Origin of the sequence: Streptomyces sp. NPDC020875 (assembly GCF_040641415.1) — a bacterium.
Taxonomy (GTDB): Bacteria; Actinomycetota; Actinomycetes; order Streptomycetales; family Streptomycetaceae; genus Streptomyces.
Genome location: NZ_JBFADP010000034.1, coordinates 1 through 94913, shown reverse-complemented (window position 1 = coordinate 94913; position 94913 = coordinate 1). Strand labels below are relative to the sequence as shown.

Below are 94913 nucleotides of genomic sequence, written 5' to 3'. Positions count from 1 at the left end.
GGGGGGGGGGGGGGGGGGGGGGGGGGGGGGGGGGGGTGGGGGGGGGGGGGGGGGGGGGGGGGGGGGGGGGGCGGGCCGCCCCCCCCCCCCCCCCCCCGGCCGTCACGGCGTCGGCCGGGGCGGTCGCCGCCGCCTGTTACCAGCCGTTACCAGTCACTACCGGCCGTGGTGCGCGTCGATGGCCGTCACCTTGCCCGTATTGCCGTCGTCGTCGGCGAAGGAGGCCCGGAAGGAGATCCCCTCGCCCCGGGCCGGGTTCACCACCGGGAAACGTCCGTCGCGGACCGTTACCGGCGTCCAGGTCGCTCCCCCGGCCGCGTGATCCGCCGACCGGTGCTCCCGCCCACCCGACCGGTGCCCGGGTACGCCCCCGCCGCGCACCCGTGCGAAACCGTGCGGGTCAGCCGTCCCCGGGCAGCGGCCCCATCAGGGGTCGTACGGTCGTCGCCGCGCTCCACGCCCGGTGCTGCGCCAGTTCGGCGGTCTCGGCCTCCGCCAGCACCATGCCCGTGCAGCCGCGCTGGTCGCCGATGTCGCGGACGACGTCACCGGGCGCCCGGACCGGGAACCACTCCGCGTTGCCCGGGAACGCGGCCAGGTGCTCCAGTCCGCGCCAGCCGGTCAGTGTGCCCGGCCGGTCCGGGTAGACCAGGACGAACGCGACGGCCGGTCCGGTGAAGGGCGCCACCAGGGGGCCGTCCATCAGGGTCGGCCGCAGCCCCAGGGCGCCCTCGACCACCGCGTCGTAGACATCCGTCCCCAGCGCCCGGCAGAGCGCCTCGGCGATCAGCGCGCCGCCGATCCGGCGGTTGATCTCGACGAGTTCGGGCCCGTGGGCGGTGTCGACGAACTCGACATGGGCGAACCCCTGGTCGTGTCCGGCGGCGGCGAGTACGTCGGCGACCCAGCGGGCCAGAGTCTCGTGCTGGCCCGGCGGCAGCCCGACCGGGAAGGCGGCGCTCTCCTCCCGGACGGCGGGCGTCCGGGACGTATGCCTGCTGGAGACGCCCAGCAGCCGGGTCTCGCCCTTCCAGCTCAGGGTCTCGGCGCTGTACAAGGGTCCGGGGAGGAACGGTTCGGCGAACAGCCGTCCCTTCAGGCGGGTCCCGCCCGCCGCCGCCTCGGCCAGCGCCGCCCGCAACTCGGTCTCGTCGTGGACGATCCACACGCCCTGGGACGAGGTGCCCGCCGAGTCCTTGAGCACGGCGGGCAGCCGGACCATCCCGGGGTGCGCGGCGGGCAGGATCCGGCTCAGCCCGGCGGCGTGCAGCCGCCGCCGTACGACGGACTTGTCCCGGAGCACCCGTACGTCCGCCGGATCGGGCCCCGGCAGCCCCAGCTCGGCGGCGAGATCGGCGGCCGGGACGCTCCAGGTGTCGGTGATGTTCACCAGCCCGGCCAGGTCGGGCAGTCCGGCCAGGGCGCGGCGGACCGCCACCGGGTCGGTGGTGTCGACGTCCACGATGTCGAGGACTCCCTCGGGCATGGTGGCCAGCTCGTGGCGGTAGTAGCTCCGGTCGCCGGTGAGCAGCGCCAGCCGGTGCCCGGCGACGGCGGCGGAGAGCGCGAGACGTTCGAGTCCGAAGGAGAGGGATTCGAGGGCGGCGATGGTCACCGGGGGGCTCCTGGGTTGGTGTGGGGGGCTCGGAGGGCTCGGGCGGGAGAACGGCCGTTCGCGGCCCGGGGTCCGGCCGCCGCCGGGGCCGCGCCGGGCGCGCGGGTGTCCCCGGCCGTACGGGGCCCGGCCCCCGCGCCGACCGGTCCGGTACGGGCCCCGGGCCCCGTCCCGAACGGCTCGGAGCGGGGACCGGTGCCGTCCCCGAACGGTTCGGTACGGGACGCGGGGGCTTCCGCGACCGGGCCGGTCCGGGACGCGGGGTCGGCCGCCGTTCCGTCCGTCCGGGCTCCCGGGGGTGCGGGGCGCCCGGCCCATTCCAGCACCGACCACGGCGGACGCAGTGCTTCCAGTCCGGTGATCACCTCCGGACGCAGTCCGGCCGGGTCGGGAGCCTCGGCGTGCCGGGCGAAGACCCGGTCCGTGTACCGGTGTCCGGTGTCGGCGCCGAGCACGAGATACGTCATCCCATGGGGATTTCGGTCGTCCCGTGTGCCACTGGCGTCCCCAGAACCCCTGGTGTCCCTGGTGTCCCGGGACTCATGGGATTCCTGGGATTCCCGGGCCTCCCAGTCGGCGGCCAGATACGCGGCGCCCGTGGAGAGCCCGGCGAAGACGGCGTGCCGCCGGAGCAGGGCGACCGCGCCCGCCGTCGCGTGCCGGAAGTCGAGCCAGTGCAGGGTGTCGTACAGCTCGTGCCGGACGTTGCCGAACGGGATCGAGCTGCCGATCCCGGCGATGATGGCCTCCGGGTCGCTGAACCGGTCGCTGCCGAACGTCACACTGCCGAAGGGCTGGACGCCGACCAGCCGTACCGTCCGCCCGCCCTCGCGCAGTGCCGCCGTCAGCCCGCCGCTGGACGCGCCGGTGCCGACCGCGCCGACCACGGTCAGCGGCCCCGGCGGCAGCGCCGCCGTCACCAGGGCGGCGAAGTCGCGGTAGCCCGCGTGGTGGATCCGGTCGTGGTACTGCCGCATCCAGTGGAACCCCGGCCGCTCCGCGAGCAGCGCGCGGACGCGCCGTACCCGCCGCTCCTGGTCCAGCCGCAGACTGCGGGACGGGGGCATCCGGTCCACGGTCGCGCCGAGGATGTCGAGCTGGGCGCGGAGGGCGGCGTCCACGGTGGTGGAGGCGACGATGTGACAGCGCAGCCCGTAGCGGTGACAGGCCAGGGCGAGGGCCAGGGCGTAGATCCCGCTGGAGCTGTCGACCACGGTCTGGCCGGGGGCGATCCGGCCGGACTCCAGCAGGGACCGGACGGCGCCCAGGGCCGCGTACACCTTCATCGTCTCGAATCTGGCGAGGACGGTCGTCGGGGTGAGCCGGACGAAGGCGGGGTCCTTCAGGGCGTCGGTGATGTGCTCGTGGACCCTGGTGGCGGGGGTGGGGGAGGGGGCGGGTGTTGTGGATGTCGCGGGTGCTCTCACAGATGCGGATGCTGGTGAGGGCATGACGTGGGGCTCCTTCGACGGGAGGGTCGGGCTTCGGGGGCGGCGGCCCGTGGCGTTCGAGGGTGGCGGCGGCCCGTGACGGTCGGGGGCGGCGGCGGCCCGTCCGGCGTTACGCGGGCGGCGCGTGGCCGACCACGATCAGGCGCCGGGCGTGCTGGTCGTACGGGCCGCCGTCGAAGTCGCCGTAACACTCCACACCGGTGAACCCGGCCGTTACAAAGAGGTCGTGGAGTTCGGCGCCGCTGTAGAGGAAGGAGTGGAGGGCGGCGGTACGGGCGGTGTCGCCGCGGACCAGGGTCCAGTCGGTGCGCAGCCGCCGCCAGCCGTCGAGGACGGTGTCCCGCTGGACGACGTACGACCCGTCGGGCAGGTCGACCGCCTGCGGTCGGCCGATCCAGCCCGCCAGCACCTCCTTGCCCATGACGTCGACCAGCAGCCGCCCGCCGGGGGCGAGGGAGCGGCGGGCGTTGCGCAGCACGCGGAGGTTGTCGGCGGGGTCGGCGAAGTAGCCGAAGGAGGTGAAGAGGCTGAGGACGACGTCGTACGCGCCGGGCCGGACGAAGTCGAGCATGTCGGCTCTGACCAGCTCGACCGGGTGCGTCGTGTCGCCGTCGGCGGCCGGGTCGGAAGGGTCGGAAGGGTCGGTCAGGTCGGACGGGTCGGTCGCGGTTCCGGTCGGGGCCGCGCAGGCGGTACGGGCCCGGGCCAGCATCGGGGCGCTCAGATCGACCCCGGTGACCCGGTAGCCGCGCCGGGCCAGCGGTCCGAGGAAGAGGCCGGGCCCGCAGCAGAGGTCGAGGACGCGGGACCCGGCGGGGAAGTCGAACAGCGGGGAGTCGCGGACGAGACCGGCGGCGGTACCGGCCCGCCGGTCGGAGAACATGGCGGGCGCGAAGTCGACCCAGAGCGTGTCGTCCGCGTACCAGGGGGCCGGGGCGTCCGGTCGGGCGCCGGGCGGGGTCTTCAGTACTGAGGACCCGGACCCGCCCGGGGCCCCACGCCCTCCTGAGGTCCCCCATGGCTCATCCGCCTCGCGGGTGGCCAGGGCCCGGGGTTTCTGTTCCATCGCGGTGGTCTCCCCGCTGTCGTGGTCCGGCCGCGCCCCGACGCGGCGGGTCCGCCGCGTCGGTGAAACGTGTCCGTCCCGACAGTGGTCGGTCGGCCCGGGCGTCGAGTTCCCGCCGGATGGACCGGTTCGGCGGCCGGAAGTCGCCGTAGGCCGCCGGACCGTACAAGCCCACCCGGACCCTACGAGCCCACCCGGCGCGTACGCCCCCGACGCGCGAAGCGGCCGGTCAGAGCCGTACGCTCACTCCCGTTCCCGGCCGGGTCCCCGCAGCGGGGGCCGGTCCGGGCCGACCCGGGCGGAGTCGGCCGCCGCCCGGCCCTCCTCCCAGCCCGCCGTGTCGTCCACGCCCCGGACCCGGGTCGTCGTGGTCCGGGGGAACAACTCGTCCGCCCGGGCCGCCACCGCCACCTCGCGGGTCGCCAGCACGGGCAGCAGATCGGCGGGCGCGGCCCCGGTGACCGCGTCGGCCGCCGCGGTGAGCCGCTCGCCGACCCGGGACGCGTACGCCATCAGGAACGACTGCCGGAACGTCTTCGTCCGCCGCCGTCCGCCCGCGCGCTGCGCCGCCTCCGCCCTGGTCATCGCGGCGGTCCCCTGCACCAGCAGGGATGTGTACAGCAGCTCGACGGCGTCCAGGTCGGCGGTGTATCCGACGACCGTGGAGAAGTCGAACTCCCCGTTCCAGACCGCGCGGCAGCGGTTCGCCCCGGCCACGGCGTCGAGGAGGATCGCCTTCGCCGTCTCGTACGGCGGCTCCACACCGATCCGGCACGCCCCGGGCACCGCCCGCCCGGCCGCGTCCCCGCCCGCACCGCTCACGGCGGCGGCGTCGACGCTGTAGCGGGCCGCCAGCTCCTGCGCCTTCGCCGAAAGCGCCTCGGCCTCCTCCGGGTAGTCGGTCGCCTCGGCCTTGGCGAGCAGGGCACGTATCCGGGTCAGCGCCTTCGGCTCGTACGCGGACGGCGGTACGGCCCCGGCGGCGGTCGCCGCGCCCCCCGGCCCGGTCCCCGGCACGGGCCCGACGGGCTCGATCGAGGGCAGCCGCAGCAGCAGCCGGTACAGCTCCAGGGCGGCGGTGGCGTACGAGAACCGGTCCGACGCCCGCCACGGCGGTACGGCCCCGGCCGCGAGGTCGCCGAGCTGCGCGGCCCAGCGGGGCGGCAGCCCGGCGGCCGGATAGCGCCGGGCCTCCGTACGGATCAGCTCCGCCACGATCCGCACATGCTCATCGCCGAGATCGCGCCGGACCAGCCGGACCACGTCGGCGGGCTGCCATCCCCGCTCCCAGGCCCGCCGGACGAACTCCTCGCCACGCCGCGACAACTCCGCGTCGGCGGCCGGATCGGCGGCGAGCAGGGACGCGGCGGTATCGATCGCGGCATCGACCGCCCGCGCCCCGGCCTTCCTCGATTTCCCGCCTTCCCCGCCTCCCCTGCCTTCTCCACCGGCCCGCGCCCCGGCGCCCTCGGCGTACAGGGCCGTCGCCAGGGCGCGCTCGACGGTGGTCCGGGGCTGATCGCCGGGCCCGGGGCCGGGTGGGGCTGTGCTGCTCATCCCCCCATCATGCGGTGCGCGGCCCCGCCTACCGGCCCCGCCCACCCGTCCCGCCCGTCGGCGGGGCCGTCACGACGCCTTGAGGGTGTCCTTGATCCGGTCCAGCTCGGGGAGGAGCGCGTCGTGGTCCACCGGGTCGAGGGCCTCGACACTGAACACCACCAGTCCCTGCGGGGCCTCGAAGGCGATCCGGGTGTCTTTCACCCGGGCCTTCCGAGACTCGTTGTAGCCCTCGTAGGAGACTTCGACCGCCTTGTACGGGCCCGCCTTCGTGTCGCGGTACTCGACGTTCTTCCGCTCAGTCAGCCTGCCCGCGCGGATGAAGCGCTCCAGGGACTCCCGGGGCTGCGACAGCCGCGACTGGTCGTTGTGGATCCGGATGGAGCCCTTTCCGCCGCCGGGGCGGGCGTCCAGCTCGCAGAGGTACTCCGAGTACTCCACCGCCATCCCGGTCCGCTCGACGGGAACGGCCTCGTTGACCTTCCAGGCGGCCGGTATGTCGAAGGCGACGGGGAGCGCGCAGGGGCTCCCGGCCGCGCCGATCCGCTGGGTCTTGACCTTGGTGTCGTATGCGGGCTCGGCCTTCGCGTCCCCGTCGGAGCCGGAACATCCGGTGGCGAGCAGCGCGACGACCGCCGCGCCGCCTGTGAGAACCGTCCGTACGCCGTGACGAGTGCCGTGCTGGGCCATGCTCTGTCGTCCCCTTGATCAGGCCCCGGGTGAACCCGCCGGGAACGGGCGCCCGGCGCCCCCTGCGCCACGACGTGAACGCGTCATCGTAGGCGGTCTTTACGCAGGTGACGACCGGGTTTCCGCCCGCTCGCGCGGGCCCTCACCCGTCCGTCACACCCCCTTGAGGGTGTCCTTGATGCGGTCCAGCTCGGGAAGGAGCGCGTCGTGGTCGATCGGGTCCAAGGCGTCGATGTCGAAGACCAGCAGGCCCTTCGGGGACTTGAAGGCGAGATGAGTCTCCTTCTGCTGAGCTCCCCAGGTCTCGTTGTGGCCCTCGTAGGAGACCTCGACCGCCTCGTAGGGGCCCGCCTTGGTGTCGCGGTACTCGACGTTCTTCCGCTTCTGGAGCTTGCTCTCGCTCACGAAACGCTCCAGGGCGAACCTGGGTGTCGAGGACCGCGACTGATCCGTGAAGACCCGGATGAAGCCGGTGGTGCCGCCGTGCCGGGCGTCCAGCTCGCAGCTCATCTCGGCCAGTCCCACGGTCGTGAGCTGCTGAACCTCGGCACTGACGTTGTCGGACTTCCAGTCGGCGGGCAGATCGAAGGTGACGGGGAGCGCGCAGACGCTCCCGGCCGTGCCGATCCGCTGGGTCTTGGTCTTGGTGTCGTACGCGGGCTTGGCCTCCGCGTCCCCGTCGGAGCCGGAGCATCCGGTGGCGAGGAGTGCGGTCAGCGCGACGCCGACCGTGAGACCCGTACGTACGCCGTGACGCATGCCGTGCCGTGCCATATGCAGGTGCCCCCCAGGCAGAAGTTCCCGGTGGACCACCGGGAACGGACGGTCGGCGCCCCCTGCGCCGCCGTGTGAACGCGTCATCCTAGGGGGTCGGTCCGACAGCCGGGGCGCCATTACCGCGCGCGGTGGCCGGTTCCGTGCCCCGGCGGTCCTGATCCGGGGCCACGAGTCTGCGGACGATCCGCCTCCGATTAACTTTCCGCAGGTCACGGGCTTGTCGATCGGTCGTTGTCAGACCCGGGTGGAAGACTTCCGGTATGGCGGAGCGATGGGCGGTGGCGACCGCGGCGGAGGGCGACGGGGCGCGACTCGTCCCCCTCCGCCCCGACGGGCTGCCCGCCGGGCCCGTGGTCGAGGAGCCGGATCTCGTGACGGCGGTCCGGTCCCGTCCGGAGGTGGACCGCTGGGTATGGCGGTCCACCTTCGACAGCTACCCCCGGCTGCTGGCGGCCGGGGTCCGCGTCGAGCGGTGTTACGACGTGGAGGTGGCCGAGCAACTGCTCCTGGGCCACGAGGGCAGATCCGGGGAGCCCCGGTCCGCCGCGGCGGCGCTCGCCCGGCTGCGGAAGGGCCCCGTGCCGCCGGACCCGCCGCCGAGGGCCGCCGAGCCCGGCGCGCAGTCGTCGCTCTTCGAGCCGAGACCGGTCCCGCTGTCGCTGGAGTCCCTGCTGGAGGTCTACGCGGAGCAGCAGCGGCGCCACGACGCCTCGGCGCATCCGGGGCGGCTGCGGCTGCTGACGGCGGCCGAGTCGGCGGGCATGCTGGTCGCGGCGGAGATGAACCGCTCGGGGCTGCCGTGGCGGGCCGAGGTCCACCGGCAGGTGCTGGCGGAGCTGCTCGGCGAGCGGTACGCGGGCGGCGGCGAGCCCCGGCGGCTGGCGGAGCTGACGGACGAGGTGTCGGCGGCGTTCGGGCGGCGGGTGCGGCCGGATCTCCCGCAGGATGTGGTGAAGGCGTTCGGGGAGGCCGGGATCCGGCTGCGGTCCACCCGCCGCTGGGAGCTGGAGGAGATCGACCATCCGGCGGTCGCCCCCCTGGTGGAGTACAAGAAGCTCTACCGGATCTGGGTGGCGCACGGCTGGTCGTGGCTGAACGACTGGGTGCGGGACGGTCGGTTCCGCCCCGGCTATCTGCCCGGCGGCTCGGTCTCCGGCCGCTGGACGACCAACGGCGGCGGTGCGCTCCAGATACCGAAGGTGATCCGCCGGGCCGTCGTCGCGGACGACGGCTGGCGGCTGGTCGTCGCCGACGCCGACCAGATGGAGCCCCGGGTGCTGGCGGCGGTCTCCCGCGACCCCGGTCTGATGGAGGTCGCGGGCCATGACGGCGATCTGTATACGACCCTCGCCGCGCGTGGCTTCTCCGGCGACCGCGAGGACGCCAAGCTGGCGCTGCTCGGCGCGGTCTACGGGCAGACGTCCGGCGACGGTCTGAAGAACCTGGCGGCGCTGCGCCGCCGTTTCCCGGCGGCGGTCGCCTATGTCGACGACGCGGCCCGCGCGGGCGAGGAGGGCCGGCTGGTGCGGACCTGGCTCGGCCGGACCTGTCCCCCGGTGTCGGGCGCGGCGGAGAGCGACGAGGCGGGCCTGCCGCAGGACGACGAGACCGTGTCGTCGCCGGACCTCTCCGGCGCGCGGGCCCGGGGCCGGTTCACCCGTAACTTCGTGGTCCAGGGCGCGGCGGCGGACTGGTCCCTGCTGCTGCTCGCGGCCCTGCGCCGGGCCCTTACGGGAATGCGTGCCGAACTGGTGTTCTTCCTGCACGACGAGGTGATCGTCCACTGCCCGGCGGACGAGACGGACGCCGTGGCGGCGGCGGTCCGGGACGCGGGCGCGCTGGCGGGCCGGATCGCGTTCGGTGAGACACCGGTCCGGTTCCCGTTCACGACGGCGGTCGTGGAGTGCTACGCCGACGCGAAGTGACGCGTCGGGGGCGGTGGCGGCGGCTGCGGCGGCTGCGGGGTCGTCCGGTGGGCGGTCGGTGCCGACGTATCGGGACCATCACGGAGTAATGCCCGGGGCAGGTCCGGACCGCCCCCGTCCCGGCCGGTACTCCACCAACAACCTCAACATCACGTTGACAATGTGATGTTGATGCCCTGCAATGGGCGTATGAGCAGCAGCGCCGACCGCGACCACGCCGCCGCACTCGACCGGGCCCGCGCGGTCCTGAACGCCGCCGGAGCGGAGGAGTTGGCGGGCAGGCCGTGGCAGCCCACGGGCCGCCCGGCCGCCGATACCGATCTCGTACGGTTCGCGGCCTGGCTCGCCCGGGAACCCGACGCCGGACCCGAGGTGCTGGCGGCGGGGCTGAAGCTGCTGGCGTCGGCGCGCTCCGAACTCGACCAGATCGAGACCGGACTGCTCTTCGCCGCCCGGGCCGAGGGCATGACCTGGCCGCAGATCGCGGGCGCGTTCGGCCTGGACTCGCCCCAGGCCGCCCAGCAGCGGCTGAGCAGGCTCCAGGCCCGTACCACCGGCCCGGCCGAGCGGGGCTGACCGGTGTTCACCGCCCTCTCCGACGCCACCGCGCACTGCGGGACCAAGGCCGCCAACCTCGCCCGGCTGCTGCGGGCCGGGTTCGCGGTCCCGGACGGCTTTGTGATCACCGACCCCCGTGCCCCCGGCTGGGAACGCGAACTCGCCCCCGCCCTGCGGGCCCTGGGCCCCGGCCCGTATGCCGTACGGTCCTCGGCGCTCGGCGAGGACGGTGCGTCGGCGTCGTACGCGGGCCAGCTGCACACGACCCTCGGCGCGGCGGATCCCGCCGGGGTGGCCGACGCGGTACGTCGCTGCTCGGCTTCGGCCGACGGCGCCCGGGCCGCCGCCTACACCGCCAGAACGGGCGGACCGGCGCCGAGGCCGAGGGTGCTCGTACAGCTCATGGTGGCCGCCGAGGCCGCCGGGGTGGTCTTCACCCGGCACCCGGTCACGGGGGCCGACGAAACGGTGATCGAGGCGGTCGCCGGGCTGGGGGACGCGCTGGTGGCGGGCGCCGTCACCCCGGAGCGCTGGATCGTCGGTGCCGGGACCCGTACCGAACCCGGTTCCGGCCCCGGCGGTGTCCTCACGGCCGGGCGGGCGGCCGAACTCGCCGGGACCGCCCGGCGGATCGAGGACCTGTTCGGCGGCCCGCAGGACATCGAATGGGCCATCGCCGACGGCCGGATCTGGATCCTCCAGGCCCGCCCCGTCACCACCGCGCCCGGCACGGGGACCGATACCCGGCCCGAGTCCGCGACCCGACCGGCGGACCCGGCCGGTCGGCCCCTGGTCACCGGTACGGCGGCCGGACCCGGCATCGCGACCGGCCCGGCCCGGGTGATCACCGGCCCCGACGACTTCGACCGGTTCACCCCCGGCGGAGTGCTGGTCTGCCGTACGACCTCACCGGCCTGGACACCGCTGCTGGCCCGCGCGGCGGCCGTGGTCACCGAGACCGGCGGCATGCTCGCCCATGCCGCGATCGTGGCCCGCGAGTTCGGCATCCCCGCCGTCCTCGCGGCCGAGCACGCCATGACCCTCATCGCCCACGGGCGGCGCGTGACCGTGGACGGCAGCCGGGGCACCGTGACCGCCACAGACGAACGGACGGACCGATGACGAACCGGACCACCCCCGCCGAACTCCTGGTCCTCCAGGCCACCCGCACCCTCGGTCACGCCACCGCCGCCCGCCTGGCCGAACGCGCCGGACTCTCCCCGGCCGACACCGAGGAGCACCTGCTGGACGCGGAGGCCCGGGGCTGGGCGGCCTACACCGGCTTCGGCGGCGACAACGGCTGGTCCCTCACCGAGTCCGGCACCCGCCACGGAGAGGCCCTGCTGGCCGCCGAACTCGACTCGACGGGCGCCCGCCCCGAGGTGGAGGCCGTCTACCGGGACTTCCTCCCCCTCAACGACCAGGTGGCGGCGGCCTGCACGGACTGGCAGCTCACGGAGATGTCGATCGGCGTACGACGGGTCACCCTCGCCGCCACCGTCGCCGCCCTCGACCACCCCGCCCGCGCCCTGGCCGACCTGGAATCCCGCCTGACGGCCCACCTCCCCCGATTCACCGGCTACCACCACCGCTTCACAACGGCCTTGCGCCGGGCACCCACGGAGCCGAAGTGGATCACGGGCACGGACCGCGACTCGTGCCACCGGGTCTGGTTCGAACTCCACGAGGATCTGCTCGCGACACTTCAACTGTCGCGGTGAGCCCGTGAGCCCGTGACGGGTGGCGCGTGCCGCGTCGGAGTACCGCACGCGTTACGGCCACCTGACCATCCGGCCCTTCGGACCGGTGTGCCGGGCGCCTTGCGAGCTGCCGCGCGTCCGCTCTCGACCTCTCGGGTTCAGGGGCAGGGGATGAGGTAGACGCGGGCGAAGTGGGCTCCCACGTGGGCTTCGTGGAGATGGCCTGTGACGGCCCGGTCGCCTTCGACGCCCATGACAACGTGGATATGGACGAAGCCGTTACGGATCTCCCCGGTGCCGGACATCTCGGCCGGCAGTTCGTAGGAGCTGATGTCGTCCTTGAGCGCGTCGCCTTCGGGCATGGTGGAGAGGGTGAACCGGTCCACGGCCCCGATCAGGGAGACGATCGCGGCGTCCGTGATCCCGGCCCCGGCCGCCTGTCGGGCCACGGAGTCCATGAGTTCATCGTTCGTCACTTCGAAGACCAGCACGGTCAGCTCCATCCGATCATGGGCGAGAGTTCACGCGTCCGCCCAGTAGTCGGCGAGCATCTCACCGGGCCGGGCGGGTTGGTGGCTGGTGGTGTGCGGGTGCGGCCACGGGGGTGGCGCCGGTTCGCTGGTGGTGGAGTAGGAGGAGGGCGGCGACGGTGTTGGCGGAGCGGATGTGTCCGTCGGTGACGAGTTCGGGTACGCGGGTGAGGGGGATCCATTCGCGGCGGGTGGATTCGAAGGCATCGCGTGGTTCGCCGACGTGGTGGGCGTGGTCGGTCCAGTAGACGCGGTGGTGGGACGTGGAGATCCCGGGCATCGGGTCGACGGCCAGGAGTGGCCGCATGGGGCCGGGCCGCCAGCCGGTCTCCTCCTCGAACTCCCGGGCGGCGGCATGCGCGAGGTCCTCCCCTTCGGCGGTGCCGCCGGAGGGCAGTTCCCAGCCCCAGGCGCCGGTGATGAAACGGTGGCGCCACAGCAGCAGGACTTCGTCCCGCTCGTTGAGGACGGCGGCGACGGCCACGGGCCGGACCCGGATCACGGTGTGGTCGAGGCGCCGCCCGTCGGGCAGCTCGACATCGGCCATGCCCACCCGGACCCATCGGTTCTCGTACACGGTGCGCTCACCGAGCGACTTCCATTCGGACACGGGGACACCTTCCGTCGGGTGCCCCATCCCAGCACGGCGGGGGTCAGGACGGACTGCGGAGGGTTTCGTCGTGGCGGACGCGGGTGCCGATGGGGACACTGGCGTAGGACTCCCATTCGTACATCCGGTTGTCCCGGTGGATGACGATCAGTTCGGCTCGGGTGATCCGGGCCCGGGCGCCGGGGATACCGGTGCTCGTGAGCGCGGCGCGGAAGGGCTCGGTGGGCCCGGTGGCGCTGCTGTAGCCGAGGGAGATGTGGGGCGTGAATCCGTCGGCGCGTTCGGGTACGTCCCGGACGGTGGCGATGGCCTCCCGGACGGCGTCGCGTACCGCGTGGACGGGGGCCGCCGGTCGTACGGGGACGAGGATGGCCTCCGGATCCACGACGGGAGCGTCCAGGACCAGGTCGAAGCAGGGGATGGCGGCCAGCCGTTCCCGCGCGGCCTCGACGATGGTGCGCACATCGGCCTCGGGGATCTCACCGACGAAGCCGATGCCCTGCGTGGTCAGATGGAGCCATCGGTCCGGCACGAGGTCGATCCCGTCCACGGCGACGAGCAGTTCCCGGTAGGCGGCGGCGAACCGGTGCACGTCCGGCTGTCCGTCGAATGTCAGATGCCAGGTGTAGAAGCGTCGTCCCACGTCCCAGCCGGGCCGCCACCACCAGTGGTCACGCATGGTCTCCGGTGCTGTCGTCGTCATGCCGCGTCCCTTCAGCCCGAAGCGTCTCCCCTGGAGATCGCTCGCCTTCGGTGCGCGGTGTCCGTGCACCACTCCTCCAACGCCTGCCGCGCCGCGATGGACACCGAACCCCCACCCGACAGAGGCCCGGCCAAGCGCTGTGACAACTCCGGGCCTCCATCCCGTTCGAAGACCAGCACATTCGATTCCATCCGGTTCGGGGCGGGATACTCGACGGTTGGTGTAGGGCCGTACCGGCGTGTGCGTCCCGGGTTGCCTGCTGGGACCCTGGCATCCGGCAGTGCGGCGACGGTGTCGATCGACGGGACGGTCATGGTGGAGCGGCGGCGGTACGTCAGGTTCGAGCACGAGGGCCGGGTCCGGTTCGGCCGGGTCGCGCCGACCGTGGACGATCACACTCCGGTAGAAGTCCTGACCGGCGATCCGACCCGTACGGACGCGGTCGGTACGGGTGAACTGCTCCCCATGGAGGTCATCCGGATGCTGGCCCCGGTGGTCCCGGGGAAGATCGTCGCGATGGGCCGCAACTACGCGGACCACATCGCGGAGACCGGCATGGGGACACCACCTGTGCCACGGCTGTTCTTCAAGCCCCCGTCAGCCGTCACGGGACCGGATACGGAGATCCGCTACCCGCGTCAGTCTCACCGGGTCGAGTACGAGGCCGAGCTGGCCGTGGTGATGGGCCGCACCGCCCGGAACGTGCCGGCGGCGGACGCGGCGGCGTACGTCTTCGGCTACACCTGCGCCAACGACGTCACCGCCCGCGACATCCAGAAGGCCGACGGACAGCCCTCCTGGGCCAAGGCGTTCGACACGTTCTGCCCGCTGGGCCCGTGGATCGTCACCGGAATCGACCCCGGGAACCTCCGCATCGGTGCCATGGTGAACGGCGAATACCGCCAGCGGTCGCGCACGAGCCATATGCTCACCCCGGTCGCCGACCTCATCGAATACATCACCGCCGCCGTCACCCTCGAACCCGGCGACGTGATTCTCACGGGCACCCCCGCCGGGGTAGGGCCCCTCGAACCGGGCGACCGGGTCTCCGTCTTCATCGAACACATCGGCACACTCAGAAACACCGTCGTCTCAGGCACGGAGTAGTCCGGCGAACCGGCGCCCGGCGGGCAGCTCCGGATGCCGCCCCTCCGATCGGAGGCAGGCCGATGGAGCCCGGTCGTATCCGTCAGCGGTGGGCTGCGCGGTGGGCTTCTTCGGCCGTGTCGAGGGCGGTGTGCCAGGGGTAGGGGTGGCGCTCGCCGGGTGGGTTGGGGGTGAAGCCGCCTTCGCCGTACAGGACGGTGACGCCGGTCTCGCGGAGTGCGGCGACGCTCCGGTCGACCTGTGGGTGGGCGGCGTAGGCGGCGTTGACGCAGGGCATCGCGACCACGGGGATCCCCTTGCCGGGGGCCTCGGCGACGACGCCGACGACGAAGTTCGAGGTGAGGCAGAGGGCCCAGGAGGAGAGGGAGTTCGCGGTGAGCGGGGCGAAGAGGATGACGTCCGCGTGGGGCCAGGCGTCGGGTTCGCCGGGGCGTTTGTAGCGGGTCCGTACGGGGTGTCCGGTCCGTTCCTCCAGGTCGGGCAGTTCGTCGTGGAGCCAGTCGGCGGCGGCCGGGGTCAGTCCCGCGCAGACGTCCCAGCCGCGTTCCCGGGCGGAGTCGATGACCTCGGGAAACCGGAGGACCGGCGGTGCTGCCGACCCGAACAGGTACATCGTCTTCACGCGGGCCCGCTGTGGTGGCCGCCGGTGTTGTCGTGGTGCTTGTCGTGGAGGTGTTCGAGGAGCGGGCCCAGTGGCATGTCCTGGTCCTTGAAGGGTGCCCAGCGGGTGTAGACGTGGGCGGCGGCTTCGGCGAGGTCGGGCGGGAGGCCGGTGGCCCGGAGGGTGTCCGCGATCTCCGCCATCTCCGGCCCCCACCGCCAGGCGCGGGCCGCGACACTCGGCAGGTAGGCAGGGTCGTCGAGGATGTCCTTGTTCATCGCCTCGGCCTCGGTGCGCAGGAGTTCGGCGACGCCGTGATCGGTGGCGAGCGCGTAGGCGACACCGGCCAGCAGCCGGGAGATCTTCTGGTAGCCGGTGATGGCGAGCTTGAGGGCGGAGGCGGACCCGATATCGCCTTCGGTGGCCCGTACGAGCACCCGCGTACCGGCGAAGACGCCCTCCACCTCGCGCCGGGCGCCGGGATCACCCGCAAGGTAGAACCGGACGGGCCCTGAGCCGTTGGGAGGGGGACCGCTGAGCATGCCGTCGAGGACGGTGCACGCGGGCGGCATCCGGTCGGAGATGCCCCGCATGCGCTGAGGGCTGATCGCGTTGCCGTCGACGTACACGCCGCCGTATCCGTGCGCGGCCACGGCCGCCGCGACCTCCTCGGCAGCCTGCGGCGGACACACCGACAGCACGATGTCGGACGCGGACAGAGCCTCGCCCAGTGACGCGCACTCGGTGAGACCGGCCGCTTCGGCCCGTCGCCGGGTCGCCGCGCCCCGCCCGGCGGGAACCCACACCAGCCGGTGCCCGGCTGCCACGGCCTGCCCGGCGACGGCGGCGCCCATGGCTCCGGGGTGCAGTACGGCCAACGTCGTCACAGCAGACCTCCTGGCGGGAGTTCACGCGTCCGTTCAGCCGTAGGTGAGCATCTCACCAGGCCATCAGCGAGCAGCGGTCAGGGCGAGACAAACGTCCCAGCCGGCCTCTTGGGGGGCGCGTACGCCGTGGTCGATGGACGGAAGGTCCCTGCGGGACAGGTGATCAAACAGAGGGCAGGGCGTCGCATACCGAGATCCGGCCAGCGGTCACCGAGGGGTGGGGGTGGCTCCGTGTTCGGTGGCGATGGCGGCGAGGCGGGCGGCCATGGCGGTGTCGAGGGCCGTGATGGCGTCCCCGGCGTCATGGGTGTTGAGGCCGAAGGTGACGGTCCCGTAGAGGATCGTCACCACGGCGTGATGGTTCGCCTCGTCCTCGGCGGCGGCGACGACCGCGTAGAACCCGGGTACGGCGGTGCGGTCCAGCTTGAAAGCGGCGGTGAGCTTGCCGTCCACGACGGTCCAGCCGGGCAGTTCGGTGAGGGCGTCGGCGAGTTCGGTCTCGGTCAGCGGGGTGGCGGCCATGAGGTGCTCCTCTTCGAGTTCAGACTGCGGACGACGAACGACTTACGCGGCGATTGGCCGAAGCGCCTGTTCCAATCGCTCGCCGACGGGATCGTGCCGCCATCTGCTCATATCGGTGCGCAGGGTATCCAGTTCCCCTCGGTGCCGGGCCGAACCGGTTTCGGCGGCGATCTTCGCGGACACGGCTGCCAAGGTCACGGCGTGCTCCGGCTCCCCGGTGGCGGCATGGGCGACGGCCTGACGGGCGAGGTAGACGCCGGTGTCCCGGCGCGCGGTCGGCGGCATGACCGCGTTGACCTCACCCCACATACGCCGGGCCTCCTCAAACAGCCCCATCCGGCCGTAGCAGGTGGCTCTTTGGACTTCGAAGAAGTGGGCGTTGCGGTGAACGGCTCCCCAGGAAACTGATGGATCGACGTCCTCGACCACACGAGAAGCCTCGTCGAGAAGCCGGTCCACCGCTGCCCGCTCCCCGAGCAGCGCATGGCCGTGTGCCTGCTGGTGCATGAGATTGACCCGGATGCGGTCCGACAGCCGGTGCCGCTCGGTCAATCCTTGTCGGCACAGATCGACGGTGGCCCGGCCGTCGCCGAGGTCGGCCCGGAGCCTGGCCATACCGGAGAGGATGTACGCGGTGAGATCGACATCCCCGATCATCTGGGCGTCCATCTGGGCCATTCCGTGCCAATAGGCCGTCGAGTCCCACAGCCCGGCGTCCTGGTGCAGCCACCCGGCCAGGGCGGCGTAGGCGACGCCGACGCGGATCAAGTCCTCGCGTACGGCCCCTGTCGCGGCTCGGGACAGATTGCTGATCAGACGGTACTGCTCGGTGACGGTCCCTATCAGGTCTCGGGGGCCCAGCATCATGTCGGCGGCGTAATGCCCGGCGAGTTGCTGGTGGAAATACCCCACCAGGGCGGGGTCGATTTCGCGGGGCCTCACGTCCCCCGGGCTCACCACGCCCAGCACGGCGACGGATCCGACAGCCAGGAAGTCTCGGCGGTCCAAGGACGTGCCCTCCGGTTCGTGCGAACGGGCGGGATGCCCTGGTGGGGGTGTGAATCCAAGATGCTCGGGGCTGAGTCCGAAAGCCGCGCGCAGGGCCGCAGCGGTGTCGGGGCGGGGCCAGCCGGGGGTATTCGATTCCCAGCGTCGATACGTCCGGACGCTCACCGTGAAGTACGGGTCCCCGAGCGCGATCCGGCCTGCGGCACTGACTTCCTCGGCCGCCGTCTCCTGGGACAGCCATCCCTGGTCGAGCCTTGCGGCCCGCAGCCGGTCGTTGGTGGTCATCTGTGTCCCCTTGCCTTCGGCTAGTCCAACGTAACGTTCAACGGCTTCGCGCATAAGCGGAGTTACGGGCGATCGGCTCGCCTGTTCGAAGTGGCCGCTCAATGGCCGCTCAGCGGACCGTGGGATTCCTGGCAGCGCGGCGGGGTCACGCGATTACCTGGAGTCGCCGGGCAACCGCACCCGCACTTGCTCGCGGTTTGTTCACGACCGCACTCAGGAAACATGAGGGCAGAACCATGACCGAAGGCCGGACAAGAAGCCGCTTGTGTGCCGTATGCGGTGAGCCAGGAGCCGACGCCTGTATCCGGATGGTTTCGGGGGCGCCTGGTGAGCGGCAGCGGCCGGTGTTCGGGCATGTGGAGTGTGCGCGGGGGCGGGGGATCGTTCCGCTGTACCGGCTCGTCCTCGTGGGCGGTGTGCGATGACTGACGTCTGCGGTCCGGTGCTGGGTGGGTTTCCGGAGTACTGCGTGTACTGCGAGCGGTTGGTTGAACGGACCGAGGAGACCCTGCTCATGCTGGGGTTCTCCGCCTCCGGGTCGCGGCCCTCCTTGTACGCGCACCCGGAGTGCCCCAAGCCGCGTCACCTCACCCCGAAACGGGCCCGGCGGGCCTGAAAGCTCCCGGGTTCGGTGGCCCCACGCCCCGGGCCCGGGAAAGGGTCCCGGCTCCGTACAACCCATCCCCCGCGGCACGGAGCCGGGACCACCACCCCCACAAAACCAAGACGCCCCGACCGACCGTTCGCAGCGGTCCATCGGGGCTCAACCGACCAGCCATACAGGAGCTGACCTGTCGTATGCGCGACCTTATCGCCGACCTCATCACCCTCGTACGGGCTTTACTCAAGCCCCGCCGGAACCCTCCCACCGTGATCGTGATGGTCCGGCCTCCGGTCGATCCGTGGGGCCGGCCCTGGACCAGTCCCTCCCAGGACGAAGCACGGGCCATCCTCCGGGCGCGCGCCACCGCCACCCGGACCGGAGCCCTCGCCCCACCCCATGCCCGCAGGCTCATCGTCGCCCGCCACGGGCTCCACTTCGAGCAGCCCGTCGCCGTACGAGCCGCCCGCCCCGGACCGGCATGGACGTGGATCCGGTGACCCGCGACGGACTCCTCACCGAACCACCACCCGCACCCGACACCGCCCAATGCCTGCTCTGCCGCAGAACCACCACCGCACCCGTCGAAGTCCACCCCGGACAACCCGTCTGCCCCGAACACATCCTCGACGCCCTCACACCCCACGGAACACCCACGTAATACCCACCCACCACTTTCCCCGCACCACCACCGCACGCATCACCCACATCCGGCGTGACCTGCTGTGCACACCCTGTGCCCACACCGACAACCCGCCCCTCGGTATCTACCGACTCACCCACCGGAGAATCGACATGGGCAAACACGGCAAACTCCGACCACAAGCCCACCCGTTTGAGAACCCGTCGACCGCCGGTGCCCGGAGGCACCGGCGGTCGACGCGTCAGGCCGCCGCGAGGGCGTCCTCCGGGGTGAGCCAGGCGCAGGCCAGGTCGCGGCGGGCGCGGGCCACGCGGGAGCGGATCGTGCCGACCGGGCAGTCGAGTGCCTCGGCCGCCTCCGCGTAGGAGAGGCCCAGGATCTGGGTGAGCAGGAACGCTTCCCGGCGGCCCTCCTCCAGGGTGTCGAGGGCGTCCTGGAAGGCGATGGAGTCCTCGAAGCCCGGGGGCTGGTGGCGGTGGTGGGCGCGTTCCGCCGCGTCGAGCCAGTCGTCGGCGGTGTCGGCGATCCGGGGGCGTACGGCCGCCCTGCGGATGCCGTCGACCACCACCCGGCGGGCGATCGTCAGCAGCCAGGTCCGGGCGGACGACCGGCCCGCGAAGCCACTGAGGCTGGTCAGGGCACGGGCGTAGGTCTCCTGGGCGAGGTCGTCCGCGCCGCCGGGGGCGTCGAACGCGCCTCGGGTGCCGAGGGTGAGGTGGGTGACGAACCGTCTGACGTCGTCATAGGTGGCTTCGACGAAGAGTTCGGTGGCCCGGCGGTCGCCGGACCCGGCGGCCAGGGCCCAGCCGGTGATCTGGGCGTCCCGGCGGCCCGTGGGGCGGTGCGACCGGTGCGGCCGGTGCGTTCCGGAGGCCGATGAGGCAGGCGCGGCGGGCGCGGGAGTGCGTACGGGGGCGTGGGGGGGTGAATAGAGCATGACAAAAAGGTCCTTCGCGTCCGAGCAGTCCCCGGCGGTGCGGGGGTTGGGGAAGGGGGTGGTGCGTCAGGACGGAAGGAGAGGGGGCCCGCGGCGGGTGACGGCCCGCAGGAGTAACAGGGACGCGGGCAGCCGTACATGCCGCTCCGGGACGCGCCGCGGGCGTACGACCCGGGGCGCGGGAACGGCGTACGCGCCGCGCAGTACGGCATACGCGAACCGCAGTCGGCCCCCGGCGAAAAGGTCCAGGGCCAGCGCCAGTTGGGCCAGCGCGCGCTCACCGCGCCAGAGCCACCAGCCGCAGACCGCGCCCGCGACGGCGTGCGCGGCGGTCATTCCCGAGAGCAGTCCGGGCAGCAGTACGGCGGGGTCGACGACCCCGGACACCGGGCCCGGCGGCGCGTGATGGCCGGTCGCCGGGCCGCCCGGCCCTCCGGACCCCTCGTGGGGGAAGAGTCCGAAGAGGAGATGAAGCGCGGCCTGGACGAGCGCGCTGACGGTGACAACTGCCCCGGCGGAACGTTCCTTTCGAGTGAGGCGCCATGCCAGCAGGCAGACCGGGGGGACGGCGACGGCATAGGAGGTGGGGGGTGGGGATGTGCCGGAGGCGAGCGTGTGCCCGGCTCCGGACACCACGACGCACACCGCGGCGAGTACCGCGGTGTGGGTGAGGCGGAGTGCGGATCCGGCTCCCATGCGGCTCATGGTGCCAGCGTGCCGGGCGGCTGAGGGAGTACCGGCCGATCCGAGGATGTCGGAGCATCGGATGCTTTGCCATGACTTCACAACCTGTGACGCACGTCACAAAGATGGTGGGGGAACTCATTCCGCCCGCCGGACGACCACTGGTGGACAGTCCCTCGTCAGCCACCAGTAAGGAGCGGACGCGATGCAGCCCCCCACGGAGCGCACGGCCCCCGACTCCGCCCCCGAACTGGTACGAATTCCCGAGCCCGGACCGGGAGACACCGCGACGGGATCCGGCGCGACCCCGGACGCGGCGGCCGAGGCGGCGCCCGACGGCGACAGAGCCTCCGGCGACCGTACCGCCGTACCCGCGTCCCGCCCGCCGTCCGAACCGGAGCCGGACCCGGAGCCGTCCGCCTGCGGTGGCGCGGGCGGAGCGCCCGAGCCCCGTACGGCAGCCGACGATACGTGCCCCGGCGCCGCACCGGACCCCGCTCCCGACCCCGCGCCGCCCGCGAAGGCCGCGAAGACCCCGGCGTCCGGCGACACCTGCCCCAACGCCGCGAACGGCACCCCCTGTTCCGGCGGCGGCTCGGGACCGGCCCCCGGATCCAACAAGATCACCCTCCGCTCCGACCTCCGCGCCGCCTGGCTCGACGGACTGATCGCCCTCGTCATCACGGCCGCGCTCTTCGTCCTGATCTGGGCCCGGATAAAGTCCGGCGCCTCGTCCACCACGACCGTGATGCCCTTCATGGGCGAGGACCCCGGCGCCTTCTGGCTCTACTTCCTCAGCCAGGCGTTCGGCTGGTCGGCGCTGCTGTGGGCGTGGGTGACCGTGATTCTCGGGCTGCTCGTCTCCGGCTCCCGGCCCGACTGGTTCCCGCTCAGCGGGCCGCGCCTGACCCGCCTCCACCGCACCACCAGCCTCAACACCATCGCCCTCATCGCGGCCCATGCCCTGCTGTTCGCCGCCGAGTTGATCCGGCACGACACCGACAGCTGGTACGGGGCGACCTGGACGGCCTTCGTCGAATCGTTCGTACCCGGCGGCTACGAGACCGGCACCGGCCGGATCGCCATCCCGATCGGCCAGGCCGCGCTCTATCTCGCGATCCCCCTCGGACTGCTCTTCTACGTCCGCCAGCGGATCGGCCCCAAGACCTGGCGGGTGATGCACCGCTTCGTCATCGCCGTCTATGTCCTGAGCGTCTGGCACACCCTGCTCTACGGCACGAACGTCTGGTACGACGGCTGGTTCCGGACCACCGTCTGGCTGCTCCAGCTCCCCATCGCGCTCCTCTTCCTGGTTCGCCTCCTCAGCCCGGCCCGCCGCTCCGAACGCCTCCCGGCCCTCACCGCGACCGAGCCCGCCGCCCGCCCCCTGTGGACGGCGCGGGCGACCGGCCGGCTCGCGGCGGCGGCGATCATCGCCGTCATCCTGGCCGTCGTCGTCTCCGGCCGTGACGGCGGCCGGCAAGAGCCCCCGGCGGACACCACCTCCACCCACAACCACGACTGACCGCCCGCCCCCGGGCCCGGCCGGACGGACCACGGCCGGGCCCTCGGCCGCCGGGCCGTACCCGGGCCGCGCCCGGCGGCCTGATGTTCTTCGCGGCCCGCACCCCGGTGGTGGGTTGCTCGCGCAGTTCCCCGCGCCCCCAAATGCCCTCCCGGGCATCGCGAACGACACCGGGCGGGCCGTACCCCCGCGCCGCGCCCCGGCGGGAAAAGGTCTTCGTCCGGCGCCGGGGCGGGCCCTACCGTGGGGCCATGTCGCACCGAGCAGCGCTTCTCGTCATCGACGTCCAGAACGCCATGGTGGGGATCGCCCACCGACCCGCCCCGGTACTCGCCGCGATCGCCGGGCTCCGTGAGCGGGCCATCGCCGCCGGGGTGCCCGTCGTGACCGTGCAGCACGGCGGCGGTGGGCTCGAACCCGGGACCGAAGCGTGGCGGATCGCCCCCGCCGTCGCCCCCGGAGACGGGGAGACCGTGGTTCACAAGGCCAGCGCCGACAGCTTCCTCGGCACCGAACTCGACGCCGTGCTCAAGGAGTCGGGTGTCACGGAGGTCGTCGTCACCGGCTTCGCCACGGAGATCTGTGTCGACACCGCCGCCCGGCAGGCCCTCAGCCACGGCTATGACGTCCTGCTCGTCGAGGACGGCCATATGACGTCCGTACGGCCCGAGGGTTCCCCGTACGCAGCCCCGGACGCATCCGTCGCCCACCACAACGAGATCTTCAGGACGATCCGCTACCCGGGGCGCGCCATCCGGGTGCTGCCCGCCGACGGGGTCGACTTCGCGGCACCGCCCGCGTCCGCGCGGCAGCCCGCGAGCTGATCCGGGACACGCGACGCCCGTGGTCCGGCCCGGCCGGAAGGGATCTCCGGCCGGGCCGTGACGGCGGGCCTGCCGGGACAGGCGGCGCGCCGAGGTCCACCGGCAGGGGGACCGGACCGTTCGACCGCGCCCCGGCGTCCCCCGTTCCCCAGCCGCCCGGCGTACGTCGTACGGTCCGGCCCTCCTCCTCGGCCACCCGGCTCCAACGCGGAGACGGGGGGTCGTCGTCACCGTCGATCCCGCGCGACCCGGCGGTGACGGCGCCGGTGTACGACTTCATCCTGACCCGCACCGGGGGCCGTCGCCTTGTCCGTACGCGTAATGGGCTTGTCGATGCGCGCAGCCCGGGTTCTCACGGCCGGGGAGGCGTACGGTGCCACTCAGTCGCCGGACTCCGGCTCCGCCTCCGGTACCAGCCGCTTGAACATGTGGACATCCTCCGCCCCGCCCGGGAAGCCCAGGGTGCGGCCCGTCTCCCGGTAGCCGTGGCGCTGGTAGAAGCCGGGGGCCTGGAAGGTGAACGACGAGACGCACGCCCGGTCGCAGCCGCGTGCCCTGGCCTCCTCCTCGGCGGCGAGCAGCAGCCGGCCGCCCCAGCCGTCGCGGCGGCTGGCGGCGCGGATCCACAGCATCTCGATCCCGAGCAGCCCGCCCCATGTCCAGCCGGTCAGCCCGCCGATCAGTTCGCCGCTGTCGTCGACGATCTTCACCGAGAGGCTGGTCTGGTCGGCGGCCGTGGTGCCCGTGGCGGGGAAGTTGACCTCGTCGAGGCCGTCCGACAGGGCCTGGCTCAGCTCGGTGTCGCGGTGGCCGACGCTGAGGACCCCGCCGTGGTGATCATGTGACATGGCTCGAAGTCTTCCACGGCGACCCCGGGAAATCCGATGAGTTTCCGGGCCGCCGACGGTCATGATGTGTGCTGTCGCGGCCACCGGGTCGCATACGCCGTCTGACCCGTACGGAGGATTCCATGGCCGAGAACGCCCAGCCCAAGGGGCCCGCGTCCTACTTTCCCGCGATCGAGAAGAAGTACGGGCGGCCCGTCGCCGAATGGCAGGAGCTGATCCGGGCGTCGCCGCTGACGAAGCACATGGAGCTGGTGGCCTGGCTGAAATCCGAGCACGGGCTGGGGCACGGGCACGCCAACGCCCTGGTCGCGTACACCCTCAAGGAAGACGCTGCGGCGGCCGGATAGCCACCCGGCCGCCGCCACGGGCCCGCCGGCCTACGGGCCTACGAGCCCACGGGCCTACGAGCCCACCGGTCTATGAGCCCGCCGGTTCCCCGGCCACCGTGACGGAGTTCAGCGCCCGCGCCACCGCCCCCGTCGCCAGGTAGTTCGCCACGAGATGGAAGTCGAAGGCGTGGATCCGCTGGGTGATGTCCTCCGTGACCCCGAGGAACCGCCGGGCCACCCCGCCCTTCGGTACCGCCACCACATCCCCGATGTCGGCGATGTTCACCCAGCGGCGGACGACCGGCGGCCGGGCACCCAGGCCGTCGGCGGAGGGCGCCGGGTCGAGCCGGTGGAACACCGCGTGCGGGATCGCCAGCGGCGACCCCAGGGTGATCAGCAGATCGACCGGCGCCCCGCCCTCGTCGCCGTACCGCCACAGCGCCTCGTACGCCACCACCGAACCGAGCGAGTGGGCGATCACCACCTGCGGCGACCGCTCCCGCAGCGCGCCCAGGACCACATCGCGCGCCCTCGTCCGGCGCCGGGACTCGTTCGCCGTCGAGAAGTACGCCGCGACCTCCTCGACGTGGCGGTCCGCGAACGCCTCCACCCGCTCCGGATCGAGCTTCTCCCGGTTCGCGACAAAGCTCAGGGCCTGGCGGAACGGCCAGGTCAGCAGCCCCTGCGGCGGTTCGGCGGGCAGCTCCAGCTCCTCCAGCCACCAGCGCAGCGACCGTTCCGCCCCGACGCTCAGACCGGCCAGCGGCACCCCGCCGCCGACGCTCTGACCGCCCGCCTCCTGGAGCAGATGGGCGTAGTAGGCGACCGTCAGGTCGTACGACTCCGCCGCCTCGCCCAGCGGTCCGCGCGCCAGATTGCGCCGCCAGGTCCCGGCCATGTGCTCGGCCGCCGGGCCCGCGTCCAGGCCCTCCCAGTAGTTGCCGATCCCGTGCACACCAAGAATCCGCATCCCGGATCCGCCCCCCCTCGTACGGTCGTACGGTGTTCCAGCTCGGGCCGGACCGTTCACGGCCCGGCGGTGAGCATGCCGGGGCGCCACCCCGCTGTCCAGTGGCCGCCCGGGGGCCGGTCACCCGGCCGCTCACGGGGCGGATCCGGTGCCGATGCCCGGTGCCAAGGCCCGCTTCGCGCGGCTATGTTGGGGCGGTACGTGCCGCCACTCGCCGACCGAGGAGAACGATGCGCGAGGTTTCCCGCTTCCGGCTGTCGGACGGCGGTGTCGTCAATATGGAGGTCGACGCCGACGACTCGGTCGACCACGCCTACCGGGGCCCCGCCGGATACGAGGCCAGGACGCCGTTCTCGCACACCATGCGCACCATCGGCCAGGCGGTCTCCGAGGCCGTGGAGAGCCTGATCGAGAGCGGTAGATCGGAGCGGCGGCCGCGCGAACTCTCCATCGAGTTCAATGTCCGGCTGAGCGCGGAGGCGGGCGCCACGGTCGTCTCCGACGCGGCCAACGGGCACTTCCGGATCAAGGCCACCTGGGACTCCGCCCAGGAGGAGCGCGGCCCTTGGATCGCCCACCGGGGCGACGTGGAAGCCCTGACAGAGCTGGTGGATGAGCACGACCGGGAGCGCGGCGATCTCCTGCGCAGGATTCGCGATTTGGAGGCGTATCTGCACGCCCGCCCCGAGGGGCACTGACCCGAGGGCCCCGCTCCCCATGACCGCCACGCCCGACGCGGCGCCGCCGCCGGAGCGCCAGGGGACGTACGGGGGGACCCCGCCCGGTCCCCGTAACCCCATCGTCCCTATCGACCCGGCCGACCCGGTTGAGTCAGCCGAACCCGTCCTCGCGGCGGACCCGGCGGACCTGGCGGACCCGGCGGAGACGCCCGCCCCGGACCCGGCTGGCCCGGCGACCGCCACGGCCGCGACCGCACCCGAGCCGACGCCCGGCACCGCCCTCGTCCTCTCCGTCGGCGACTTCCGGCACACCCCCGTCGTCGATCCGTACGCCGAGGCCCCGCCGCTCACCGACACCACCGGCTTCGCCCGGCTCGGCTTCGCCCGTTCCCGGGCCGAGGCCGTCGGCGCCTCCCTCACCGGACTCGGCTACCACCTCCACGGCGACGGCGTCCTCGCCGACCCCACCCGGACCGTCGCCCGCGCGACCCTCGACGACGTCATCGCCGACGAACGCCCGGGCGGCGGGCTCGTCCTCCATGTCATCAGCCACGGCTGGACGGACCGTACCGGCGCCCTCCGGATCGCCCTCGCGGACAGCAAGCCGAACCAGGGCCTCGACGTCGAGTCCCTGCTGCGGGACCTGGAGAACTCGGAGCGGTCCGCCGCGCTCGTACTGCTCGACGTCTGCCACGCGGGCGCCGCCGTCCGCTGGCAGTGGCAGAACTGGCAGACCTGGTCAGCCGGACTGCGCGCCGGGGCCCGGGGTGCCGCCGCCCGCCGGGCCTGGGTGCTGGCGGCCGCCGCGCCGGACGAGCAGGCGTACAACGGCCGGTTCAGCCAGGCCGTCGCCCTCGTCCTGGAGCGGCTGCGCGTCAACGGCCTCGACACCGACGCGTCGCTGGAGTACGTACCGCTGTCCCTGGTCACCCGCGAGATACGGACGACGCTCGACACGCTCTGGCGGGACGCGGAAAGCGCCGAGCAGCATCTCGACAGCACCCCGATCGCCCTCGGCGACGAACCGTCGCAGCGACTGTTCCGCAATCCCCGGTACGCGCCCACGCCGCTCGCCCGACTCCGCCAGGCCGCCGAGGAGTCGCTCCGCAGTATTCTCGCCGAACTCGACCCGGTCCTCGACGCCCACCACTACATCACCCGCGCCTTCGGCGGCACGTCGACCGATACGGCCACCACGACCTGCCTGTTCAGCGGGCGGACGGCGGAGCTGGACATGCTGACGCCCTGGGTCGACGGCACGGTCCCGGAGAGCCTCGCCGTGGTCACCGGCGGCCCCGGTACCGGAAAGTCGGCCCTCCTCGGGCTGCTGGTCTGCGCGGCCCAGCCCGAGCTCAGGGACGCCCTGTTCCAGCGGCTGCCGCAGTCCGCGCTCCCCGGGCGGGACGACACCTTCGCCGCCGTCCACGCCCGGGGCCGGGACGCCGGACGGCTCGCCACCTCCATCGCCAAGCAGCTCCGGCTCTCCTCACTCCCGCCGCAGGGGGTGACCCCGGCCGAACTGGTCCAACGGCTGACCGCGACGGCAAAACGCAGGCGCGGCCCGGTCCCCACCGTCGTCGTGGACGCCCTGGACGAGGCGCTGGACCCGGGCGAACTGGTCGAGGTACTGCTGCTGCCGCTGGCCCTGACCCGGGTCGACCAGCGGAGCAGGGGCGGCCCCCGGCCCGTCTGCCGGCTGCTCGTCGGGACCCGGACCACGGACACCGTGCCCCGGATCGTGGCCGAGGCGCGGGCCGCCGGGCTCCTCGTCGACCTCGACGACGCCGACCCGGCCGTCCTCCGGACCGATGTCGCCGGATTCGTCCGCCGCCATCTGGAACTCTCGCCGCTGTACCACGCCAAGGGGCAGGCGGCCGTACGGGAGAAGCTGGCCACCGAACTCGCCGCCGCCCTCGTGCCCGACGAGCCACTGGAGGACGGCGCCGCCCCCGGCCCGTACCTCCTGGCCCGGCTCTATCTCCACCAACTCCTCGCCGCCACCGCGCCCGTCGCGCCCGACCAGGTCACGGCGGTCGTCGCCCGGGCGCCGCGCACGGTCGTGGACATGCTGGAACTGGAACTCGCCCGACTGGAGGACCCGTTCGCCCGGCCTCTGCTGAAGGCATTGGCGTACGCCAAGCACCCCGGGATGCCCGCCGCGCTGCTCCGCGTGGTCGCCACGGAGTTCGTCCGGGCCAGGGCGTGGCGGGACCGCGGCGCGTCGGACGACGGAGTCCTCACCGAACCCGACGTAGAACGGGAACCCCTGCCGGACGGGCCCACGGCCGAGCAGACCGCCGCCACCCTCGACCGGCTCGCCTTCTACCTCCGCCGGACCGCCGACCCCGAAGGCCCCACCCTCTACCGGCTGTTCCATCAGCAACTCGTCGACCAGCTCGCGGGCCGCCGCTACCGGGCCGCCCTGACCGTTTACGACGGGCTGCTCAATCCGCTGCGTACCGCACCGGGCGCACCGCTCCGCTGGGACCTGGCGCTGCCGTACCACGCCCGCCACGCCCTCGAACACGCCGCCGACGCCCGGCGGGCCGATGAACTCATCGCCGACCCCGGCTTCCTGATCCACACCGGCCCTTCGTTCCTGGCCATGGAGTACGCCCGGGGCGACACGGCCCGGGAACTCGCCGCCGTCTACCGGAAGTCCGGTATCCGGCACGCCGCCGTGGACGCCGCCGGACGCCGGTCCCTGCTCGCCATCGACGCCGTACGGTCCGGCCGGGGCGGTCTGCTGCCCCTGATCGGCGGAGGTCTGCCGCCTGCCGGGGGCTGGACCCCGCTGTGGGCGTCCGGCTCGGCGGGCGAGGAAGCGGCGGCGACGGTCCTGCGGGGCGGGCCGGGGCCGGTCAGATGGCTGAACATCAGATCGACGGATGGACGGGGACGTACGGAGATCCGATCCGGTACCGGCGTATTCGGCGGTGGCACGGCCCGCTGGGACCTGGCCAGAGGGCAGCGGTTCCCGGCGGAAGCCGCCTCTTCCGAACGGTCCTGGCCGATGTTCCCGAGGCCGGTGAACCCGGGGCCCCTGACGGAGACGGAGTCCGAACTGACGAACCGGCCGGGATACCTCCGGCGCGACGGGCGGCGGCTCAGGATGCTCGATGGCGGCCCGGACGGACTGATCCGGTTCTTCCTCGAAAGGGCTGAGTCGCATCAGTTCGCGGAGAATGTACAGAACATCGCGTACGAGCCGTACGGGTCCCCGGTCGTCGCCCTCGCTTCCGGCTCGGCGCTGCGCCCCCGGCTCCAACTGGTTGACCTGGAGAGCGACGATCTGCTCGTGGCGACCAGCCGCAACTGGATCAGGGGCCCGGTCCGGTCCATGGCCGTGTACGCGGTCCGGCCCGGCCGGACGGTGGTCGCCGCCCGGACCCCCGGCGGAACCGTCGTCTGGACCGTCGACACCACCGGCGATCTGCCGTACGACGAACTGACCACGATCCCCGACCCGGACGGGGAGAACGACGACTCCGGTCCGCTGACCCTGCTGCCGGACTCAGCCGGGGAGCCGCTGCTCGCCGTCGCCCGGGGCCCGGCCGTCACCCTCCACTCCCTGGGGGACACCGGCCAGCCCGTACGCGTACTCGGCGGCGGCGCCCGCTCGGTCACCGCCCTCGCCTTCGCCCGTTCCGACGGCCGCCCGCTGCTGGTGGGCGGTGCCGCCGACGGGACCGTACGGGTCTGGGATCTCGACACCCCGACCGCCCCCGACTCCGGGGTACGCCACCCCGGCCAGGTCACGGCCCTGGCGACCGGTGCCGTTCGGGGCCGCCGGGTCGTCATCGGGGCCGTACGGGGCGAGGTGTGGATACGGGACCTGGCGACCGGCCGCACCCTGCGACGGCTGGAGACCGGGCAGGTGGGGCTCTCCGCCCTGGCCGTCACCCGGCTCGGGCGGCGGCCGGTCGTCGTCACGGCCGGTGCGAGCTGGGAGATCCGGATCTGGGACCTCGAACACGGCACCCCGGTCGGCCGCACCCTGACCTTCGACGCGGGCCGGGTCACGGCGCTCGCCACCGGACGGCTCGACGGGCGGACCGTCGTCGCGGCGGGCAGCCACGAGACGATCGCCTTCTGGGACGCGGCGACCGGCGCGCTCATCGGGGAACACCCCTCCGCGCACCGGGAGATGGTCTCCGGCCTCGTGTTCGTCCCCGGCACGGACCGGCTCGTCTCCACCGGCTGGGACGGCGCCGTCCGCTTCTGGCGGCTCACGGAGGACGCCCTCACCCCGCTCGCGACCGGCACGGTCCCCGCGCCCGTCACCTCCGTCACCGTCACCGTCACCGACGGCCCCGGCCGTCCGCTGGTCCTCACGGGCGACGGCACCGGAGAGATCCGGACCTGGGACGCGCTCACCGGCGAGGCGTCGGAGGTACGGATGCGGGGGCACCGGGGCGCTCCCCGCCGGGTCGTTCACGGCCGGTACGCCGGGGAGCCCGCCGTCTTCTCCCTCGGCAGCGACCACACCCTCCGGGTCTGGCACCGGCCCACCGGCCGCCCCCTCGCCCTGCTCGACCTGCCCGACCGCGCGACCGACCTGGTCCGGGCCTCCCCGGGGCTGCTGGCGATCGCGGTCGACCGGGACGTGGTCCTCTTGAAAGAGGGCGTCCCGGCGCCCGAACGGCGGAGCTAAGGCATGGTCTCCGGCAGGGCGTCCGGCTTCCGGGCGTCGGGCGTCGGGGCATCCGTCCCCGGCCCTACGGGCGTTTCCGCCGCCGCGCCCCGGACCGTCAGCGACCGGACCTGGCGGCTGCAGAGCGCCGCCGCCGTCGCCGCCGTGGTGAGCGCCACCCCGCCCAGCAGCGTCGCCCGGGTGCCGTACTCCTCCGCCAGCGGGCCCGCGACCATCTCGCCGACGGGCAGGGCGAGCAGGGAGCCGAGGATGTCGTACGAATAGACCCGGGCCAGCCGGTCCTGCGGCACGTTCTCCTGGAGGGAGAGGTCCCAGGCCACCCCGAACTGTTCGATCGCCATTCCGTTCACGAACATCGCCGTCATCAGCAGCGCCACCGGGGCCGCCTCCGCCAGCGCGATCAGCGGCAGCGCGTCGAGGGCGACCACCGCCACACCGATCCGCAGCATATGGCGGGAGCGCGACCGGGCCACGAGGAAGCCGCCGACGAACGCCCCGGCCATCTGGGTGGCCAGCACCAGACCCCAGGCCGTACGGCCGAAGGTGTCGTCCGCGATCGCCGGGCCGAGGACCTGGATCCCGCCGGACATCACCGCGTTGACCACGAAGAACTGGCAGACCACCACCCACACCCAGGTCCGGGACGTGAACTCGGTCCAGCCCTCGCGCAGTTCCTTCAGCGGCCGGGCCCGGGGCGGGGGAGCGGCGTCGGTCGGCGCCGGGGGGACCCGGACACCGTGGTACGCCACCGCCGCGCCCAGGAACACCAGCGCGTTCAGCGCCATACCCCAGCCGGAGCCGAGCGCCGACGCCAGCAGCCCGCCGAGGGACGCGCCGGTGATCACGCCGAGATTGGCGCCCATCCGCATCACCGCGTTCGAGCCGCGCAGCATGCCCTCCGGCGCGACCTGCGGGATCAGCGCCGACGTCGCGGGCAGCGAGACCGCCGACAGCGCGCCGTTGAGCACGCTCAGCACCACCAGCAGCGTCATCGACGACATATCGAGCAGCAGCCCGGCCGCCACGCCCGCCTGGGCGAGGGCCGCGCCGACACTCGTGCCCTGGAGGATCACGGCCCTCGGGAGCCGGTCGGCGAGCAGCCCGCCGAAGAGGACCAGCAGCACATTGGCGATCGACCGGGCGCCGACCACCAGACCCAGCATCACGGCGGAGCCCGTGAGGTCGAGTACGGCGAAGGCGAGCAGGACCGGGGCCATGGCGTTGGCCAGCTGGGTCGTGGTCCGGCCGATGACGAGACGGCGGAACGAGGGGTGCCGCAGCGGCGCGAACAGGGCACCTTTGGCGATCGCGCGCCCGCCGCTCACCGGGCCTCCCGGGAAACGCTGCCGGAAGCACCGTCGGAAGCGTCACCGGAAGCATCCGCGTCCGGCTCCGGCTTCCCGCCCGTCTCCGGCTCACCCTGGTCCTCGTTCTCCGCCATCCGGAACAGCAGCACCGTCGCGCTCATCCGTACCGCCCCCTCCGTGCCCGGCGGCAGCGCTTCCTCGTGCACGATCCGGCCCAGTTCGGCGGCGAGCGCGCGGGCCCGTTCCCAGGTCTCGGGGCGTACGGTCAGCTCGGCGTCCGTGAGGTCGCCGGGGAGTCCGGGGATCCGCTGACCGCTGCGCCGGACCATCTCCGAGGCGAGGGCGGACGCCACCGCGACATGGTCCTCGGGGCCGCCCGCCGGGAGCGCCGGGCCGTCGACGGGGTGGCGGTAGCGCTTGGCGCGTCCGCCCCGGACGGTGGTCTCCTCCGCCAGTTCGAGGAGCCCGGCGTCGTACAGCAACCGTATGTGGTAGCTGATGTTCGCCTGGGTCTCGCCCAGTTCGCGGGCGGCCTCGGCGCTGCTCAGCGGGGCACCGGTGAGCAGGGAGAGGAGCCTGAGGCGCAAGGGGTGCGCCAGGGCGCGATAGGAACGCAGCTCGGTTGCTCGGCGGGGCTCGGCGCTTTCACGGGACTCGGCTTCGACCATGGCGAGCAGTCTCCGACCGCCCCCACCCCACCGTCAAACAATTATTTGGGGGTTGGGGACCTCCGGGTCGGTGCCCGAACCCGCGCGCCGCGTCATAACCATACAAACTCGGGCAGATAACCTCACCGCCATGACCTGGTTCCGCGCGCTGAGGGAGACCGCGCGGTCCGGACTCGCCGTCGACCGCTCCGGACTCGAACCCCTCCTCGCTCTCCGGGGCGCCCTCGGCCTCGCCCTCGTCGTCGGCTCCACCCTCGCCCTCTTCGGCCCGCTGGCCGCCGTCAGTTCGGCCTTCGGCGCGTTCCAGGCCGTGATCGCGACCTTCCAGCGGAGCTGGCGGCCCCGGCCCGTACTGGCCCTGGCCTCCGGCGGCTCGCTCGCCGTCTCCACCTTCGTCGGCTATCTCACGGTCGGCCGCCTCCCGCTCTTCACGGTGCTGCTGGCGGTCTGGGCGCTGGCCTCCGGACTGGCCTGGGCGCTCGGGCCGACCGTCGGCATCATCGCCTCGTCCAATGTGGCGATCATGCTGGTCACGGTCACCCTGCCGACCTCGGTGGCGACCGCCGCCGGACACGCCGCCGTGATCGCGGCGGGCGGGCTCGTCCAGGCGGCGCTGATCGTGCTGCTGCCGATCCGCCGCTGGGGCGCCCAGCGCGACGCCCTGGCCGACGCGCTCGCCGCCGAGGCCGACTACGCCCGCCGGCTGCGCCGCGACCCGAGGGCCGCCTTCGACCCCGCGCCCCTGATGCTGGCCCGCAGCGCCGCCGCCGTCAGCCCCCGCCAGGCCCGCCGCCGCCCGGCCGAGCTGCACGGCGCCCGGGGTATCGCCGAGCGGCTGCGGCCCGTACTGGCGTCGCTGGCCGACCCGGCGTTCGGCGTACCGGAGGAAGGGCCGGGCCGGGAGCGGGTACGGGAGTTGCTGGCCGCCGCCGCCTCCGTACTGGACGCGGCGGCCCAGGCCGTCCGGCACGGCGAACCGCCCCGGCTCCCCGCGCCCGCCCTCGCCGCCCTCCGCACCCCCGACACCGGCGCGATCCTCACCGGGCCGCCCCGCCGGGCCGCCGTCCGGCTGGCCGCGCTGCTCGCCGACGTCACCGAGACCGCCCGGGGCGAGGGCGGCGGTACGGGGTTCCGGGACCGGCCGTCGCTGCTGCGGCTGCTGCCCGGCGCGATCCGTACCGTACGGGCCGAACTGCGGCGCGGCTCGCCCGTACTGCGGCACGCGGTCCGGGTCGCCACGGTCGTCGTCGCCAGCTATCTCGCGGGTACGGCCCTGCCGCTCGGCCACGGCTACTGGGCGCCGATGACCGCCGTGATGGTGATGCGGCCCGACTTCTCGCAGACGTACGCCCGTTCCGTGGCCCGCTTCGGCGGCACCCTGATCGGCGTCGGGGTCGCGACGGCCCTGGTGGAGACGGCGGACCCGGGAATCCGGGCGGCGGCGGCGCTCTCGGTGCTCTGCGCCTTCGCCACGTATCTCGTGCTGCGCACGGGGTACGCGGCGGCCAATGTCGGGATCTCCGCCTATGTCGTCTGCCTGCTCTGGATGGGCGGCGAGGAGGCGGGCCAGACCGTGCCGGAACGCATTCTGCTCACCCTGATCGGGGGTCTGCTGGCGATGCTCTCGTACGCGCTCTACCCGGCCTGGGAGACGCCCCGGCTGCGGAACCGGCTGGCGGACTGGCTGCTCGCCGACTGCCGCTACGCGGCGGCCGTGGTCGACCACTACGCCGACCCCGACGCCACCGAGGCCGCCGAACGGGAGATCCGGGACGCGCTGCTGGCCGCCCGGGACGCCCGGATCGCCTGGCGGGACGCCCTGGCCAGAGCCGCCGACGAGCCGGTACGCAGCCGGGGACTGTCACACGCCGCGGCGGACGCCGCCGGAGAGGCGCTCGGCGGGATCGGGCGCGGCGCGATGCTGATGGAGGCTCATCTGCCCGCCCACGGGGACGCGCCGGTGCCGGGCGCCGCGAAGCTCGCCGATGCGCTGCGGACGGACGCCGAACGCGCGGCCCGGGCGGTACGGGAGCGTCGGCGGCCCGAATGGGGACGGGTCAAAGAGGCGCTGGCGCGCTGGGAGGACTCGCACGACGTCCTCGAACCCGGGGCCGCCCTGATCGGCACGGCCCTGACCGAACTCTCCGACGCGCTGCCGCCCAAGGGGGACCGAACGCGATGAGCCCTACCGCCCCGTGTCCCGGCCTTCGGCCCGGCGAGATCCGGCCGTCCGGTCCGGCCGCCCGCCCCCGCCCGGCCGTCACGGGCGGGCCGCTGCCCGGACTGTTACCTGAATTCGGGAGCCTTGCAGCCCTCTTACGCGTCTCTCCCTGTGTACGAGGGATTCGCTCCGCCACGCATCGGGGCCGCGGCCGTGGGACGGCCGGCCGTGACCTGAGCACCCTTCACCTGCGTAACCGGAACGCCACCCCGCGTGCACGTGCATATGCCCGTGCGAACGCTCATGCATTCGCACGTGAAACACAGCTATGATCCCCGACTGTTGACACATGCACCTTGTACTTCGGGAGCTACTCGTGCACCACGCGTACAACGGCATGGCGGCCGCGGAGCTTCACGGGGTCGTCTGGCAGAAGAGCAGGCACAGCAACTCCCAGGGTTCCTGCGTGGAATTCGCCAAGCTGCCGGGAGGGAGGGTGGCGGTCCGCAATTCCCGTTTTCCGGACGGACCGGCGCTCGTCTACACCCCGGCGGAGATCGAGGCGATGCTCCTGGGAGTGAAGGACGGCGAGTTTGACCATTTGATCGCCGAGAACTGACTCCGCGCGTCCCGGACCGCGACCGCGTAAAGCCGCGGGCCCCGGGACCCGACCTAGTGCTGGACGACCCGGGCGCCGACGGCGGTCCGGGTCAGCCCCGTACGGGCCGAAGGCCGTTATGAGCCTGTGCCGTTACGGGCCCGGCCATGGATCCGCGGGCCGCAGGAACACGGGAACGGGTCCGCCCGTGGGCGGACCCGTTCCCCCGGCCGGTTCGGCGCGCCCCCGACGCGCCCGACTCCGACCCCGCGCCGCTCAAGCCAGCCTGAACAACGCCCACACGACCTTGCCGTGCAGCGCCCCGGCGAGCGGATGCCATCCCCAACTGTCGGCGTAGGCGTCGACCAGGAAGAGCCCCCGGCCGGATTCGGCGGTGCCGTCCGGATCGGGAAAGGACTGCTCGAACCCCTCGGTCTCGAACCCGTCGGCCTCGAATCCGTCGGTCCCGAATGCCCCGGCCTCGAATCTCTCGCCGTCGAAGCCCTTCCCCTCGAACCCCTTCCCTTCGAACCCCTCGACGGCGTCCAGGGGTTCACGGGAGCCGGTCCGGTCCAGGGCGTCCACTGCGTTCAACGGGCTCACCCCGTGACGGGGGGCACCGAGGGCGCTCGGAGTGCGAGCGGGGTTACGGCGCGCGACGGCGCCCGTGCCGGGGCCCTCCGCGCTGGGGTCGCGTACCGCCACCACCAGCCGACCGGGCCAGCGCATCAGATGCAGCCGGACCGGGGGCAGAAAGCTCTCGCGGGCGGGCTCGTCCGGCAGGGCGTGCCGCAGCGCGTTGGTCACCAACTCCGAGACCACCAGGGCGATGTCGTCGAAGTGGTCGTAGAGATCCCAGTCCTTGAGGGTCGCCCGGGTGAACCCCCGCGCACCGCGCACCGCCTCGTAACGGGCGGAGAGCGAGCAGGCGGCCGAGCCGAGGGCGCTCGCCGGATCCACGGGTGGCGGCCCCTGCCTCAAAGGCTCGAGCATGGTCGATCCATTCGTCCCCATGCGAGGCACTCCCGGGAATCGCGGCTGTGACGCTTCAGTGACGTTTCAACACGAACGGGCACGCAGGTGCGCGACAACCATGGTTCCCAATGCGTAGGGCAGATGCAAGGGCAGATGCACGTGCACGCGGGCCCCCTGTCCGTTCTTGTGGGTATTGAGGGGGATATCTTCCTCACGCCTGTTTCATGGTCTCCCCAAGTGCTTCCTATTTAAGTAACCGGATGAGTACGGCCCGGAGTGTTTTGGTGGCAGAATCCGGCACTTGGAGTCCGGGGGTACTCCACGCTGAGGTGAAGAACCTGTAGAGATGGAGCTACGGGGGATCAGGCCGGAGCACCGGAACCGAGGAGCCGGCGGCTCCCGGCAGTCGGGCGACAGGACGGACAGAGGGATGGGGAGGGTCGAGTCGTGACCGCAGGCGAGTCCTGGGCTCAGGGCCCGGGTGGCGGATCCGTGGTGCGGCGCATCCTGCTGGGTTCACAGCTGCGGCGGCTGCGGGAGTCGCGCGGCATCACCCGGGAGGCGGCCGGCTACTCGATCCGTGCGTCGGAGTCGAAGATCAGCCGCATGGAGTTGGGTCGTGTGAGTTTCAAGGCGAGGGACGTCGAGGACCTGCTGACGCTCTACGGAGTAGCCGACGAGACCGAGCGGGAGGCGCTGCTCGGCCTGGTCAAGGAGGCCAATATCGCGGGCTGGTGGCAGCGGTACGGCGACGTACTGCCCGGCTGGTTCCAGACATATATCGGTCTGGAGGCGGCCGCCTCCCTGATCCGCATCTACGAGGTGCAGTTCGTCCACGGACTGCTCCAGACGGAGGCGTACGCCCACGCCGTCGTCATCCGCGGCACCCCCAACGCGACCCCGGCCGACGTGGACCGCCGGGTCGCCCTGCGCCTCGAACGCCAGAAAGTGCTGGTCTCCGAGCGCGCCCCGCACCTGCACGCCGTACTCGACGAGGCCGCGCTCCGCCGCCCCTACGGCGACCGGGGCGTGATGCAGGGCCAGTTGAGGCATCTGATCGAGATCTCCGAGATGCCGAACGTCACCCTCCAGGTGATGCCCTTCAGCTTCGGCGGCCACTCCGGCGAGAGCGGCGCCTTCACCATGCTCCGCTTCCCGGAGTCCGACCTCTCCGACATCGTCTATCTGGAGCAGCTCACCAGCGCGCTCTACATCGACAAGGGCGACGAGGTACTTCAGTACGAGAAGGCGATGAAGCGCCTCCAGGAGGACAGCCCGGACCCGGCCGAGAGCCGGGACATCCTGCGGGGACTCCTCCAGCTCACCTGACGGCCGCCGCCCGTCGCCCCGCATCCGCGGGGGCGGCTCCCGGCCTGCCCGCCGCCCGGCCCGCGCCCGCCGGGCCGCCGGGCGGTGATCCCGTACGTCCCGAGACCCCGCCGGGCCCCGCCGCGTACCGAGGTGTCCGAACCCCGACCCGCCGCGGTTTTTATTATCGTGGTCTACACCAACTCCATTAATGCGACCGTATAGTGACGTGACATCAGCATCACGACCAGTCATGCGCTCCCGGGGTATCTGAGGGTAAGGAATCGGATCAACATGTCCTTGTTCACCGAGCTGGCCCACCAGTACATCGACGGCGAGTGGAGGCCCGGGAGCGGCTCCTGGGACATCATCGATTTCAACCCGTTCAACGGGGAGAAGCTGGCGTCCATTCCGGTCGCCACCGCCGCCGAGGTGGACCAGGCGTACCGGGCCGCGGAACGGGCCCAGCCCGCGTGGGCGGAGACCAATCCCTACGCACGCCGCCAGGTCTTCGAGAATGCCCTGCGCATCATCGAGGACCGCGAGGCCGAGATCACCGAGGCCATCATCGCCGAGCTCGGCGGTACGCACATCAAGGCCGGTTTCGAACTCCATCTCGCCAAGGAGTTCCTGCGCGAGGCCATCCAGCTGTCCCTCCGGCCCGAAGGGCGAATCCTGCCCTCCCCGGTCGACGGCAAGGAGAACCGCGTCTACCGCCTCCCGGTCGGGGTCGTCGGGGTCATCAGTCCCTTCAACTTCCCCTTCCTCCTCTCCATCAAATCCGTCGCGCCCTCCCTCGCGCTCGGCAACGCCGTCGTCCTCAAGCCCCACCAGAACACCCCGATCTGCGGCGGCTCCCTGGTCGGCAAGGTCTTCGAGGACGCCGGACTGCCCCCGGGACTGCTCAATGTGGTGATCACCGATATCGCCGAGATCGGCGACGCGCTGATCGAACACCCGGTACCCAAGGCGATCTCCTTCACCGGCTCCGACAAGGTCGGCCAGCATGTGGCCACCGTCTGCGCGGCCAACTTCAAGCGGGCCATCCTGGAACTCGGCGGCAACAGCGCGCTGATCGTCCTCGACGACGCCGATATCGACTACGCGGTCGACGCGGCGGTCTTCAGCCGCTACGTCCACCAGGGCCAGGTCTGCATGGCCGCCAACCGCGTCCTGGTCGACCGCAAGGTGGAGAAGGAGTTCACCGAGAAGTTCGTCGCCAAGGTCCGCACCCTCAAGGTGGGCGACCCCGCCGACCCGGCCACCCACATCGGCCCCCTGATCAACTCCCGGCAGGCGGACGCCGTCACGACCCTGGTCGAACAGACCGTCGAGGCGGGCGCCACGGCCCTCCTGCGCGGCGGCTCCGACGGCAACCTGGTCGAGCCCTCCGTCCTCACCGGACTCGCCGTCGACTCCCCGGTCCTGGGCCAGGAGATCTTCGGCCCGGTGGCGCTGATCGTCCCCTTCGACGGCGAGGACGAGGCGGTACGCATCGCCAACGACACGCCCTACGGCCTCAGCGGCGCCGTCCACACCGCCGATGTGGAACGCGGCGTGGCGATCGCCAAGCGGATCAACACCGGAATGATCCACATCAATGACTCCACCGTCCACGACGAGCCGATCGTGCCGTTCGGCGGCGAGAAGCACTCCGGCAGCGGACGGCTGAACGGCGAATCGATGATCGAGGCGTTCACCACCCAGAAGTGGATCTCGGTCCAGCACGGCCGCTCGCGCTTCCCGTTCTGACGGCCGGACCCCGGTCCTTGCGGACAGAAGCTGTCCGCAAGGACCGTTAGCGTTTGCGGTGTCGGAAGGAGCGGGCGAGCCTCTCCTTGGAACCCCTTCGGAAGGCGAAGACCATGGTCACTCACGTTCCCTCGGAAGCCCGAGGCGACGAACGCGGCGCCCTGCTCGCCTTCGTCGAGGCCCAGCGGGGCGCGATCCGCCGCTCCGTCATCGGCCTCACCCACGAGCAGGCCACCAGCCGCCCCAGCGCCAGCGAGCTGTCCCTCGGCGGACTCCTCAAGCACGTCGCCGAAGTCGAGCTGAACTGGCTCCGGCTGGCCCAGCAGCGCGACAACGAACGCGCCCGCACCCAGGAGACCTGGGGCGACGCCTTCCGCCTCCAGGACGGCGAGACCGTCGAGGAGACCCTGAAGTTCTGGGCGGACGTATCGGCCCAGACGACGGAGTTCATCGCCGCCGTCGACTCGATGGACGACACCTTCCCGCTCCCGGACGCGCCGTGGTTCCCGCAGGGGGAGCGGGTGTCGATGCGGTGGTTCCTGATCCACCTGGTGGAGGAACTCGCCCGGCACGCGGGCCACGCGGACATCATCCGCGAATCCCTGGACGGCCAAACAGCCTTCGGCCTCCTGGCCCTCGACCGCGAAACGCCGTAGCCCCTCCGGGGAGGCCCCGCCACTACCGGGCCGCGCCGCGGCCTGCGGCCCGCCTGTGGCTTGTCGCGCAGTTCCGCCCCCTATGCCTTGGGCAATGGGGGGACCCCCAGCGCCTTGGCCCTCCGGCTGAGGCCCACAACCCCGGGTCGCGCCCGGCGCCCTGCTGTTGTCGGCGGTCCGCACCACCGTCGTGGCTGTTCGCGCAGTTCCCCGCGCCCCTGGTTGCTTTCCCGACCGTCCTCGGGAGGGGGGCGCCCTCCGGGCGGGGGCGGATAGTGCTTCCTCCGGAGGTGTTTCGACCGCGGGCCGTCGTGGGCCGTTCGCGCAGTTCCCCGCGCCCCTAACCGCCTCCCCCGCACCGGCCCTGAAAAGGGCACTGCTCCCGCTAGGAGAGGCCGGACCTGTAGAGAAGACGGGCCCTCTTGGGGGCGCGGGGGAACTGCGCGGGCAGCCCACCACCGGGGCGCGGGTGGACCACAAACGCCAGGCGGCACCCATCCCCCTCCCCCGGGACGGGCTCCAGCCCCGAGCAGCATGTTCAGTCGGCGTGGTCGGGGGGTGCAGGGTCGCCCCCGCAACGGATGGCGGAAAAGAGACGGGTCTCCCGGACAAGAGGCTCACTTCCGCCGTCCGTGAGGAGGTGAGCCCGGAGGCCACCGGCCCTCCCGACGCTGGGCAAGTGCGCCCGCATACCGCTGGAGTGACGGTCACATCTTCAACAGCCCCGCCGGCGCCTGAGGCGCGAACGGCCCCGCCTGGGCACAGGAAACCCCACACCGGGGGCCCGGGGACCAGGAACCCCACAGCGGGAGGCGCCCCCGCGGGAGGCGCTACCGCGTCAAGTCCGCGAGCCTCGCCAAGTCGTCCCGTACCGCCGTCCTGTCCTCCTCCGACAGCGTCGGTTCCACTTCCGCCGCCTGCGCCAGCGCGCTCCGCGCCAAGTCGTCGTCGCCCTGCCGGTGGGCGATGTCGCCGCGCAGGATCAGGAGCCGCAGCAACTGAGGCGGTGTCGGTTTCCGGTCGTCGCGGGCGAGTGCGCGGTCGATCATCCGGGCCGCACCCGGCAGGTCCTCCTTGGAGTCGGCGAAGAGGACGGCCAGGTGCAGGGTCCGTTCGAAGACCTCCTTGGGGGCGGGGCCGATCGTGCCGTCGGTGTCTTGGGCGCCGATGAGCTGTCCGATCCGGATGCTGTTCCCGGTGGGGTCGGTCATCAGGAACTGCCGTACTCCGTAGGACATGTCCTTCAGGGGCCCGATCCGCGGCAGCCCTCGCGTCGGTATCCGGCCGTATGCCGTTTTGAGGCCCGTCCGGAAGGCGGTGTGGAGGCTGTCCACGTCGTCGGTGAGGACGTAGCAGCCGGAGTACGAGGCGGCCGGGTCGTACTCCTTCATGCCGAAGAACTGCAGCTCGACGGTGCCGCGTTCGACTACGGCGTAGGGGTAGGGGCTGCGCTGGCGGAGGGTCGTCTCGAAGCCGAGGGCTTCGTAGAAGGTGACGACGTCGTCCATGAGGGTGGTTTGACACGGGAGGAGCGGGATGGTCGTCTCGGTCATGATGGCAGGGTATTCAAAATTGAGTACTCTAGTCAAAATTGATGTCTCCCGTCCGGCGGGGGACGGGAAAGAGGTGACCCCGTCATGTCCGCGATCCGGCTGCTCGTCCTCGGCTCCGTACGTCAGCACGGGCGGGCCCACGGCTATCAGGTCCGCAACGACCTGGAGTACTGGGGCGCCCACGAGTGGTCCAACGCCAAGCCCGGCTCGATCTATCACGCGCTCAAGCAGATGGCGAAGCAGGGACTGCTGATCGCCCACGAGGTGGCGCCGTCGACGGCGGGCGGCCCGCCGAGGGTGGAGTACGAGATCACCGAGGAGGGTTCGACGGAGTTCCTCGCCCTGCTCAGAGAGTCGCTGACCGGCTGGGACCAGAAGATGGACTCCCTCTCCGCCGGGCTCGGCTTCATGGTCGAGCTGGAGCGCGCCGAGGTGGTCGCCCTGCTGCGGGAGCGGATCGCCGAGATGGAGGGCTGGCGTTCCTCGGTGACCGAGTACTACGACCCGGAGCAGGGGCCCGCCCAGTTCGGGCATATCGGCGAGATCATGCATCTCTGGCTCTCCTCCGCCGACTTCGGCAAGGGGTGGACCCTCGATCTGATCCGCCGGATCGAGGAGGGCGCGTACACCTTCGCGGGCGAGGGGGAGCCGTTCCGGGGGGTGCTGCTGGAGGGCGAGGAGAACCCGTACGCGACCGGCGTCCCGCACCGGGGCGACACCGAGTAGCGGGACCGGGGGCTGCCGGGCGCACCGCCCGGCAGCCGCATCCGAAGCTATTCAAGTTTGACCAATCGGCCCCGGCCGTGGTTTCCTTCCCTTCGCTGGTCAAGTTTGACTACATGCTCGAAAGGGGCCGCGCATGCCGGAACACGTGATCACACTCGACGGCGTACGGAAGGTCTACGGCGCCAAGGCGGCGCTCGACGGTCTCGATCTGGCCGTCGCCGAGGGCACCGTCCATGCCGTGCTCGGGCCCAACGGCGCGGGCAAGACCACCGCGGTCCGGGTGATGTCCACCCTGCTCAGGGCGGACGCGGGCGAGGTCAGGGTGGCCGGGTACGACGTCCGGACCGAGCCGGCCGAGGTCCGCCGCAGAATCGGCCTGCTGGGCCAGCACGCGGCGCTGGACGAGGAGCTGAGCGGCCGGCAGAACCTGGAGATGTTCGGCCGCCTGCACCACCTCGGCGCCCGCGGCTCCCGGGCCAGGGCCGACGAACTGCTGGCCCGCTTCGAGCTGGCCGACACCGGGCCGAGGGCCGTGAAGAAGTACAGCGGCGGTATGCGGCGACGGCTCGACCTGGCCGCGTCGCTGATCACCGAACCGGCCGTGCTCTTCCTGGACGAGCCCACCACCGGGCTCGACCCCCGGGGCCGTACGGAGGTCTGGGAGGCGGTCCGCTCCCTCGTCGGCGGCGGTACGACGGTCCTGCTGACCACCCAGTATCTGGAGGAGGCGGACCAGCTCGCCGACCGGATCTCGGTGGTCGACCGGGGCCGGGTCGTCGCCGAGGGCAGCGCCGACCGGCTCAAGGCCGATCTGGGCGCCGACCGGATCGACATCGTGCTCCGCGACGCCGCCGACCTGGCCCGGCTCGTGCCCCTGCTGCCGTTCGGCGGGGAGGCGATCGCCGACCCGGACCGGCGGCTGCTCAGCGCGCCCGTCGCGGACCGGATGGCCGCGCTCACCGAGACCGTGCGGGTGCTGCGGGAGGCGTCGGTCGAGGCGGAGGACGTCACCGTCCGCCGCCCCACCCTCGACGAGGTCTTCCTCCATCTGACCGGTGACGGCCCCGCGCGGGACACGCGGAACACCCACGACTCCCCGACCGCGAAGGAGACCGCATGACGACCGCGACCCTCTTCCTCTCCGACGCCTGGACGATGACCCGCCGCGAACTCGCCCACTGGGCGCGGATGCCGTGGAAGGTCGTGATCGCGATCGCCTTCCCGGTGATGATGCTGCTGATGTTCGGCTATCTCCTCGGCGGCGGCCGGGGGATCGAGGGCGACTATCTGAGCTATCTGATGCCCGGAATGCTGGCGCTGACCATGGCGTTCGGCCTGGAATCGACCATGACGGCGGTTACCCGGGACCTCAACAAGGGCGTGATCGACCGGTTCCGGTCGCTGCCGATGGCCGACTCCGCCGTACTCGTCGGCCGGAGCGCCGCCGACATGCTGGAGTCCGCCGCCGCCCTGCTGGTGATGACGGGGGTCGGCTTCGCCCTCGGCTGGCGCTGGGACGGCGGCGCGGCCGGGTTCGCGGCGGCCTTCGGGCTGCTTCTGCTGCTGCGGTTCTCGATGCTCTGGATCGGTATCCACCTGGCGATGGTCGCCGGGCGGACCGAGCTGGTGCAGGCGGTCCAGATCCTGATCTGGCCGGTCGCCTTCCTCTCCACCGCCTTCGCGATCCCGGCGGAGATGCCGGGCTGGCTCGGTGCGGCCGTGGAGTGGAACCCCCTCTCCGCGACGGCGACGGCCGCCCGTGATCTGGCCGGGCTCGATACGGGCGGCTCCTGGGCGGCGGACCACGCGGCGCTGCTCGCCGTCGGCTGGCCGCTGGCCCTGCTGGCGGTCTTCTTCCCGCTCGCGGTGAAGCGGTTCCGCGGGCTGGGCGGCTGACCCGGGCCCGGTACGGCTCCGGTGATACCTGATCCGCCCCCCGGCCCCGCGCGGCCCCGGTGATACCCGATCCCACCTGCGCGGATACCGGGTCGCTGGCCTATCGTGACCCCCGGAACGGCACCTTCGGGGGACATGGGGGCGGATATGGAGGAGTTGTACCGGGCGGTCGCGCGCGGTGCGGGCTGGGCGGCGCGGGGAGCCGTATGGCTCTGGGAGACGGTCGGGCCGACGCCGGACGAGGAACGCGACCCGACCGATCGGAAGGAGCGGTTCCGCCATCCGGACCGGCAGCGCCCCCTCACCCCGGGACAACTCGCCGAGGCGGAGGCGGAGCTGGGGATCGTCCTCCCGGCGGAGTACCGCGCGTTCCTCCTCGACCCGCCGAAGGACGGCGGCCCGAAACCGGGCGCCCCGGTCAACCCGCTGACCCGGACGGCGGACGGCTGGCGCTGGCGTACGGAGTACACGATCGCCTACGACTCCCTCGCCGCCGACTTCCCGCACCCCGGCTCCTACGCGGCCGAGGACGACGCCCTGCGTGCCCGGGAGCCCCGCCAGGACGACTTCCCGGACCCCGCCGCCTTCGACACGGCGTACCTCGCCTGGGAGCGGGAGGCGGAGGCGTTCGAGGAGGCGAAGACGGTGGGCGCGGTGGTGATCCGCGACGGGGGCTGCGGCTTCTCGACCCTGCTGGTGGTCTCCGGCCCGCTGGCCGGAACCATGTGGTTCGACGGCCGCGCGAGCTGCGATCTGATCCTCCCCCTCAAGAAGGACGACCGCCCCGGCACCTTCGCCGAGTGGCTGACCGGCGAAACCCCCGCCGACCCCTGGTGACCCCCACCGTTGGTGATCCCGGCGGCCCCGGTGACCCGCGAGGGGTCCCGCCGTCCTACGGTGCGATCAGCGAGGCCGCCGTCCCGGAGCGGATGACGCGGTCGGTATGGATCTGCCGGGCGATGAAGCCGCCGTTCTCGACATTTGCCCCGATGTCGACCGGGGCGAGTGAGTTTCCGTCCGGCAGACCGGCGTAGTAGAGACCGGGGATCGCGCCGAGGACGCCGCGCCGCTGAAGGGGCGCGCCGTGGTCGTCGAGTACCCGGGCCGGGAGGATCCGGTAGTCGGGGCCGAACCCGGTACACCAGAGGATCGTCGTGATGCCGTGCCGGCCCAGATCGAGACTCTCTCCGAACGGGACGACCCGGGACAGGTCGACCCGGGGCGCCGGTCGCTGCTCCGGCACCGGGAACCCCCGTTCGCGTATCCCGCCGTCGATGATGTCGATCACCTTGCGGAAGGCCCGGGCGGACGCCTCCGCGACGGCGACGACATTGTCCGCCAGCCGCAGGGTCCGGCCGGTCGCCGCCCGGACGGAGCCGACGAGGACGACGCCCTTGGCGGCCAGGGTGGCGAGATTGAGATCGGCGCCGCCCTCGTTGACGGCCACCACCGGGAGTCCGGGCAGGACCGCCCCGTCGTCGGCCGGGCCGACGGTCACGTACTCCTCGTAGAGGGGGAACACGAACATCCACTCGTGGATGCCGCGCCCCCGGTAGTGCCGCGGCCAGGCGGCGTGGCGGCCTACGGAGAGGAACACCTTCCGCCCGGCCGCCACCAGTTCGTCGGCGATCTGCTGGCCGCTGATGCCCGCGCCCACCACCAGCACGGCCCCCTCCGGCAGGGATCCGGGGTTGCGGTAGTCGCCGGAGTGCAGCTGGGTGACGGACGGGTCGACGTCGGCGGCGACGGCGGGCACGCGCGGGGCGGCGTAACCGCCCACCGCGACGACCAGATTGCGCGACTCCACGACGTCGCCGCCCGCCAGCCGGGTCCTGAAGCGGACCGGGTCGTGGTCGGAGGCGCTGGGCGGGCACTCGACTTCCCGTACGGTCGTGTGCTGGCGGATCCGCAGCTGCCGCCGCTCGGCGTAGGCGCGCAGCCGCCGGGCGAGTTCCCGGCCCGGCATGAAGCCGTCGGGGTCCTCGCCGTCGTACTCCCAGCCGGGAAAGCGGACCGAGCGGTTCCCACTGCCGACGAGAAGGCTGTCCCAGCGCTCCTTCCCCCACGCCTGGCCGATCTCGCCCCGCTCCAGGACCAGTGACTCGCATCCCATCTCCTGAAGGGACGCCGCCACTCCGCATCCCTGCTGACCTGCGCCGACGACGACGGTTTCGGTGTATTCGACTGCTGACACGCGATCGAGCCCTCCTCTGGATCGGACGGGGAAGGCGATGCTGCCGGATCATGCGGACCGCAAGTCAACCGTCGCCGGGCGGGGTGGCACGGCGGCCCGCTGCCCGGGACCGACGCCCGTCGCCGGCCGCCCGGCGGGCCCCCGGCCCGGGCGTGCCGGGCCGGGGCCGTGACGAAAGCCCGTGATCCCCGCCGCGACGGTCTCCGGAGGCGGGAGTCAGTGGTGGAAGGCCGTCGCCTTCCCCTGATCCCTCGTCAGCGGACCGGACTGCGCCCGCAGTTCCGGCAGCAGCCGGTCCAGGTCCTCCGACAGCAGGTCCGCCAGGTCGACCGAGAAGCCGTTGCGGCAGACCACCCGCAGCACGGACAGGTCTTCCCGGTTCTTCGGGAAGGTGTACGCGGGGATCAGCCAGCCGGATTCCCGCAGCCGCCGCGCCACGTCGAAGACGTCGAACGCGGTGACGTCCGGCGCGGTCGTCACCGCGAAGACCGGCAGTTCGTTGCCGTGGGTCAGCAGCCGGAATTCGTCGTACGCGCCGATTCGCGCGGCCAGTCCGGTGGCGATGTCGCGGGCCGAGCGCTGGACCGCCCGGTAGCCGTCCCGGCCCAGCCGGAGGAAGGTGTAGTACTGGGCCGCGACCTGCGCTCCGGGCCGGGAGAAGTTGAGGGCGAAGGTCGGCATGTCCCCGCCGAGGTAGTTGACCCGGAAGACCAGTTCCTCCGGGAGTTCGGCCGCCGTCCGCCACAGCGCCCAGCCCACCCCCGGGTAGACCAGCCCGTATTTGTGTCCGGAGGTGTTGATGGAGGAGACCCTCGGCAGCCGGAAGTCCCACACCAGGTCCTCGTCGAGGAACGGCGCCACCATCGCCCCCGACGCGCCGTCGACATGGACCGGGACGTCGAGTCCCGTCCGCCGCTGGAGTTCGTCGAGGGCCGCGCAGACCTCGGCCACCGGCTCGTACGATCCGTCGAATGTGGAGCCGAGTACGGCGACGACGCCGATGGTGTTCTCGTCGCACAGTTCGGCCGCGGCCTCCGGGTCGAGATGGAACCGCTCGCCCTCCATCGGCACCAGCCGCGGTTCGACCTCCCAGAAGGCGCAGAACTTCTCCCAGCAGACCTGCACATTGACGCCCATCACCAGATTGGGCCGGGCCGAGGCCGGATAGCGGTCGGCGTTCCGCTTCGCCCAGCGCCGTTTCAGCGCCATCCCCGCGAGCATGCACGCCTCGCTCGATCCCGTCGTGGAGCAGCCGACGGCGGTGGCCGGGTCCGGTGCGTTCCACAGGTCCGCGAGCATCGCCACGCACCGCCGCTCCAGTTCGGCGGTGCGCGGGTACTCGTCCTTGTCGATCATGTTCTTGTCCCGGCACTCGCTCATCAGCACATCCGCCTGCGGCTCCATCCAGGTGGTGACGAAGGTGGCGAGGTTGAGCCGTGAGTTGCCGTCGAGCATCAGCTCGTCGTGGACCAGGCGGTATGCCGTCGCGGGCGGCAGCGGCCCGTCCGGCAGCCGGTGCGTGGGCGGCGCCTCGTCCATTCCGCTGACCGGGTTGGCCTCCCCGTGGAACGGGTTGAGGGAGAGCGCGCGCCGCCGCCGCTCCTTCGGCGAGTCACCGCCGTTCGCGTCCGTGCCCTGATGGAGTGGCATCCGTCTTCGCCGCCTTCTGTCGGATTCGACCGGACTCGGGACCGGAGTCGGGACCGGAGTCGGGATCGGAGTGGGGACCGGAGTCAGATGTCGAGGGGTTCGATGATCACGGCCGTGCCGTACGCACAGACCTCCGTCCCCACATCCGCTGCCTCCGTGACGTCGAACCGGAACATCAGCACCGCGTTGGCGCCCCGCGCCCTGGCCTGCTCCACCAGCCGCTCCATCGCCTGGTTCCGGGTCTCGACCAGCGTCTTGGTCAGCCCCTTCAGCTCGCCGCCGATCATCGACTTCAGTCCGGCGCCGATCTGGCTGCCCAGATGGCGGGAGCGGACGGTCAGCCCGAAGACCTCGCCGATGACCTGGCGTACCCGGAAACCCGGTACGTCGTTCGTGGTCACGACGAGGACGTCCGACTGGGGGGTCTGTCCGCCGCCGTAGTCCGCGATGCCCATCCGTTCAGCCCTTCAGCTCGATGCCCGGGCGGCCGGACGGCCCGGCTCGTCCGTACCGGTGTGCGATCGGTGTACGACCGGTGTCCACCCGTGTTCGACGGAATAGTTCTCCCGTGTCACACCAGCTTTGCCGGGCGGCGGGAGGTGTGCATCCTGGGAGGGCCGCAGGAACACCGGACCGGGTACGGACTCGCCCATCGGAGCCCGTACGGCTCGTACGGCTCGTACGAGGGTGTCGGCGCGGGCGGTCCCGGTACGGCTCCCGTCCGGTACGGCCCCCGCCCCCGCCCCGCCGGCCCCGGTACACACGCCCGTCCCCCCTCCGACGACTCGTACAGGAGCCAGGACCCCGTGACCCACCTCGCGCTCGGACCGAGCTGGCTCGACCCGGACTATCTGATCGGCACCTTCGGACTGATCGGCGTCCTGCTGATCGTCTTCGCCGAATCCGGTCTCCTCATCGGCTTCTTCCTGCCAGGCGACTCCCTGCTCTTCACCACCGGCCTCCTGGTGACCAGCGGCAAGCTGGACACCCTGCCGCTGTGGGCCGTCTGCGCGCTGATCGTGCTGGCGGCCGTCGCGGGTGACCAGGTCGGCTATCTCTTCGGCCGCAAGGTCGGCCCGGCGCTCTTCAAGCGCCCCGACTCCCGGTTCTTCAAACAGGAGAACGTGGAGAAGGCGCATGACTTCTTCGCCAAGTACGGGCCGAAGTCGCTGGTCCTGGCACGTTTCGTACCCATCGTGCGGACGTTCACGCCGATCGTCGCGGGCGTCAGCCGGATGAACTACCGCTCCTTCATCACCTACAACATCGTCGGCGGAGTCCTCTGGGGCGCCGGAGTGACGCTGCTGGGTGCGGCCCTGGGCAATGTGCGGCTCGTCCACGAGAACATCGAGGCGATCCTGATCCTGATCGTGGTGATCTCGGTCCTGCCGATCGTGGTGGAGCTGCTCCGGGCCCGTAAGCACCGCGCCGCCCAGTCGGGTGACGCGGCCCCGGAGACGGCTCCCGGGGCTCCCGGTGCGTCCGGTGCTTCCGGTGACGCGTCGTCGCCGAACCGGGGCCGCCACGCGAAGCGCTGACGGCCGCCGCCCGGCCCGGCGCGACAGCCCGTACGCCTGTATGACCGTACGTCCGTTCGCCAGTTCGCTCGTTCGGAGAGGGCCTAGAAACCCCTCGTCCGCTTCGCCGCCCGGCGGCGGAACGCGGGCACGGGCAGGGCGCCCGCGACCGACGGCACCCGCAGGAACAGCCGGGAGATCTCCCCGCCCAGGTTCACCCCGATCGCGATCGCCAGCGCCAGCGCCGCCGCCTTCGACAGCGACGCCAGCCCGGCGTTCAGCTGCCCGCGCGCCATCGACAGCAGGGCGAAGTAGATGGCGCTACCGGGGAGCAAAGGCCCGATCGCGGCCGTGATGTACGGCAGCGCCGACGCGTGCTGATACCGCGACAGCATCTGTCCGAAGAGCCCCACCAGACCGGCCGCGATCGCCGTCGCCGCCACCGGATTGAGGCCGGCGGTCGGCGCCAGGGCCCCGTAGACCGACCAGGCGACCCCGCCGTTCAGGGTGACCAGCAGGACTGTGCCGCGGTCCTGCTGGAGCAGGACCGCGAAGCAGAACGACAGCCCCATCGCCGCCAGCAACTGCACCTCGGGCCGCTCCACCGGATGGAGCGCCGTCTCCGGCGTCAGCGCCGCGCCCAGGCCGATCCCCAGATACAGCACGCTCAGTACGCCGGTGACGATCCCGACGACCAGATACCCGACCTCCAGCAGCCGGGCGGCGGCCGTGATGTAGAACCCGGTCAGCCCGTCCTGCACCCCCGCGACCAGCGCCCGCCCCGGGATCAGGGCGAACAGACCACCCGTGATCACCGCGGACGCCCGGACGTCGAGGGGGGACAGCGACAGCGCCACGCCCATCGCCGCCGGGGCCGTCGCCGCGGCCACGAACTGGTAGAACTCCGGCAGTCCGCGCCCCGCGCAGAGCCAGGCCAGCCGGTCGCCGAGCATCGCCGAGACCGCCGCCGCCGCGAAGACCAGGAACCCACCGCCGACCAGGACGGACGCGGAACCGGCCAGCAGCCCGGCCGCCACCGTCAGCGCCCAGCCGGGGAAGGGGTGCCGGTTCCGGCGGATCTCCGCGAGCCTGCGGTACGCCTCCTCCAGCGACACCTCCGTGTCGGGCGTACTGATGTCGTGCACCAGCCGGAAGACGGCCGCCAGCCGGGTGTAGTCCGTCCCCCGGCGGCGTACCGTCCGGTTCGCCGTCACCGGATCGTCCACCAGGGACGGCTGATACGTGATCGACAACAGGGTGAAGGTGACGGTGGGCTCGCAGCGGTCGAGCCCGTACGAACGCGAGATCGCGAACATCGCCGCCTCGACGTCCTCGGCGCCCTCACCGCCCGCGAGCAGCAGCTCGCCGATCCGGAGCGTCAGGTCCAGCACCCGGGGCACGGCCGGGCCCGTCTCGTCGTGCCGCTGTACGACCTCCGGCACCGGCCGCTCCCCGACCGGCATCCGCAGCATCGCCCGCATCCGGTCCTGCCAGGGGGCGTCCTTGGTCAGAACGACCTTGGGCAGACCGTCGGAGGGAGTGAAGGCGGCCGGGGAACTACGGGTCCGATAGGTCGCGGGCGTCGCGAAGGCGGAACCTTCCTGCTCCTGCTGTACCCGCTCCACGACCCCGTCGGGGACGGCGAACTCGGACGTCGGCTGATCCTCCTCGACGGCCTCGGGCGGGGCGATGCCGTCGGGCACGGCGAACTCGGAGGAGGGGTGCTCGTCGGCGGGCGGCGGGGCGTCGGACGGAGGCCGTGAGCGGTACGCGTCGGCACCGGACTTGCCGCCCGTACCGCCGCGGCCGTCGCCGTCACCCCTGCCGCCGCCTGTGCCGCCTGACACCGGACCCCTCCCTTCCTGCCGAGTCGATCACGTCCGTCGCGATCAGTATGTGCGGGTATCGCGTACCCGACGACCCCGAACCCCACGCCTGCCCCTCCGGGGGTTCAGTAGGGTGCCGACCGGGCCCGGTGGCCTGGTGTCGTTCGCGGGGTCCGCACCACCGTCGTGGCTGGTTGCGCAGTTCCTCCCCCTATGCCTTCGGCAATGGGGGCCCCAGCGCCTTGGCCCTCCGCCTGAGCGCTTTACCCCGGACTGTGGGCGGTCCCGCCCGTCGTCGCCGACCGCGCGCCGTCCGTGGCTGGTGGCGCAGTTCCCCGCGCCCCTGGTTGCCCTCCTGAACGCCCTCGAAAAGAGACCGGCCCCTCCTACCAGGGTCGGGGCCCTTTACAGGGGCAGCGCTCGGGAGAGCATTTAGGGGCGCGGGGAACTGCGCGACAAGCCACAGGCGGTCCGCAGGCCGCGAACGACATCAGGTGGCCGGGCGCGGCCCGGATCTTGGGGGCGGCGCTTTTGGGAGGGGAGGTGTCTCAAGACAGCGGTGCGGGGCGGGACACCGCCTTGGTGTCCCGCCCCGCACCACCCGGGCCCGGTGCGCCCGGGCCCCGTCCGGGCTCAGTGCCCGCCGTGCGCCTCGAAGCGCTTGTACGACGCCTCGATCTCCGCCTCGGCCTCCGTACGGCCGACCCAGTCCGCGCCCTCGACGGACTTGCCGGGCTCCAGGTCCTTGTAGACCTCGAAGAAGTGCTGGATCTCCAGGCGGTCGAACTCGGAGACGTGGTGGATGTCGCGGAGGTGCTCGACCCGCGGGTCGGACGCGGGGACGCAGAGCAGCTTGTCGTCGCCGCCGGCCTCGTCCGTCATCCGGAACATGCCGATGGCGCGGCACTTGATCAGGCAGCCGGGGAAGGTCGGCTCGTCCAGGATGACCAGTGCGTCCAGCGGGTCGCCGTCCTCGCCGAGGGTGTTCTCGACGAAGCCGTAGTCGGCCGGGTAGCTGGTCGAGGTGAAGAGTCGGCGGTCCAGGCGGATACGGCCCGTCTCGTGGTCGACCTCGTACTTGTTCCGCGAACCCTTCGGGATCTCGATAGTGACGTCGAACTCCACGGGTGGCTCCTCCATGATCAACACATATGTCAGGTACTGGGGTACTCAGGGTGGCGCTGTGCCCTTCCGGGCGGTAAACCCCGGACCCCCGGTCGGCCGTCTGTCGCCACCGTCCGGAGTGCCATGTTCGCGGCAAGACGCAGTTCTGGTGGTTAAGTGTCCCTCACGCAGGTGTGTGATCGCGAAAGGGGCTGGTACGAGGTGCCCGACATCCGAACGTGGCAGCTCGCGACGGGTGCCGCCGCCCTGGGACTGGCCCTGGCGGCCGGGACGGTCGTCGCCGCGGGACCGTGGGAATCCGGCCAGCGTACGGCGGAACGGGACCGGGCCGCCGCGGACCGGGCCGCAGGCGGTCGCGGCGTCGGCGGCGACCGGAGGCACCCCGGCGACGGACACGCCCCCGCCCCCGCGCCCAGCGCCCTCCCCGTGCTGAAGGCGCTCGGCGCGTCCGCCGGAGCGGGCCGGGGCGAGGCGGCGGCGGAGGCCGGTGGCGCCGTACGAACGGATCCGGAGCTGGCCCGCCGCCTCGAACCGCTGCTGAGCGATCCCGGCCTGGGAAAGCGGCCCGGGGTGTCTGTGGTGGAGCTGTCGACCGGGCGTGAGCTGTACGGCCGCGAACCCGGCCGGGCCGTCGTCCCCGCCTCCACGGTCAAGATCGCCACGGCCGCGGCGGCGCTGTCGGCACTGGGCCCGTACCACCGGATCACGACGGTGGTCAGCGCGTCCCCGGACGGCCGGAAACTGACCCTCGTCGGCGGGGGCGACGCGACGCTCGACCGGAAGCGGCTGGCGACGCTCGCCGACCGTACGGCCGGGGATCTGCGCGGCCGGAAGGTACGGGCGGTGACGCTGGCGTACGACACCTCCGCCTACCGCGGCCCCGACCTGCACCGGATCGGGGTGAACCCGAACATCGCCCGGGTCACGCCGCTCATGGTCGACCAGGGCCGCGTCGGCTCCGGCTCCGGCGGTCCTGGCGACCGGGTCGCCGACCCGGCGGGCGAGGCGGCGCGGGCGTTCGGGGAACTGCTGGAGGGCCGGGGCGTCGAGGTCACCGGTGAACCGGCGCCCGGACGGCCCGGCAAGGGGGCGAAACCGCTCGCCGAAGTGGTCTCGGCGCCGCTGTCGGCGCTCGTGGAGCGGATGCTGACCCGCTCCGACAACGACATCGCGGAGTCCCTCGCCCGGCAGACCGCGATCGCGCTGGGGGAGGAGCCGAGCTTCGCGGGCGCGGGACGGGCCGTGAAACGGCAGTTGGGAACGTTGAAGGTACCGCTCGCCGGGGCGCGGTTCGCCGACGGCAGCGGACTGGACCGGCGGGGCCGGGTGGCCCCCCGGCTCCTGACGGCGCTGCTGGCCCGGGCGGCGGAACCCGTCCACCCCGGACTGCGCCCGGTCCTCACCGGCCTCCCGGTCGGCGGCTTCACCGGCACGCTGGAGTCCCGGCTGACGGGTGACTCCCCCGTGGGCGGGGTGCTCCGGGCGAAGACGGGCACGCTGTCGGGGGTCAACGCGCTCTCGGGAACGGTGGCGACGCCGGACGGCGGGCTGCTGGCCTTCGCGTTCCTGGCGACGGGCACCCCGTCCCCGTCCGCGGCCCAACCGGCCCTCGACCGCCTCGCCACGGCCCTGACGCCCTGACGCAGGGCGCCCCGGTCCCCCTGCGCCTCGGCTCTCCGGGTTGCCGCCGAACTACCCGGGTCTCGCCCGGTGGCCTGATGTCGTTCGCGGTCCGCACCACCGTCGTGGCTTGTCGCGCAGTTCCGCCCCCTATGCCTTCGGCAATGGGGGGACCCCCAGCGCCTTGGCCCTCCGGCTGAGGTCCACAACCCCGGCCCGCGCCCGGCCACCTGATGCCGTTCGCGGTCCGCACCACCGTCGTGGCTTGTCGCGCAGTTCCCCGCGCCCCTAAATGCCCTCCCGAGCGCTGCCCCTGTAAAGGGCCCCTGGTGGGAGGGGCCGGTCTCTTGTCGAGGGCGTTCAGGAGGGCAACCAGGGGCGCGGGGAACTGCGCGACAAGCCACATGTGGTCCGCGGACCGCGAACAACATCAGGGCGCCGGGCGAGACCGAGTCTCTGGGCCTCACCCGGAGGGCCAAGGCGCGGACGGGGAGCTGCGGAGCACCGGCCCGGGGAACATCGGCCGCGCCGGAGGCGACCACGTACCGTTGACGCATGACGCGCATCGGTGGAACCGACATGGTCGACTGGAACCTCGCCGTGGCGACCGCGACCCGTTTCGTACGGCCCGGTCCCGACGTGAGCAGGGACGAGGCCCGGGCCGTCGTCGCCGAGCTACGCCGGCACGCCAAGGCGTCCGAGGAGCACGTCCGGGGGTTCACCCGGATGATCCCGCTGAGTCATGAGCCCGAGGACACCCCCGTACTCGTCGTGGACCGGGCGGGCTGGGTCCGGGCGAATGTCGCCGGGTTCCGGCAGTTGCTGCGGCCGTTGCTGGAGAAGATGCAGGACCGCCGCCCCGGCGGCCCGACCGGCGCGGTGCTGGGCGCCGTCGGCGGCAAGGTGACGGGTGTGGAGCTGGGGATGCTGCTGTCGTTCCTGGCGTCCCGGGTGCTGGGCCAGTACGAGACCTTCGCCCCGCCGACCCGGGATCTGCCCGCGGGCAACGGCGGCGGCCGGCTGCTCCTGGTGGCGCCGAACATCGTCCATGTGGAGCGGGAGCTGGAGGTCGATCCGCACGATTTCCGGCTCTGGGTGTGTCTGCACGAGGAGACGCACCGGACCCAGTTCACGGGCGTCCCGTGGCTGCGGGACCATCTGGAGGGCGAGATCCAGTCGTTCCTCGGGCAGACGGACGTGGATCCGATGACGGTGCTGGAGCGGCTGCGCGAGGCCGCGCAGTCCCTCGCGGGCGCCCGTCCGGAGGGCGAGGAGGACGAGGGCGGCCGGTCGTTCGTCGAGCTGGTGCAGACGCCCGCACAGCGGGAGACCCTGGGCCGGCTGACGGCGGTGATGTCCCTCCTGGAGGGGCACGCGGACTTCGTGATGGACGGTGTCGGCCCTTCCGTCGTGCCGTCCGTCGCCGAGATCCGGGAGAAGTTCCAGCAGCGCCGGGCGCGCGGTGCGAGCAGGCTGGACGTGGCGCTGCGCAAGCTGCTGGGGCTGGACGCGAAGCTGCGCCAGTACCGGGACGGCGAGCGGTTCGTCCGGGCCGTGGTCGAGGAGGTCGGCATGGACGGCTTCAACAAGGTGTGGACGTCTCCGAACACGCTCCCGACCAAGGCGGAGATCGCCGCGCCCGCGGACTGGGTCGCGCGGGTGCACCGTAGGCCGGAACCGTGAGTGCGCCGGGGGCGTACGCCGTCAGGGGGGCGGGAGACGCCCCCCTGGAGGGCATCACGTCACCCGTCCGAGGGACCGTATGGCCAGGGTTAGGCGTGCGATGCTCGGGGAACGGCCCGCTTCTGTCACCATCGACGCACTCTGAGTGACGACTTCTGAGCCGCCGAGCCAGCACGCCACCCGGAGCGCCCCAGAGGCACCCCCCGACATCCTCATTTCACGAAGGGCACCGGATATGGGTCCCCATCCAGCGGTCGCGGCGATACGCCTGGCGGTCCGCCGCGTCCTCCACGACATCCTGACCGAATACGCCGGACACCCCGAACGGTCCGGTACCGAGGTCGGCGCCACCGCGGCCCGCCCCGGAACGGCGGCGGCCGGATCGGCCACCGACCCCCAAACCCCCCTCACCCCCCTGAGCCAGCTCACCCCCCGCACCACCCCGGGTACCCCCCACCCCACCCCCCACGGCCCGAACCCCGGCTCCTTCCCCGCCCCCGGCGCCCCGGGATCGCCCGCCGCTCGCACCACCCACTCCGAGCGGCCCGTACGGCTCGGCCACCCCCCGGCCCCCGCCTCCCGGCTCCCCGACGCCCCCGTGCCGCGCCCCGTCGCGTCCCCCGCGGCCTCCGGCCGGGCCGCCGCCTCCGGCCGCCCTCTCGTGCTGGTCGCCTGCTCCGGCGGCGCCGACTCGATGGCACTCGCCTCCGCCCTCGCGTTCGAGGCCCGCAAGCTCGATATCCGTGCCGGTGCCGTCACCGTCGACCACGGCCTCCAGGACGGTTCGGGACTCCGTGCCGCCGAGGTCGCCAACCGGCTCGCCGCGATGGGTCTGGACCCGGTCGAGGCCGTCTCCGTCCGGGTCGGCCGGGACGGCGGCCCGGAGGCCGCGGCCCGCGACGCCCGGTACGCCGCCCTCGACGCCGCCGCCGAGCGGCACGGCGCCGTCGCCGTACTCCTCGGCCACACCCGCGACGACCAGGCCGAGACCGTCCTGCTCGGGCTGGCCAGGGGTTCCGGTATCCGTTCCCTGTCCGGTATGGCCGCCGTCTCCGGCGCCCACCGCCGCTACCGCCGCCCCTTCCTGGAGCTGGACCGCCAGACCGCCCGTAAGGCGTGCCTGGTCCAGGCGCTCCCGGTCTGGGACGACCCGCACAACGCCGACCCCGCCTACACCCGTTCCCGGCTCCGCCACGAGGGCCTTCCGGCGCTGGAGAAGGCGCTCGGCAAGGGCGTCGTGGAGGCCCTGGCCCGGACCGCGCAGCTCTCCCGCGACGACGCCGACGCCCTCGACAGCTGGGCCGCCGACGCGGACGCCGCCGTACGGGACGAGTCGGGGGAGCTGGAGTGCGCCAAGCTCTACGCGCTGCCGCCCGCCGTCCGCCGCCGGGTACTGCGCCGGGCCGTGATCGACGCCGGATCGCCCGCCGGGTCGCTGTTCGCCCGTCATGTCGAGGAGGTCGACCGGCTGATCACCGGCTGGCGCGGCCAGGGTGCCATCAATCTGCCGGGCCGCGTCGAGGCGCGACGGCAGAGTGGCAGACTTGTCATCCGGCAAGGCTGACCAGGCCGAGGCGCCCGGCGATCCAGACCGCCGCCACCGGCGCCTCACCCCGGCGAGACAGAAAGCGACCGCGTGAACGAGAAGGACATGGGCACCGACCTCCAGTCGGTGCTCATCACCAAGGAAGAGATCGACGCGAAGCTGGCCGAGCTGGCGGCGAAGATCGACGCGGAGTACGCGGGCAAGGATCTGCTGCTCGTCGGGGTGCTCAAGGGCGCCGTGATGGTGATGGCGGATCTGGCCCGCACCCTGTCCAGCCCGGTCACCATGGACTGGATGGCCGTATCGTCGTACGGCGCCGGAACGCAGTCCTCCGGTGTGGTGCGGATCCTGAAGGACCTCGACACCGACATCAAGGGACGGCACGTCCTGATCGTCGAGGACATCATCGACTCCGGGCTGACCCTCTCCTGGCTGCTGTCGAACCTGGGCTCCCGCGAGCCCGCGTCGATCGAGGTCTGCACCCTGCTCCGTAAGCCGGATGCCGCAAAGGTCGCGATCGACGTCAAGTGGATCGGCTTCGACATCCCCAACGAGTTCGTCGTGGGCTACGGCCTCGACTACGCCGAGAAGTACCGCAACCTGCCGTTCGTCGGCACCCTGGCGCCGCACGTCTACGGCGGCTGAACCGTTCCGGCGGCCCCGCGCGGGGCCCGGGGCGACTCGTACGGGGCCCTCCCGGGCCTTCTCGTACGGGTCCCGGGCCATGGGCCGCCGGGCCTCCGGGCAGCTACTTCCAGGGCGTTCCCGGGTATCGGTCCGATACCGGTGGAATCCCGGTGGGAACCAACCGACCCCTCGCGCCGTTGATGCGTGGGAGGGCGGGTTTGTCGCCGCACCGTGCGGTCGCGGTTGTCAAGCTGAGGTACCTTCCGAAGAACAGTCTTTTCCCACAGCAGCATTTACCTACGGGCAGGAGGAACGGGGCGACACCGCCCCGTATGGATGGACGTGAAGCGATACTTCCGTGGGCCGGTCATGTGGATCGTGCTGGTCGTCCTTGCCGTGGTCGTGGTGATGCAGGTCGTCGGCTCCTCGGGCGGCTACAAGACGGTGGACACCGGCCAGGTCATTCAGGCGATCGACAAGAACCAGGTCGAACAGGTCAAGCTGACCACCGGCGACGACCAGATCATCAAGGCCGAACTGAAGGACGGCCAGAAGATCAAGGGCAGCTCCAAGATCCAGGCGAGCTATATCGGCAGCCAGGGCGCCGATCTCGCCAAGACGCTGCAGCAGAAGTTCGAGTCCGGGGAGATCGAGAAGGGCTACACGGTCTCGCCCTCCAAGCAGAGCCCGTTCCTGTCGATCCTGCTCTCGCTGCTGCCCTTCGTACTGATCGTGCTGGTCTTCCTCTTCCTGATGAACCAGATGCAGGGCGGCGGCTCCCGGGTGATGAACTTCGGGAAGTCCAAGGCCAAGCTGATCACCAAGGACACCCCGAAGACGACCTTCGCCGATGTGGCCGGGTCCGACGAGGCGGTCGAGGAACTCCACGAGATCAAGGAGTTCCTGCAGGAGCCGGCCAAGTTCCAGGCCGTCGGCGCCAAGATCCCCAAGGGTGTGCTGCTGTACGGCCCGCCCGGCACCGGCAAGACCCTGCTGGCCCGTGCCGTCGCCGGTGAGGCGGGCGTCCCCTTCTACTCGATCTCCGGCTCCGACTTCGTCGAGATGTTCGTCGGCGTCGGCGCCTCCCGGGTCCGCGACCTCTTCGAGCAGGCCAAGGCCAACGCCCCCGCCATCGTCTTCGTCGACGAGATCGACGCCGTCGGCCGGCACCGCGGCGCGGGCCTCGGCGGCGGCCACGACGAGCGCGAGCAGACCCTCAACCAGCTCCTCGTCGAGATGGACGGCTTCGACGTCAAGGGCGGCGTCATCCTGATCGCCGCCACCAACCGGCCCGACATCCTCGACCCGGCGCTGCTGCGTCCCGGCCGCTTCGACCGGCAGATCGCCGTCGACCGCCCCGACATGCAGGGCCGGCTGGAGATCCTCAAGGTCCACCAGAAGGGCAAGCCGGTCGCGCCCGACGTCGACCTGGGCGCCGTCGCCCGGCGGACCCCCGGCTTCACCGGCGCCGACCTGTCGAACGTGCTCAACGAAGCCGCGCTGCTCACCGCGCGCAGCGACAAGAAGCTGATCGACAACCACTCGCTGGACGAGGCGATCGACCGGGTGGTCGCGGGCCCGCAGAAGCGGACCCGGATCATGTCGGACAAGGAGAAGAAGATCACCGCGTACCACGAGGGCGGTCACGCCCTGGTCGCGGCGGCCTCGCCGAACTCCGACCCGGTCCACAAGATCACCATCCTGTCGCGCGGCCGGGCCCTCGGCTACACGATGGTCCTGCCGGACGAGGACAAGTACTCCACCACCCGCAACGAGATGCTCGACCAGCTGGCCTACATGCTGGGCGGACGCGCGGCGGAGGAACTGGTCTTCCACGACCCGACCACCGGCGCGGCCAACGACATCGAGAAGGCCACCGCCACCGCGCGGGCCATGGTCACCCAGTACGGCATGACCGAGCGCCTCGGCGCGATCAAGTTCGGCGGCGACAACACCGAGCCCTTCCTCGGCCGTGAGATGGCGCACCAGCGCGACTACTCGGAAGAGGTCGCGGCGCTCGTCGACGAAGAGGTCAAGAAGCTGATCGAGACCGCGCACAACGAGGCGTGGGAGATCCTGGTGGAGAACCGGGACGTCCTCGACAACCTGGTCCTCCAGCTGCTGGAGAAGGAGACGCTCGGCAAGGAGGAGATCGCCGAGATCTTCGCCCCGATCGTCCGGCGCCCGGCCCGTCCCGCGTGGACCGGCTCGACGCACCGTACGCCCTCCACCCGTCCGCCGGTGCTCTCCCCCAAGGAGCTGGCACTGACGAACACCAACGGAGCCACGGGAGCCAACGGCACCCCGGCCCCGACGGACACCACCAAGCCCGGCCTCGAGGTGGCCCCGGAGGACCGCCCCGAGCCCAGCTGACGCCCCGGGTGCGACCGGGATGTCTCCCGCGTCACACCCGTACCGGGATGGCTGCCGCGTCCCCCCAGGTTCTAGCCTGGGGGGACGCGGCATTCGCATGACCGTGCGAGTGCGGAGCAAGAGGAACGAGGCACAGATGACCGACCCGGTGACCCTGAGCGGGGCGAGCCCGATCGGCGAGTTCGACGAGAAGCGCGCCGAGAACGCGATCCGCGAGCTGCTCATCGCGGTCGGTGAGGACCCCGACCGTGAGGGCCTGCGCGAGACCCCGGCCCGGGTGGCCCGCGCCTACCGCGAGATATTCTCCGGGCTCTGGCAGCAGCCGGAGGACGTCCTCACCACCACCTTCGACCTCGGCCACGACGAGATGGTGCTGGTCAAGGACATCGAGGTGATGAGCTCCTGCGAGCACCACCTGGTGCCCTTCGTGGGCGTCGCCCACGTCGGCTACATCCCCTCCAGCGACGGCAAGATCACCGGGCTCTCCAAGCTGGCCCGCCTGGTCGACGTCTACGCCCGCCGCCCCCAGGTCCAGGAGCGCCTCACCACCCAGATCGCCGACTCCCTGATGGAGATCCTCGAACCGAGGGGCGTGATCGTGGTCGTCGAGTGCGAGCACATGTGTATGACGATGCGCGGCGTCCGCAAACCCGGCGCGAAGACGATCACCTCCGCGGTACGCGGCCAGCTCCGCGACCCGGCGACCCGCAACGAGGCGATGAGCCTGATCATGGCGTAAGCGCGGGGGCGCCTCCCGCAGGGCGCCTCCCGCTGTGGGGTGCGCCGCGACGGAGTCCGTGAGTGGTCCCCGCCCGTCTTTGCCGACCGCGCGCCGTCGTGGGCTTGTCGCGCAGTTCCCCGCGCCCCTAAATGCTCTCCCGAGCGCTGGCCCTGAAACGGGCCTCGCTCCTGGTAGGAGGGTCGGCCTCTTTCCGAGGGCGGCCAGGAGGGCAACCCAGGTGGCGCTGGGGGTCCCCCCATTGCCGAAGGCATAGGGGGCGGAACTGCGAGACAAGCCACGACGGTGGTGCGGACCGCGAACAACAGCAGGCCGCCGGGCGCGGCCTGGTTCTTTCGGCGACGCCGTGGAGGGGCAACGCGCTGGGGGTCCCCAGGGAAGGCCGCTACGCCGGCTCGGGGACTGCCTAGTGCGGCGTGGCGCCCGGGGCGAGGGCCTCCGGGTCGTCGGGGAGTTTGCAGACGCGCTCCAGGAAGAGCGCCGCCGCGATGACCGCGATGCCCGCGACCACCGACGCCCCCGCGTAGATCGCCTGGTCGCGGCGGGCCGGGATGTCGAGGGAGCCGAGCAGGAAGACGCCCACTCCGCCGTACATCCCGCTGACCAGCGCCGCCACCAGCGCGCTGGCCTGGCCGAAGACCAGTGCCCGCGCGGCCATCAGGGGTTCGACGCCCTTCGCTCCGGGGCGCCGTTCGCGTTGGGCCTTGAGGCGGGAGCGGATGGAGAGCGCCGTCGCGGCGAGGACCGCCGCGATGACGGCGAGCACGATCGGCGCGGCCAGCGGCACCGCGGGCAGGGTGCCGAAGGAGTCCCACAGCCGGGCCGCCGCCCACGACAGCACTCCGGCCGCGACGAAAATCCCGGCCAGCACCCCGAGGTGTAGCTGCTTCACCGGGCGTCCACGTCCTTTCTGTACGGTCTCGTCGGCCGACGGCGCGCGCGGTCGTCCGCGGGGCCGTCGGCACGAGCCTAACGACTATTCCGGCAGGCGGAGTTCCAGGTCGGCCCGGACGGCGACGCCGTCCCGTCCGACGGCGGTCAGCAGATCGGCGACGGCGCCGTGTCCGGGCAGCTCGGCGGCGGGGTCGATGTCGTGCCAGGGCGCGAGGACGAAGGCCCGTTCGTGGGCTCTGGGGTGGGGCAGGGTGAGGACGGGGTCGGCGGAGACCTCGTCCGCGTACGCCACGATGTCGACGTCGATGGTCCGGGGGCCCCAGCGCTCGTCGCGGACCCGCTCGTACGCCTCTTCGATGGCCTGGCCCCGTTCCAGCAGGGATTTCGGCGGCAGGGTGGTGCGGACGACGACGACCGCGTTGAAGTACGACGGCTGGGAGCCGGGCTCGACGCCCCACGGCTCGGTCTCGTAGACGGGGGAGACCGCTTTGACCCGGACGCCGGGGGTGTCCTCCAGCGCGTCGACGGCGCCCTGGAGGGTCTCCAGGCGGTTCCCCAGGTTGGAGCCGAGGGCGAGGACGGCGCGGCGGGGGTTGGAGAGGGTGGTGTCCGCGGCGTCGACCTGCTCGACGACGGAGGTCGGTACGGGCTGCACCGTGGGGTCGCTCATGTCCGGCTCCGGCGGATGGTGACGGTGACGTCGTCGAAGGGCACGGTGATCGGCGCGTCCGGCTTGTGCACCACGACCTCCACCTCCTCGACGCCGTCGAACTTGAGGCAGGCCGCGGAGATCCGTTCGGCGAGGGTCTCGATGAGGTCCACGGGGTCGCCCTCGACGATGGCCACGACCTCCTCGGCCACCAGGCCGTAGTGGACGGTCTTCGCCAGGTCGTCGTCGGCCGCGGCGGGCCGGGTGTCGAGTCCGAGCACCAGATCGACGATGAAGGTCTGGCCCTCTTCGCGCTCCCGGGGGAAGACGCCGTGGTGCCCGCGGGCCTTGAGGCCGCGCAGCGCGACACGATCCACGCGAATCACTCCTGCTGTCCGTAAGTCATCGGTCGGCCCCCGGTCCGGCTGGCGGTCCGCGGGGCCGTCGGTCTGTCGTCCGTCTGCTTCTTCTGCTGCTTCTGCTACGTCAGGTCTTCGGGTCTCGTACGGGCGGGCACCGCCGGTGCGGCCCGTACGTACCGGGCCCGGCGGGCGCCTTCGCCCGATTCGAATCTACCTGCGCCCACTGACACCATTCGCGGACGGGTACCCCCCAGCGGTGTCCGGCGTCCGGTATCAGCCACCCGCCGGGCCGTCGCCGGGGCCGCCCGGGCCGTCGTCCTCGGTGAGGACCGGTGATCCGTGGTGGGACCAGATGCGCCAGTCGTCGCCCGCGCGCCGGAACACCGTGGTGGCCACGACATGCGCGCCGACCAGGGCGCCCGGTTCGTCGGCGGGTTCCGCCGGGTCGCTGCTGAGGATGTTCTCGGTACAGGTGACGACGGCCGTATCGGCGGCGATCTCGACCCGTACGTCGGTGAGGAAGAACTGGATGTAATCGGTATGAGCCATGATCAGCGCGTACGAGCGGAGCACCTCGCCCCGGCCGGAGAGCACCGGCCACCCCGGGTGGACGCAGGACACTCCGTCGTCGAGGAGCCACAGCTCGTCCATGGCGTCGGCGTCGCCGCGCTCCACGGCCTCGTAGAAGGCGGTATTGGCCGCGGTCACGGCGGCGATGTCGGCCTCCTCTTGAGAGGGGGCGGGTTCCGGCCGTCCCGAAGGCCCCGGCTCCCGACGCCGCGAGCCGTCGCCCGGCCCGTCGCCGGGGTTGTCGTCCCCCGTTCCGGGGCCCGGGGTCACCGGGCGGCCCCGACGGCCCGGGCGACCCGTACGGCGTCGGCGGTGGCCCGGACCTCGTGGACCCGTACCGCCCAGGCTCCTTCGTACGCGGCGATCGCCGAGATCGCCGCCGTGGCCGCGTCCCGCTCCCGGGCGCGCGGCGGCAGCCCGTCCTTGGTGTCCCCGGCCAGTACGTGGCCCAGGAACCGCTTGCGGGAGGCGGCGACCAGCAGCGGGCGGCCCAGCTCGCGCAGGGCGTCGAGCCGGGCGACCAGCGCCAGGTCGTGGGCGGCCTCCTTGGCGAAGCCGAGCCCGGGGTCGACGACGATCAGCTCGGGCGGGATCCCGCCCGCCACGACGGCCTCCATCCGGGTCCGCAGCTCCCCGACGACCTCGGTGACCACGTCCCCGTAGACGGCCCGGCTGTTCATGTCATGGCTGAAACCACGCCAGTGCATGACCACGAACGGGACGCCCGCGGCGGCGACCGCCGGGACCATCTCCGGGTCGGCGAGTCCGCCGCTGACATCGTTGACGAGTACGGCTCCGGCGGCGACCGCCCGGTCGGCGACCCGCGCCCGCATGGTGTCGACGGAGACCGTGACGCCCTCGGCGGTGAGCTGGCGGACCACGGGCACCACCCGCCGCAGCTCCTCCTCCTCGTCCACCCGGCTGGCACCGGGACGGGTCGACTCGCCGCCGACGTCCACCAGGTCGGCGCCGTCCGCGACCAGGTCTATGCCCCGCTTGACGGCGGCGGTGGTGTCGAACCAGCGCCCTCCGTCGGAGAAGGAGTCCGGGGTGACGTTCACGACGCCCATGACCGCGCAGCGGTCCCACTCCGGCAATCCACGCAACGTACTCATAGGGCCAGCGTAGGCCCGCGCCCCGGGATCGCGATCGGCGCCCGAGGCCCGCCCCCCGTTACGCGGCCCGGCCCACCCCGGACGCCGGACGGGCGGTGACCGGGATCACATGGGTGCAGGGGCGCTCCGGGCGCGGGGGCCTGCGGGCCGCGAACGGGCGCGGCGGACCCGGCGGAACGAACCCCTCCGCCTGCATCGCGGCAAAGCCGATCCGGGGCAGATCGCCCGACTTGCGGAAGACCACGAACCGGGGCTCCCAGCGCGGCTGGAACTTGGCGTTGAACTTGTACAGCGACTCGATCTGGAACCAGCGGGAGAGGAAGACCAGCAGCCCCCGCCAGGCCCGCAGGACCGGCCCGGCGCCGATCTTCTCGCCCCGGGCGAGCGCCGAGCGGAACATCGCGAAGTTGAGGGAGACCCGCTCGACCCGGAGGCCGGGCGCGGCCTGGAGGGCGGCCACGATCAGCAGTTCGTTCATCCCGGGGTCGGCCGAGCGGTCGCGCCGCATCAGCTCCAGGGACATCCCGTCCTTCCCCCACGGAACGAAGTGGATGATCGCCTTCAGATCGCCGTACGGGGAGTCCGGGTCGTCCTTGTGGGCGGTGGCGATCACCGCGTCCCCGTCCGAGGGGTCGCCGATCCGGCCGAGCGCCATGGAGAAGCCGCGTTCGGTCTCCGTGCCGCGCCATTCCTCGGCGGCCTTCCTGACCTGCGCCAGCTCCGGCTCCGACAGATCACGGGCGCGTCGAACGCGGGTGGTGTAGCCATTGCGCTCGATCCGTTTGACCATCTGCCGGACATTGCGCATGGCGCGCCCGGAGAGGGAGAAATCCGCGACGTCCACCACCGCCTCGTCGCCGAGTTCCAGCGCGTCGAGGCCGGTCTCCCGGGTCCACACCTGGCCGCCGGTCTCCGAACAGCCCATCACGGCGGGTGTCCAGGAATGGGCCTTCGCCTCGTCCATGAAGCGTTCGATCGCGCCGGGCCACGCCTCGACGTCCCCGATGGGGTCGCCGCTGGCCAGCATCACCCCGGACACCACCCGGTAGCAGACGGCGGCCTTGCCGCTGGGCGAGAAGACGACGCTCTTGTCGCGGCGGAGCGCGAAATGGCCGAGGGAGTCGCGGGCGCCGTGCCGGTCGAGGAGTTCGCGTAGCTGCCGCTCGTCCTCCTCGGTGAGCCGGGCGGTGGGGTGCTCGGGCCGGAAGGCGAAGTAGATGGTGGTGACGGCGGTCAGCAGGCCGAGCGCGCCGAGGGAGTAGCCGACGGTCCAGGAGTCGTCGCCCGCGTAGGCGATCGGGCCCTCGAAGCCGAAGAGGCCGTAGAGGGTGTGCTCCAGCCGGTCGGCGATGCCGGGGTTGCCCAGTTCGTTGTCGGGGTGGGCGCTGACCACGACCAGGCCGAGGCCGATCGATCCGGCGCTCATCACCACGAAATTGGCCAGCGCCTTCCAGCGGCTGCGCGGGTCGGGCAGGGCCGAGAACTGGGCCCGGTGGCGCAGCAGCAGCGCCAGCACCAGCAGGGAGACCGCCACTCCGACGACGGATTCGCGGTACGCGTACTGGACGAAGGCGCCGACCGGGAGCAGGATCACCGCCGCCCGCCAGGCCCGCCGCTTGTGCCGCTTGAGGCCGTGCGCGAGCAGCAGGAGCAGTACGCCGACCCCGAGGGAGAGGGCGGCGGCGAAGGGCCCGGTCGCGCCCGGCAGGACCTCGACGAGGGCGTGGGCGCTGCTGTGGCGGAATCGCGGCACGATCCCGGAGGCGATGTCGATCAGTCCGACCAGCGTGCACGCCGTGCCGACGAACGCGGGCACGGACTCCGGACGGGGGCCGAACGGAATCCGCCGTACGCCGTCCGCCACCCGCTGTATTCGTTCCTTCATCGCCCGTTTCCTCATGGTCTTCTCCGCCCCCGTTTCGGTGTCCCTCGTCCCCTGTCCCGGTGATCCGGTGTTCCGGTCCGGAGTGATTCCGGACTGTTCGTCCAGGTTCCGTCCGTCGTGATTCCGATCTGACGGCCGGGGAACCGAAGGCGATTTATCACCATCTAGGGATACGGACATGGCAGTACTGTGCTCCGGTACTTCTTGTGCTCGTTCTGCTTCGCGAGAGTTTCTTCCGCCGGTGAGCCGTTGGTCGGACGGCTCGGGCGATGTGCGCCCTGTAGGACGAAAGTCCTCCTGGACGGGTTCCTTCCTGTCCGGGGAATCTGAACATTTCGCCGGTCCCGGCTGTCGGGGCCCCCGACAAGGAAGGGCCCTCCCATGGGTCTGACCAGTACTACGGTCCTGGTCATGGCGGTCGTAGCGGCCGTCGTGCTGTTCGCCTCGACGATCTGGCTCTGGCCCCGGCTCGCGGGGAGAACGTGGCGTGCCGTCACCGGCCGGATAGCCCTGCTGCTCGCCACCCAGCTGGCGATCTTCGCCTCGGTCGGCCTGGTGGCGAACAACGCGTTCCTCTTCTACGGGTCCTGGGCCGACCTCTTCGGCAAGCAGCAGGACCTCGGGGTGGTCGTGGACCACTCGGCGGGCGGCAAGCGGATCAAGGTGATGGGCACCCAGCGGCTGGACGTCCCCGGCGGCGACCGGCCCGAGCGGGGCGGCCAGATCCAGAAGATCGCCGTCGACGGCGAGAAGTCCGCGATCAAGAGCCCGGCCTATGTCTATCTGCCGCCCGAGTACTTCCAGCCGCAGTACGCGAAGAAGCGCTTTCCGGCCGCGATCGTCCTCACCGGCTATCCCGGCACCGCCGAGAATCTGATCAAGGCGCTGAAGTATCCGAGGACCGCGCACGAAATGGCGGCGAAGGGGAAGATCCAGCCGATGGTGCTGGTGATGCTGCGGCCGACCGTGGCACCGCCCCGGGACACCGAATGCGTCGACATTCCGGGCGGGCCGCAGACCGAGACGTTCTTCGCCGACGATCTGCCCACCGCGGTCGCCGGTGTCTACCGGGTCGGTACGAACGCCGCTAACTGGGGCATCATCGGCAATTCCACCGGCGGCTACTGCTCCCTGAAGATCGCGCTCCACCATCCCGACCGGTTCGCCGCCGGGGCCGGGCTCTCCGCCTACTACGAGGCGCCCGAGGACCGGACGACCGGCGATCTGTTCCAGGGGAAGAAGGAGCTGCGGCAGCGCGCGAACCTGCTGTGGAGCCTGGACAACAAGCCGCCCGCGAAGACGTCCTTCCTGGTCACCTCGTCGAAGAAGGGCGAACCCAATCTGAAGGACACCCTCCGCTTCATCGACAAGGTACGGCCGCCCGCCCGGGTGTCGTCGATCCTGCTGGACAGCGGCGGCCACAACTTCACCACCTGGAAGCGGGAGATCCCCCCGGCGCTGGAGTGGCTGAGCGGACGGCTTACCTCCGCCTGATCCCCGTACCCCGTACGCGGCCCCGCGCGCCCGGACCGGAAAGTTCCGGCCGTGCGGGGCCGCGTACGAACTGAGCTACGGCCGGGGCTACGGGCGGCGCGGCGCGGCCGGGTCCGGGAGCGCGTCGACGGACTCCAGATCGACCTCCGTACGCGGCACGTCCCGCCCGTCCGCGTCGATGGAGCGGCGCAGCGCCTCGTGCAGCCGGGCCGGGGTCAGCACCCCGAGGAAACGTCCCTCCGACTCCCGGTCGACCACCGCGATCCAGCCCGCGTCGTGCTGGAGCATGGTGGCGAAAGCCTGCTTCAGGGACGCGCCCAGCGGCAGCCACGCCTCCATCCGGCGGGCATGGTCCCGTACGGTGCCCCGCGCGCCGCCCCCGGTGCCGCCGCCCGCGGCGCGGGCGGGTTCCGCCGGGATCCAGCCGTGCAGGGCGCCCTCGGCGTCGAGGACGACGGCCCAGCGCGCGCCCAGGTCGGCGGGGAGCGGATCGTCCAGCCGGACCACCGGCGGCTGCTCCAGATCGCCCTCCTCGATCGGGGTGACGGAGAGCCGCTTCAACCCCCGGTCGGCGCCGACGAAATCGGCGACGTACGGCGTCGCGGGCGCGCCCAGCACCGCCGCGGGCGCGTCGAACTGCTCGATCCGCCCGGCGCCGTAGACGGCGATCCGGTCACCGAGCCGGACGGCCTCCTCGATGTCGTGCGTGACGAAGAGCACCGTCTTGCGGACCTGCGACTGGAGCCGCAGGAACTCGTTCTGGAGATGCTCGCGGACCACCGGGTCGACCGCGCCGAACGGCTCGTCCATCAGCAGCACCGGCGGATCGGCGGCGAGCGCGCGGGCCACACCGACCCGCTGGCGCTGGCCGCCGGAGAGCTGGTCGGGGTAGCGGTCGCCGTGCACGGACGGGTCGAGTCCGACCAGGTCGAGGAGTTCGGCGGCCCGGGCCCTGGCCTTCTTGCGGGACCAGTTCAGCAGATGCGGAACGGTCGCCGTGTTGTCGAGGACGGTCTTGTGCGGGAACAGTCCGACCTGCTGGATGACATAGCCGATCCGGCGGCGCAGCCGGACCGGATCGACGGTGGATATGTCCTCGCCGTCGAGGAGTATCCGGCCGGAGGTCGGCTCGATCAGCCGGTTCACCATCTTCATCGTGGTGGTCTTGCCGCAGCCGGACGGGCCGACGAGCGTGATCAGTTCGCCCTCGTTCACCTCGAACGACAGATCGTCGACGGCCGTCGTGCCGTCCGCGTACCGCTTGGTGACGTGCTCGAAACGGATCATGGTTCCCCATTGTGCCGGTGGTCTGTGAAGCCCATGTTGCCGCCGTGGGATACCCCCGGGCGATTGTCGGTGGCGGGAGTTAGGGTCGTTTCCGGGCACCAGACATAGGTTCGGCGCCGACGGGGAGGTGGGGGAGCATGAGTATCGGCACGGCCGCGGGGCAGAGCTGTCTGGCGGCCAATGACTGGATCTGCGGGGAGTATCTGCGCTCCCGGAGCCAGGAGCTGACGGACGCCACGGCCGAACATGTGTGGATCACCGTCGTCTCCGTGCTGATCGGGCTCGCGGTCGCCTTTCCGCTCGCCCTGCTGGCCCGGGCGAAGCCGGCCTTCGCCGGTCCCGTCCTCGGTCTGACGACCCTGCTGTACACGATTCCGTCGCTGGCGATGTTCTCGCTGCTGCTGCCGGTCTTCGGCCTCTCGGCCGCCCTCGTCGTCACCGGCCTGGTGCTCTATTCGCTGACGATCCTGGTCCGGAACATCCTGGCCGGGCTGGCCGCCGTGCCCGCCGAGGCGCGGGAGGCCGCCCGGGGGATGGGTTACGGGCCGGGGCGGCTGCTCTGGGAAGTCGAACTGCCGCTGGCGATACCGGCGCTGATGGCCGGGGTGCGGATGGCGACGGTGTCGACGATCGCGCTGACGACCGTCGGCGCCCTGGTCGGCAAGGGCGGTCTGGGCAATCTGATCGACGAAGGGGTGCAGACCACCTTCAAGGCCCAGGTGCTGACCGCTTCGGTGCTCTGCGTACTACTCGCCGTCACCGCCGATCTGCTGCTGCTGGGGATCCAGCGGCTGCTGACGCCGTGGACCAGGAGCCCCCGGCGCGCCCGGACGGCCGGTGGCCCGGGGAACCCGGCCGGCGGGCCGCCCGGTGCCCGAATACAGCCTGCGGGGGAGGGGGCCTGATGGGAGTCGTGGCCGACGCGTGGACCTGGCTCGCCACCGGATCCAACTGGTCGGGGGAGAGCGGTGTCTGGCACCGGCTGGGCGAGCATGTGTACGTCAGCGGGGTCGCCCTCGCCGTCGCCTGCGCGATCGCCCTGCCGATCGCCTTCTGGCTCGGCCACATCGGGCGCGGCGGCACGCTCGCGGTCAATCTCTCCAACGCCGGGCGGGCGATCCCGGTCTTCGCGGTCCTGGCGCTGCTGATGCTCACCCCGCTGCGGAGCGAGGGCTATCTGCCGACGATCATCGCCCTGGTCCTCTTCGCCGTCCCACCGCTGCTCACCAATGCCTATGTCGGGATGCGGGAGGTGGACCGGGCGGTCGTCGAAGCCGCGCGCGGGATGGGGATGTCCGGCCCGCAGATCTTCCGCCGGGTCGAGCTTCCGCTGGCCTATCCGCTGCTGATGACCGGGATCCGGTCCGCCGCCGTCCAGGTGGTGGCCACCGCGACCATCGCGTCCATGGTCGGACAGGGCGGCCTCGGCCGGATCATCACCGCCGGGTTCAACACCTACAACACCCCTCAGGTCGTGGCCGGGGCGCTGCTCGCGGCGCTGCTCGCGCTGACCGTCGAGGGGGCGCTGATCGGGCTGGACCGGCTGGTCGACCCGGGGGCCGCGCGCCGCCGGGCCCGGCGTACGGCGGACCGCCGACCCGCCCCGGCGGGCGCGGGCGGCTGAGCGCCCGGGTGGCCCGGCTGCCTTCACCCCCTCCGGCTCCCGTCCCGTCTGATTCGGCCTGATTCGGCGCCGTATTCGGCTCCATCCGGCTTTCCACCGCCCCATCCACCGCGTCCGGTCCGGGCCGCGGCCGTCCGAACGGAGAGACACCCGTGTCCATGAAGTCCAGGAAGTCCACGCAGTCCATCAAGTCCGTGAGGTCCGCGAAGGCTTTCCGGGGTGCCGCCGCCGCGATGACGGCACTGGCGCTCGCGGGCACCCTCGCCGCCTGCGGTGACGGCGACAGTCTGGAGAAGTCGAAGGACGGTTCGGGCGGAAAGGGATCCCTCGTCGTAGGGGCCGCCGCGTTCACCGAGTCGAAGATCCTGGCCGAGCTGTATGCCCAACTCCTCGCGGAGCACGGTTATAAGACCTCCGTCACCACGGTGAAGAACCGGGAGCTGTACGAACCATCGCTGGAGAAGGGCGAGATCGACATCGTCCCGGAATACGCGGCGACCCTCGCCGAATTCCTGAACGCGAAGGTGAACGGGCCGAAGGCGCCGGAGCAGAAGCCGGTCGCGTCCAGCGATGTCACGGCCACCGTGGCCGCCCTCACCGAGCTGGCCGAACCGCGCGGCCTCAAGGTCCTCCCGGCGGGTGGCGCGGTCGATCAGAACGCCTTCGCCGTGAGTGCCGAATTCGCGGAGAAGAACAACCTCAAGACCCTTTCCGATCTGGGCCGGGCGAAGCTGGGGGTCCGGATCGCGGCCGGTGACGAGTGCGCCGTACGGCCCTTCTGCGCGCCCGGTCTGAAGAAGACGTACGGCATCGACGTCACCGGTATCGACCCCAAGGGCGTAGGCACCCCGCAGTCCAAGCAGGCGGTGAAGGACGGCGACGCGCAGCTCGTGCTCACCACCACGACGGACGCCGTGATGGAAGGACTGGTCTTCCTGGCGGACGACAAGAAGCTCCAGAACGCCGACAACGTCCTGCCCGTGGTGAACGCGAAGGACGCGGGCGACCCCGCGATAGCCGCCGCCCTCGACCGGCTCACGAAGGTCCTCACCACCGAGGACCTGGCCGCCCTCAACCGCAAGGTGGACTCCGAGCGGGCCAAGCCCGAGGACGTGGCGAAGGAGTATCTGACGTCGAAGGCGCTGCTGAAGAAGTAGCGGCGGCGCGGCCGGGGATTGCCGGAACCGGCGTACCCGGGGCACCACTCGCCCCGGGTATCCCGCCCGTAACGGGGTTCTGTAACGGACCCCGATACGCGGCCTCGTTATGGGGTTCCGTTACGAGGTCCGTAACCATCGCCGTAACCGGCTCCGCAACGGCTGTCGTATCGGAGTCCGTTACGGGACGGCGGTATGCCGGGCGGAGGTATCGGAACCATGTGATGAAGTGCCGTGAAGGGGCGGTGAAGAACCGGCAGACCGGTGGAACCGGGTACCTCGGGGGAGTTCGGAACTTCGCGGCCCGGGCGGCGCCGTCGAATCATGGGCCTTCGGCCGCCGATCGCGCTTAGTCGCAGGACAATTGTCCACCCCGCCATCCCATTCGGGGGCTACGCACGGTAAATTTCGGGCCATGCCCCGTGGACGTCACCGCCATTCCCCTCCCCTGCACAGGCTGCTGCCGCCGTCGGCGGTGGCCGGAGCTTCGGTGTTGAGCGCCGCCGGCGCGTGGTTCCTCACCGATCCGCTGCTGCTGCGATCGCTGGCCGCGGTCGCCGCTGCCGCCGCCGTGACCGGGGCGGTGCTGATGCGCCGCTGGGACCGGGCGGCGGGCCTCCGGGTCGCCGATCTCACCCGGGGCCGGGCGAGTGACGCCTGGCGCAGTGAGGAGCGAATAGCCGAGCTGGAGTCCGAGGCGGAGGAGATCCGCGAGCGGCGGGCCAAGCTGGAGACCAAGCTCCGGGCCAAGCGGGTCGAACTGGCCAAGCTCCGCAATGAGCACGCCGAACTGCTGCGCCGGTACGCGGCGGCGGAGACGGGCCGGGCCAGCGCGCTGGAGGGCCGCCGCAAGCGGACCGCCGAGCCGCCGCCGGCCGGGACGAAGCAGCCGCCGAAGGCGCTGACCGGGGCCGGGTCCGGGGCGGCCCCGACTCCGGCGCTGTATCTGCGCGCGGCCCGGGCGCTGGACGCGCTGGCCCGTAACGCGGCGGACCAGAGGGACCGTACGGCGGCCGGGCAGACGCCGGACACGCCCCGGACGGACGACGACCGGACCGACGGCGGCGGCCCGAGCGGTCCCGGCGGTCCCGGCGGTCCCGGTGGTCCGGGTGGCCCCGGCGGAGGTCCGGGCGGCGGCAAGGCGCCCGCCGCGACCGGTACCGGGACGGCGGCGAAGACCGCCACGAACTCCGGTGCGGCGAGCGGGGGCAGTACCGAGGGCCCCTCGGCGCCGGCTGCGGCCGCCGGGCCCGCCGAGGGCGGCCCGGCCGGTCCCACGACCGCCACCACGGGTGTGATGACGAGCGGCGCGGTCGCCGTGGCCACGGCGGTGAACGGCGCTCCGGCGCCCGCGCCGATGACGTCGGTGCCGATGGCGCCCGTACCGGTGCCGCCCGGAGGGATGGCCCCCGCGCCGGTCACCGCCGCCCCGGCGGCCCCTGCCCCTGCCCCGGTCCCGGCAGCCGCGGCGGTGCCGGTGCCGCCCGGGGCGAAGGCCCCCGTACCGGCTGCCCCGCTTCCGGCGGGTGCCGACACCGCCGCGCACGGCGGCCCGAGGGCCCTGCCCCGGCCGCCCGCCGGGCGGACCGTCCGGGCGATCGGGCCGGGCCCCGCGGCGATCGCCCCGTACGGTCCGCGTCGTACGACCGGTACTCCCACCCGGCGGCCCGAGGGCGGCTTCGACTTCTTCGGTACCGGCGCCCCCGGGCAGCAGCCCTCCGGCACCGCCGCCGACCCGGCGGGGACCGGGGAGGCGGCCGAGTCCCCCGAGGACCTGGCGATCGCGGCGGCCCAGCACTCCGATCTCGCCGATGTCGTCGGCGAGGAAGCCCTCGCCGAGCACTCCCGGCACGGCGGCGCCAGGACCCCGGTGGGACAGGTCATCGACCTCACCGCGCACGACGAGACCGAGAAGCTGGACATGACCGGACTGCGCGACGCGCTCAGCTCGTAACAGCCCGTCCGGCCCATTCGGCCTTTCCGGCCGACAAAACGCCCGGCTCCTCTTCGAAGAGGAGCCGGGCGGCGGCGTTTCGTACCGGGCGGCGGCCCGCCGGGACCTTACTTGTCGATGTCGCCGACGACGAAGAACAGCGACCCCAGGATCGCCACCATGTCCGCGACGAGCGTGCCCGGCAGCAGAACGGCCAGCGCCTGGATGTTGTTGAACGACGCCGAGCGCAGCTTCAGCCGGTAGGGCGTCTTCTCGCCCTTGGAGACCAGGTAGTAGCCGTTGATCCCGAGCGGGTTCTCGGTCCAGGCGTACGTCTGCCCCTCCGGCGCCTTCAGCACCTTCGGCAGCCGCTGGTTCACCGGCCCCGGCGGCAGCTCCGCCAGCCGGTCGAGGCAGGCGTCGGCCAGATCGAGGGAGTTGTGGGTCTGCTCCAGCAGTACCTCGAAGCGGGCCAGGCAGTCCCCGTCGGGCCGGGTCACCACCTTCAGTACGCCGCCCAGCTCCCCGTACGCCAGATACGGCTCGTCCCGCCTCAGGTCGAAGTCGACGCCGGAGGCGCGGGCGATGGGCCCGCTGACCCCGTACGCGTGTACCGCCTCCGCGCCCAGTACGCCGACGCCCCGGGTCCGGCCCCGGAAGATCTCGTTGCCGAGGACCAGCCGGTCGTAGACGTCCATCCGGGACCGTACGTCCGCCACGGCCCGCCGGACCCGGTCCGCCCAGCCCGCGGGCAGGTCCTCCTTCAATCCGCCGACCCGGTTGAACATGTAGTGCATCCGGCCGCCGGAGACCTCCTCCATCACCGCCTGCAACTCCTCGCGTTCCCGGAACGCGTGGAAGACGGGGGTGATCCCGCCCAGCTCCAGCGGGTAGGAGCCGAGGAACATCAGATGGTTCAGGACCCGGTTCAACTCGGCCAGCAGGGTCCGGATCCAGACCGCGCGCTCGGGCACCTCCATGCCCAGCATCCGCTCGACGGCCATCACCACGCCCAGCTCGTTGGAGAACGCGGAGAGCCAGTCGTGCCGGTTGGCGAGCATGATGATCTGGCGGTAGTCCCGGGCCTCGAAGAGCTTCTCCGCCCCCCGGTGCATATAGCCGACGACGGGCTCGGCCTCCCGGATGACCTCGCCGTCCAGCACCAGACGGAGCCGGAGCACCCCGTGGGTCGACGGGTGCTGCGGCCCGATGTTGAGCACCATGTCGGTACTGTCCGCGGCCCCGCCGAGGCTGAACGTGGTCTCCGTCATGGGCTCAGTATCCCCCGGGCCGCCACCGGTACGGCCCGTGCCCTCACGGTCGTCCGGGCTCCGCCGCCACCGGCCGGGGCGGTACGGGCTGACGCAGCCAGAGGAAGTCCCCGAGGCCGCCCCGGGCCAGCAGTTCACCCGCCTCGCCCGCCGCCGACAGCGCCCGCAGATACGCCACCGGGTCCGACGAGGCCAGCGTGAGGGGCGGCCGGTCCGCGACCACCCCGAGGGCCGTCAGGGCGTCCCGCTGCGGGACGAGCGTCGCCCCCGGCAGTCCGTGCGCGTCCGCGCCGGCGGCCCGGCAGGCGTCCATGGCGACGTGCGAGGTCAGATCCCGTTCGCCGTCGGGCACCGGCGGCACCTCCCGCCCGGCGCGGAATCCGGTGAGGGTGCCGTACGGCGGCCGGGCCGCGGCCGTGTGCCCGTAGTCGACGGCGACCGCGAGCCCGGCCCGCAGGGTGCCGACCGCCGCGGCCCACGCCTCGTCGCGGGGCCGCCCGATCTCGGCCCGCGTACCGGGGCCGGCCGACGGCCACCAGCGGGCCAGCCAGTCGGCGTCCGGGCCGGTGACGGGCGGCCCCGGGTGCTCGGTGCCGTCCGGTTCGACGAGGACCAGCCGGGGGACGCCGTCGGCGTCCGTCTCGGCGATGTCAACGGGCACGTTGTCCAGCCACTCGTTCGCGAAGAGGAGCCCGCTCACCCCGGCGGGCGGGGCCGCCACCCAGCTGATCCGGGGGTCGAGCCCGGCCGGACGGGCGGCGCGCTCGACGGCGTAGGCCCGTACCGCGAACCCCTCCGGAAGGGCGTCCAGGACACCGGACACCAGCTCACCGCGGCCCGCGCCCAGATCGACGAAGGCGGGCACCCCGGCGCCGGGCCCCAGCTCCGCCGCCGTCTCCACCAGCAGCCGGGCGACGGCGGCGGCGAACAGGGGCGACGCGTGGACCGACGTACGGAAATGCCCCGCCGGGCCCTCGGGCCGCAGATAGAAGCCGCCGGGCCCGTACAGCGCGCGCTCGGCAGCCGCCCGCCAGCCCTGTGCCCCGGCGGGCGGAGAACCCCCGCCATCACCCCTCCGACCAGGGGAATCGCCAGGAGTCCCGGCCGTCACTTCCATCGTCTCCTCGTCCGCCACGACCATCAGTCTCCACCTTGCGGAGTATGCCTCCGGTGCCGGGATCGCTCTGGCGGTTGACCCCTACACCTGCCGGTCTTCCCTACGCTGGGTTACGTGCAGCGCCTTTATGACTTCCTCCGCAGGCATCCCACGGGTGTCGACTGCTTCTGGGCGGTCGTCCTCCTGGGGATGTCCGTCGTGGCGTGGATCGAACCGGGCACGGTGGACGGGCGGCAGTCCTGGCTCGCGCTCCCGATCGCCGTCGGGCTGAGTCTGGTCGTCGCACTGCGCCGGAAGATGCCCGAGAAGATGCTGGTCCTCGCCGCCCTGCTGGGCGTGCTCCAGCTGATCACCGACCTCCAGACCGGCCCCGGCAACTTCGCCATGCTGGTGATCATCTATACGGTCGCGGCGCAGTCCGTCTCGCGGTGGGCCTCCCGGCTCGCCCTGATCGGCGGGCTCAGCGCGGCCACCCTCTCCATGATCCGCTGGCCGCAGCCGGACACCACGGCACTCGGCCAGATCTTCCTCACGATCATCCTGACCGTGCCGTTCGCCCTCGCCTGGGTCCTCGGCGACTCCGTCAGGACCCGGCGGGCCTACTTCGCCCAGCTGGAGGAGCGGGCCCGGCGGCTGGAGAAGGAACGCGAGGCCCAGTCGAAGGTCGCGGTCGCCGCCGAACGGGCCCGGATCGCCCGGGAACTGCACGACGTGGTCGCGCACAACGTCTCCGTGATGGTCGTCCAGGCCGACGGCGCCGCCTATGTCCTCGACGCCGCCCCCGACCAGGCCAAGCAGGCGCTGGAGACGATCTCCACCACCGGCCGGCAGGCGCTGGCCGAGATGCGGCGACTGCTCGGGGTGCTGCGCACCGGCGACGACCCGGAGAGCGGCGAGTACGTGCCGCAGCCCGACGTCCAGCAGATCGAGGACCTGGTCGAACAGGTCCGCGGCTCCGGACTGACCGTCGACTTCAGGATCGAGGGCACCCCCCGCCCGCTGCCCAGCGGCGTCGAGCTGACCGCGTACCGGATCGTCCAGGAAGCCCTCACCAACACCCGCAAGCACGGCGGGCCCGAAGCCGGGGCCAGCGTCCGGCTGGTCTACTTCGACGACGGACTCGGACTGCTCGTCGAGGACGACGGCCGGGGCGCCGCCCATGAGCTGTACGAGGACGGCGGCGCCGACGGGCAGGGTCACGGGCTCATCGGCATGCGGGAGCGGGTCGGTATGGTCGGCGGCACGCTGGACGCCGGGCCCCGGCCCGGCGGCGGCTTCCGGATCAGCGCCCTGCTGCCGCTGAAGACGGCCTGACCTTCCCTCCGCCCGTCCGAACCCCCACCACAACAGACAGAGGATCTTGCTGATATGTCCATCCGGGTGATGCTCGTCGACGACCAGGTGCTGCTGCGGACCGGGTTCCGGATGGTGCTCGCGGCCCAGCCGGACATGGAGGTCGTCGCGGAGGCGGGCGACGGCGCGGAGGCGATCGAGATCCTGCGGTCCACGGCGGTCGACGTGGTCCTGATGGACGTCCGGATGCCGCGCCTGGACGGCGTCGAGGCCACCCGCCGGATCTGCGCCGAACCCGAACCGCCCAAGGTGCTCATCCTCACCACCTTCGACCTCGACGAGTACGCCTTCTCCGGCCTCAAGGCCGGGGCGAGCGGCTTCATGCTCAAGGACGTCCCGCCCGGGGAACTCCTGACCGCGATCCGCTCGGTCCACAGCGGCGACGCGGTCGTCGCCCCGTCGACCACCCGCCGCCTGCTGGACCGCTTCTCCCCGATGCTCCCCAGCCGGGGCACGGAACCCGCCAACAAGGAACTGACCCGCCTCACCGACCGCGAACGCGAGGTCATGCTCCTGGTCGCGCAGGGCCTCTCCAACGGCGAGATCGCCGCCCGCCTGGTCCTCTCCGAGGCCACGGTCAAGACCCATGTGGGCCGCATCCTCACCAAGCTCGGCCTGCGCGACCGGGTCCAGGTCGTGGTCCTCGCCTACGAATCCGGCCTCGTCCGCGCGGGCGGCGGCCCGCCCACCGGCCGCTGACCCGGGGGCCCGCCCGCGCCGTCGGGCGGTTCGCTCCCGTCACCGGGAAGACCCCGCGCCCCGGACGGCGGTCATGATCGAACCATCCCCGCGGACGCGGGGGCGGGGGTATCGACATACGCCTGCCCCGGGTCCTGCGCCGGACCATCCCCGCACACGCGGGGACGAACCTTTCTGACCTGCGCTTCCTTCGGCGATCATGGGGCGTTTGACCGAGTCGGCACACGGCGCGGTCCGGGTTCCGCCGGGGATCGCGTTGTCCCGGAGACGCTACCGCGCGCGACGCGCCCGCGGAGGCGGGTCGGGGCCGTACAGCCGGGTGGGCCGACCGCACGGTCGTGTGTCAGCGCAGGACCGTTTCCAGGAAGTCCGTACCCAGCCGGGCGACCGTGCCGACGTCCAGTTGGTGGAGGACGTAGCGGCCCCGGCGGCGGGTGGAGACCAGGCCCGCCTTCTTCAGGACCGCGATATGGCGGGAGACCTCGGGCGCGGTGATGCCGTGCGACTCCGCCAGCTCGCTCGTGGTGTGCGGGGTGCGGGCCAGATGGCGGCAGAGCTGGATCCGCATCGGGTGCGCCAGGGCGTCCATCCGCAGCTTCAGCAGATCGACCGAGCCCGGTCCGGTCAGGTTCGGCGCCCCGATCGGGTAGTAGATCACCGGGCGCCAGCCGGGGGCGTCGAGTACCAGCAGATGGGGGCGGCCGAAGCTGGACGGGATGAACGTCAGACCGGGGCCGACCACCGGATCGACCGCCGTCGTACGGCCGGAGACCAGCTTGTCGACGGAGATCCGGGTCAGCTCCTCGTCCACGGTCATGGCGGGCGATATCGCGCGCACCGCCTCCGCCAGGCCCTTGTGCCGGAGCAGTTCGGTCTTGTGGCGGGCGTCGGCCGCGAGCTGGGGCGCGACCCGGCGCCAGGCGTCCGCGAAGAACGCCTCGTCGCAGTCCTCCAGCAGCCGGCGCAGCCAGACCCGGATCGTGGGCGGGTCCTCCAGGAGGCGTCTGGCGGAGGCCAGGACCTGAGGGCCGCGCCCGGCGGCCAGGGACAGGATCCGGTCCCGGTTCGCCGCGTTCGCCAGCAGATCGCCGCCCCGGTCGGGGCTGCCGCAGGCGAAGTCGAGCGCCGCCGTGACGAACCGCTCGTCCTCCAGCCGGTCCATCTGGTCCAGTTCCTCGGCGAGCGTGGCCCCCGGCCGCCTCGGGCCCGCCGACAGCCCCGCGAACGGCGCCAGCACATCGGAGTGCGAGGCCCGCCACAGGAAGTCCGCCTCGTGCAGCCGGTCCGCGAGATCGGGCGGGAGTCCGGCGGCGGTCGCCGTCACCCAGCCGTGCAGTGCCGGATGGTGACCGGGCTCCGACAGGGCGTGCAGGGAGAGCCCCAGTTCGGCGAGGGGCGACAACTCGAACGCGATGTGCTCCCGGGGCAGCCCGGCGATGTCGATAGTCACGGCCACCCCCTCATTCTGCGCCCCGCGTGCAGGCGCGACGACGTCGATTGACGGGGCCCGTCAATCCACCCGGCACCGGTTGACCAGCGGTGTCAATCCACGTGACGACCGCCGCCCGACGGGCGGAGCGTGTCGGACATGAACGCACTCCACCAGCACACCCTCGACAGCTACCGGGCCTCCCGGCACGGCGCCCCGATCCCGCCCCGGCCCGGCGACCACGACTGGCGGGCCGCCCGCGAACTGACCTCACAGGCCCTGCTCGTCCGCCGCGCCGCCCGGGTCCGGCGGCGCCCCGGTCCGTCCCCGGCCCGCTCCCTCCTCGCCGGGCTCGCCCGCCTGCCACGCCTGTTCCGACGGCCCCGGTCCGCCGCCCGGAGCTGACCGGAGCCCGCCGGGGCCGCTGGGGCCGGGCGGTGCCGACCGGACCAGAGCCCGCCGGGGCCGACCGGACCGGTGCCCACGGCGGCCGGTGCCCGCGGGGACCGGCCGCCGCGGGGACCGGTGGGAACCGGCCGGACGGGTGCCGTGCCCGGGTGTCAGCCGTTCTTCCCGGCTGTCTCCGCCGCCACCCGCCGGACGAACTCCACCACGGCCTCTTCCATCTCCTCCGTCGTCCACTCCAGCGCCTGCGACGAGACGGTCACCTCGGTCGACGACACCCCCGGTACCAGGGTCTCCTCGGACCAGTAGCGGAAGAGGGTCGTCCCCGTCTCCTCGGCCTGGGAGAGGGCGGCGGCCATCAGCGCCTCCGCCGGATACGGCAGCCACACCAGGAACTGATGCGTATGCGGTGTCTCCGGGGTGAGGCGGAACCACGGCACCCCCGACTTCCGGAAGCCGTCCGCCAGGGCGCCCGCGACCTCCTTCGCCCGCGCCACGTACGACGGCAGTCGCGGCAGCTCCCGCTCCAGGCCCACCAGGGCCGACAGCGCCGTCGGGAACTGGTGGAACAGCGTGCCCCCGTAGCGGTGCCGCCAGGCACGGGCCTCCGCCATCACCTCCTCCGGGCCCACCAGCGCGGCGCCCGCCAGCCCTCCCAGCGATTTGTAGAAGGAGACGTAGACGCTGTCGGCGAGGCCCGCTATCTCGGCCAGCGGCCGGTCGAAGTGCGTCACGCACTCCCAGATCCGGGCACCGTCGAAATGGACCACCGCGTCCCGCTCGCGCGCCGCGGCCACGACCGCGACCAGCTCGTCCCAGTCCGGCAGGACGAAACCCGCGTCCCGGAGCGGAAGCTCCAGCATCAGTGCCCCGAACGGCTCCTCGAACCCGCTGACCTCGGCCGCCGTCGGCAGCCGGTTCTCCCGGGTGGGATGGACCGTCCGCAGACCGCTCACCGCGCCGAACGCGCCCCGCTCGTGCAGCTCCGGATGGGCCAGCGGATGCAGCGCCACCGTGCCGTTCCCGGTCCGCCCAGCCCAGCAGCGGAGCGCGACCTGCTGGGCCATCGTCCCGGTCGGGAAGAACACGGCCGCCGGGAACCCGAGCAGCGCGGCCACCCGCCGCTCCAGCTCCCCGACCACCCCGTCCCCGTACCAGTCCGGGGAGTCCGCCAGGTCGTACGCCCCGGCCGCGTCCGCCGTCAGCCCCGCCAGCAGCTCCGCCATCGGCCGGTCGGTCGACTGCCGCCACAACGTCCGTTCGGAGGCCCGCCAGGCCGCCCGCCTGCGCCGCCTCAGCTCGTCCTCGGACGGTTCCGTGTCCGTCGTACCCGCCGTGTCCGTGTCGGTCATCGAACCGCCCCCGATCTCCTCGGGCCGCCCGTCCGCGACCCGTCCGTATCCGCTCCGCGCCGGTCGGTACCCCGGCCACGGCGTATCCCCGCGAGCGTGCCGGAGCGGTCACCCGCGCGCACCCGGGTTTTCCGGGTCCGGGCCTGGTCCGGCCACCGTCCGGGCCCCTGCCCGGCGACCACTCCGCCGTGATCACCCACGATGATTCCCCGGGCCCGCGACTCCGTCCACGCCCTGTGGATAACTCGCCTGTGGACGACCGGAGGGGCGTCCACGGCGCTGGCGTAGCATGACGGAACATCGTCCGGTACCCACCGCGGACTGGAACGGAAGGCCCCACCGCGTGAACGCATCAGCCCCCCAGCACGAACCGCCCGACCCCCGTGACCGGCCCGCCCGGCTGACCGTCGGAGTCGTCGGCGCGGGCCGCGTCGGACCAGCGCTCGCCGCAGCCCTCCGGCTCGCCGGACACCGCCCGGTCGCCGTCTCCGGCGTCTCCGACGCCTCCCGGCGCCGGGCCGCGGTCCTGTTGCCCGATGTGCCGCTGGTCTCGCCCGCCGAGGTCCTCGCGCGGGCCGAGCTGGTGCTGCTGACGGTCCCCGACGACACCCTGCCGGGCCTGGTCGACGGCCTCGTCGGCACCGGCGCCGTACGGCCGGGACAGCTGCTCGTCCACACCTCCGGCCGGTACGGCGCTGCGGTGCTCGACCCGGCGACCCGCGCGGGCGCGCTGCCGCTGGCCCTCCATCCGGCCATGACGTTCACCGGTACCGGTGTGGACGTCCAGCGGCTGGCGGGCTGCTCCTTCGGGGTGACCGCCCCGGACGAGCTGCGGCTGGCCGCGGAGGCGCTGGTCATCGAGATGGGCGGCGAGCCCGAGTGGATCGCGGAGCACGCTCGTCCGCTGTATCACGCGGCTCTCGCCCTCGGCGCGAACCACCTGGTGACCCTGGTCGCCCAGTCCATGGAACTGCTCCGCGAGGCGGGCGTCACCGCCCCGGACCGGATGCTCGGCCCTCTGCTCGGCGCCGCCCTCGACAACGCCCTGCGCTCCGGCGACGCCGCCCTCACCGGCCCGGTCGCCCGGGGCGACGCCGGTACGGTCGCGGCGCATGTCGCCGAGTTGCGCAAGCACGCCCCCGGGACGGTCGCGGGCTATCTCGCCATGGCCCGGACCACCGCCGACCGGGCCCTGGCCCACGGACTGCTCAAGCCCGAACTGGCCGAAGACCTGCTCGGTGTCCTCGCCGACGGCCGGGACGGCTGCGGCGGCGGCCATAGCGGCCATGACGGTCATCACGGTCGCGACGGCCATCACGGTCACGACGGCCACGACGGTGGCGACGGCGGGACGAACGGAAGACCCGGCGAGGAGGGCGACCAGCGATGACCGCCGACCGGCAGCACACCCTGCCGCCGCCGCCCGACGAGCCGCCCGCCGTGCCCGAAGGGCTCGTACTGCTCCGTACGAAAGCCGAACTCGACGGATACCTCGACGCGCCCGCCCCGCCCCGGGACGGCGGCCCCCGACCCCGTACCGGCGTCGTGATGACGATGGGCGCGCTGCACGAGGGCCACGCCACCCTGATCCGTACCGCCGGGTCCGCGGTCGGGAAGGACGGCCGGGTCGTCGTCACCGTCTTCGTCAACCCGCTCCAGTTCGGCGCGGGCGAGGACCTCGACCGCTACCCCCGGACCCTCGGCGCCGACCTGGAGATCGCCGCGGCGGCGGGCGCCGCCGCGGTCTTCGCCCCCTCGGCCGCCGAGATGTACCCCGGCGGGCAGCCGCAGGTCAGGATCGCCGCCGGGCCCATGGGCGAGCGGCTGGAAGGCGCCAGCCGCCCCGGCCACTTCGACGGCATGCTGACCGTGGTCGCCAAACTCCTCCACCTCACCCGCCCCGATGTGGCTTTCTTCGGCCAGAAGGACGCGCAGCAGCTGGCTTTGATCCGCCGGATGGTCCGCGATCTCGACCTGCCCGTCGAGATCGCCGGGGTGCCCACGGTCCGGGAGGACGACGGGCTCGCGCTCTCCAGCCGTAACCGCTATCTCTCCCCGCCCGAGCGGCGGACGGCCCTCGCGCTCTCCACCGCCCTCTTCGCCGCCGCCGAACGGCTCGCCGCCCAGCAGGCGCTGTCCGCCAGGGCCGAGACGAACCCCAACGCCCGGGCCCGCGCGGAGGCGCTCTCCCGGATGGGCGAGGCGCGGGCCGCCGCCGACGCGGCGGCCGTGGCGTCGGCGGGACACGGCGGCGCCGACGCGGTGCGGGCGACCGCCCGTACGGTGATCGAGGACGCGGCCCACGCCACCCCACCGCTCGTCCTGGACTATCTGGCCCTCGTCGACCCCGCCGACTTCACGGAGGTCCCCGACGACCACCGGGGCGACGCGATCCTCGCCGTCGCGGCGAAGGTCGGCACGACCCGGCTGATCGACAACATCCCGCTGAGCTTCGGAGTCATGCCGTGACCGCTCACCCCAGGCCCCAGACCCTCGGCACCCCCTCCGCGCCCGCGCCCGAGTCCGGCCGCGCGGGAAACACGACCACGCCCGCGACCGTGACGGCATCCGGGGCCGTAGCCGCCTCCGCGCCCACGCCCGCGCCCGCGTCCGCCGCGCCCCGCCCCCGGACCGCGATACGGCTCGACGCCCCGCCGCCCGGCTGGTCCGTCGCCGCCGATGTCGTCGTCGTCGGCTCCGGCGTCGCCGGGCTCACCACCGCCCTGCGCTGTGCCGCCGCCGGACTGACCACGGTCGTCGTCACCAAGGCCCGCCTCGACGACGGCTCCACCCGCTGGGCCCAGGGCGGCATAGCCGCCGCCCTCGGTGACGGCGACACCCCCGAGCAACATCTGGCCGACACCCTCGTCGCGGGCGCCGGGCTCTGCGACGAGGAGGCGGTACGGCTGCTCGTCACCGAGGGCCCCGGAGCCGTACACCGGCTGATCGAATCAGGTGCGCACTTCGACACCTCGCCCGAGACCGGCGAGATCGAACTGACCCGCGAAGGCGGCCACCACCGCCGCCGGATCGCCCACGCGGGCGGCGACGCCACCGGCGCCGAGATCTCCCGCGCCCTGGTCGACGCGGTCCGCTCGGCCGGACTGCGGACCATCGAGAACGCCCTGGTCCTCGATCTGCTGACGGATGCCGAAGGCCGGACCGCGGGCGTCAGCCTGCACGTCATGGGCGAGGGCCAGCACGACGGTGTCGGCGCCGTCCACGCCCCGGCGGTCGTCCTCGCCACCGGCGGCATGGGCCAGATCTTCGCCGCCACCACCAACCCGGCCGTCTCCACCGGCGACGGCGTCGCCCTCGCGCTCCGCGCCGGGGCCGAGGTCTCCGACCTCGAATTCGTCCAGTTCCACCCCACGGTCCTCTTCCTCGGCACCGACGCGGAGGGCCAGCAGCCCCTCGTCTCCGAGGCGGTACGGGGCGAGGGCGCCCATCTCGTCGACGCGTCCGGCACCCGCTTCATGGTCGGTACGCACGAACTGGCCGAACTCGCCCCCCGCGACGTCGTCGCCAAGGCGATCATGCGGCGGATGCGCGAGCAGGGCGCCGACCATATGTACCTCGACGCCCGCCACTTCGGCGCCGAGATGTGGGAGCACCGCTTCCCGACGATCCTCGCGGCCTGCCGCGCCCACGGCCTCGACCCCGTCACCGAGCCGATCCCGGTCGCCCCCGCCGCGCACTACGCCTCCGGCGGCGTCCGCACCGACCGGTACGGCCGGACGACCGTCCCCGGCCTGTACGCCTGCGGGGAGGTCGCCTGTACGGGCGTCCACGGCGCCAACCGGCTCGCCTCCAACTCTCTCCTCGAAGGGCTCGTCTTCGCCGAACGCATCGCGGCGGACATCGCGTCCGAAGCGGCCCGGGAGCCGCTGGCCGCCGGGGCGCCGCACACCCCGGCGGCGGCGACCGTACTGCCGCTGACCGACCCCGGCGCCCGCGCCCGGATCCAGCGGACCATGTCCCTCGGCGCCGGTGTCCTGCGCTCCGCCGACAGCCTCCGCGAGGCCGCCGCCGCCCTCGACGCGATCCGCGCCGAGGCCGACGGCGCGAGCGCGAACCCGAGCACGGCCCCGGGCGCCCCTACGACCCCGGGCACACCGGGTGCCTCCGATGTTTCTACGGTCCCGGGCGCACCGGGTGCCTCCGGCGCTTCTACGGTCCCGGGCACACCAGGTACACCCGACGCCTCTACGGCCCCGGGCGCCCCGGCCGACGCCCACGCGGCCAAGCCCGCCGTCCCCGGAGTGGACGCCTGGGAGACCACCAACCTCCTCTGTGTCGCCCGCGTCCTCACGGCCGCCGCGCTCCGGCGCGAGGAGACCCGCGGCTGCCACTGGCGCGAGGACCGACCCGACCGGGACGACCGGGAGTGGCGCCGCCATCTGGTGATCCGGCTCGACCCCGACCGGAGCGTCGTCGCGCACCGGACCGACACCACCGCCTTCCCCCCGACATCCTCCAGGGAGCACCAGTCGTGAGCACGCCCGAAGAACGTCCGGTCCCCGTGGACGTACCCCTGATCCAGATCGGTTCCGATCCCTCCGCCGGCGGCTGTGGGGACGCCTGCGGCTGCGGCCACGGCACGGACGCGGCGGACCCCGACGGCGAGCTGTACGAATGCGGGCTCGACCCCGCCCTCGCCGTACTGCTCGCGGAATCCGGGCTCGACCCGGTCCAGGTCGAGGACATCGCCCACCTGGCACTGAGTGAGGACCTCGACGGCGGGGTGGACGTGACGAGCGTGGCGACCGTCCCCGCCGACGCCGTCGCCACCGGCGACTTCACCGCCCGCGAGGCCGGTACGGTCGCGGGCATCCAGATCGCCGAGGCCGTGCTCTCCATCGTCGCCACCGACGAGTTCGAGGTCGAGCGGCACGTCGCCGACGGCGACCGGGTCGAGGCCGGCCAGAAGCTGCTCTCCGTCACCACCCGGACCAGGGAACTCCTCACCGGCGAGCGCAGCGCCCTCAACATCCTGGGCCGCCTCTCCGGCGTCGCGACCGCCACCCGGGCCTGGGCGGACGCGCTGGAGGGCACCGGCGCCAAGGTCCGCGACACCCGGAAGACCACCCCCGGACTGCGCGCCCTGGAGAAGTACGCGGTCCGCTGCGGCGGCGGCGTCAACCACCGGATGTCGCTCTCCGACGCGGCCCTCGTCAAGGACAACCACGTGATCGCCGCGGGCGGCGTGGCCGAGGCGTTCAAGGCCGTCCGGGACGTCTTCCCCGGAGTGCCGGTCGAGGTCGAGGTCGACACGCTCGACCAGGTACGGGAAGTGCTCGAAGCGGGCGCCGACCTGATCCTCCTCGACAACTTCACCCCCGAGGCCACCGCCGAGGCGGTCGCCCTGGTCGCCGGCCGCGCGGTGCTCGAATCATCGGGCCGGCTCACCCTGGAGAACGCCCGGGCCTACGCGGACACCGGCGTCGACTTCCTCGCGGTCGGCGCGCTCACCCACTCCGCGCGCGTCCTGGACATCGGACTCGACCTGCGCGAGCCGTCGGCGGACACGGCGGGGGCGGACGACTGATGCTGCTCACCATCGACGTCGGCAACACCCATATGGTCCTCGGTCTCTTCGACGGGGAGGAGATCGTCGAACACTGGCGGATCTCCACCGACGCCAGCCGCACCGCGGACGAACTGGCCGTCCTGCTCCAGGGCCTGATGGGGATGCACCCGCTGCTCGGGGTCGAACTGGGCGACGGCATCGAGGGCATCTGCATCTGCTCCACCGTCCCGGCCGTCCTGCACGAACTGCGCGAGGTCACCCGCCGCTACTACGGCGACGTACCGGCGATCCTCGTCGAGCCCGGAGTGAAGACCGGGGTGCCGATCCTGACCGACCACCCCAAGGAGGTCGGCGCGGACCGGGTCATCAACTCGGTGGCCGCCGTGGAGCTGTACGGCGGCCCGGCGATCGTCGTGGACTTCGGCACGGCGACGACGTTCGACGCGGTCAGCGCGCGGGGCGAGTACGTCGGCGGGGTCATCGCCCCCGGTATCGAGATCTCCGTGGACGCGCTCGGCGTCAAGGGCGCTCAGCTCCGCAAGATCGAACTGGCCCGGCCCCGCAGCGTGATCGGCAAGAACACGGTCGAGGCCATGCAGTCGGGCATCGTGTACGGCTTCGCGGGCCAGGTCGACGGAGTCGTCCAGCGGATGAAACGCGAGCTGTCCCCGCAGGACCCCGACGAGGTCACGGTGATCGCGACGGGCGGACTGGCGCCGATGGTGCTGGGCGAGTCGTCGGAGATCGACGAACACGAGCCGTGGCTCACGCTGATCGGCCTCCGCCTGGTCTACGAACGCAACATCACCCGCCTCTGACCTCTTCCGCCCGCACCCCCGGCGCCTCGCCCTCCCGAAACGCCGCCCCCGTCCTGACCGAGCCCGGCGCCTCGGCTCTCCCGGGAGCGCCCGGCGACCTGTTGTTGTTCGCGGTCTGCGGACCGCGGGTGGCTGTTCGCGCAGTTCCCCGCGCCCCTAAATGCTCTCCCCCGCACCGCCCCTGAAAAGGGGCCCGCCCCGGTGGGAGGGGCCGCCATTCTCCGAGGGCGGTGAGAAGGGCAACCAGGGGCGCGGGGAACTGCGCGACAAGCCACGACGGTGGCGCGGACCGCGAACAACATCAGGTCGCCGGGCGAGACCCGGGTAGTTGGCCTCACCCGGAGGGCCAAGGCGCTGGGGGTCCCCCCATCGCCGAAGGCATAGGGGGAGGAACGGCGCGACAAGCCACGGCCGGTCCGCAGTCCGCCGACAACATCGGGTCGCCGGGCGGGACCCGGGTACTTGGGGGCGGCGCCCGGGGAGGGGCGAGGCGTCGTCGAAGGCTCAGGTCCGGCGGTGGAAGACGCGGCGTGGACCCGGTGTTCGGGGACGCGCCCGAGAATCGGGAATAGCCCGATATTGTCTAAAAGCGACCGTATCGTCAGGACATGCCCACGCCTTACGGATCCCGCGGCGGTATGGCCTTCAGCGCGGACGAGCTGCGGGTCGTCCGACGCGCTCTCGCCGTCGCCCTGCATCCCGCCCCACTCGCCGACGAGGACGTCCAGGACTGTTTCCGGCTCGCGGACTCCGTGGACGAGGCGGCCCGGGAGGCGGGTCGACTCCGTGCCTTCCTGCTCGCCGATCTCGGGCGGTATCGCGCCGCGCTGCCCGGTGCGGCCGGGGGCTATCTGGAGCTGCTCCAGGACGCGCTGGCGGCGGGGTACGACCCCGCGCCCGAGGATCTCGCCGCCCTGCGGGGGCTGCGCGCGCTGCCCGTCGCCGAGGCCGTACTCGCGCGCTGCCAGGTGCTGGCGGAGCGGTCCGTACGGGCCAGGCTCGCCGGGCGCCGGGTGACCACGCCCGCGCCCAGGACCCGGCTGCTGGCCCTGCCCGGCGGCCGGGCGGCGGCCGACGACGGCGAGGCTCCCGAGGAGAAGCCCGAGCCGAAGCCGCGGCCGAAGCCCGCGCCCCGGCCCGCCGAACCGGCGCCCGCGAAGCCGGGGGAGCGGCCGGTGCCCAAGCCGTCCGAGGTCTTCCCGCCGCGCCGCCGCCCGGTCCCCCCGCCGGAGCGGCTGGCGACGGCCTGATCCCCCCCCCGGGGGGCCGCCCGGCCCCCTGTCCCCGGCCCCGCGGCAGAAGTCCGCGGGGCCTTGGCTACCCTGAGGTCATGGACTACATCTCGGCGCTCGTGCCTCCCGCGGTGATGGCGACCTTCTTCACGATCCTGATCGTGACGATCGTGAAGAGTCAGGGCGGTCCGAACAAGACCAAGGAGGACGCGTTCGTGGACGCGGCCCTCGCCCGCGCCGAGGCCGTCGGCCGGGCCCCGGCGGGCGGTACGGCCTCCGCCGCCAAGGACGACTGACCGACTGACCCCGTACGGAGTCGGCGGACAGGGGCGAGCGGCCCGCACAGGACGCACGGACGGCGATTGCCGCCACCGTGCGTCCTTTTTGTTCGCCAATCTCCGATTATGTCGAGTAATCCGAGATTTTCGTAGATTTCCCACTATGGTGGGTATGTGCCCCGTCAATTGGGAGACCTTGAAGACGCCGTGATGACGCGCGTCTGGCAATGGAACCGGCCGGTCACCGTCCGGGAAGTACTGGAGGACCTTCAACAGGACCGTTCCATCGCCTACACGACCGTCATGACGGTCATGGACAATCTCCATCAGAAGGGCTGGGTCCGCCGGGAAGTCGAAGGCCGTGCCTATCGATATACGGCGGTCTCCACCCGGGCCGCCTACTCCGCGGCCCTGATGAACGACGCGTGGGCGCAGAGCGACAACCCCGCCGCCGCCCTCGTCGCCTTCTTCGGGATGATGTCGCCGGAACAGCGGGAAGCGCTCCAGGCGGCCGTTCGTATGGTCCAGGCCGATATGGTCCCCGAACCCGGCCCCGCACCCGCCGCCACCCCGGAAGACACCGCCCAAGGCGCCGCTCAAGACGTCCCGGAAGGTGCCCCGGAAGGCGCCGGGGAAGTCGAACCCGAAGACAACGGGGAAGACGCCGCGGAAGGCCCCGGGGAAGGCCCGGGGGAAGCCGTCCCCGAAGGCGGCCCGGAACACGGATCACGGGCCCCCGCTGGCGAAGACGGCCCGGAAGGCGCCGCCGAGGGCGCTGACGAGGGCGAACCCCCGGGGCGATAGCGTCGGCCCATGTCGAATCCCGCAGAGAATGCCATCACCGTCCGCCGGGCCAGGACCGGTGATGTGTCCGCGGTCCGCCGGCTCCTCGACCCCTACGTACGCGATGGCATCCTGCTCGACAAAGCGACTGTCACTCTTTACGAAGACATCCAGGAGTTCTGGGTCGCGGAACGCGACACCGACGGTACGGTCGTCGGATGCGGCGCCCTCCACGTCATGTGGGAAGACCTCGCGGAAGTGCGCACTCTTGCCGTCGACCCGCTCCACAAGGGCTCCGGCATCGGCCACCTGCTGCTGGACAAGCTGTTGCGCACCGCGCGGTGGCTCGGTGTACGCCGGGTTTTCTGCCTCACCTTCGAAGTGGACTTCTTCGGCAAGCACGGCTTCGTGGAGATCGGTGAGACACCGGTCGACGGAGATGTCTACACCGAGCTGCTCCGTTCCTATGACGAGGGTGTCGCCGAGTTCCTGGGACTCGAACGCGTGAAGCCGAACACCCTCGGCAACAGCCGGATGCTTCTCCAGCTGTGATCCCCCTCCGGGGGTACCTCCGGAGCATCACGGAGCCATCGAGGCGCGATCCCTATGTCCGAATCGCGCACGTTTCCCGCGTTCTTCGGGTTCCGAACCTCTGTCAAGGGTTTGAGTTTTCCAGGGAAAAGCGGTTTCCTTTCCGCGTAACGCATTTTCGATGAAAGGAAAACCGGTGGCACAGAAGGTTCAGGTCCTTCTTGTCGATGACCTCGACGGCGGCGAGGCGGACGAGACCGTCACGTTCGCGCTGGACGGCAAGACCTACGAGATCGACCTCACCACCGCCAATGCGGACAAGCTCCGCTCGGTGCTGGAGCCGTACGCGAAGAACGGCCGACGCACGGGCGGTCGCGCGTCCACGGGTCGCGGCAAGGGCCGGGCCGCGAGCGACAACAAGAACACCGCGGAAGTCCGCGCCTGGGCCAAGGCGAACGGTTACGACGTCAACGACCGCGGGCGTGTACCCGCCACGGTCCGCGAGGCGTACGAGAAGGCCAACGGCTGACCGGCACCGACCGGCGGGCGTCCGCGCCCGCTAATCGGCTCTATTCGCGGATCGGGCAATCGCACAGGTATCCGATGCCGGTGCGGCTATTCGGCCGCAGCAATCGGGCCCGGTGGCATTCCGTCGCCACCGTGTCCAGCAGCCGCAGGAGATCGGGCCCCCGTACGCGTTCGGGGTGCCCGTCCGCTTCGGCGGCCGTCGGACCCGTCGCGCCCGGCGGTTCCGGCAGGCACGGCAGGTACGGACCCGGTACGGGGGGCCGCAGCCATACGGCGGCCCCCCGGGTCCCGGCCGCCCCGGGCGGCGGGGGCGCGGGCATCCGCCCGCCGACGCCCACGGCCGTCAGATCCAGGGCGACCCCGCCCCACTCCAGCCAGGCCAGCACGCCCGGCACCTCCTCGGCGGCCCCGGGGGCGATCAGCAGCAGCGCCCGGTCCCCGGCCAGGGCGACCGGCCCGACGGCGGCCCGGCGCAGTACGGCCGCGCCCGCTTCGGCCGGTACCTCCAGCACGTCGAAGGTGAGCCCCGTCAGCAGCTCCACGGGCCCGTCCCCGGACGGCTCCGCGACCGGCCAGCCGAGCCGGGTCCGGTACCAGTGGGCCACGGCCGAGGGCTCCCCCGACCGTGCTGCCCGCGCGAACGGCGCCACCGGGCCTTCGGCGGCCCGGCGCGGCGCCGGCAGCACGGCCGGTGCCAGAGGCTCGAAAGAGGCCGCGGGAGCCGTAGAGGCCGACGTGACGGCCGGGACGGCGGGGGCGAGTGGCGGAACAGCCGCCGTCGGGGAATGGCTCATGGCCGGGGAACTCCGCCGGACCACCGTGAGTTACGCGGAGTGCCGGGACCGTCGCACTCCGTCCCGTGATCACCGGCCGTCCCCCGGTGATCGGGTGCGTTCGGCCTCCGGTTTTGTTCGCCCATAGCTGAGGGGAACCGCTGCGCGCCGCATGGAGTGTCAGTGCTTACGGGTAAGACATTCCTAGTGAGGAGGGGCGACACGCTCGCACGGAGGCCGTGCGTTCGCCATCGGCGTACAGCTGGCGAGAGTAACTGCCTGGCCTGCGGGAACATGGTCTCGCACCATCGGGTTGGAGCATGTGTCGGCGTTCAGGGGTCAGGAGGCCACAGACGGGTGTCGGCAGTTGGAATGAGCGGTCCCCGCTTGCGGGACTAAGCTGCGGAAGGACAGGGAGGGGACCGACCCCTTACTGCCTGACCGCTCTGAGGAGCGATTAACGATGTTCGAGAGGTTCACCGACCGCGCGCGGCGGGTTGTCGTCCTGGCTCAGGAAGAAGCCCGGATGCTCAACCACAACTACATCGGCACCGAGCACATCCTCCTGGGCCTGATCCACGAGGGTGAGGGTGTCGCCGCTAAGGCCCTGGAGAGCCTCGGGATTTCGCTCGAGGCGGTCCGCCAGCAAGTCGAGGAGATCATCGGCCAGGGCCAGCAGGCCCCGTCCGGTCACATCCCCTTCACCCCCCGGGCCAAGAAGGTGCTGGAGCTGTCGCTCCGCGAGGCCCTTCAGCTCGGCCACAACTACATCGGCACCGAGCACATCCTGCTCGGCCTGATCCGCGAGGGCGAGGGCGTCGCCGCCCAGGTCCTCGTGAAGCTGGGCGCCGATCTCAACCGGGTCCGTCAGCAGGTCATCCAGCTGCTCTCGGGTTACTCCGGCAAGGAAGCCGCCACGGCCGGCGGCCCGGCCGAGGGCACTCCCTCGACGTCCCTGGTCCTCGACCAGTTCGGCCGCAACCTCACCCAGGCGGCCCGCGAGTCCAAGCTCGACCCGGTCATCGGGCGCGAGAAGGAGATCGAGCGGGTCATGCAGGTGCTGTCCCGCCGCACCAAGAACAACCCCGTGCTCATCGGCGAGCCCGGCGTCGGCAAGACGGCGGTCGTCGAGGGCCTGGCGCAGGCCATCGTCAAGGGCGAGGTGCCCGAGACCCTCAAGGACAAGCACCTCTACACCCTGGACCTCGGCGCGCTGGTCGCGGGCTCCCGCTACCGCGGTGACTTCGAGGAGCGCCTGAAGAAGGTGCTCAAGGAGATCCGCACCCGCGGCGACATCATCCTGTTCATCGACGAGCTGCACACCCTGGTCGGCGCGGGCGCCGCCGAGGGCGCCATCGACGCGGCCTCGATCCTCAAGCCCATGCTGGCCCGGGGCGAGCTGCAGACCATCGGTGCCACGACGCTCGACGAGTACCGCAAGCACCTGGAGAAGGACGCCGCGCTGGAGCGCCGCTTCCAGCCCATCCAGGTCGCGGAGCCGTCGCTGCCGCACACCATCGAGATCCTCAAGGGCCTGCGCGACCGCTACGAGGCGCACCACCGGGTCTCCATCACCGACGAGGCACTGGTCCAGGCCGCCACCCTGGCCGACCGGTACATCTCGGACCGCTTCCTGCCGGACAAGGCGATCGACCTGATCGACGAGGCCGGATCCCGGATGCGCATCCGCCGGATGACCGCCCCGCCGGACCTCCGCGAGTTCGACGAGAAGATCGCGGGCGTCCGCCGCGACAAGGAGTCGGCGATCGACTCCCAGGACTTCGAGAAGGCGGCTTCCCTCCGCGACAAGGAGAAGCAGCTGCTGGCGGCGAAGGCCAAGCGGGAGAAGGAATGGAAGGCCGGCGACATGGACGTCGTCGCCGAGGTCGACGGTGAACTCATCGCCGAAGTCCTCGCCACGGCCACCGGCATTCCGGTCTTCAAGCTGACCGAGGAGGAGTCGTCCCGACTGCTCCGTATGGAGGACGAACTCCACAAGCGCGTCATCGGGCAGAAGGACGCCATCAAGGCGCTCTCCCAGGCCATTCGCCGGACCCGTGCCGGTCTGAAGGACCCGAAGCGCCCCGGCGGCTCGTTCATCTTCGCCGGTCCGTCCGGTGTCGGTAAGACCGAGCTGTCCAAGACGCTCGCCGAATTCCTCTTCGGCGACGAGGACGCCCTGATCTCCCTCGACATGTCGGAGTTCAGTGAGAAGCACACGGTTTCCCGCCTCTTCGGCTCCCCGCCCGGATACGTGGGTTACGAGGAGGGCGGCCAGCTCACCGAGAAGGTGCGCCGCAAGCCGTTCTCCGTCGTCCTCTTCGACGAGGTCGAGAAGGCCCACCCCGATATCTTCAATTCCCTGCTCCAGATCCTGGAGGACGGTCGGCTGACCGACTCCCAGGGCCGGGTCGTGGACTTCAAGAACACGGTCATCATCATGACGACCAACCTCGGGACCCGGGACATCTCCAAGGGATTCAACCTGGGCTTCGCCGCCCAGGGCGATGTGAAGACCGGCTACGAGCGGATGAAGGCGAAGGTCAACGAGGAGCTGAAGCAGCACTTCCGCCCCGAGTTCCTGAACCGTGTCGACGACACCGTCGTCTTCCACCAGCTCTCCGAGGACGACATCATCCAGATCGTCGACCTCATGATCGCCAAGGTGGACGAGCGGCTGAAGGACCGTGACATGGGCCTGGAGCTCAGCCCCACGGCCAAGACGCTGCTCGCCAAGCGGGGCTACGACCCCGTGCTGGGCGCCCGGCCGCTGCGCCGGACCATCCAGCGCGAGATCGAGGACATCCTCTCCGAGAAGATCCTCTTCGGTGAGCTGCGCCCGGGTCACATCGTGGTGGTGGACACCGAGGGCGAGGGCGAAGAGAAGAAGTTCGTCTTCCGCGGCGAGGAGAAGTCCGCCCTGCCGGACGTCCCCCCGATCGAGCAGGCGGCCGGCGGTGCCGGTCCCAACCTGTCGAAGGACGCGTAACACCATCGCGCGGGTGAGCCCCGCGCGGTGAGACGGCCGCCCCGGTCCCGTACGGCTTCGTACGGGAC

General features: G+C 72.3%; 83 protein-coding genes and 2 pseudogenes. 47 read left to right on the top strand and 38 right to left on the bottom strand.

Going from position 1 to position 94913, the window contains the following annotated elements; translation table 11 throughout:
- Positions 1–400: 400 nt before the first annotated feature.
- The 6 genes and pseudogenes from AB0G74_RS20790 to AB0G74_RS20765 all read right to left on the bottom strand — a co-directional run bounded on the left by AB0G74_RS20790 (position 401) and on the right by AB0G74_RS20765 (position 7138).
- Entirely contained in the window at positions 401–1615 is a 1215-nt protein-coding gene (locus AB0G74_RS20790; RefSeq protein WP_361148294.1) for an ATP-grasp domain-containing protein, read from the bottom strand.
- A gap of 281 nt (positions 1616–1896) precedes the next feature.
- Positions 1897–3066: pseudogene (locus AB0G74_RS20785) on the bottom strand (pyridoxal-phosphate dependent enzyme); the annotation flags it as partial.
- A 109-nt stretch (positions 3067–3175) separates the two neighbouring features.
- Positions 3176–3949 (bottom strand): class I SAM-dependent methyltransferase, encoded by a 774-nt coding sequence (locus AB0G74_RS20780; protein ID WP_361148309.1) that lies wholly within the window; start codon positions 3947–3949, stop codon positions 3176–3178.
- A gap of 426 nt (positions 3950–4375) precedes the next feature.
- Entirely contained in the window at positions 4376–5689 is a 1314-nt protein-coding gene (locus AB0G74_RS20775) for a DUF2786 domain-containing protein (RefSeq protein ID WP_361148292.1), read from the bottom strand.
- Between the two features lie 69 nt (positions 5690–5758).
- On the bottom strand, positions 5759–6379 hold the full coding sequence (locus AB0G74_RS20770) for a lipoprotein (protein ID WP_361148290.1): 621 nt from the start codon (positions 6377–6379) through the stop codon (positions 5759–5761).
- A gap of 153 nt (positions 6380–6532) precedes the next feature.
- Positions 6533–7138, bottom strand: coding sequence for a lipoprotein (locus AB0G74_RS20765; RefSeq protein ID WP_361148288.1), 606 nt, complete (start codon positions 7136–7138; stop codon positions 6533–6535).
- A 278-nt stretch (positions 7139–7416) separates the two neighbouring features.
- Between AB0G74_RS20765 and AB0G74_RS20760 the strand changes: the two genes are divergently transcribed.
- The 4 genes from AB0G74_RS20760 to AB0G74_RS20745 all read left to right on the top strand — a co-directional run bounded on the left by AB0G74_RS20760 (position 7417) and on the right by AB0G74_RS20745 (position 11360).
- Complete coding sequence (locus tag AB0G74_RS20760) at positions 7417–9081, top strand: bifunctional 3'-5' exonuclease/DNA polymerase (protein WP_361148286.1); 1665 nt, start codon at positions 7417–7419, stop codon at positions 9079–9081.
- 189 nt (positions 9082–9270) lie between these two features.
- The gene (locus AB0G74_RS20755; RefSeq protein ID WP_361148284.1) at positions 9271–9657 is read left to right on the top strand and encodes a DNA-binding protein; all 387 of its coding nucleotides are present in this window, start codon (positions 9271–9273) and stop codon (positions 9655–9657) included.
- 3 nt (positions 9658–9660) lie between these two features.
- Entirely contained in the window at positions 9661–10761 is a 1101-nt protein-coding gene (locus AB0G74_RS20750) for a PEP/pyruvate-binding domain-containing protein (RefSeq protein WP_361148282.1), read from the top strand.
- A complete protein-coding gene (locus AB0G74_RS20745; protein WP_361148280.1) occupies positions 10758–11360 on the top strand; it encodes a transcriptional regulator in 603 nt (200 codons plus the stop codon). The genes AB0G74_RS20750 and AB0G74_RS20745 overlap by 4 nt, the downstream gene beginning before the upstream one ends.
- A 137-nt stretch (positions 11361–11497) precedes the next feature.
- Here the strand turns inward: AB0G74_RS20745 and AB0G74_RS20740 are convergent, their stop codons facing one another.
- From AB0G74_RS20740 to AB0G74_RS20730, 3 genes are read right to left on the bottom strand one after another with little or no spacing between them, the layout of a single operon-like run.
- Positions 11498–11842 carry a DUF296 domain-containing protein gene (locus AB0G74_RS20740; RefSeq protein WP_361148278.1) on the bottom strand — a complete coding sequence of 115 codons (345 nt, stop codon included), beginning with the start codon at positions 11840–11842 and terminating at the stop codon, positions 11498–11500.
- Between the two features lie 49 nt (positions 11843–11891).
- Positions 11892–12479, bottom strand: a complete 588-nt coding sequence (locus AB0G74_RS20735; RefSeq protein ID WP_361148276.1) for an NUDIX hydrolase — start codon at positions 12477–12479, stop codon at positions 11892–11894.
- Between the two features lie 43 nt (positions 12480–12522).
- The gene (locus AB0G74_RS20730) at positions 12523–13182 is read right to left on the bottom strand and encodes a 2'-5' RNA ligase family protein (protein ID WP_361148274.1); all 660 of its coding nucleotides are present in this window, start codon (positions 13180–13182) and stop codon (positions 12523–12525) included.
- Positions 13183–13473: 291 nt separating this feature from the next.
- Here AB0G74_RS20730 and AB0G74_RS20725 point away from each other — a divergent pair, with 291 nt between their 5' ends.
- On the top strand, positions 13474–14289 hold the full coding sequence (locus AB0G74_RS20725) for a fumarylacetoacetate hydrolase family protein (RefSeq protein ID WP_361148272.1): 816 nt from the start codon (positions 13474–13476) through the stop codon (positions 14287–14289).
- 82 nt (positions 14290–14371) lie between these two features.
- On the opposite strand, the gene AB0G74_RS20720 is transcribed toward AB0G74_RS20725, so the two are convergent.
- From AB0G74_RS20720 to AB0G74_RS20705, 4 genes are all read right to left on the bottom strand, one after another.
- Positions 14372–14911: a flavoprotein gene (locus tag AB0G74_RS20720; protein ID WP_361148270.1), complete on the bottom strand. Its 540-nt coding sequence runs from the start codon at positions 14909–14911 to the stop codon at positions 14372–14374.
- On the bottom strand, positions 14908–15777 hold the full coding sequence (locus AB0G74_RS20715) for a DUF1932 domain-containing protein (protein WP_361148268.1): 870 nt from the start codon (positions 15775–15777) through the stop codon (positions 14908–14910). The genes AB0G74_RS20720 and AB0G74_RS20715 overlap by 4 nt, the downstream gene beginning before the upstream one ends.
- Before the next feature lie 207 nt (positions 15778–15984).
- The gene (locus AB0G74_RS20710; RefSeq protein ID WP_361148266.1) at positions 15985–16299 is read right to left on the bottom strand and encodes a 4a-hydroxytetrahydrobiopterin dehydratase; all 315 of its coding nucleotides are present in this window, start codon (positions 16297–16299) and stop codon (positions 15985–15987) included.
- A gap of 42 nt (positions 16300–16341) precedes the next feature.
- A complete protein-coding gene (locus AB0G74_RS20705; RefSeq protein WP_361148264.1) occupies positions 16342–17592 on the bottom strand; it encodes a Twin-arginine translocation pathway signal in 1251 nt (416 codons plus the stop codon).
- Positions 17593–18390: 798 nt separating this feature from the next.
- Here AB0G74_RS20705 and AB0G74_RS20700 point away from each other — a divergent pair.
- Positions 18391–18693 (top strand): hypothetical protein, encoded by a 303-nt coding sequence (locus AB0G74_RS20700; protein ID WP_361148262.1) that lies wholly within the window; start codon positions 18391–18393, stop codon positions 18691–18693.
- Positions 18690–18854, top strand: coding sequence for a hypothetical protein (locus AB0G74_RS20695; protein ID WP_361148260.1), 165 nt, complete (start codon positions 18690–18692; stop codon positions 18852–18854). Before AB0G74_RS20700 ends, AB0G74_RS20695 begins: the two co-directional genes overlap by 4 nt.
- 223 nt (positions 18855–19077) lie before the next feature.
- Here AB0G74_RS20695 and AB0G74_RS20690 read toward each other — a convergent pair whose 3' ends face one another.
- Together AB0G74_RS20690 and AB0G74_RS20685 are read right to left on the bottom strand one after the other, a co-directional pair.
- On the bottom strand, positions 19078–19773 hold the full coding sequence (locus AB0G74_RS20690) for a sigma-70 family RNA polymerase sigma factor (protein WP_361148258.1): 696 nt from the start codon (positions 19771–19773) through the stop codon (positions 19078–19080).
- A 66-nt stretch (positions 19774–19839) separates the two neighbouring features.
- Positions 19840–20478: a hypothetical protein gene (locus AB0G74_RS20685; protein WP_361148256.1), complete on the bottom strand. Its 639-nt coding sequence runs from the start codon at positions 20476–20478 to the stop codon at positions 19840–19842.
- 595 nt (positions 20479–21073) lie between these two features.
- Between AB0G74_RS20685 and AB0G74_RS20680 the strand changes: the two are divergent.
- Positions 21074–21982, top strand: a pseudogene (locus AB0G74_RS20680) (ferric reductase-like transmembrane domain-containing protein); the annotation flags it as partial.
- Positions 21983–22233: 251 nt separating this feature from the next.
- Positions 22234–22806, top strand: coding sequence for an isochorismatase family protein (locus AB0G74_RS20675; protein WP_361148254.1), 573 nt, complete (start codon positions 22234–22236; stop codon positions 22804–22806).
- 380 nt (positions 22807–23186) lie between these two features.
- Here AB0G74_RS20675 and AB0G74_RS20670 read toward each other — a convergent pair whose 3' ends face one another.
- Positions 23187–23654, bottom strand: coding sequence for a GNAT family N-acetyltransferase (locus AB0G74_RS20670; RefSeq protein ID WP_361148252.1), 468 nt, complete (start codon positions 23652–23654; stop codon positions 23187–23189).
- A gap of 122 nt (positions 23655–23776) precedes the next feature.
- Here AB0G74_RS20670 and AB0G74_RS20665 point away from each other — a divergent pair, with 122 nt between their 5' ends.
- Positions 23777–24001 (top strand): DUF4287 domain-containing protein, encoded by a 225-nt coding sequence (locus tag AB0G74_RS20665; RefSeq protein ID WP_361148250.1) that lies wholly within the window; start codon positions 23777–23779, stop codon positions 23999–24001.
- 70 nt (positions 24002–24071) lie between these two features.
- Here AB0G74_RS20665 and AB0G74_RS20660 read toward each other — a convergent pair whose 3' ends face one another.
- On the bottom strand, positions 24072–24953 hold the full coding sequence (locus tag AB0G74_RS20660) for a serine peptidase (protein ID WP_361148248.1): 882 nt from the start codon (positions 24951–24953) through the stop codon (positions 24072–24074).
- A gap of 230 nt (positions 24954–25183) precedes the next feature.
- On the opposite strand from AB0G74_RS20660, the gene AB0G74_RS20655 reads away from it, so the two are divergent.
- The gene (locus AB0G74_RS20655) at positions 25184–25651 is read left to right on the top strand and encodes a CU044_2847 family protein (RefSeq protein WP_361148246.1); all 468 of its coding nucleotides are present in this window, start codon (positions 25184–25186) and stop codon (positions 25649–25651) included.
- A 19-nt stretch (positions 25652–25670) separates the two neighbouring features.
- On the top strand, positions 25671–30287 hold the full coding sequence (locus tag AB0G74_RS20650; protein ID WP_361148243.1) for a WD40 repeat domain-containing protein: 4617 nt from the start codon (positions 25671–25673) through the stop codon (positions 30285–30287).
- Here AB0G74_RS20650 and AB0G74_RS20645 read toward each other — a convergent pair.
- Complete coding sequence (locus AB0G74_RS20645) at positions 30284–31612, bottom strand: MFS transporter (protein ID WP_361148241.1); 1329 nt, start codon at positions 31610–31612, stop codon at positions 30284–30286. The two genes, AB0G74_RS20650 and AB0G74_RS20645, sit on opposite strands and share 4 nt — an antisense overlap.
- Complete coding sequence (locus AB0G74_RS20640; protein WP_361148239.1) at positions 31609–32262, bottom strand: helix-turn-helix domain-containing protein; 654 nt, start codon at positions 32260–32262, stop codon at positions 31609–31611. The genes AB0G74_RS20645 and AB0G74_RS20640 overlap by 4 nt, the downstream gene beginning before the upstream one ends.
- 130 nt (positions 32263–32392) lie before the next feature.
- Between AB0G74_RS20640 and AB0G74_RS20635 the strand changes: the two genes are divergently transcribed.
- A complete protein-coding gene (locus AB0G74_RS20635; protein WP_361148237.1) occupies positions 32393–34444 on the top strand; it encodes an FUSC family protein in 2052 nt (683 codons plus the stop codon).
- 355 nt (positions 34445–34799) lie between these two features.
- The gene (locus tag AB0G74_RS20630) at positions 34800–35042 is read left to right on the top strand and encodes a DUF397 domain-containing protein (RefSeq protein WP_358826768.1); all 243 of its coding nucleotides are present in this window, start codon (positions 34800–34802) and stop codon (positions 35040–35042) included.
- A gap of 255 nt (positions 35043–35297) precedes the next feature.
- On the opposite strand, the gene AB0G74_RS20625 is transcribed toward AB0G74_RS20630, so the two are convergent.
- A complete protein-coding gene (locus AB0G74_RS20625; protein WP_361148235.1) occupies positions 35298–36035 on the bottom strand; it encodes an ATP-binding protein in 738 nt (245 codons plus the stop codon).
- 456 nt (positions 36036–36491) lie between these two features.
- On the opposite strand from AB0G74_RS20625, the gene AB0G74_RS20620 reads away from it, so the two are divergent.
- From AB0G74_RS20620 to AB0G74_RS20610, 3 genes are all read left to right on the top strand, one after another.
- Positions 36492–37325 (top strand): helix-turn-helix transcriptional regulator, encoded by an 834-nt coding sequence (locus AB0G74_RS20620; protein ID WP_358826769.1) that lies wholly within the window; start codon positions 36492–36494, stop codon positions 37323–37325.
- 273 nt (positions 37326–37598) lie between these two features.
- Positions 37599–39056, top strand: coding sequence for an aldehyde dehydrogenase family protein (locus tag AB0G74_RS20615; protein WP_361148233.1), 1458 nt, complete (start codon positions 37599–37601; stop codon positions 39054–39056).
- Between the two features lie 113 nt (positions 39057–39169).
- Positions 39170–39712, top strand: coding sequence for a DinB family protein (locus AB0G74_RS20610; protein ID WP_361148231.1), 543 nt, complete (start codon positions 39170–39172; stop codon positions 39710–39712).
- A gap of 830 nt (positions 39713–40542) precedes the next feature.
- Here AB0G74_RS20610 and AB0G74_RS20605 read toward each other — a convergent pair.
- Complete coding sequence (locus AB0G74_RS20605; protein WP_361148229.1) at positions 40543–41265, bottom strand: VOC family protein; 723 nt, start codon at positions 41263–41265, stop codon at positions 40543–40545.
- An 84-nt stretch (positions 41266–41349) separates the two neighbouring features.
- Between AB0G74_RS20605 and AB0G74_RS20600 the strand changes: the two genes are divergently transcribed.
- The 4 genes from AB0G74_RS20600 (at position 41350) to AB0G74_RS20585 (ending at position 44724) form a co-directional block, all read left to right on the top strand.
- Entirely contained in the window at positions 41350–41991 is a 642-nt protein-coding gene (locus AB0G74_RS20600; protein WP_361148227.1) for a PadR family transcriptional regulator, read from the top strand.
- Between the two features lie 133 nt (positions 41992–42124).
- Positions 42125–43111, top strand: coding sequence for an ATP-binding cassette domain-containing protein (locus AB0G74_RS20595; protein ID WP_361148225.1), 987 nt, complete (start codon positions 42125–42127; stop codon positions 43109–43111).
- Complete coding sequence (locus tag AB0G74_RS20590; protein WP_361148223.1) at positions 43108–43887, top strand: ABC transporter permease; 780 nt, start codon at positions 43108–43110, stop codon at positions 43885–43887. Before AB0G74_RS20595 ends, AB0G74_RS20590 begins: the two co-directional genes overlap by 4 nt.
- Before the next feature lie 147 nt (positions 43888–44034).
- Positions 44035–44724 carry an SMI1/KNR4 family protein gene (locus AB0G74_RS20585; protein WP_361148221.1) on the top strand — a complete coding sequence of 230 codons (690 nt, stop codon included), beginning with the start codon at positions 44035–44037 and terminating at the stop codon, positions 44722–44724.
- A gap of 55 nt (positions 44725–44779) precedes the next feature.
- Here AB0G74_RS20585 and AB0G74_RS20580 read toward each other — a convergent pair whose 3' ends face one another.
- From AB0G74_RS20580 to AB0G74_RS20570, 3 genes are all read right to left on the bottom strand, one after another.
- Positions 44780–46081, bottom strand: coding sequence for an NAD(P)-binding domain-containing protein (locus tag AB0G74_RS20580; protein ID WP_361148219.1), 1302 nt, complete (start codon positions 46079–46081; stop codon positions 44780–44782).
- A 216-nt stretch (positions 46082–46297) separates the two neighbouring features.
- Complete coding sequence (locus AB0G74_RS20575) at positions 46298–47731, bottom strand: glutamate decarboxylase (protein WP_361148217.1); 1434 nt, start codon at positions 47729–47731, stop codon at positions 46298–46300.
- Positions 47732–47814: 83 nt separating this feature from the next.
- A complete protein-coding gene (locus tag AB0G74_RS20570) occupies positions 47815–48186 on the bottom strand; it encodes a YbjQ family protein (RefSeq protein ID WP_361148215.1) in 372 nt (123 codons plus the stop codon).
- Between the two features lie 351 nt (positions 48187–48537).
- On the opposite strand from AB0G74_RS20570, the gene AB0G74_RS20565 reads away from it, so the two are divergent.
- A complete protein-coding gene (locus AB0G74_RS20565) occupies positions 48538–49269 on the top strand; it encodes a VTT domain-containing protein (RefSeq protein WP_361148213.1) in 732 nt (243 codons plus the stop codon).
- 83 nt (positions 49270–49352) lie between these two features.
- On the opposite strand, the gene AB0G74_RS20560 is transcribed toward AB0G74_RS20565, so the two are convergent.
- Together AB0G74_RS20560 and AB0G74_RS20555 are read right to left on the bottom strand one after the other, a co-directional pair.
- Positions 49353–51095, bottom strand: a complete 1743-nt coding sequence (locus AB0G74_RS20560; RefSeq protein ID WP_361148211.1) for a threonine/serine exporter family protein — start codon at positions 51093–51095, stop codon at positions 49353–49355.
- A 612-nt stretch (positions 51096–51707) separates the two neighbouring features.
- The gene (locus tag AB0G74_RS20555) at positions 51708–52199 is read right to left on the bottom strand and encodes an inorganic diphosphatase (protein WP_006347521.1); all 492 of its coding nucleotides are present in this window, start codon (positions 52197–52199) and stop codon (positions 51708–51710) included.
- A 201-nt stretch (positions 52200–52400) separates the two neighbouring features.
- Here AB0G74_RS20555 and dacB point away from each other — a divergent pair, with 201 nt between their 5' ends.
- The 6 genes from dacB to folE all read left to right on the top strand — a co-directional run bounded on the left by dacB (position 52401) and on the right by folE (position 60787).
- Positions 52401–53840: a D-alanyl-D-alanine carboxypeptidase/D-alanyl-D-alanine-endopeptidase gene (dacB, locus tag AB0G74_RS20550; protein ID WP_361148209.1), complete on the top strand. Its 1440-nt coding sequence runs from the start codon at positions 52401–52403 to the stop codon at positions 53838–53840.
- Between the two features lie 534 nt (positions 53841–54374).
- A complete protein-coding gene (locus tag AB0G74_RS20545) occupies positions 54375–55502 on the top strand; it encodes a zinc-dependent metalloprotease (protein WP_361148207.1) in 1128 nt (375 codons plus the stop codon).
- Positions 55503–55737: 235 nt separating this feature from the next.
- Positions 55738–57066 (top strand): tRNA lysidine(34) synthetase TilS, encoded by a 1329-nt coding sequence (gene tilS, locus AB0G74_RS20540; protein WP_361148205.1) that lies wholly within the window; start codon positions 55738–55740, stop codon positions 57064–57066.
- Between the two features lie 87 nt (positions 57067–57153).
- Positions 57154–57693 carry a hypoxanthine phosphoribosyltransferase gene (hpt, locus tag AB0G74_RS20535; RefSeq protein ID WP_361148306.1) on the top strand — a complete coding sequence of 180 codons (540 nt, stop codon included), beginning with the start codon at positions 57154–57156 and terminating at the stop codon, positions 57691–57693.
- Positions 57694–58011: 318 nt separating this feature from the next.
- Positions 58012–60048 carry an ATP-dependent zinc metalloprotease FtsH gene (gene ftsH / locus AB0G74_RS20530; RefSeq protein WP_361148203.1) on the top strand — a complete coding sequence of 679 codons (2037 nt, stop codon included), beginning with the start codon at positions 58012–58014 and terminating at the stop codon, positions 60046–60048.
- Between the two features lie 136 nt (positions 60049–60184).
- On the top strand, positions 60185–60787 hold the full coding sequence (folE, locus tag AB0G74_RS20525; RefSeq protein ID WP_361148200.1) for a GTP cyclohydrolase I FolE: 603 nt from the start codon (positions 60185–60187) through the stop codon (positions 60785–60787).
- 406 nt (positions 60788–61193) lie between these two features.
- Here the strand turns inward: folE and AB0G74_RS20520 are convergent, their stop codons facing one another.
- From AB0G74_RS20520 to AB0G74_RS20495, 6 genes are all read right to left on the bottom strand, one after another.
- Positions 61194–61679, bottom strand: a complete 486-nt coding sequence (locus AB0G74_RS20520; RefSeq protein WP_361148198.1) for a DUF3180 domain-containing protein — start codon at positions 61677–61679, stop codon at positions 61194–61196.
- Between the two features lie 84 nt (positions 61680–61763).
- Positions 61764–62351: a 2-amino-4-hydroxy-6-hydroxymethyldihydropteridine diphosphokinase gene (gene folK, locus AB0G74_RS20515; RefSeq protein ID WP_361148196.1), complete on the bottom strand. Its 588-nt coding sequence runs from the start codon at positions 62349–62351 to the stop codon at positions 61764–61766.
- Positions 62348–62707 carry a dihydroneopterin aldolase gene (folB, locus tag AB0G74_RS20510; protein ID WP_361148194.1) on the bottom strand — a complete coding sequence of 120 codons (360 nt, stop codon included), beginning with the start codon at positions 62705–62707 and terminating at the stop codon, positions 62348–62350. The genes folK and folB overlap by 4 nt, the downstream gene beginning before the upstream one ends.
- Before the next feature lie 258 nt (positions 62708–62965).
- The gene (locus tag AB0G74_RS20505) at positions 62966–63409 is read right to left on the bottom strand and encodes a nuclear transport factor 2 family protein (RefSeq protein WP_361148304.1); all 444 of its coding nucleotides are present in this window, start codon (positions 63407–63409) and stop codon (positions 62966–62968) included.
- Positions 63410–63528: 119 nt separating this feature from the next.
- Positions 63529–64377, bottom strand: coding sequence for a dihydropteroate synthase (folP, locus tag AB0G74_RS20500; RefSeq protein WP_358825376.1), 849 nt, complete (start codon positions 64375–64377; stop codon positions 63529–63531).
- Positions 64378–64435: 58 nt separating this feature from the next.
- On the bottom strand, positions 64436–66262 hold the full coding sequence (locus tag AB0G74_RS20495) for a phosphatidylglycerol lysyltransferase domain-containing protein (protein WP_361148192.1): 1827 nt from the start codon (positions 66260–66262) through the stop codon (positions 64436–64438).
- Between the two features lie 381 nt (positions 66263–66643).
- Between AB0G74_RS20495 and AB0G74_RS20490 the strand changes: the two genes are divergently transcribed.
- Complete coding sequence (locus tag AB0G74_RS20490) at positions 66644–67756, top strand: alpha/beta hydrolase-fold protein (RefSeq protein ID WP_361148190.1); 1113 nt, start codon at positions 66644–66646, stop codon at positions 67754–67756.
- Between the two features lie 87 nt (positions 67757–67843).
- Here the strand turns inward: AB0G74_RS20490 and AB0G74_RS20485 are convergent, their stop codons facing one another.
- A complete protein-coding gene (locus tag AB0G74_RS20485; RefSeq protein WP_361148188.1) occupies positions 67844–69043 on the bottom strand; it encodes a betaine/proline/choline family ABC transporter ATP-binding protein in 1200 nt (399 codons plus the stop codon).
- A 137-nt stretch (positions 69044–69180) separates the two neighbouring features.
- Here AB0G74_RS20485 and AB0G74_RS20480 point away from each other — a divergent pair, with 137 nt between their 5' ends.
- The 4 genes from AB0G74_RS20480 to AB0G74_RS20465 all read left to right on the top strand — a co-directional run bounded on the left by AB0G74_RS20480 (position 69181) and on the right by AB0G74_RS20465 (position 73778).
- Complete coding sequence (locus AB0G74_RS20480; RefSeq protein WP_361148186.1) at positions 69181–69948, top strand: ABC transporter permease; 768 nt, start codon at positions 69181–69183, stop codon at positions 69946–69948.
- Positions 69948–70667, top strand: coding sequence for an ABC transporter permease (locus AB0G74_RS20475; RefSeq protein WP_361148184.1), 720 nt, complete (start codon positions 69948–69950; stop codon positions 70665–70667). Before AB0G74_RS20480 ends, AB0G74_RS20475 begins: the two co-directional genes overlap by 1 nt.
- A gap of 233 nt (positions 70668–70900) precedes the next feature.
- A complete protein-coding gene (locus AB0G74_RS20470; RefSeq protein ID WP_361148302.1) occupies positions 70901–71824 on the top strand; it encodes an ABC transporter substrate-binding protein in 924 nt (307 codons plus the stop codon).
- Between the two features lie 415 nt (positions 71825–72239).
- A complete protein-coding gene (locus AB0G74_RS20465; protein WP_361148182.1) occupies positions 72240–73778 on the top strand; it encodes a hypothetical protein in 1539 nt (512 codons plus the stop codon).
- A 107-nt stretch (positions 73779–73885) separates the two neighbouring features.
- On the opposite strand, the gene AB0G74_RS20460 is transcribed toward AB0G74_RS20465, so the two are convergent.
- Positions 73886–75028, bottom strand: a complete 1143-nt coding sequence (locus AB0G74_RS20460) for an NADH-quinone oxidoreductase subunit D (protein WP_361148180.1) — start codon at positions 75026–75028, stop codon at positions 73886–73888.
- Positions 75029–75071: 43 nt separating this feature from the next.
- Positions 75072–76169 carry an SAM-dependent methyltransferase gene (locus tag AB0G74_RS20455; protein WP_361148178.1) on the bottom strand — a complete coding sequence of 366 codons (1098 nt, stop codon included), beginning with the start codon at positions 76167–76169 and terminating at the stop codon, positions 75072–75074.
- A gap of 90 nt (positions 76170–76259) precedes the next feature.
- Here AB0G74_RS20455 and AB0G74_RS20450 point away from each other — a divergent pair, with 90 nt between their 5' ends.
- Both AB0G74_RS20450 and AB0G74_RS20445 read left to right on the top strand, forming a co-directional pair.
- Positions 76260–77459 (top strand): sensor histidine kinase, encoded by a 1200-nt coding sequence (locus AB0G74_RS20450; protein WP_361148176.1) that lies wholly within the window; start codon positions 76260–76262, stop codon positions 77457–77459.
- Between the two features lie 54 nt (positions 77460–77513).
- Positions 77514–78197 (top strand): response regulator transcription factor, encoded by a 684-nt coding sequence (locus AB0G74_RS20445; protein ID WP_361148174.1) that lies wholly within the window; start codon positions 77514–77516, stop codon positions 78195–78197.
- 343 nt (positions 78198–78540) lie between these two features.
- Here AB0G74_RS20445 and AB0G74_RS20440 read toward each other — a convergent pair whose 3' ends face one another.
- Entirely contained in the window at positions 78541–79647 is a 1107-nt protein-coding gene (locus tag AB0G74_RS20440; RefSeq protein WP_361148172.1) for a DUF5937 family protein, read from the bottom strand.
- 138 nt (positions 79648–79785) lie between these two features.
- On the opposite strand from AB0G74_RS20440, the gene AB0G74_RS20435 reads away from it, so the two are divergent.
- Positions 79786–80031 (top strand): hypothetical protein, encoded by a 246-nt coding sequence (locus tag AB0G74_RS20435; RefSeq protein ID WP_361148170.1) that lies wholly within the window; start codon positions 79786–79788, stop codon positions 80029–80031.
- A 155-nt stretch (positions 80032–80186) separates the two neighbouring features.
- Here AB0G74_RS20435 and AB0G74_RS20430 read toward each other — a convergent pair whose 3' ends face one another.
- The gene (locus AB0G74_RS20430) at positions 80187–81383 is read right to left on the bottom strand and encodes a beta-eliminating lyase-related protein (RefSeq protein WP_361148168.1); all 1197 of its coding nucleotides are present in this window, start codon (positions 81381–81383) and stop codon (positions 80187–80189) included.
- A gap of 343 nt (positions 81384–81726) precedes the next feature.
- On the opposite strand from AB0G74_RS20430, the gene AB0G74_RS20425 reads away from it, so the two are divergent.
- The 10 genes from AB0G74_RS20425 to AB0G74_RS20380 all read left to right on the top strand — a co-directional run bounded on the left by AB0G74_RS20425 (position 81727) and on the right by AB0G74_RS20380 (position 91084).
- Positions 81727–82773: a DUF2520 domain-containing protein gene (locus tag AB0G74_RS20425; protein WP_361148166.1), complete on the top strand. Its 1047-nt coding sequence runs from the start codon at positions 81727–81729 to the stop codon at positions 82771–82773.
- Positions 82770–83852, top strand: a complete 1083-nt coding sequence (gene panC / locus AB0G74_RS20420) for a pantoate--beta-alanine ligase (RefSeq protein WP_361148164.1) — start codon at positions 82770–82772, stop codon at positions 83850–83852. Before AB0G74_RS20425 ends, panC begins: the two co-directional genes overlap by 4 nt.
- A gap of 167 nt (positions 83853–84019) precedes the next feature.
- The gene (locus AB0G74_RS20415) at positions 84020–85879 is read left to right on the top strand and encodes an L-aspartate oxidase (RefSeq protein WP_361148300.1); all 1860 of its coding nucleotides are present in this window, start codon (positions 84020–84022) and stop codon (positions 85877–85879) included.
- Positions 85876–86931, top strand: coding sequence for a carboxylating nicotinate-nucleotide diphosphorylase (nadC, locus tag AB0G74_RS20410; protein WP_361148162.1), 1056 nt, complete (start codon positions 85876–85878; stop codon positions 86929–86931). Before AB0G74_RS20415 ends, nadC begins: the two co-directional genes overlap by 4 nt.
- On the top strand, positions 86931–87731 hold the full coding sequence (locus tag AB0G74_RS20405) for a type III pantothenate kinase (protein ID WP_361148160.1): 801 nt from the start codon (positions 86931–86933) through the stop codon (positions 87729–87731). The genes nadC and AB0G74_RS20405 overlap by 1 nt, the downstream gene beginning before the upstream one ends.
- A 638-nt stretch (positions 87732–88369) precedes the next feature.
- Entirely contained in the window at positions 88370–88981 is a 612-nt protein-coding gene (locus AB0G74_RS20400) for a hypothetical protein (protein WP_361148298.1), read from the top strand.
- An 80-nt stretch (positions 88982–89061) separates the two neighbouring features.
- Positions 89062–89259, top strand: coding sequence for a hypothetical protein (locus AB0G74_RS20395; RefSeq protein ID WP_361148158.1), 198 nt, complete (start codon positions 89062–89064; stop codon positions 89257–89259).
- A 168-nt stretch (positions 89260–89427) separates the two neighbouring features.
- Positions 89428–90045, top strand: coding sequence for a BlaI/MecI/CopY family transcriptional regulator (locus tag AB0G74_RS20390; protein ID WP_361148296.1), 618 nt, complete (start codon positions 89428–89430; stop codon positions 90043–90045).
- 9 nt (positions 90046–90054) lie between these two features.
- Positions 90055–90576, top strand: a complete 522-nt coding sequence (locus tag AB0G74_RS20385; RefSeq protein ID WP_361148156.1) for an amino-acid N-acetyltransferase — start codon at positions 90055–90057, stop codon at positions 90574–90576.
- Positions 90577–90751: 175 nt separating this feature from the next.
- A complete protein-coding gene (locus AB0G74_RS20380) occupies positions 90752–91084 on the top strand; it encodes an Lsr2 family protein (RefSeq protein ID WP_361148154.1) in 333 nt (110 codons plus the stop codon).
- Positions 91085–91124: 40 nt separating this feature from the next.
- Here AB0G74_RS20380 and AB0G74_RS20375 read toward each other — a convergent pair whose 3' ends face one another.
- Positions 91125–91688 carry an SCO3374 family protein gene (locus AB0G74_RS20375; protein WP_361148152.1) on the bottom strand — a complete coding sequence of 188 codons (564 nt, stop codon included), beginning with the start codon at positions 91686–91688 and terminating at the stop codon, positions 91125–91127.
- A 631-nt stretch (positions 91689–92319) separates the two neighbouring features.
- Here AB0G74_RS20375 and AB0G74_RS20370 point away from each other — a divergent pair.
- Positions 92320–94845 carry an ATP-dependent Clp protease ATP-binding subunit gene (locus tag AB0G74_RS20370; RefSeq protein ID WP_361148150.1) on the top strand — a complete coding sequence of 842 codons (2526 nt, stop codon included), beginning with the start codon at positions 92320–92322 and terminating at the stop codon, positions 94843–94845.
- The last annotated feature ends 68 nt before the right edge of the window (positions 94846–94913 follow it).

Bases quoted from the DNA above. Each gene is read 5' to 3' on its own strand.
- AB0G74_RS20665 (WP_361148250.1), top strand. From the start codon at position 23,777: ATGGCCGAGAACGCCCAGCCCAAGGGGCCCGCGTCCTACTTTCCCGCG.
- folE (WP_361148200.1), top strand. From the start codon at position 60,185: ATGACCGACCCGGTGACCCTGAGCGGGGCGAGCCCGATCGGCGAGTTC.
- AB0G74_RS20545 (WP_361148207.1), top strand. From the start codon at position 54,375: ATGACGCGCATCGGTGGAACCGACATGGTCGACTGGAACCTCGCCGTG.
- AB0G74_RS20765 (WP_361148288.1), bottom strand. From the start codon at position 7,138: ATGCGTCACGGCGTACGTACGGGTCTCACGGTCGGCGTCGCGCTGACC.
- AB0G74_RS20755 (WP_361148284.1), top strand. From the start codon at position 9,271: ATGAGCAGCAGCGCCGACCGCGACCACGCCGCCGCACTCGACCGGGCC.
- AB0G74_RS20480 (WP_361148186.1), top strand. From the start codon at position 69,181: ATGAGTATCGGCACGGCCGCGGGGCAGAGCTGTCTGGCGGCCAATGAC.
- AB0G74_RS20655 (WP_361148246.1), top strand. From the start codon at position 25,184: ATGCGCGAGGTTTCCCGCTTCCGGCTGTCGGACGGCGGTGTCGTCAAT.
- AB0G74_RS20705 (WP_361148264.1), bottom strand. From the start codon at position 17,592: ATGACCACCAACGACCGGCTGCGGGCCGCAAGGCTCGACCAGGGATGG.
- AB0G74_RS20740 (WP_361148278.1), bottom strand. From the start codon at position 11,842: ATGGAGCTGACCGTGCTGGTCTTCGAAGTGACGAACGATGAACTCATG.
- AB0G74_RS20685 (WP_361148256.1), bottom strand. From the start codon at position 20,478: ATGAGCCGCATGGGAGCCGGATCCGCACTCCGCCTCACCCACACCGCG.
- AB0G74_RS20625 (WP_361148235.1), bottom strand. From the start codon at position 36,035: ATGGGGACGAATGGATCGACCATGCTCGAGCCTTTGAGGCAGGGGCCG.
- AB0G74_RS20650 (WP_361148243.1), top strand. From the start codon at position 25,671: ATGACCGCCACGCCCGACGCGGCGCCGCCGCCGGAGCGCCAGGGGACG.
- AB0G74_RS20385 (WP_361148156.1), top strand. From the start codon at position 90,055: ATGTCGAATCCCGCAGAGAATGCCATCACCGTCCGCCGGGCCAGGACC.
- AB0G74_RS20400 (WP_361148298.1), top strand. From the start codon at position 88,370: ATGGCCTTCAGCGCGGACGAGCTGCGGGTCGTCCGACGCGCTCTCGCC.
- AB0G74_RS20690 (WP_361148258.1), bottom strand. From the start codon at position 19,773: ATGCTCTATTCACCCCCCCACGCCCCCGTACGCACTCCCGCGCCCGCC.
- AB0G74_RS20585 (WP_361148221.1), top strand. From the start codon at position 44,035: ATGGAGGAGTTGTACCGGGCGGTCGCGCGCGGTGCGGGCTGGGCGGCG.
- AB0G74_RS20405 (WP_361148160.1), top strand. From the start codon at position 86,931: ATGCTGCTCACCATCGACGTCGGCAACACCCATATGGTCCTCGGTCTC.
- AB0G74_RS20395 (WP_361148158.1), top strand. From the start codon at position 89,062: ATGGACTACATCTCGGCGCTCGTGCCTCCCGCGGTGATGGCGACCTTC.
- AB0G74_RS20700 (WP_361148262.1), top strand. From the start codon at position 18,391: ATGCGCGACCTTATCGCCGACCTCATCACCCTCGTACGGGCTTTACTC.
- hpt (WP_361148306.1), top strand. From the start codon at position 57,154: ATGGGCACCGACCTCCAGTCGGTGCTCATCACCAAGGAAGAGATCGAC.
- AB0G74_RS20570 (WP_361148215.1), bottom strand. From the start codon at position 48,186: ATGGGCATCGCGGACTACGGCGGCGGACAGACCCCCCAGTCGGACGTC.
- AB0G74_RS20745 (WP_361148280.1), top strand. From the start codon at position 10,758: ATGACGAACCGGACCACCCCCGCCGAACTCCTGGTCCTCCAGGCCACC.
- AB0G74_RS20730 (WP_361148274.1), bottom strand. From the start codon at position 13,182: ATGACGACGACAGCACCGGAGACCATGCGTGACCACTGGTGGTGGCGG.
- AB0G74_RS20470 (WP_361148302.1), top strand. From the start codon at position 70,901: ATGACGGCACTGGCGCTCGCGGGCACCCTCGCCGCCTGCGGTGACGGC.
- AB0G74_RS20460 (WP_361148180.1), bottom strand. From the start codon at position 75,028: ATGACGGAGACCACGTTCAGCCTCGGCGGGGCCGCGGACAGTACCGAC.
- AB0G74_RS20485 (WP_361148188.1), bottom strand. From the start codon at position 69,043: ATGATCCGTTTCGAGCACGTCACCAAGCGGTACGCGGACGGCACGACG.
- AB0G74_RS20370 (WP_361148150.1), top strand. From the start codon at position 92,320: ATGTTCGAGAGGTTCACCGACCGCGCGCGGCGGGTTGTCGTCCTGGCT.
- AB0G74_RS20710 (WP_361148266.1), bottom strand. From the start codon at position 16,299: ATGGCCGCCACCCCGCTGACCGAGACCGAACTCGCCGACGCCCTCACC.
- AB0G74_RS20675 (WP_361148254.1), top strand. From the start codon at position 22,234: ATGTCGCACCGAGCAGCGCTTCTCGTCATCGACGTCCAGAACGCCATG.
- AB0G74_RS20670 (WP_361148252.1), bottom strand. From the start codon at position 23,654: ATGTCACATGATCACCACGGCGGGGTCCTCAGCGTCGGCCACCGCGAC.
- AB0G74_RS20595 (WP_361148225.1), top strand. From the start codon at position 42,125: ATGCCGGAACACGTGATCACACTCGACGGCGTACGGAAGGTCTACGGC.
- panC (WP_361148164.1), top strand. From the start codon at position 82,770: ATGACCGCCGACCGGCAGCACACCCTGCCGCCGCCGCCCGACGAGCCG.
- ftsH (WP_361148203.1), top strand. From the start codon at position 58,012: ATGGACGTGAAGCGATACTTCCGTGGGCCGGTCATGTGGATCGTGCTG.
- AB0G74_RS20605 (WP_361148229.1), bottom strand. From the start codon at position 41,265: ATGACCGAGACGACCATCCCGCTCCTCCCGTGTCAAACCACCCTCATG.
- AB0G74_RS20775 (WP_361148292.1), bottom strand. From the start codon at position 5,689: ATGAGCAGCACAGCCCCACCCGGCCCCGGGCCCGGCGATCAGCCCCGG.
- AB0G74_RS20445 (WP_361148174.1), top strand. From the start codon at position 77,514: ATGTCCATCCGGGTGATGCTCGTCGACGACCAGGTGCTGCTGCGGACC.
- folP (WP_358825376.1), bottom strand. From the start codon at position 64,377: ATGAGTACGTTGCGTGGATTGCCGGAGTGGGACCGCTGCGCGGTCATG.
- AB0G74_RS20760 (WP_361148286.1), top strand. From the start codon at position 7,417: ATGGCGGAGCGATGGGCGGTGGCGACCGCGGCGGAGGGCGACGGGGCG.
- tilS (WP_361148205.1), top strand. From the start codon at position 55,738: ATGGGTCCCCATCCAGCGGTCGCGGCGATACGCCTGGCGGTCCGCCGC.
- AB0G74_RS20465 (WP_361148182.1), top strand. From the start codon at position 72,240: ATGCCCCGTGGACGTCACCGCCATTCCCCTCCCCTGCACAGGCTGCTG.
- AB0G74_RS20435 (WP_361148170.1), top strand. From the start codon at position 79,786: ATGAACGCACTCCACCAGCACACCCTCGACAGCTACCGGGCCTCCCGG.
- AB0G74_RS20475 (WP_361148184.1), top strand. From the start codon at position 69,948: ATGGGAGTCGTGGCCGACGCGTGGACCTGGCTCGCCACCGGATCCAAC.
- AB0G74_RS20660 (WP_361148248.1), bottom strand. From the start codon at position 24,953: ATGCGGATTCTTGGTGTGCACGGGATCGGCAACTACTGGGAGGGCCTG.
- AB0G74_RS20770 (WP_361148290.1), bottom strand. From the start codon at position 6,379: ATGGCCCAGCACGGCACTCGTCACGGCGTACGGACGGTTCTCACAGGC.
- AB0G74_RS20780 (WP_361148309.1), bottom strand. From the start codon at position 3,949: ATGTTCTCCGACCGGCGGGCCGGTACCGCCGCCGGTCTCGTCCGCGAC.
- AB0G74_RS20455 (WP_361148178.1), bottom strand. From the start codon at position 76,169: ATGGTCGTGGCGGACGAGGAGACGATGGAAGTGACGGCCGGGACTCCT.
- AB0G74_RS20610 (WP_361148231.1), top strand. From the start codon at position 39,170: ATGGTCACTCACGTTCCCTCGGAAGCCCGAGGCGACGAACGCGGCGCC.
- AB0G74_RS20600 (WP_361148227.1), top strand. From the start codon at position 41,350: ATGTCCGCGATCCGGCTGCTCGTCCTCGGCTCCGTACGTCAGCACGGG.
- AB0G74_RS20590 (WP_361148223.1), top strand. From the start codon at position 43,108: ATGACGACCGCGACCCTCTTCCTCTCCGACGCCTGGACGATGACCCGC.
- AB0G74_RS20490 (WP_361148190.1), top strand. From the start codon at position 66,644: ATGGGTCTGACCAGTACTACGGTCCTGGTCATGGCGGTCGTAGCGGCC.
- folK (WP_361148196.1), bottom strand. From the start codon at position 62,351: ATGAGCGACCCCACGGTGCAGCCCGTACCGACCTCCGTCGTCGAGCAG.
- AB0G74_RS20615 (WP_361148233.1), top strand. From the start codon at position 37,599: ATGTCCTTGTTCACCGAGCTGGCCCACCAGTACATCGACGGCGAGTGG.
- AB0G74_RS20640 (WP_361148239.1), bottom strand. From the start codon at position 32,262: ATGGTCGAAGCCGAGTCCCGTGAAAGCGCCGAGCCCCGCCGAGCAACC.
- AB0G74_RS20635 (WP_361148237.1), top strand. From the start codon at position 32,393: ATGACCTGGTTCCGCGCGCTGAGGGAGACCGCGCGGTCCGGACTCGCC.
- AB0G74_RS20495 (WP_361148192.1), bottom strand. From the start codon at position 66,262: ATGAAGGAACGAATACAGCGGGTGGCGGACGGCGTACGGCGGATTCCG.
- AB0G74_RS20430 (WP_361148168.1), bottom strand. From the start codon at position 81,383: ATGACCGACACGGACACGGCGGGTACGACGGACACGGAACCGTCCGAG.
- AB0G74_RS20575 (WP_361148217.1), bottom strand. From the start codon at position 47,731: ATGCCACTCCATCAGGGCACGGACGCGAACGGCGGTGACTCGCCGAAG.